The organism is Ornithinibacillus sp. 4-3 (genome assembly GCF_040958695.1).
Classification (GTDB): Bacteria; Bacillota; Bacilli; order Bacillales; family Amphibacillaceae; genus CALAMD01.
On record NZ_CP162599.1, the window covers coordinates 2,883,569 to 2,998,911 of the forward strand.

Here is a 115,343-nt window from a genome sequence, read left to right on the forward strand (position 1 = left end):
TCCGTATGGCATTGGATGACGAACAGCGACAACCTTTAAATCATGCTCCATTAATGTCTCAATAATTTTGCGAGATGTTTGACTTTTACCAGTTCCTGTTCTTACTGCTGTTACTGAAATAACTGGCTTCGTACTCTTTAACATCGTTTTATTTGGTCCAAGTAATGTAAAGTTTGCTCCGGCTGCATTTACAATCGCACCAACGCTCATTACTTCTTGGTATGTAACATCACTATATGCAAAAACACATTCATCTACATTATATTTTTTTAGTAATTCTGGTAAGTCATCTTGTGCATAAATTGGGATTCCTTCAGGATATAATTCTCCTGCTAATACTGCTGGATATTTACGTCCATCAATATCTGGAATCTGTGCAGCTGTAAAAGCTACCACATTATATTCTTCGTTATCACGATAGTATGTATTAAAATTATGAAAGTCTCTTCCTGCTGCTCCAATAATAATTACATTTTTCTTACTCATTATTAACATCTCTCCCACTAACTTTAATTCGCCAAAATTAACATAGCTATATCTTATACTAAAATAACATATCTGGAAAGGGATAATTATAAATTTTTATGAATAAATATTAGTTTTCATTTATTTAAAGAAAAAAACGTAACTAATATTCAGCGAAGCTCTCTGTTCTCACTGAATATTAGTTACATAAAATGTAAATTTCCACCAAAACAGGCGTATAATCATGCATATTTATTGAGGTCTATGTAGTAATTGGCGTTCTTTACTGCCATATAGGAAATGATAAGCAACTAAACCGATGACAACAACACCTGTTAAGATGAGATATAATCCTTTAAATCCAACATATGGAACAACAAAACCAAATACAAATGGTCCGAGACCTAATCCAATATCAAGAAAGATAAAATAGGTTGAATTTGCTAATCCTAAACGATGATTCGGTGTTAATTTAATCGCTAAAGCCTGAGCAATGGATTGGAAATTACCATATCCTAAGCCATTGATTCCTGCAGCTAGTAAAAGTAAAAAAGCTGTAGTCGATTGGCTAAGTAAAAACATACCGATTGCAAAAAGAATTAATGCAGGATATGTAACCATATTCGCACCACGTCTATCCATTAGCTTTCCAGTAAATGGTCGAGAAATGATAATGGTAATGGCATAAACTAAGAAATAGAAACTTCCTGCTTTTACAAGATCCACTTCCTCTGAAAATGATGTGATAAATGATAGAATACCAGAGTAAGCCACTGAGACAATTAAAGTAACAAAAGCAATTGGTAATGCATTAGCCTCTAAGTAATTAGAAAGACGAAATCTTTTACGTGCTTCTACTGGTACTTCTTCCGCTTCAGGAACCTCCATTTTTGGCGCTTTTAGCGGAATAGCAACAAATAAACTTACAATTCCCGCAATGATAGAAAAAATAAATAAGCTTAAGTAACTTACATTTTCCATTAAAAAGATACCAATTAATGGACCAATTGCTGTGGTTAACACCATTCCCATACTATAATAACTAATTCCCTCTCCGCTACGCGTACGTGGAATAATTTGAGCTACAATCGTCCCTGCTCCTGTTGTGGATATACCCATACCAATTCCATGTAGCACACGAACAAGCAGGAAGAAATAAATATTATTCGCTACAAAATAGAGTGATATAGAAATAATAGAGAACACGATCCCATACATCAGCATTTTCTTACTGCCTATTCTTTCAATGGCTTTTCCTGCCCATAATCTCGAAAAAACTGCACCTAAAATGAAAATACTTGATGCTAAACCAGCCATACTTGTACTAGATCCAAAGGTGTCTGTTGCATAATTCGCCATCGTTACAATTAATAAATACATCGATAAGGCCATCGTAAAATTTGTAAGTATGACTAAAATAAAATCACTTGTCCATAATTTATCTCTTTTTAACTTTTGCAATGTTTTCATCCCTTTATACATGTTGATTATTTCGTCTAAAACTTTCTCTTCCCTCTTCAATACAATTATAGGAATGATTTTTATTATAGCACTCTAGTAACATGGAAAAAAGCTTTGCATCTCGAAATAATTATTGTTTTTCTAGGAATACTAAAAACCAAGATCTTGATGTAACAGATCCTGGTTGATTATTAAGTATTCTTGATTTTGATCAGACGCGTTGGAACAACAGTTTTCTTTTCTTGGAAAAGCGAGAGAAAGACGATCATCCCAATAATTAATACAGTTCCTATAATTTGGTATGTACCATATGGAATTTGCAGCCATAATATGGTAGTTAATACTGCTGCTAGTGGTTCAACTGTTCCAAGTAATGTTGTTTCTGATGGCTGTAAATATTGCAGGCTTTCGACAAAGAAATAGAAAGCAACAAAAGTCCCAAAGAAAACAACGAAAATTAACATGATTACTGTACTGGATGTCCATGCGCTCGTATCCACATCACGGATCGGGTGAAAGAATGCAACAGATAATCCACCAATCATCATTGACCAGCCAATTACCACAAGAGAACCCCATTTTCGAATCAAAAGTGATGCATAAATTGTATAGAATGCTAAGGCTACTCCTGAAATCAATCCCCATACAACAGATGGTAGTGGTACAACCAATTCGCTAAAGGAACCATTTGTTAGTACAAAAAATGTTCCTGCGAGTGATAAAGTAACTGCAATCACATCTCGCATCGTTAGCTGAGCAACTTTTCGTAAAATATAATACAAGATTACAAAAATCGGTGCCTGATATTGCATTAATGTAGCAACTGCCGCATTTCCATGATCGATGGAAATCATAAAGGTATATTGTACAGCGACCATACCTAGATAACTAAAGATAAGGAGAGATATAGCATCTCTTCCATTTTTCCATGGAAGAAATACAAGATGCCGCTTCTTCGATAATAATACAATAATCAGCATTAATAGACCTGATGAGATTAATCGAACCGCAACAAGCCAGCCCACTGTAATGCCCTCATCAAATAAGCGTTGTGACACGGTTGCCGCAATGCCCCAGAATATTGCACCTATTAATACTAAAATGATGCCGAGCCATCTTGCATTCTTCGCCATTTCACTATTTCTCGCTTTCCCTAGCAAAATTAATTTCTATTAAACTTCCTTAACCAATAAAAAAGCAATCACCGAGAAGAGGGTTCTTCCAGTGATTACTTTTATTCTATTTTAAGAGATATATCTCTTTCGACATTTTACTCCATCCTGTTTCATTATAAGGAATGAAATAAATATTTGCAAGAATTAGCGAAATTCTAAAAGTCCTTATTTATGCTTCTCTAGAAATGCTTTCCAAGCTTTTAAACCACCGTCTAAAACAGTTACGTCATATGCCTGCTCTGATAAAATATTTGCGCATTTTGTTGCTGAATTTCCTGTAGTACATGTGATGATATAAGCTTGATCTTTTTCTAGCGGTATTTCTGCTTCCTTCTCTTCTGCTAAAGCAAAGATTTCCGTTTTTACGATGTTTTTGCTATTTACACTAGGCGCTTTTAAGTGAAAATCTTGATATTTCTCCTCTGCACGAACATCAACTATATTAATTTCCTCGTTATTTTCTAAAAGCTTATATAATTCTTCTGCACTGATTTTTTTGAGTGTCATTGTCCTTGCCCCTTTCTCTATTTCTCTTCGTATCATACACCATAGCGGTGTGAATACTCAATCTCCGCAAATGTACCATTCTTCCTTTATTAGCATAAGCTACTATGAAAAGATAATGGAAAGGAATGAACATTTTGTACCCGACACCATTTTATTATTTACCAGCTGACTTTCCGATTTACCCTATGCCTTGGAGAGATATGGAAATGCGCTATCCTATTGAAACACCTCATAAGCCATTAAAGGATTATGGCAAAGAACCACTTGTCATCAACATTCATGGAGCAGCGATGAGAAACAATACATTCCGTACGACGATCTGGACGGGTGATCATCTACAGGTCGTTGTTATGAGTATTCCTCCTGGTGAAGACATCGGTCTGGAAGCACATCCACATGTCGATCAATTTCTAAGGTTAGAGTCTGGAGAAGGGCTTGTACAGATGGGTAAATCTAAAAATCAATTTGATGTGGAGACATTTGCTTATCGTGGTGATGCAATTGTGGTTCCTGCTGGTACATGGCATAATCTTACGAATATCGGCAATACACCGATAAAGCTCTACACCATTTATGCACCACCAAATCACCCATTTGGTACTGTTGAACAGCTTAAACCCAAATCTTAATTCAATCATTACATTGAGAGAACGTTATTATTCAATCTTCAAACGTTTCTCTCTTTTTCTTTATCTTTCAAACTCTTTTGTTCATATTTTACATTAAACCCATTATAATGTTAGGTAGAAAACACATCGCAAGACTTTGAAAGGTGAGAACAGATGAGAGCGATTAAAGTATTATTAACAAATTCTTTTCTAATGAGTGTAAGCTTCTTTGCCTTTATTCCTTTTTTATCAGCTTATATTACAGGAGATTTAGCATTATCTGCCGGAATTGCTGGGCTTGTATTAATGATTCGACAGTTAAGCCAGCAAGGTACCTCCTTTATATCAGGAATGCTTGGTGATCGCTTTGACTATCGAAAATTAATTAGTCTTGGGATGCTTATTCGTGGAATTGGCTTCTTCTTATTTGCATTTTGTACAACCACTACCGAATTAATTATCGCAGCAATTATTTCTTCCATTGGTGGCTCTCTATTTGAGCCAATAAGTAAAGCTGCTATTTCATTATTTACACCTAGTGAAAAACGCGGAGAAGTATTTGCGCTTGATAAAATTGTTCGTCATTCGGGAATTATTAGTGCCGGTGTACTAGGTGGGGTCTTATTCCATCTTGATTTCGTCTATACTTGTTTAGTTTGTGGAGGAATCTTTGTGATTGCAGGAATTATTACATTTTTCTTATTACCTCAAGAACAAGTATTAGTAGAGAAGCAGTCCTTTAAAGAATCTTGGCAGCGTGTAAAATCTGATGGACAATTTATGTATTTTACTATCTGTATGATTGGATTCTGGTTTATGTTTATGCAGCTGTATTTAGCTATTCCACTTCATGCAGCAGATGTATTCAATAACACTTCATTCGTTTCAGGATTATTTATCGTTTATGGAGTGATTGTTATTGCTTTACAAATTCCACTACAAAAAGGAATGAAACACTTTGAGCGCTTAACTGTTATTAAATTTGGTTTAGCAACGATGGCAATTGGTATGCTCATTGTAGGTTTCTCATCAAGCTTTATCCCATTCTGGAGTGGATTCGTATTATTTGCAATTGGCATTATGCTAGTAGAACCAACTTCTTATGAATATACATCAGAGGTTGCCCCACCACAATTCTCAGGAAGCTATTTCGGCTTTGCCTTAATGGCGATGGCTGTTGGTGGAGGAATTAGTCAAGGTGCTGGTGGTTGGATTTATGATCATCTGCCAGAGCTAAACTGGATTCTTTGTTTAGTTATCGGACTTCTTGCTTCCTTTGGTATTCATCACTTACAAGGGAAAAATCGTAAAACAAAAGAACTTATTAGCGCTAAATCCAATCAATAAAAGATGCAGGATGGATAATTTCCGTCCTGCATTTCTTATTCTAAAGTAAGAGTGTATAAAAAATCACATAAGTTAATGCTTATTCAGAATTTGCGCTGTCTAGCTACGAGCGCCAAAAACTAAGAGATTTCGCGTCACAACCTACAATCTCTTAGTTTTTCGACGTAGAGGCCGTACTAGTGCGGGCGTTGTGCTCGTGACGTCACGTTCTTAGCCTGTAAGGGCGCGACTTTCGCTTTTCGTTCTATTATGTCCCACAATATGTTTGGTAATATTCACTTATCTCTGGACTATTTGCATAGGCTCCTTGTTCACAAGTATGGGCATAAGGATTTTCTAATGCTTTTGATAACGTGTTAAAAGCGGTGTAATCCTGATTGTTTACTGCTTCAGCTAATGCCTCTTCCACAAAATAATTGCGCGGGATCAATGCAGGATTATTTGCCTTCATTAGTTCTTGAACTTCTTCCGCAGATTTTCCTTCTTTCTCCAAACGCGTTTGCCATTTTTCTAGCCATTCCTTAAAATCTGCTTGCTGGTAAAGTGCTAAACTATCTAATCGATTAAAAGTTAATGCTAAAAAAGTATTCGTATAATCTGCTTTATAGGTTTCCATCAAATAAAGTAGTTGCTTGAATAAATCCTCATCTGCTTCATCTGCTGTGAATAAACCTAGTTTCTTACGTATTCCATCCACAAAATATTTTTCGAACTGTGTATGAAACACCTCTAGCTTAGCTTGAGCAATTTGCAAAGCTTTCTCCTCGTCCTCTGCGAAAAGAGATAATAAGGTTTCCGCAAAACGTGCTAGATTCCACTGACCAATATAAGGCTGATTCACATAAGCATAACGCCCTTCTCGATCGATGGAGCTAAATACAGTATTTCGATGATACGTATCCATAAACGCACATGGGCCATAATCAATTGTTTCGCCACTAATTGTCATATTATCTGTATTCATTACACCATGTATAAAACCAACTAACTGCCATTTGGCAATTAATTGCGCCTGTCGATCTGCCACGGCTTCATAAAAACGGATATATTTATTCTCTACATCTATTAACTCTGGATAATGGCGTTTGATCGCATAATCTGCAAGCTGTTTTACTTCCTCATTTTCACCAAATACCAAAGCATATTGAAATGTCCCTACTCGCAGGTGACTTGCTGCTGTACGAGTCAACACTGCTCCTGTTAAAGGTCTTTCTCTTTGCACAAATTCACCTGTTGTTGCTACTGCAAGAGATCGAGTTGTCGGAATTCCCAATCCATGCATCGCTTCACTAATTAAATACTCTCTAAGCATCGGCCCCAGTGCTGCACGTCCATCTCCACCACGTGAATAGGCAGTTCGTCCAGCACCTTTTAATTGAATATCAACAGATTTCCCACTAGGTGTCTGCTGCTCTCCTAACAAAATCGCACGTCCATCACCTAAACGAGTAAAGCCCCCAAATTGGTGCCCTGCATAGGCTTGAGCAATGGGATCTGCTCCTGTCGGAAGCTGACTTCCTGTAAAATATGCAGCTCCAATAGGACTTTCTAGCTTATCCTGTTCTAAGCCAAACTCATCTGCTAATTCCTTATTAAACAGAACAAGCTTAGGTTCTTTTGCTGGTGTCGGTGGCTGATTTGTATAAAAAAATGGCGGTAGCTCATTATACGTATGCATAAGCTTCCAGCCATAGATATTTTTCTTTTCCATGGAATCACTCATTTCATTTTCTCTAAATGTTATTTGCCAATGGAAACCTGGCAGTCTCTTCATATTTTGGCATTTGCTTTGGGTTTATTTTAAATAAGGAAAATGCGGCTACTGGAAAGACAATGCTTTCAAAAGCTTCCTTCTTTATTTGCAGCGGTTCCTGGTTCTTTCGTTTCTTTGCAATCGTAATATGAGGTACAAAGCGATCATCTATTGGTATCTTTAATATCGAAGAAATCCGTTGATTAATCTCTTGTTGTAGATCCAGCAATATTTTTTCCTCAGCAACCTGCAAATACACGACACGAGGACCAGATTCAGAGCCAAAGTAGTTTAATCCATTCATGGATAAAGTAAAATCAGCATGTTGTTCACCTATATGCTTTAATGTCTGAACAACATTTTCATAATGCTCCTCAGCAATCTCACCTAGATAGCGTAATGTGATATGATAATCTGCCGGCTCTGGAAGCACTTTATAATTTTCATTAAGTGCATATTTTTCTTGAAATATAACTGCTTGTTCTGCCAGGGAGTCTGGTACTTTAATGCCAATAAAATAATGCTGTTTCATTTACCTCTCTCCTACTTAATTAAGAAAAGGAAACTGTACCCTTTATACTTAGCGTCCCCGACAGTCTCCTTCTCTATTCCAATTAGATGATTTTCGTCATAGTTGCATAGACAGAAACACGTTCATCACTTTCATTAATTAAACCAATTTCTTCAGAGTCCTCACATAAAATGACATCACCTTTTTGATATTCCGCTTCGCTTCCATTAATCGAAATTTTAATCGTTCCTTCTAATACAAGCAGATAAACTTCACGCCCTGGGTGAGTATGCGGTCTAAGGTCTTGTCCAGGTAGGAAATTCAGCATAAATGCCACACTTCTTCTTGTTTTAATAATATCTACTTTTGTAAAACGTTCCTCATCAAACTGCTGGGCATCGAACATTGATTTGGTTTCCATTGGCTTTCCCCCTTAATTTTCTATACAGCTAAGATCCCTCTAAATCCACGTGATCCATAATAGGAATCTGCACCGTTATGATAAGTAAACACATGATCATAACGACGATCACAGAAAATTGCTCCACCTTGAGCACGAATCACATCTGGTGTTTTTACCCAAGTAGAAGTTTTCATATCAAAATTCTCTATTTCCTGTAATGCTCGATATTGTTCCTCTGTCAAAATCTCTACCCCAAGAATTGTCGCAACATCTACCGCACTATTCTCAGGCTTATGCTTCTTCCGCGCTTCAAGTGCCGCTCGATCATAACAAATGCTTCTACGCCCTTTTGGACTTTCTTTTGTACAGTCTATAAAGGTAAGCTCTGTCTGACCTGGTTCAAGTACTACTACATCAGGTTCTCCATAAGTTTCCTCCATCAACCAAAGACTAATCATTGCTTCTTCATTTCCTCTTATCTTTTGATGAACATCCTCCCAGTTTAACCCTTCATGACGATGCATATTTCCTTCAAACCGTTCTTTTAACGTTTCTAATAATGTCGCTTTTTCTTCCGCAGTAATTTTTCTTCTTTCTATAGTCATATCTAAAATCCTCCCTTACTATTACATACCCTATTATCACTATTTTTAAATGTTCTAAATAGAGTTTTTCCCTCTTAAACATTAATTTCTGCTTTATTAATATAAGATTATCCTATTTCTCATTATAAATCTGGATTCCATATCATTTAACTTTGATTCCTCATCGATTCAGAGCATAGGATCCTCCTATATTTGCGTCTTTGCCATATTCCATTCCTTAATAAACTGTTGGATAGATTGCTGTCTTAGATTACGCTCATTACGAACAGCCTTTATTGCTACTTCGTATAATTCCATACTCAGCTGCCAATTTTCTTTTAACCTACTAAAATTGGCAAATAAGGCAAATGCAGTTGCTCCCATTAAATAAACATTTGTTATTTCATCGATGATCGCACCTTGTTCAAACTCTTCAGGCGACATAAAACGAGAGCTCCCCCACATCCTTCCAACATTGTTCACATAGGGCATTTCTGCATAAAAATCGATATCACAAATCATTGTTTGCTCTGCATTGAAATCATAGAGAATACTACCATCATAAAAGTCTATGGCAACATAATTTTGCTTACTGACATGATGATGGAAGGTTAAGATTTTATCAAATACAGCCAATCTTTTAGAAAAAGGTAGTTGCAAGAATTTTCTCCTGGATAGCGGATATTGCCTCCCCATACATTCTCCATCTACCCAATAAAATATAGCCGCAAAGCCTCCATCAATGTCTTCTGCTTTAATAAATTTGATTAAGTTAGCATGAGCCAAATCCTTATACACAGGTATAGTGGCTTTCAATCTTTCGATAGCATCCTCAAGTGTTCCCGAATATTGCTCTGTAGGGGCTCCAGCAAACTTAATAAAGTATCTGTTCTCCCCATTTTCTACCCCAAAACAAATATTTCCAGAATCCTGATCATCAAAAACTTTGAACACTTTACCATATTGTTGGATAAACGACATATCGAAAGGTTCTTTCAATTTATATGGAATATCATCTAAATATTGAATATAAAAATCCTTCAAATACCAGGTTGGCACAGGGCTATTCATGTGATCAAACCAAGAGAGAACATCCTGTGCCTGATTTTTCATTGTTTCTAATTCCTGCTCGCCTTCTTTGATTGCCCAAGGGAAGGAAGATAGTATATTGCTGGAAATATATAATGCTAATAATTTGAAAAATTCTAGAGGAGGCTCCCCATCGAAATACCCCTTTAGTTGTCCTGTTGCAAAATATGGACTGACTGATGCGCTCCACACAATCCGATTAAACTCTTCCCATGGATCACCAAAATCAAAACGATTAAAATCAATAATGGAGAGATGTTGATCAGATGAAATAATCATATTGCCTGTATGATAATCTCCATGTTGAAAACACTGTGGTCGATTAGCTAATAAATAGCGATGATTTTCAATGTATTCGATCACCTTATCATCGCCAGCAAACCTGATTCCACACGCTTTATATTTTGTTATTTTATCATCTGCTTTTCGATTAAAGTATATATCCCAAGCTTCCTGTTCTTTTGGCGCTGGAAGAGAATGAATTAATTGAAGCATTTTTCCTGACTTTATTCCAAGCTCGTATTGCTCTGCTTCCGTTAAAAGTGGCAAAACATCCTCCGCATCCGCTCCATCACACCATGTGAACAATGAATAGACACTTTTTCCATTATTACAAGTTCCAAAGCTCAATGGCTGTGACATAGAAACTCCTAATCTCGCAACCTGACTCATTAACTCATATTCTGCCTTTTTCCCATCATAATGAGAAATATCTGTAATACGTAGGAGTAATCTTTGTCCGTCCGAGGTCTCTACATAGTATTTTTCATCGTCTGACCAGCCTATATGAATCTGTTCTATTTTAATGAATGAATTATAGCCTGGTATGTTCTGCATATAAATCCTCCTATCATTAAATTATTTTAAAAATCTTACGAATGTTTGCGCTCTGATTTCCATATCTTCTTGATAGAAATTGGTAATAGGCAGTATTATTTTACTTTCATATTTATAGGATTCTTCTCCCGCCCAGCATGTATAAAACTCAAAATAATCCCCTATTGCAAGATAGTTATTCATCCATTCACAAAGCTCATGAAGCGCTTTTTTCGCTTGATTATACATGATGTCATCTTGATATTTCGAAAGCTCAATTCCCCACGAATCATATGTAACCTCATACACATATTTTGTAGAATATTGGAATTCTTGTATTTCTAATCGACTATCCTTATTTGAAAAAAGTGTTCCAATATAGATTGTATTGTCATTTCCCGTATTCATTATTGGAACTTTTATGTTACAGCCAATATAACTCACTAAACTCATATGTATTGCTTCTATTAACCATATTTCACTGATAATAACTTTGAAATGCATATAAAAAGTTTCTTATCTATCTTTTCCTATAAATTCACTTTAGAAAACAATAGATAAGAAACTTTTCTGCTGCTCATATAATTATAGCCTTACACTAATGCCCAGATCGTATAAATATTTCTTTAAATCTATAATTTCTAACTCTTTAAAGTGAAATAAAGAAGCAGCTAAAACAGCATCTGCCTTTCCTAAGCTGAACGCATCATAAAAATGCTCTTTTTTCCCTGCTCCTCCAGAGGCAATCACTGGAATAGAAACATTTTCTGAAATCAAACGTGTCAGCTCTAAATCATAACCACTCTTCGTGCCATCAGCATCCATACTTGTCAAAAGAATTTCTCCCGCACCAAGCTCTTCTACTTGCTTAGCCCATGCTAAGGCATCTATTTCCATATCAACTCTGCCACCATTTTTATAAATATTCCAGCCAGTACCATCTGCCCTTTTTTTAGCGTCGATTGCAACAACCACGCACTGACTCCCAAATTTATCTGCAGCTTCAGAGATTAATCTAGGATTTTGAATTGCTGACGTATTAATTGCTACTTTATCTGCACCTTCTCGAAGCATTAATTTAAAATGTTCTACAGTTCTAATTCCTCCACCTACAGTAAATGGAATAAATACTGCTTCCGCCACTTTTCTAACCATATCGATTCTTGTTTCTCTATGATCAGAAGATGCTGTAATATCTAAAAAAACCAACTCATCTGCCCCTGCTTTATTATATACTGTAGCAACTTCAATGGGATCTCCAGCATCCTGCAAATTTACAAAGTTTGTTCCTTTGACTACTCTTCCATCATTAATGTCTAAGCAAGGTATAATTCTTTTAGTAAACATAAGGACCTCCTCCAATATCGTAAATTATTGTTTAACCTTATAAGTTAGAAAAGTTCTTCAATATTTGCATCCCTATGTCACCACTTTTTTCAGGATGAAATTGCGCAGCATAAACATTATTTCTTTCTACAGCTGCATCGATAAGTGTTCCATATTCTGTTGTTGCTACAACATCACTTTTATTTTTTGCTTTTAAATAATAGGAATGGACAAAATAAACATGAGTTTCCTTATTCATTCCTTGAAATAGCTTTGAATCTGGGTCAATTTGTAGCGAATTCCAGCCCATATGTGGAATTTTAAGATCTACTTCTTTAGGAATTTTTAATATATTACCTTCTAGAATTCCTAAACCTGGTACTCCCGGGCTTTCTTCACTTTCTTCAAATAGTAATTGCAGGCCTAAGCAAATCCCTAAAAGTGGTGTGTTTTTTGCTATAACCTCTTTAATTACATCTACCAAACCATAATGATGTAGCTTCTCCATTGCTTTGCCAAATGATCCAACACCAGGCAAAATTACCTTATCTGCGCTTAGAAGAATATCCTTATCTCTAGTAATACCCACTTCCTGTCCGATAAATTGTAACGCCTTCTCTACACTTCTTAAATTCCCGGCATCATAATCTATAATAGCAATCATGAGTAATCAATCCTCCTTATATTATGTTGTTCACTTCATGGCTTCCATTAAATATTTCCTAAAATATTATTATAATGTAATTATCTCTATTTATTTAGTTTGAAGGGGTGAAATTACTAATAATTATTTATAATTATGTTTTATACTTTTATAGTCCTTGCGGAAGGTGAACCCTACTATTTTCTCAATCCTTCTAGTAAATGCTTTATAACAACCATTGCTTCTTCTATTATATTTTGCTTTTGGTCATACTGATTTGCAATCCATAATACTGCTTCATTCATTGCTCCAGAAAGACAGTGTGTCATCGCCTCTAAAGAAATAGGCTTTATGATATTTTGTTCTTTCATAGAATGCAGTTGTTCCTTTAAGGAATTCATAGAATATTTTTCATCCATTTGTCTAAAAGTATTCCAGCCCAATACAGCTGGTCCCTCAATTAAGAGGATACGCTGATTATCCGACTTTATTGCTCCTTCTAAAAAAGCCTGACAACCATTAATTAGTTGACTCCAACTATCATTACTGCTCGCTGCAGCTGCCTCTACATAATCTCCTACCTCTTCTTGAATTGATTCAAATACAGCAAGGAAAAGTCCTTTTTTATTCGAAAAATGATGATATAAAGCACCTCTCGTTAAACCTGCTTCTTTTACAATGTTTTCTAGAGAAGCTTTTTCATATCCATACGTAGTAAAATGGTGACGTGCTATTTTTATTAAATTTTGTATCGTTTGCTCTGTTTCTACTTTATTTCTTCTCATCTGTTTTACACTCCTTGCTCTATCCAACACAACAATTTTAATGCGTGTTCATTCCTTGATTTCACCAATGTTCTTAATCCATTTTTAATGATTCTAGGGTTGATTTCTTCCTTATTAGATATATATTGCTCCATCCATTTTAACACTACATCAGGATCCTCTTTTGTTAAATCATTTATATGGTTTGCTACAGACTTTTGAACATAAAGCGATTCATCACACATTAATGTTTCCAGCAAATATAAATTATTTTGTATGTCATTCTTTAATGGAAGCATTTTTTTAGCCCATGGGAGACGTGGTCTAGTTCCTTCACTTACTAATCGTCTAATATGTGGATTAGGGTCTTCTACCCAATCTCGAAAATAAACCATACACCGGTTAGTGTCTGCTATTAAATATGGTCTGATAGCATACTCAGATGTATGCCGCTTCGTAATTTCATACATTGCCTTAAAGGATAAATCAAAGTATTCAAGCCCATACTTTTCAACAAAGTAAGCGACTGGCATTAAGAAATAACCATTTGTAAACATACCTTCTTCTGTTTTATTTTCAGGTCCTAGGATATTTAGCAAAATTGCTAAAGCCTCTTTATACTCTACTGGAAGATATTTTTTTAAAGCATCTGCTATCACTTCAACACGTGCCTTTAATTCTTTATCCTTCACTCCCGCCGTTACAGCATCTACAAAATTTTTTTTAGAAAAAGAAGGATAGTTTGGCTGAATTAAATCAGAAAGTTTAATAGCTAATTCTTTATCAAAATAATATTTTAATGGCACATATCCAGTCATGATAATTTCTGTTCTTCCATTATTTTATAATTCTCTTGAAACGATTCATCTGGAGGAATCACAGTAATCACATCAATCAATACACCATTTGGATCACTCGTAATAAAATGTCTTTGTCCGAATGTTTCATCACGTAAACCAAGATGTAAAGGTAGCTTGTTTTCCTCAATCAATCGCTTATAAACTTCATCTACATTTTCCACTTCAAAATTAAGAATTAATCCTTGGACAGATTTTCTAAAAGTAGCAGGCACTGTTTCATGATCAGCATGAAGGACCGCCAACTCATCCCCTGTTTCGTCTTGCTTCAAACTCACATACCAATCCGTTTCAAAAACAACGGAGAATCCAAAATATTGTAAGTAGAAAGCGCTAGTCTCACTTACATTCCTAGTCATCAGTACTGGATAAAAGCTGCTTAGTTTCATTTCCATCACTCTCCTGTTATAAATTAGTTTTATCTTAACATACGTACAGTATGTATGTAAAATTATATGAAGATAGTCTCTAAACAAAAAAGTATCTCTATGGATATTTTATCCAAAGAGATACTGAATAAGACTAAATTAACTCTTTCTATTTAATTACTAACAACATCTTCCTTAAAAGATATACTGATTCCTCTGCTCTTTAGCTCATTAATAAAAGGCTCAAATAATTCTCCTACAATTAATTCTTCAGGTGGAACTATACCCAATTTGTTAATTTTTCCTTCTGCAATCCATTCAGCCATGATTACAGCAGGAAAAGCTGTTGTTTTTGCCATTGATGTAATCCTACGCTCCTTATCATACACATCAATCATTTCCCATTCTAATTTCTTACGTTTGCCATCTTTTAACCCTTCGGCTGTTACTCTTAAAACAGTAATATCTTCTTCTGTATCTCCCTTCAGTTGTGGTTCTAATATAACCTCAGACACTTTTTTAGGGCTTACCTCTACACCACCTACATTAATTGGTTCCTCATCTAAAAATCCTAGTTCAGCTAAAACACTCATTTTTTCCCAATGACCTTTGTAACGAATTGTTTTCTCATATAATTTCTTAACTTTATCTTTTAACGTATAAGCTGTACTATGAGCATCTGTTATGACAGCTTCACATTCACCAACTGGATCTGGGAATTGAATTAATTCTTTTCCAGATAAAGCAGGTAACTGAACAAGTTCCCCGTTCTCCGCTGCTAAAGCTGGACGAGTATATAATCCCATTACACTTTCTAAACGAAATACAATTTGATACCACAAGGGAGGTAATGGATTATATGGTATTCCTCCACAAAGCATAACCACTTCATCGGCCTCATCTAATAACTCTATTCCACGTGCAGCTAAAAAATTTACAATTCCAGGTGCAACTCCACAACCTGGTACAACAAGGACATTTTGATTAACTGCTTCTTCACTCAGCTGGACTTTTTCCGAGAACTTAGAACCTACTAAATCTATTAAATGACACCCTGCTGAAATAGCTGCTTTATTTGCGAGGACACTAAGAGAATGTGGTAAACATGCAATTGCAATATCAGCTTCTTGCAATACATCAACGATTGCTTCTTTATTATCGAATGAAGCAATCTTGCCGTTTGCTTTAACATCATTCACTGTCTCTAAACATTTGTCCAAATTTGCTTGAACACCATCAACAGCTGTTACTTTATCTATTATTTTACTTTTTACTAATTCTTTAACTACAGTTGTTCCAATCATTCCTGTTCCAAGTACAACTACATGCATCATTCAAAACCTCCGACGTCAATTTTATTATAGCTTTTATTAATCATTTATTGAAATATTCCATAGAATAGGACCTGCTATATATTGAAGCCCTTCGATATTTTCTCTCATTGCCATAATATTAGTGCTGTTTCCAACTTTAATGCTTGTCACATCTTCCCAAAATATGTTATGGAATTCAGAAGACAATGCATGTGCTTCATCTTGTGATTCCGCGTATAGAATTTCCTCTTTTACTCTTTCAAGCTCTTCACTATCTGGCCAGCCTTGGTATTCTGGATTTAAGAAGATTTGCTGAATAGGTGTTGACCTAAATGCGAAACTATCACTCTTAATCTGATATGCATTCTCGTCATTTCCGAGTTCCAAAGATGACGGTGCATCACGCACATCTAAAACTACATTCATTCCAACTGCCTCTAAATGCTGTTGGACCACTACTGCAGCATTATAATGTGCATCATATTCTCGAGAAGTTAGAATGACAATTTCTTCCCCATTATAACCAGCCTCATCTAGTAATTCTTTTGCTAATTCAGGATCGTAAGTATTATATATATCACTTCCTGAATCCGTATACCAATTTGTTTGCTCTTCTTTAACCAGCGCATGATCTTTTACATAAAATCTTTCATTTACATAAGCAGCAGTTAAAATATCTTCCACATTTATTGCTGCATTAGCTGCTTGTCTCATCTTTTTGTCAGAAAAAGTTCCTACCTTATTGTTTAACAAAAGAACAAGCATCGAGCTAGGATAAGTGGATATTTTGATATTTTCATCCTCATCTAATAACTCCACATCATTTTGTAATATATCTCTTGAAATATCATATTCTCCTGTTTTCAAACCAGCAACTCGGGTAGAAGAATCACCAACAAAATGAAAATACATATCATCCACTAAAGCCTTTTTCTCTCCAGATAATCCATCTGCCGGTTCAGTACGTGACTGGAAATCTTCATATTTACTCAAATGAATATATTGATCCTGACGCCAGTCCTCCATCTTATAAGGACCAGTTCCTATGTACTCATCAATATTGTCTAAACCTGCTTCATCAATGATTTCTTTAGGCATAATCGCAGCAAATTGTGACATATCTGCGAAGACAAACATATCTAAAGTCGTAGGTTTATCTCTTGTTGCAACGACAGTATATTCATCTTCTATCTCATATTTTGTTCCTTCTAAATAAGTTTTCGCAGAAGAAGACAATTGTTGCCATCTTTCCATAGAAGCAACGACATCCTCCGCTGTCATCTCCTTGCCATTATGAAATTTAATACCTTGCCTTAGATAGAAAGTTATTTGTGTATTATCATCACTTAGTTCATAACGTTCTGCTAACATTGGTTGAGGTTCTAAACTAGTATCAAGAGCTACTAAAGGCTCAAAAATATGTTGTGCAATATCCCTAGCTGCAGTAGCTGTCGTTTGTGGTATATCAAGCGTTGGAGGTTGAGCATTAAAAGCTATATTCAACTCTCCACCACTTACCGCTTCATCCGTTGCATCATCTGCATTAACATCAGAATCACTGTCTTCATTTTCTGCTCCCTGTTGAGAGTTATCGCTATCTGTTTCATTCGAACATCCGAAAAGCGCAAACATAAATACCAAGAAAAGTAACATGTATCCTACTCTTTTTATTGGCATGCATAAATCCCTCCTGAAAATTTATAAAACAATCTTAGACAACAAAATTTATACGATGAAAACAAACCTTTCTTTACCTAATTTAATATATAAAATAGATTTCTCACTCCTCCCTTTTAAAATAAGAGTTTCTTGTAAGTACAAAGATGTAAACGTTATCATTTTAGTAATAATACGAAACGCTATTCCTCCATGAATTAGTAATAAATGAAGCTTATTTAATGTTTTTATATTGAACAACAATATTGTTGAACAATTTATATGAATTATACTTATTTTAAAATTTTCAGTCAAGCAAAATTAAAAATTATTCTAAAAATATCAACTAATCAATTTATATAAAACAAACTAAGGTTCTATCATGTATAAGTGGTAATAAAGAAAAGCATTGGTGATTTATGTTTAATTGACCAGGCCTTTTTTTTGAGATATATTAAAACATACTTAAAAAATTCAGAATATAATAGAGGTGTATGAATGTGTCCAAACAATCATTGGCTAAATATGTTTACGAAACATTAAAGAACGCTATTCTTAGTCGTCAAATCACTCCCGGACAGAAATTGTTAGAAAGTGAAATTTCAGATGTTTTGGGTATAAGTCGTACACCTGTCCGTCATGCTATTTTAGAACTTCAAAAAGAAGGTATGGTTACTATTTATCCTAATAAAGGTGCTTACGTTATTAATCCAACGATTGAGGAGATTACCGAGGCTTTCACGCATAGGAAACAACTTGAGCTGATAGCTACAGAGAATATTATGGAAAGAATTACTGATCGTGATATTGAAACATTAAAGTTACTTACTAAAAATGAAATTGAAGCCTTTGAGGAAAAAAGTCTATCAAAATATATTGAAATCAACACAAATTTTCATGAAACATTAGTGAATCTAAGTGAGAATAGATATTTAAGAGAACATGCCAAGCAAATGATTCAACAAACTCATATTTTTTTAATTTTGTATGATCATTTTTACTCGGTTGATACAAATAAAAATCGAGGACCAGGTGAACATCAGAGAATGATAGAATTCATTGAAAAAAAGGATGAAAAAGCATTTAAAGAATTACTTGAAAAACACATCGTTAGCACGATAGATGAATATAAAAATAGGATTAACATTTATAAAAAGCCAAGTGATTTATTCTCGATAGATAATACGGATATAAAACCGATTTGATTAAAATTCTTCACATTTTTCATGAAATTTTTTTAGTTTTTCCTCGGAAAGTATCTTTGAAGCATGATCACCAGACATATATTTATATTTATATTTATAGTTATTCTATCTAAAATACTGTGCTTTTTGATAAATCCTATATACCTTTCTTATATGTGAAAAACATTCCATATCTTTCTTAAACTCCATATATCAGATGATTAACTTCTCATCATACTGGGTAAAGCATAGTTAACTTCTTTTTAGAGGAAGATAATAAAGAATGGAGTGGATAACAATGCCTTGGGATATGAATGACTATCCAAGTTCACTAAAAAACTTGAATAAGATCACTCGTAAGAAGGCCATTGATATTGCAAATGAATTGGTCAGTAATGGGTACGACGAAAATAGAGCGATTCCAATTTCAACTTCACAAGCAAAAAAGTGGCATGAAAATGCTTCCGACAAAGAATTAGAGGATTACAAAAAACATGGAAAACCTACAGAAAGCGATACAGAATATACCAGTAATCCCGAATTGTTGGACGAACCTGAATTGGTGTTACCACATGAGGATGGATGGGCTGTGCAATCAAAAAAGGCTAAAAAAGCAGCAAAAGTTTTTGATAAGAAGAGTGAAGCTGTAACATATGGAAGAAAAGTGGCAAATAATAAAGGAACTAAATTAATTATTTATAAGAAAGATAATTCAGTTGAAAAAGTAGAAAAGTTAAATGATTAATACGCTTGTTGGAAAAGGGATTAAATCTCTTTTCCAATTTTTAAATAAGGGTGGAAAAATCGTTTTAAAACAGATAATCATACTTCCTCACTAATTTTGCACTAAAAACACTTTATTTACGGTAATGTATAATGACCACCATAAATTGCATTTGCTTCTCCAGCTGAAACTCTATCATATACCCCATCAGCTAGTTCCAATGTATTGTCATCAAGTAGGTGGAAAGTATTTTTTACATCTCCCTCAAAAATAAGCTCAATTTGCGTGTCACTTATTAAATTTGTTTTAATAATCTCGTCATATGTAATAAAATCTGATTCAGCAAGTGCACATGCGACATATGTATCAGCAAAATGACATGCCATTGTATCCTTTAGCCAATACCCTTTAAATGGGCCGACATCATCTTCATAGCTTTTTTCACTAGCTGAACACCCCATGATCAACAATAAAACAATTCCTAATATGATAATTACAGTAAGCTTTCTTATGAAAATCACCCCTTCTATTTATATTGTGATTGGATTAAAAACTAGGCTTGTAGATATACTAATGATTTAGGTAAAAACACCGAGACAGTTTAATAACATTTAATTTATTTGTCTTTTTTTCTGGAGTTTATTTCCCACTCCCAAAAAGAGATCATACGTTCCTTTTTTGTTCAAGTATATTGAAATTCATGGTAATATATATAGACAGCTGAAAGTTTTATGGGTGGATGGTTGTCACATATTCCCTTTCCTTTCAAAGGGGAAGGAGGTGATAATCATGGAAACATTCTTAGAGTTTTTAAAAGATGTATTGAAAGGGATTGTACGTGCTATTAGTGCATATCTATTTCACAAAACTTTTTTAAACAAAAAGAAAACCACCCAACGCCGTCAGAAGCAAAAGGGTGGTTCTCGCAAATAAACTTGTGACAACCATCGCCTGTACGGCTTAGGCTGTAAAGAGAAGAGTTAGCGCTCTTCTCTTTTACTATCTATATCCATTCTAACTCAAAATTATGCTAATTTCAATTCAAATGCAAAAAACTCGAGATTTTGTAAGCAGTGCTACATACTTCACGTATATCAAAATGTTTAACCACATATTTTCATGTGTACTATACTTTGTCATATGCCAGCATTTCCTTTATCAGTGCTGGACTGATTTTTTCATTATCATTAGCATCTGTAATAATTCTCTTTTGTATTTTTGGAGAAAAGCTCATATTTTCCAAATGAAGATTGTGCAGGACACGTTTAAATTCTTTTGATTCCAATGTTTTTTCCTTCATAATTATACGTGCGATTAGCGCGTATGTCTTTCAGAAAGCCTTTTTAAACAAAGAGAAAACCACCCACTGCCGTCGCAAGCATAAGGGTGATTCTCAAAAGTAACATTTTGGCAACCACCGCCTGTACGGCTGTGGCTGTAAAAGAGAAGCGCGCTTCTCTTTTACTATCTATAGCCATTTTACATTAAAAACATACAAAAATCAATGTTCTTATTCCTCCACCTTAGACAACATCGCAACAAGCTCCACATGAAAAGTATGCGGAAATAGATCAACTGGTTGAACTTCCTCTAGCTTATAACCAAACGGAATCAACTGCTGCACATCTACTGCAAAAGACTCTGGATTACAGCTCACATAAATAATTCGTTCTGGATTCGAGCGTGCTATTCGGCGCATTACTTTTCCGCCAGCTCCTGAACGTGGTGGATCTAGCAATAGTACATCAGGTGTACCGAATTCTTCAACAATTTGCGCCATGCCTGAGCGGGCATCTTTAGCTAAGAAATGTGTATTCGTAATACCATTATCAGCCGCATTACGCTTTGCTGATTCAATAGAAGTCTCTACAATTTCAATTCCAATTAACTGTTTTACTCGGCTGGCAAGTGGTAAAGAAAAAGTTCCCACACCACAGAATAAATCAATCATTTTCTCTGAACCATCTGGCTGCAGCATGTCTAATGCAAGCTCTACTAATTTAGCTGCTTGGGTAGGATTTGTTTGAAAAAATGTATCAAACCATAAACGATAGCGATACCCCATCAATTCATCATAAATAAAGTCTCGTCCTGCTAGTACATGCGTTTCTTCAGATGCAACACGATCACTTACACTACGATTCTCCAACCAAATTAAACTTTTCACATCAGGATGATTCTTCGTGATACGCTCTACTAAAGTATCAATTCCTTTAATTTGTGCAGGGCTTTCTGTTGCAAAAATACCAATCATCATCTCTTTTGTCGCAAAAGACTGACGTACCATCACATGACGAAGTAGGCCTTCATGTGTTTCCTTATTATATCCGGATAACTCAAATTCCTTCGCCCAGTTCGCTACCTCAAGTACTGCTTCCTTCATTGCGCCTTTCATAATAAAACAAGTTTCTAATGGAATAATATTACGGAAGTTTCCTGGTTCATGAAGTCCAAGTTCTCCATCCTTCGAAAAGGTAAACTCCATTTTATTTCGATAATACCAAGGCTCTTCCATACCAATTGTATCCTTCACAATATCTGTTGAAAAATCCTGTTCCTCTAAATAGCGTTTCACACTAGCTGTTTTTTCTTGTAATTGCTTTTCATAGGTCCAATGCTGCCATGTACAGCCTCCACAACGTTCGAAATGCGGACAAATGGCAGCAACACGATCGGCAGAAGGACTTACAATTTCCTCTGCTTTATGCTCCCAACGTCGCTTAGCATATTTTGCCACAGCCACCTTTACTTCCTCACCTGGTAAGGTATAAGGTATCGTGAGCTTTAGCTTCTTTTTATTGCCCTTTTCATTTTCACGCCAAATCGCAGCTTGTCCCTGTCCACGTTGATTTAATGCATCAATCGTGACTGTATATATATCATGTGTTTCCTTTATGCTCAATGTTAATCCCCCTACTACAATCTCAGCTTAAACACTTCTACCATTATACCGCAAAACACATTCCGATGCGCAAAAAAGTAAATCTCAGAACCTTGATTTTAGAATTGAATATCTAACTTTTCTGCAATAAAAAAGCTGGCTGGCAAAATCGCCAAACCAACTTTTCTCATTAATGAACATCACGCTTTTTAAAGCTACCACCACGAACTTCAGCAACCTCTGTGATTACAATAAATGCGCTAGGGTCAAATTCTTTAATAATCGTTAATATTTTATTCTCTTCCATACGTGAGATAATGCAACTCATTACTTCAATCGGTTCCTCACTAAACCCGCCTGTTCCTTGCGTAAATGTCACACCCCGTCCAAGACGTTTCTGAATGGCATGTCCCATGACACGAGCATGTTCACTGACCACTCGAACAGATCTTGAACTTTCTAAACCAACTTGTACTACATCAATAACTACTTTTGCAAGATAATAGGTAGCTGCTGAATATAGCGCACTCTCTAAACTGTAAACAAAACCAGCACCTATGAAGATAAACACATTAATAAATAAAATTACATCACCAACAGAGAATGGAATTTTACGCGAAACTAATACAGCTAATACTTCAGAGCCATCTAGAGCGCCCCCATTCCGCAGAACGATACCAATTCCTAGACCAAGCATCACCCCACCTGATAAAACAACGAGCAACTCATCCTTATCACTTAAAATGGGCTCCATCCCACTCATTAGCATTGTTGAAGCTGATAATGCCACGATTCCAATCGTGCTATAAATGGCAAATAGACTACCTACTTGCTTATAACCTAAATAAATAAACGGTAAATTCAGGATAAATAATAGTACACCAAGCGGTATATTAAATAAAGTATTCCCCATAATGCTCAATCCTGTAATACCACCATCAATTACAGCATTAGGAATTAAGATAGCCTCTAACGCATAACCAGCAATAGCAGCCCCCATAATAATTAAAATAATATTTCGGATCATTTCTGATACTTTTACACCTTCCATGTGTAAACCAACTCCTATTTGTTAGAATCCCTTTCTATTATTATTATCCTTTTATCATCTCTTGAAAAGAATTTTGGTCAGTTTGCAACAAAAATATTCATTATTGGCGTGAAGCTTGTGTACATGCTACAATTTAAGGGAGAGTATTTTTTTAGGAAAGTGAGTCTACTATTCTATGAAAAGATTAAAAATAAAAAGAGTAATTGGCGCCCTAATTGTTCTTAGTTTGGCCTTTTATCTCGCTGTATTTTCTTTTAATAAGGTCCTTTCCCTTTTTGAAAAACAGCCTGTAATTACCTTACCACCTGAGGATTTTACAACGGAGCATTTTATCCATGAAATTGGTGAATATGCCCGTGAATTAGCTGCTGAAAATGACTTATATGCTTCTGTGATGATTGCCCAAGCAATGCTAGAAAGCAATCAAGGTCGAAGCGGCCTAGCATCTGACCCATATTATAATTTATTTGGTATAAAAGGAAAATATAATAATCAATCCGTACAGTTTGAAACATTGGAAGATGATGGCGAAGGGAACATGGAAACGATTGTTGCTGAATTTCGTCAGTATCCATCTTTCGAAGCATCTTTAGAAGATTATGTAAAATTATTACGTGAAGGAGTTTCCTGGGATAGCGAATTCTATCATAACGCAATGAAAAGCAATACTGATTCTTATAAAGACGTTACGAATTTCTTAACAGGAACATATGCAACAGATTCAAGCTATGAGCAAAAGCTTAATGACTTGATTGAACAATATGCTTTAACGCAATATGACTATCCAATTAAAGAGGAAAAAGAAATTACTATCGCAGATCAAAATTCAATTGATGATATTGCAGAAGATTATCAAGTAAACAAAACATCTCTAATCCAATGGAATAAATTAAAATCTAGTATTCTCGAAAAAGGGCAGGTTCTACGCATTTACGAAACTGCTGGTGAATAAAAACGAATACCCTATCAATGAGCTAAATAACTCATTGATAGGGTATTTTTATTTCAACTTCTGTTTCGCTCTTGCCCGTTTATACCAGAAGTAGCTTAATGCAGATATACCAACTGTTAGAAGGAGCAAAATAAAGCTGAGCACCCAATTATCATGATAATTCTTTACAATAATTCCGATAAACGACCAAATAAGTACAAGCTGAATTACCCAGTCCTTCCATATGAAAAATTGCAAAATAGCAAAAATCACTAAAATACATATAGCGAGGTAAGTATAGGATAGCTCTGCTACCTCTTGCACTCCTACTGTTGCTACAAGGAAATATAATATATTTACCGTCACGGCAACAACTAGCCAACCTAAATATAAAGAAATTGGATAATGGTACCAATTGGATATTTCAATTCGACGCTGTAATAAGTAGAGAAAGAACACACTAGCCAAATGTAACACGAGAATAATTGCCGCTACTCCAAAGAATAAATAATGCCAAGCAATTAACCAAGCGATATTCCAAAAACAAGTTACAACAAAGGTCCAAACAATGGTTGGAGTAATTTGTTGTTTTCTCATTGTAAAAGTGAGTAGCCAAATAAGTAGTCCAAGATAGATTACTGTCCAAATACTAAAGGTATAGCTTGCCGGAGTTAAGTAAATCTCATGTAAATCAGATACCTCACCAGTCGTATACCCATTTAATTGGAATACATTCACAAAAATATTAATGCCGATCATAATAGCAAAAGCAACATATACAATGATTTGATTACGAGTTATTTCATTCATTGCTTCACCTCTTTTTGCTAATATACCCGAAAACAAAAGGGAAAAAACATTCCATACCTTATTTTTCAAATTAAAACCTTGGTGATAGTAAACATCCTCTATTCGTATAATTGCCATGAGTAACTTATTCCATTCATACTTATTCCATAAACGCTTGTGAATAATTTACAACACCTTTTACTCCTTTAAGTGCCTTCTCGTGTAATTCCAATGCCATAAATGCTTCATCAGGTACTGGGTAAGGTGCTTTGATATTCCAATTAGATGCCGGAATGAATCCAAATTTCGAATAATAGCTAGGGTGCCCAAGAACAATCACTGATGTATAGCCAAGCTCACTTGCTTTTTCTATTGCCGTCTTCATTAATCTTGCTCCAATCCCTTGCTTCTGGAATGCCGGCACTACAGAAATTGGTGCTAAAGCTAAAGACTCTACTGCCCGCTCTCCAATTGTCACCCTCGATAACAAAATTTGTCCAACAAGCTTATCATCTACTTCCGCTACGATAGATAACTCAGGTATAAATGCATCGGTTTTACGAAGACGCGCGACCAAATCATGCTCTGTTTGATCACTCATTTTCTCATGAGCGAAGGCCTGCTTAATTACTTGTTCAGTTACTGGATAGTCTGTTTCCTGTTCTTGTCTTAAATTAATTTTCATCTAGATACACCTGCCTTATTGGTATTTTTATCTTAACGTAAATAGCGACATGTTCCAAAATGGAAGCATATCGCTATATAATACCTCTAAACTTTATTTCAGATAGCGTTTAAAACTCTATCTGAATCGTACTTTTTTCAAAGCTCGAAGATACTTATTTCTCGCTTATAGTGATAGAAGATCTAGTAAAGACACAAAAGATAAAACTTAACTAACGATCCTCATCTACTTTCGTTGATTTTTCTTATCATCAAGCTTTCTAAATTGACCAGATACGATACCTTTCTAATTTATCATGTATATGGTTTAAAATTACGAATACCTAATTGGTAGACATGAAATCAAAAAATCAATATCTGATACGTGATTTATTCAATCACTTTGGTATTCCATAAGATTAATCCTTGAAACAAAGATAATCCTTCAACACTGGAAGAAGAAGCTATAAAATCGTTAAAGTCACCGAGTTTAATAATAGGTAAGTAATCCCAACTCCTTGCCTGAGTTTTATCCCATAATCCTTTCTTTTCTTCTTTAGAACTGGACTTCGCAATTTGATCAAGTAAATCTAAGATTTCTTCATCATCATTCCAACCTCTCCAAGTTGTGCTGAAATAAAGAAGATCAATTGGAGATGTTACAGGAGTAAAGTTGATATTTGCAATATCCCATTTTTCAGGCTCTTCTTGAACCGCATCCAACGAAGCCCAATCAAAAACTTGTAAATCTACAGTCATTCCTGCTTCTTCAAGCTGTTGCTGGAGAACCACCGATATATTATACATATATTCATAATCTCTAGTAGTTACAATCTTAATTGGTTCACCATTATAATCAGCTTCTTCTAAGTAATCTTGGACAAGCTTAGGATCTGTTTGGTTATAAAATTCTTTGCCTTCCTCACTAAACCAGTCAATTTGTTTTTCATAGATATAACTCGAAGTCATATCATAAAATATATCGTTAGAAAAAGCACCCATTAATATTTGTTCAATGTCTAAAGCTGCATTCACAGCTTTTCTCATATTAACATCTGTAAATATCCCTTCTTTTTTGTTGAAAACTAAAGTGGCACTCGCATAATGATCTACCAAAGGGTTTAAATTTTGATCTGATTCAACCATGTCATAATCGTCATAAGAAAGCTTTTCTGCAATATGATATTCTCCTGTTTGAATCCCAGCTAATCTAGTAGAACTGTCAGTTACAAAATGATAATAAACATTTTCAACTAACGCCTCTTTCTTTCCAGCCATACCACTAGATTCAAAATCAACGGATTCATATTCTTCGTATTTAGTAAGCTGAAGATATTGGTCTTGTTTCCATTCTAAAAACTTAAATGGTCCTGTCCCTATATATTCCTCTAAAATATCTTTCCCAGATGTTTCTGCTATATCAGCAGGCATAATAACAGGTATTTGTTTTGCTCCTGCTATACTGACTAAAAAATCTGAATATGATTGTGACAAATTAATTTCCACTGTATAGTCATCCACTTTTTCAAATTCACTATCACCTAACATTGCTTGAGCATTAGGGTACAAAGATTTCCAACGATTCATTGATGCAACAACATCTTCTGCTGTCATTTCATCTCCATTATGAAATTTAACTCCTTTTCTTAAATAAAAGGTATACTTTTCATAATCATCACTTTGATCAATAGATTCTGCAAGCATTGGTTGAACATGGTATTCTTCATCTAAAGCTACAAGTGTTTCATAAATATTCCTTGAAACTTCCCTAATTACCTGATTCGTTGTAAGTTGTGTATCGAGATGCGCTGGTTGTGCACTTAATGCAATATTCAAATCACCACCACTATCACTCCTGTTTTCATCATCGCTACTACTCGTAGACGTGTCCACATTCTTCGTATCCGATCCATTATTTATATCTTGATTTGTAGTTTCATCATTCGATTTACAACCAAATAATACTACCAATATTAAAAAGACAGTCATAATAACTACTTTATTTTTTAGGTTATTCAACGTTTTACCTCCTATTTTGATTCTTCCGTGATGCACTATGAATGATTATGGTGATTGACACGCCCTAAAACTTCTTGTTCTTTAAAGATACGAATAAATTCAATCAACCCTTCTACTGCTGCATTCAGCACCTTTTCACCTTTTTCCTTGGTTGCAACTGTCGGATCACCCAAAACTCCTGTTTCCGATATTGCACTCCAATAAGGAATCATCACAACTGGTTTTCCCTCTCCTTTCCCCATTAGATCCAGCCAGAAGTACTTTGATTTTGCCATTTTAAACTTATCTATATCTTTAACAGCTTTATCCATTTGGACATTTTTCTCATCAATTGCTAAATATAATGAGGTTTCCATTTCACATGCATGATTAATTCCACCTGGATTCTCAGATTCTCTTAATTCACTCATGAGCTTATGAGCTGGTTCAATATCCCAATGAGATATTGATGTACACAACACATCTGGATACTTTAACATTGTTTGCTTTGTTGCAACTTGAAGTAAAGAGACATTACTTCCATGACCATTCAACAATAAAATCCTCTTAAATCCTTGATATGCAAGACTGTTACAAACATCAACTACATAAGAAATAAATGTATCATAACTAATAGAAATAACTCCTGGAAAATCCATTTGATGTGGAGCATAGCCATGATTAATAGGTGGAATGATTACAACTTCATTAGGTATCTTACTTCCTGTTCTAAGCGCTACTTCATTCGCAAGTACAACATCAGTATCTACTGGTAAATGATGTCCATGTTCTTCAATCATTGCTACTGGTACAACGGCAATTCTCTCTTCATTGACTGCTTCCCTGATTTCTGGCCACGTCATTTTACCAAAAAGATATTTATTATTCTCCATTATGATTCCTCCATCTAATGTAAGGGTTTACATTAATATTTAATATTCCATATACAAATCACTCATAACATAACCATTATTCTTCCTTGCAAATACTTACTTTTCTTTCTATGTAAGTTTAGATATTACTAACCTCACACCAATCAATAACTGTAGCTGCGATAATTTTTGCCGTCTCAAATATGCTTTCTAATTCAATTGCTTCGTTTGGAAAATGTGCCAAATTAGTTATTCCTGGACCAAATACTAAAGAAGGGGTGTTTGCAACTTTCGTTAATAAACCTCCATCGGTTCCCCACGGGGAAGCGCTCACTTCTGGTTTACTTCCTTTAATAGACTTATAATTATCTACCAATGATTGCATTAGGGGATGCTCTGTATCAATTTCTCCTGGTAACCATCTCGCACCATACCATTCGACTTGAACAGGGTGATTCTTAAACCAGTCATCTTTTTCTGCTAATTTTTCTAACCATTCTTCTAATTCATTTTCTACTTCTTCAATTGCCTCGTTCGGTGCAATACCTATACGTCCTTCCAGTTTTACCTGGTCAGGAACAGATGATGGCCAATCTCCTCCTTCAATTCGTCCAATATTAATAGGAACAGGAATTGGGTTGTTTTTATATAAAGGATCAGTAATACGTGCATTACGAATCTTTTCTAGTTCCCTGATATACTCGTTAACAACTAACGCTTTATCTATTGCACTAACACCATGATATCTCGTACCACCATGTGCAGTTATCCCATTTATGATAAGCCGAAACCATTTAGAACCCTGCTGCTTAGGAAATATTTTCATATCAGTTGGTTCGGGAATGATGGCTACATCTGCTTGATATCCTTTTAAAATAGCATCTAGCGTCCCTGCACCTCCACTCTCCTCTTCAACAACACTCTGAAAAATAACATCTCCTTTTAAACGGATTGATAAACTTTGCAGCGCCTCCATCACCATAAGCAGAGCAATATTACCTCCTTTCATATCTGTTACTCCACGTCCATACATTTTTCCATCCACAATACTTCCACTATAAGGAGGTTCATTCCATTGTTCAATGTCTCCGGCTGGAACAACATCTACATGTCCATTTAAAATAATAGATTTACCACCACCAGTTCCTTTTAACACCCCTACCACATTTGGACTATTTTCAAATGTTTCTCGATTTGAATAAAAATACGGATTTTCTTTTAATCTTTCTCCATCTAAATCCCAGATATCAACTTTTACTTCTAATTCCTCTAAATAATTAACTATAAGCCGCTGAATATCTTTTTCATTACCTTGAGTGCTATCCAAATTCACCATTTTTCTTAATCGTTCAATGTTTTTATCTTTATTTTCATTAATCCATTGATAGATTCTCTCTTTGACATCCATGTCTATCACATTCCTTTATTTCAAAGTCATATTTTCATAAATCACTGCAATTCCCATTCCACCAGCCATACACATTGTAACTAAACCGTATTTAGTGTTTGTGCGAAGCATCTCATGTATTAATGTTACAGATAGTTTTGCTCCAGTAGCTCCCACTGGATGACCAAGTGCAATTGCTCCTCCATTTACATTTACTTTTTCTTCATCTAAGCCTGACTCTTTTATAACTGCAAGTGCTTGGGCTGCAAAGGCTTCATTTAATTCGATTAATCCTATATCCTCTATAGTAAGATTAGCTTTATCTAATGCTTTTTTCATTGCAGGTACAGGGCCAATTCCCATTATCCTGTGACTAACACCTGCGCTTGCATATCCCTTCACTTTTACAAGTGGATGTAAGCCTTCGCTTTCTGCTCTCTTTTTTGACATCATTAATAAGGCTGCTGCTCCATCATTCATTGGACACGCATTTCCTGCTGTTACATTGCCATTTTGTATAAAAACCGGTTTTAATTGTGCGAGCTTTTTTTTGTCGGGTGGATTGATTACGCTCTCGTCTTTGGTATAATAAGTCATTCCTTTTTTTGTTTTTACCTCTATAGGAATAATTTCATCATCAAACTTATGAGCTTTCATTGCTTTAATGGCTTTCATATGACTCATGTAAGAAAAACTATCTTGCTCTTCTCGAGAAATATTATATTTCTCAGCTAATCTTTCAGCAGTGACTCCCATATGCTCTTCACCTAAGGAACATGTCAATCCATCAGCCAGTAGTGCATCTTCCATTTCAATATTTCCAAATTTTTTCCCCCAACGATTTTTAACCAAATAGGGAACATTACTCATACTCTCTGTTCCACCAGCAATAACCACCTCATGTTGGCCAGTTTGAATAGAAGCAGTAGCATTCGTGATGGCTTTTAAACTTGAACCACACGCTTTAATAACAACATAAGCGGGAATTTTCTCAGGAAAACCAGCGAGTTGCGAAGATATTCTTGCTGAATTTAAACCACCTCCATGTACATACCCATGGCCAAAAATAATCTCTTCTACACCACTCTTTGAAAAAGAACTCTGATTCATCAAACCTTCTAAAACCTGTCTTCCTAACTCTTTTGCTTCTAGTCCTTTCAACGACTTACCAAAAGCCCCTACCGCAGTTCGAACACCTGACACTACAACCACTTCATGCATTTATTCACCCCCTTGAAGTTCTTTAGAAATGGTAAGCGGTGCATCTGTTGCTGCTATAACTTCTCCTACCGTATACTCTTCCGTAATCTCAATGAGATGTAATCCTTTTGGTAAAACCTCAATAACAGCCATATCAGTTATAATTAAATCAACACATTGCCCCGCAGTTAGCGGCAATGAACATTCAGATACAATCTTTGGATTACCTTTTTTGTCTATATGATCCATTAATACGATTACTTTTTTTGCTTTTTGAGCTAACTCTATTGCACCACCCATTCCCGAAACAATTTTTTTAGGGATAATCCAATTTGCTAAATCACCATACTGATTAACTTCAAACGCCCCTAAAATAGCTATATCAATTAAACCACGTCGAATAATTCCAAATGCATATGAACTATCAAAATAAGAAGCTCCAGGAATAATTGATGTTGGTATTCCTCCAGCATTACATAGTGTTTCATCTTCTTGTCCTTTTATTGGATTAGAGCCAGTTCCTAAAACCCCATTTTCAGCATGAAACATTACGTCCACATTCTCAGGAATATAATTAGCAACTAACGTTGGCATTCCAATTCCTAAATTCACAATCATTCCATTTTTTATTTCTTTCGCTGCTCGTTTAGCAATCATGTCTCGTCTACTTATTCCCACGCCCATTTCCAATTCACTCCTTCACTCTGCACAACAATATCAACGAATGCACCAGGTGTTATTATTTCTTCCGGGTCTAACTCACCCATAGGAACAATTTCTTTTGTCTCTGCAATCGTAATCCTACCAGCCATTGCTACTAATGGATTTGTGTTACGAGCACTTTTATCGAAAATTAAATTACCAAACGTATCCGCTTTTTTGGCATAAACAATGGCAACATCTGCTGTCAACGGAGTTTCAACTAAAAAGTTTTTCCCATTTATATTAATTTTTTGTTTACCCTCACCAACCATACCTTCAACACCTATATCGACTAAAACACCACCAAGACCAACCCCGCCAGCTCGAATGCGTTCAACTAATGTTCCTTGAGGAGAAAATTCTATCTCCAATGTACCATCATGCATCTGTTTACCAGCATTTGGATTAGAACCAATATGGGAAGCAACTAATTTCTTAACCCTTTTCGCAGTAATTAACTGTCCAATTCCAACATTTGGAAATCCCGTATCATTACCAATTAACGTTAAATTGTTCGTACCATTATCTAATATTTTTTGAATAATAGTAGGTGGATTTCCTATTCCACCAAATCCACCGTACATTAGAGTAGAGCCGCTCTTTATATGCTTTATTGCATCATCAACACTTTGAACTTTCATCATCTAATATGCTCCTTTAATAATGAATTTTCTACTTTTTCTAGACTTTTTGAGAATCTATCTACTAACTCATCAATTTCTTGTTTTGTAATTGTCAGTGGAGGAGCAATAATAATCGCATCTCCATTTATTCCATCTACTCCAGCATTTGCTGGATAGATAAGTAATAAATTAGAAAAACATTCATCTATTATTCGATTAATAACATTATATTTTTTTAAAAATGGAGATTTTGTATCCTTATTTGCAACAAATTCAATTCCAACAAATAAACCTTCACCTCGGACATCTCCAATGATCCGGCTTCTTCCTGCTAATTCATTCATTTTTCCTATTAAATATTTTCCATTTTGAGCTGATTTTTCAACAAGGTCATGCTTTTCTATATAATCAATTACCGCCAATGCTGTTGCAGCTGACTGAGGATTTGCACTATATGTATGGCCACTCATGATTAGCTTTGAACCATTTAAAATCGAATTCATTATTTGATCACTAACAACCGTAGCAGCAATAGGAGTATAGCCAGCTCCCATTCCTTTTCCAGTCGCCATTATATCTGGCACCACATCAAAATGTTCCATTGCAAACATTTTTCCAGTACGACCCATGCCAGTCATAACTTCGTCAGCGATCAACAGGATATCATACATTTCACAAACAGTTTTCAATTTTTTAAAATACTTTTTTGAAGGGATTAATACCCCGCCAGCGGCACCAACTATTGGTTCTGCAATGAACGCAGCCACATTTTCAGCACCTATTCGTAGTATTTCCTTTTCTAATTCTGCCGCATAGAAATCGTCACATTGTTCAACTGTTTTATCTTTGCACTCTCGATAATAATATGGTGCGGATATGGAGGGATATTTTTCTAATAAAGATTCAAAACGCTCTCTACGACCGATATGTCCAGACATTGATAAAGCTCCTATTGTAATTCCGTGATAACTCATCCAACGAGACATAATTTTATTTTTCTTTGGTCTACCTTCTTCTTGCCAATATTGAATTGCAATTTTCATAGCAGTTTCTGTTGCTTCCGACCCGCTATTGACAAAAAAAGACCAATTTAAATCTCCAGGTGATATCTGACTTATTTTATTAGCTAACTTCTCAGCAATATGGGTAGAAAATTGAGATCGATATACGAAAGATACTTTTTGCGCTTGTACTTGCATTGCTTCGATAATATCTTGTACACCGTGACCGATATTTGCTGTTACTGCTCCTGAAGAACCGTCTATGTATTCATTACCTTGATCATCATATAAATAAATTCCTTTTCCATGTGTAATAAAAGGATAATTTTGATCTAGAATCGGTTTAATTAAATATGTTTTTAACATACATACCACTCCAATAGATAAATGTTTTATTTACTAACGAAGATATTCATCCTTTCAGAATTACATTTTTCAAATATTCGTTTTTGTATGATTATTCTTATATAATTAAATTATATCTAGCGTAACATTCATTTTCTATTCGACGAAAAACAAAAAAAGAGAACTTATTATTATACACAGTGTATAAATCACTTAACTTGGGAGCTGGAGTTTTTGTTAAATATAAAAGAAGCAATGAAATTACCAAGTATGGAGAAAACAAAACTAGTAGCTGGAGAAAAGGGAATCCATAATAAAATAAAATGGGTAACGATAGTAGAAGTTTTAGAAGACATAGAACGGATCCAAGAAGGAGAATTTTTAATTACAACAGGATTTAATCTCTTAGAGAGCCAAAAAAACCTTGAAATATTCCATAATTTGTTACGATACAGACCACTATCAGGTGTAGCTATTTACACTAGCTTTTATTTAGATAAAATACCAAATAGTTTCATAGAAATTGCTGAAAAGAATCACCTGCCTTTAATTGAAATTCCAACAGATATTAATTTTTCTGAAATAACAAAAGAGATACTTGAAAAAATTGTAAATAGACAAACAAAGCTATTAGAACAATCTCAGAAGATACATCATGAACTAACAGCACTAATCTTAAATGATCATAACTTAACAAAAGTAACAGAACGTTTAGCACAATTAACAAAGTCAAACATTTATATTTTTGATCCATTTTACGACATTATTTATTCATATAAAGAGATTCTCCATGAAATTAAATATTCTCAAACAACCTTTACCATTAATCAAAATTCAATCAATATATCAGATTATTTACTTCAAAATTCAAATAAAGCATCTTCTGAACATAACATATTTAAGAGTCATTGTTTTACTATTTCTCCAATCATCGCTAAATCCACCTGCTTTGGTTGGATTGTGATGATAAAACCTAAAGCTACATGGCAAAAACTAGATGACATCGCAATTGAGCGAGCAACTTCTATTTATGCGATGGAGTTTTTAAAAAAACAAGCGGTGGAAGAAACACAATTACGAATTCAAAGTGATTTGCTAGATGATATTTTTAATAAAAATTATGTTAATGAACCATCCATTCTTGATAAAGGGTTGAAATTAAATTACGATTTTTCTTTACCGCAATCTGTTTTACATCTAACATTTAAACAAGAAAAAAATCACAATATTCATATTGTAAACAAACTTTGCCGTATAACCGAACAACTACTTCAACAAAGAAATAAACAATATATGATTCAAACAAAATTTGATTCCATTAACATTTTGACAAATGTTAATGGAAAAACTGTAACAGAACAACAACAATATACCATGGCATTAGCTGAAGAATTACTAACGATATGGAACAGCTATTATTCAAAAATACCTATTACCATTGGAATTGGACAAACTTATAATCAAATTCGCGATTTAGGGAAGAGTGCACAAGAAGCACAAAATGCTACTCTATTAAGCAAACTTATTAACAAAAGTCAAAATATTATACACTATAACGATTTAGGCGTATATAATTTATTGCTAACAATGAGCCAAAGTGGCATTAACCTCTCACATATCTATAATGAATATATAGGCGGGCTATTAAATAGAGAAGGTAATGAAATTGATTTAATTCAAACATTAGACATGTATTTTAAACATAATCAGAGTATAAAAAACACATCTGAAGAACTCTACATTCATCGTCATACATTAAGATATCGTTTAAATCAAATCGAGCAATTAACAGACTTAAATTTAAAAAAGAGCGATGATTTATTAAAATTACAATTAGGTGTTATGGCGTTTAACCTAATAGGTGTGATTGGTAAGACTTAAGCAATTAACCGGATTAAAAAGTTATATCAAAAGATACTAAGCATCATTTCCGAGATAATTTTTAAGCAGCTAATCGACGATTAGTTGCTTAAATTTTTTACAATTCATAGAACCCCTAATAAATTAATCTATAGCATTTCTCCTGTCTCATAATGCATGGCCATTAACAATATGATAAGCTTATGATATTGAGTAACAATCTATAGGAGATGAACCATATGAAATTACCTAAATGCTGGTCCTGTAAATATGTTTTCAAGTATAGAGAATTATTTGTTTTAAGCTTCTTTCCTTTCAAAAGGAATACCTGTCCTAATTGTGGTAAAAGACAGCATCTAGCCAAAAACATTAATTGGAAAATAAATTTTTTACCACTCCCTATCGTATTTATTCCTCTAGTTCTAAATATTTTCAATGTGCCTTGGCTATCCATTGGAATTATAATTATTATTGCACTGGCATTATATTTCGCTATCTTACCGTATCAACTTAAATTTTCTAATAAAGATCATGGATTGTTTTAGACTTGTAGAAAAGGTGGTAAGGATTTATTAAATGGAGTATCTAATCTAAAAAATCCCCAAAATAATTATTGGGAACTTTTTTTCAAAGCTTATCTATAATCATCTGTGAATAATATCCACCTTCTCATCAAATTTCCCTTGATAATTCTCTTGGTGGTATTCAGCAATTTCCTTACATGTAGCGAACCATATATCCTTATCATTCTTAAAATATTGGATTAAATTTTCTAATCCAATAATGCGGGAAGCTCGTCCTGTGACCCATGGATGCATGGTGAGTAAAAATAAACCATTATATCTCTTTAATCCTAAAAATTCTTCTTTCCAAATTTCAATGACCTCCTGTGGGTTCTTAGGAGAATTATGTACTTTCCCCCCACCTACATAACGATAAAAGACAACATCATCTAATAACCATTGAACAGGAATTTCTGGTAACCCTTCAATAGAGTACGGATGATCATACCCCATTAAAGAGCTGTCATATTGTATATCATGTTTTTGAAGCAATTCGATTGTATCAGCTGTTAATTCCCAGGATGGTGAGCGATAGCCTACCACTTGCTCACCAATTAAATCTTCTATTACTTTTTTCGGTTCAACGATTGTTCTTTCTAATTCATCTCTATTTAATTCATCTACCAATTCATGCATATCACCATGTAAACCAATTTCATGCCCATTATTATGAATCTTTTTGATGATTTGAGGATATTTCCTAGCAGTATATCCTGGAATATAAAAACTTGCTTTTATATTGTGTTCTGCTAGTAAATCAATAATTCGATGAACTCCTTGTCTTGGCCCAAACTTCCGATGTTCATATTCCCCTATGCTAGACCAATTTGTATTTCTATTTTTCCATAAAAAAGGAGATTCTCCATCAAAATCTATACTAAGGGCAACTGCAACTTTCTTATGACCTGGCCATTGATATGTTTCTGCCATTCTATGATTCTCCTTCCATTATAAAGAAACCACTTCCTCGCGATGTGAAAGTGGTTTCTATGCCTTATTTTTTAACTTTTGTATTCCATGGAATTGGACCTTTAAAGACCTTGAATCCTTCTAAGTTTTTAGATGTTGCAATAATAACGCTCGTATGTCCAAACATAACATGTGGCACATAATCATTCCACATATAATCTTGTAACTCTTCCCAATATGCAACTGCTTCATCTTGCTCTTCTGCTTGTCTTAATTTGCCAAGTAAATCATATACTTTCTCATCCTCTACCCAGCCTGGATAGTCAGGAGTTAAATATAATAACTGAGAAGGTGTGGTAACATGTGTAAAGCTAACTGTTAATATATCCCACTCTCCCGGATCATCCCTTTTTTCTACTAATGTTGGCCAATCGTAGATTTCTAGGTTGACATTCATTCCAATCTTTTCTAATTCTTCTTGGACAACAATTGCAGTGTTATAGTGGAAATCATAATCTCGTGTAGACATAATGGTTACTGTTTCTCCATCATATCCAGCTTCCTCTAATAATTTTTTCGCTTTTTCCGGATCTGCTTGATTATATGACTCTGACCCAGCATCACTGCTCCAAACTTTATGATTAACACTCATATAGCTTGGGTGTGTCACATAAAGGTCATCATAAGAATAACTTGCAAGAAGCACAGCATCCGAATCAATAGCCGTATTTACAGCCTGCCTAATTTTCTTATCCTGCATAATTCCATCTTTCTTATTGAAGAAAATATTTAATGTACTGTTGTCTGTATTCACATAACTTTCTAACTCATCATTATTCATTATTTGATCATAGTGATTGAAAGCAACTCTGTCAGCGATATCATATTCCCCTGTTTGCAACCCTGTTATTTTCGTTGTAGCATCTGGCACTATATCATAGTATAGATTTTCAATAAATACTTCCTTTTTACCAACTATTCCACTTGGCTCACTGTCCAATGAATTGTAATCCTCATTTTTAACTAAATGTACATAAGAATCTTGTCTGATTTCATTGAACTTAAATGGACCTGTTCCAATATATTCTTGTATTCCATCAGCAGTCTCTTCATCAATCACTTCTTTAGGCATAATTGCTGGGAATTGCCCTGATGCTGCAAGCAAATCCAATGCATCAGATGCACGCTCATCTAAATTCATTTCAACTGTATAAGTATCGACAGCTTTAAATTCAGCACCTTTTAATAATGACTGAGCTCTTATCGATAGACCTAACCAACGATTCATCGATGCCTCAACATCCTCAGATGTCATTTCCTTTCCATTATGGAAGTTCACCCCTTGGCGTAAATGAAAAGTATACGTCAATCCATCATCACTAATATCATATGACTCTGCCAGCATTGGCTGTGGTTCATAATTTTCATCTAAAGCAACCAATGTTTCAAAGAAGTTCCTTGCTATCTCTAAAGAATCGGCAACAGTTGTCATATGCGGATCTAAAGAATTTGGATTTGAACTAACTGCGATTCTAAGATCCGTATCATATTCATCCGGATTTCCTGCTTGATCATTATTTGAATTCTGTTGATCCTGCCCCTCATTTCCTTCCTTATCTGAGCTACAACCTATTAAAGCAAAAGCTATCAAGATCATTAAAACAAAAGATATTCTTAATTTCATATGTAGATTCTCCTCATGTTGAATTTAAATTTCTTCGAGAAATTCATTCTGAATAGTTTCTTGTATTATAATTTTCAGTTTTATTAATGTCAATAAATAGAATTGACTGGGGATTTAAGATTATAGGCGTGGGAAAGTGTTCTAACCTATAAGAAATAATAATGTTACCGCAAGTATTAGAAATTACTGATGCAGCCTGTATACTCTTCTATTAATGAGAGCGTAGGTCTTATCAGCACCTACGCCTAGGATCATTTATTTTATATTACGATTTAAAAATTCAATTATTCTTAAATCCATTGCCGTCTGATTATCCAGATTTTCAATAAAATGTCCTTCATTATCGAATGTCACATATTCTACTTCTTGTCCACGTGACTTCATTGAGGCAACTAACTGTTCTGATTCACTTATTGGAACACGTGTATCATTTTCGCCATGAAAGATTAATAATGGTACTTTTATTTTATCTGAACGATTTAGTGGGGAAAATTCCTTAAAGAAATTTGCATTATTCGCTATTGTACCATATTCACTTTCTCTTATTCTTCGACGCCAAGCTCCAGTATTGGTTAAGAAGGTTGTAAAATCAGAAATCCCCACAAAATCTACTCCACCAGCCCATATATCCGGAAAATGTGTTAATGCTGACAAAGTCATTAAGCCACCATAGCTGTGTCCCATAATAAATATATTTTTGACATCTACTTGGTGAGTTTGGACAAGATGACCAGCAAGACATGCCAAATCTCTTACAGGATCTAACCTTTTTTCTACATCATCTAGTTCTGTAAATTTCCGTCCATAACCTTTGCTTCCACGAATGTTCGGAGCTGCTACTAGATATCCCTGACTTGCTAGAGATTGAATAAGTGGAAGTGCTTCCGTTTTATATTGACTTTCTGGCCCGCCATGAACATAAATCAACGCTGGCTTATTTTTTAATGTGCCTTTTTCATAAGTAAAATAAGGTATCTCTATATTATCAAATGAAGAAAAAGTATAATGCTCTGGTTCTATCCAAGCATCTTTTCGTTCCACAGACTCCCCTAAGAAAGTCTGTCTTTCTAATTGTTTACTGGAGACGGAATATTTCCAAATATCACCTGGTAGCTTAGGTGTATTTAACGCAAAAATAAACTCCGTTTGATTAAGCCATGAAATAGAACTAATCACTCCATTTGAAACCTCTGGAATTTCTGTTAACTCTTTTGATGCAATATCATATAAATATAACTTAGAACGCGCATTCTCATTGACTGTTAAAGCTATTAGCTCTTCATGAACAGATAATGCAAATTCTTCAATATCCCACTTCTCCCAATGTACAAGCTTTACCAGCTTGTCTGGAGCATCCAATGAAAACCAATTTAAAGTTAAAGTATCTGCATCTGAATCAGTTAACACATAACCGCTTTTGCAGTCATTTGTTATTTGAATAGATGCGTAACGGCGAATATTTTCTTTTCCTATTTTGGTTAGACTTTTTGTTTTTAAATGGAGGATATATAGAGATCTATCAAAATTTGTCTCTTCTAAGCTAATTAATATATTTTCTTGATCTATCCATTGCAAAGGAATACAGTTTCCATCAAATTGAAAAATCTCTGTCATTTCTTTCGTTACAATGTCGAAAACATACACATCAAAATATCCTAAATTTCTTCGATTGCTTGAAAAAGTTATTTTCGTACCATCCTTAGACCATCCACCAATATAATGAAAATATTCAGGAGCGTCAACCAATGGTTCCATTTGCTGCTCTTCTTTGTTAATGAAGTAGATTTGTTGTTTCTCATTCCCATTATAGTCCACTCCTACTATTGTTTGTTCTCCAGTTGAAGAATGGAAATGGCTTAAAATATTTCCTTCTACTGCCGTTAATAATTCAGGCTCTTTTTCTTGATTCACTGTCCATACTTGTGGCATACCATTTAGCTTTGAAATAAAAGTAAATGTATTTTTAGTTGGAACTACTCGTGGGTTGTAAGCAGACTTTAATGGATAATATTCTATGAATTTCATTGTTTTTTCTGGCATATGTCTCCACCTTTTTTAATTGTTTAATAGCATATTATTTATTTGGTTAAGGTAACATTCCATGGATTAATTCCTCCATGAAACAACTCCATACTTTCAACATGATGTGATGTGGCAATAATGCCATTAGAATGCCCTGCTAAACTAAGTGGTAAGTACTCTTCCCATAAAAATTCTTGCAATTCATTCCATAATTCTTTAGAATTTTGTGCATCTTTTTCAAGTCCTATTTCATTCATAAGTTCTGTTATTTTAGGGTCATCTGTCCATCCAGCATAATCAGGTGATAATGGTAAAAGCTGAAGTGGCGTTGGAAAATAAGTATTACTTTGTATATGAATATCCCATAATGCAGGATCATTTCTACGGTCTAATAGGGTAGCCCAGTCATAAATTTCTAATTCCACATTCATTCCGAGTTTCTCCAACTGCTCTTTCACAACGACAGCTGTATTGTAGTGAAAAATATATTCTCTGGATGTCATCAATTTTACTGTCTCACCATCATAATCAAGTTCATCTAACATGGTTTTAGCCTTATCTAAATTTGCTTGATTATAAAATTCTTCTCCTGCTGTACTATTCCAAGTCGCATTATCTGGACTCATATACCCTGGATGTAATTCGTACAAATCTTCAACAAAACTTGCTTTCATAATTTCATCCATGTCAAATGCCGTGTTGATGGCACGTCGCATTTCTGGATCTGATGCAATCCCTTCTTTTTTATTGTAAATAATCAAGATAGAAGAGCCTGGATGAGTGTGGGTTTCTACATTCTCTGTACCTTTTAATCGCTCATATTCATCACTTGGAATTTGAATGGCGATATCATATTCACCTGTTTCAACTCCTGCTACACGTGTTGAAGAGTCTGTGGTAATAAGATAAGTTATCTCTTGAATAGAAGCTTTTTTGTTTCCTGATAAACCACTCGATTCAGAATCTAGATTTTGGTAATCATCAAATTTTACAAGCTTAATATATTGATCCTGTTTCCATTCTTCAAATGCATATGGCCCAGTTCCAATATACTCTGTAATCACATCACTCCCTGAATTTTGCACTATTTCCTCAGGCATAATAGCAGCATTCTGGATATTTGATGCCATAATATGTAATGCTTTAGCCATCCTATCTTCTAAGTTCAAAACAACAGTAAATTCATCCTTGGCTTCAAAATTAGCTTCTCCCAATAACTTCGCTGGATTAGCTACTTCTAACCACCTATTCATCGAAGCAACGACATCAGATGACGTCATTTCTTCACCATTATGAAATTTTACACCTTCTCTTAATTTAAAGGTGTACGTTTTACCATCTTCACTTTCATCTATAGATTCTGCTAGCATGGGAACAGGTTCAAATTCAGCATTTAATGCAACCAATGTTTCAAAAATATTCCTAGTAACAAATTCTGAAACAACTGTTGACGAAATTTGTGGATCTAAAGATTCTGGCTGTGCATTAAGGGAAATTTTTAACTCACTATCCGGGTCATCAGAGGAAGTTTTAGAGTTACACCCAATTAAGGTAACTATTAGAAACACCATTAATATAGCAAAAGATACTTGTTTAAAATTCATTAGTTTACCTCCGTCATTAAAATTTATTTCTGTTTATATAAATTTTTTTGTGGAACAATAAAACTAATTATTTATCAAGGTTACATTTTAACAATGAACAATTGCTTTTGATCATATACTAATAAGGTGGTACTTACTTTAAAAAACTAGATTTGTTTAATTCTATAGATTTGTCGGGGACGTCCTCTTGTTTGCGGAGATTCTTTTCCAATCACTTCAATCAGATCTTGTTCAACCAAACTATTTAATATCCTTCTAGCATTTCTCTCCGTCATTTTTAACCATAATGCTATATCATTCGCAGTGATTGAAAGATTCCCTAAATTTTTTTGAACAGAGACAATTCGATTAAACGTTGTTATGGCTACACCAGCTTTTTTCAATTTCTCACTTACTTCTTTATTCTCTGTCCTAAAACCATAGCTAATACTTTCCTTTTCTGTTAATGGACCTTCTATATTTCCCGTATCAGTCACTAGAAATATAGATTTATCACCATAATTTTGCGCATGAAGCAGAGCTAGCCTTGCATTTTCTTCAGCACTTAAAGTCGTCTCTCCATAACCAATTCCTATATGTGCGGGCCTATCTGTAAGCAATAAAATGTTCTCCATTAAAACATTCATTTGACCTAGATTACTTTGAAGTGCTCCCCTAGTAGAGAAAATAATAAATTCACCCATACCAATTGAAATAAAAGAGCCAGTTATATTTTCTGTGAAATTTAATACAGCTTTCTGTAACTGTAAATTTAATCTATTCATTTCATATGTTAAAGGGAAATTTTCAGTAACACTACAGCCAATACCTATCTTTATAAGCAAAACTGCTAGCTGAGAGTTTTTAAAATACATTGTCTCCCACTGTTGAATGGCTGTATTTAGTGCATAACGAATATTTTCGTTTGTTGATTTAAGCCAATAAGCAGGAATCCCCAACTTTGTTAAATTTTCATATACAGATCGCAAACCAGTAATACAAGCATCTACTTTTTTACTTTTATGTAATTCATAGTGGAACTGTACTAAATCATCACTATGCCTATCCCATGTTCTGCCAAATATGTGAAGTTGCTCATGATTTATACTGAGGTCTGTATATGCTTCATAAACTTCATTTTCTAAAAGCGTATCAATACTAATTTTTTCGAGATTTTTGTTCTCTTTATAAAACATCTCAAGCAAAATCTTATGCAAAGACGCCCCATCTAACTTAGGATAAAAAGATTGCCGATTTAATGGATGCTTGGTCGCAAGTTTATAGGGAATAATCCCTGTAAAAAACCAAATATCGACTAAATGCTGATTATTTTGTGTGATTTTATAGGTTTCTTTTTCATGATTATAAGCTAGTGGAACAATAGTTAATTTGTCCTGAAATTCCTCAGCAATTTTACTCATTAAATTAATTGAATCTGCAGGTCCAATAACTCCAACTCTTACTTTCATCATGTCCTCCAATCTACGCATTTTTCTAATTCCCTATCCTACATTTCTTTATTTATAGCGACATATTTTTTCCTCCCTTTATATATTTCATTTTCATTATGGACATTGTCCTTAAATGTTCCTTATATTATAGATAAAGTTAAAATTATTGTCAATATATGGAATTTACTGATATTTATTAGGTTATCAATGGGGAATATTCTTAATTACATTATCTATAAACTCTGTAAGACTTTACTAGAGAAACAAAAAAACTCCCCAATAAGTAAACATGGAACTTGTTTACTTATTGGGGAGTTTAGTATCTCAAACACCCTAACTCTCTACCCAAACCTGTCTAGCACAGCTTCTTTCATCTGTTTTAACTTCTCTATTGCTACGTCCCTCTCCGAATCCACTACACCAATATAAAACTTACATTTTGGCTCTGTTCCAGAAGGACGTACAGTGATCCAAGTGCCGTCTGCTAGAATAAATTTAATTACATTTTCTTTTGGTAAGGTTAATGCTTCCTCTGTGCCATCTGCTAAGATAGCTCTTCCTATTAAATAGTCTTCCGTGCGAATTACAGAGATGTCACCAAATTCCGTTGGCACATTAGCACGGACCCCTTCTAATAAAACTATCATTTTTTCTTGACCATCTTTACCTTCGAATGTTTCTGAAAGTAATGCTTCTTGATGGTAACCGAATTGTTCATATAATTCTTCTAAACGATCTAATAGTGTGCGCCCATCTTCAGCATAGGTTGCGGCCATTTCAGCAACTTTTAATGCTACTTGTACAGCATCCTTATCACGAGCAAAGGGGTCAATCAAATATCCATAGCTCTCTTCATATCCAAATAAGTATGTATGTGAGCTAGATTCTTCATATTGAGCAATCTTCTCAGCAATATATTTAAAGCCTGTTAATGTATTTTCCGTTTCTACATTATAGTGAGAAGCAATTTTTTCTCCAAATTCAGATGTCACAATGGTTTTTACTACAATACCATTATCAGGTAATGTTTTTTGTGCTTGCTTTGTTGCTAATAAATAATCTATTAATAATGCGCCTAGTTGATTTCCTGTTAATAATTCATAAGTGCTTCCATTCCAAACTGCTACACCTAAGCGATCAGCATCTGGATCTGTCGCAAGTAATAAATTTGCTCCAACTTTTTCCCCAAGTTCAATCGCTTTCGAAAAGGCAGCTGCTTCTTCTGGATTTGGATATGGCGCTGTTGGGAAGTCTCCGTCTGGTACTGCTTGCTCTTCCACAATAGAAACTTCTGTAAACCCAAATTGACGTAAGCCTTCTTCGACTGGTACGATTCCAGCCCCATGCAATGGTGTATAGACTAATTTCATGTCGTAGGATGCAGATGGATCGGATTTTAATGTTAATAGTTGCTTCATGTATGCTTTATCTAAATCATCAGCTAGCCATGTGAATAAGCCTTGAGCTTCTAAATCTGTCAGTTCTGCTACTTCAATAGCGAATAAATCAGATACATCCTGCATATGTGCCACAATTTCATTCGCAAATTGAGGAGTTAATTGTGCACCATCTTCCCCGTATACTTTAAAGCCATTATATTGTTTCGGATTATGGCTTGCGGTAATCATTGCTCCAGCATAAGCATTCAGTTCACGCACAGTAAAGCTTAATTGTGGGGTTGGGCGTGACTCCTTGTACACATAAGATTGAATTCCATGTGCTCCAAGAACCCTTGCAGTCTCACAGGCAAATTCGAAAGAAAAATGACGTGTATCATAGGCTAATGCAACACCACGTTTCTTCGCTTCGTTACCATTTGCGATAATATAGCGTGCAAGCCCTTCAGCAACATGACGAATGGTATAAATGTTCATTCTATTTGTTCCCGCCCCAAGAATACCCCGCATGCCACCTGTACCAAAAGATAGAGATTGATAGAAACGTTCTGTTATCTCTCCTTCAATATTTGCAATGGCTGCTAAATCATTTGCTAAGTGATTTGGTAAATCTTGTTTAATCCATTCTTCATATAATTGCTGTACACTCATTTTACTCCCTCCTTTTCTTCCTGTAACAATTCAAGCATCTTGCGTTTATATGCTTCTACACCTGGTTGATCAAATGGGTCTACCTCAAGTAAACATGCACTCATCGCACAGGCTTTCATAAAGAAGTAGATTAGATACCCAAGATGATAAGCATCCAACTTTGGCAGTTCTAATTGAATAACAGGTACTTCACCTTCTGCGTGTGCAAGTGCTGTACCTTGTTTGGAAATAGCATTAATTTCATTAAATGTACGACTCGTCAAATAATTGAGCCCGTCCTCATTACGTTCATCAAACGGAACCTGCATATCTCCTTCAATCTCATGAAAATGTAGTAATGTTTCAAATAAGATACGCCTACCATCTTGAATATACTGTCCAATTGCATGCAAATCTGTAGAAAAACTAACTGTTGAAGGAAAAAGTCCTTTGCGATCCTTTCCTTCACTTTCTCCAAATAATTGTTTCCACCATTCATGAAACTTGCTTAATCCTGGCTCAAATGATGCAAGCAATTCATTTGTATATCCTTGAGCAAATAATATATGTCGCATTACCGCATATTGATAGGCATCATTGTAAATTAACTCTGGTTCAGCTAATTCTGTAGCAGCTCGTTTTGCCCCATCCATTAATTCTATAATATCTATTCCAGCCACAGCAACTGGCAGTAATCCAACTGGAGTTAAGACAGAATAACGCCCACCTACATTATCAGGAATCGCAAATTGACGATAGCCAGCCTGATCTGCAATATTTTTTAATATTCCCTTTTCAGCATCTGTTGTAACAATAATTCGCTCTGCTGCTTTATCACCATATCTTTCTTCCATGTATAAGCGCATCACTCGAAAGGCAAGTGCCGGTTCCATCGTTCCACCAGATTTAGAAATTACATTTACATATACTTGTTTACTATCTAAATAAGCAAGAAGTTCTCTGATATAAGCCCCACTCATATTTAATCCAACATAGACTACTTCAATACCATTTTTATGTAAACCAAAATAAGGCGTCAGCGCTTCCTGAATAGCACGTGCACCTAAAAAGGAACCTCCCACACCAATTACGACTAGCACATCCGCGCAAGCCTTTATCTCATTTGCTACATAATTAATAGATTTTAATAGCTCTTTATTATCCTCAAGTGGAGAATCCACCCAACCAGTAGCATAATAGTTTGGTAAATTATCATGCACTTCTCTCACTCTCGATTGAAAAGCTAATATACTTTGTTCATCTAATGAACAATTTAGCATTGTTGTTTTCAAAATTTCCTTTGTCACTATTTAAAGCCTCGTTTCTATGTAAAACAGTTTTATTCTATCTATTATGCCATAGTAGACAATGAAAAACTAATGTAAAAATTGTAAAGAAGGTATGTCCATTATTAAAACATACCTTCTTTACAATTTTTACAGTTAAATTATAACTCTTTTCTAAGCTGCTCTGCCTTTTGCAAAATTAATTTTCTAACTGCTGCTTGTAGATCTTTACGCTCTAATGCAAAATCTAGTGTAGTTTCAATGAATCCTAATTGTTCTCCTACATCGTAACGACGACCTCCAAAAGCATAAGCAAAAACACGTTGAATACCATTTAGCGCTTCAATAGCATCTGTAAGTTGAATTTCTCCACCTTTTCCAATTTTCTTTTCCTCTAAAAAATGAAAAATCTCTGGTGTAAGTACATATCTACCAATAATAGCATAATTAGAAGGTGCATCTTCAAACGCTGGCTTTTCAACAAATTTTGTTACTTGCATCAACGAGCTATCTGTATTCACAGGATCAATTACACCGTATCGATGAACATCTTCATCAGCTACTTCTTGAACACCAATAACACTAGACCGAGTAGCATCATATTGTTCAATCAGTTGCTTTAAACACGGTTCTTCGCCTTTAACGATGTCATCACCTAGTAAGACAGCAAATGGTTCTTCTCCAATGAATTTACGCGCACACCAAATCGCATGTCCTAAACCAAGTGGTTCTTTTTGGCGAATATAATGAATATCTACATTAGAGGAAGCTTGCACTTTTTCAAGCATATCAAGTTTTCCTTTTTCTTTTAAATTATTCTCTACTTCTAAAGCATTGTCAAAATGATCCTCTATCGAACGTTTGTTTTTCCCAGTTACAATAATAATATCTTCGATTCCTGAGGCAATGGCTTCCTCTACAATATATTGAATTGTTGGTTTATCGACAATTGGCAACATTTCCTTGGGCATAGCCTTTGTGGCTGGAAGAAACCTTGTACCTAAACCTGCTGCTGGAATAATAGCCTTACGTATTTTTTTCAATTTTGACACCTCATTAAACGATAGATTTTTTAATCTCTATTAAATACATCTCTGGTATAGACCTTATCTTTTACCTCTTGCAATTCCTTAGAAAGGCGATTTGCCACAATAACATCTGTTTTTTCTTTAAATTTTTTAAAATTAGCAATAATTTTGTATCCATCAAAAATATCTTCATTAATTGTAGGTTCATAAATAACAACTTCAATTCCCTTAGATTTAATACGTTCCATTACTCCTTGAATCGCAGACTGTCTAAAATTATCAGATCCTGTCTTCATTGTTAAACGGTAGATACCAACAACTTTTGGATTACGCTTAGCAATCTGATCTGCAATATATGACTTTCTTGTACTATTAGAATCCACAATTGCAGTAATAATATTATTCGGAATCCCTTTATAGTTAGCAAGCAATTGTTTGGTATCTTTAGGTAAACAATAACCGCCATAGCCAAATGAAGGGTTATTATAGTGATCACCAATTCTCGGATCATGGCCAATACCTTCTACAATTTGCTGTGTATTTAAACCTTTCACTTCTGCATAAGTATCTAACTCATTAAAGAAAGATACACGCATTGCTAAGTATGTATTTGCAAATAGTTTAATCGCTTCTGCTTCTGTAGAATCTGTAAATAACATTGGAATATCTTCTTTTATAGCACCTTGAGCTAGTAAATTTGCAAACTCTCTTGCTCTCTCAGATTGCTCTCCAACGATGATACGTGAAGGATATAGATTATCATATAAAGCTTGCCCCTCTCGTAAAAATTCTGGAGAAAAGATAACATTATTTGTATCATACTTTCGTGCAATTGCTTTTGTATATCCTACAGGAATTGTTGATTTGATAACCATTGTAGCATTTGGATTAATAGATAGAACTGTTTCGATAACATTCTCTACAGAACTTGTATCAAAATAATCCTGTTCTGGGTCATAGTTCGTAGGTGTAGAAATGATAACATACTCAGCATTATTAAAAGCTTCCTTTGGATCCGTCGTTGCCTTTAAATTCAAGTCTTTTATAGTTAAAAAACGCTCAATTTCTGTATCTACAATTGGCGATTTTTTATTGTTAATCATTTCTACTTTTTCTTGAATAATATCTAAAGCCACAACATTATTGTGTTGTGCTAATAGTATTGCGTTGGATAAACCAACGTAACCAGTACCCGCAACTGCTATTTTCATATAAAATATTCCTTTCTCATTATACTAATTTATATCTTTATTACATTCCTTTTGCTACTAATATTGATCGTAATAATTATTAGTATTATATTAAATACTGCTCCTGACACTCCAAATAGTGCTATTGCAATAAGATCATTTGCATAAACAGAAAAACCGAAATAAATTAGAAATAATCTAGTAATCGTCATAATAAATGTAAAAATTAAGTGAAATCTTTGTGCATTTAAAACAGCTAGTGATCGAACACTTGGTCTAACTATAAAGCTTGAAAAAGTCCATAAAGCGACCCATTTTGCATATTCTCCCGCCATCGCCCAATCACTACCAAATACAAAGCCAAAAATAGCTGGCCCCCAAACAATAATTAATCCAAACGGAATAATCCCAATTATAAGTAACCCTAGTGTAGCCTGTAATATTACTTTTGTAAGCTTTTTTCCGTCATTATTCATTTTTGCTATCTTTGGATAAAATACATCTTCTATTGCTTTTCCAATTAAAAGAGAGGGCATAAACAATACTGTCCTACCAATTGTATAAAACCCTGCAGAAGCTGCGCCAAAAAATGCTGTCAGTAAGATAACAGGTAAACTTTGTGATACGGTACTTAAAAAGGTTTCTGGTGCCCTATACAAAGGGAAATCATAATATTTTTTAGCCAAGTCTTTTAATGAAGAAAAATTAAATTTAGGTTTTAAAATGTTTAATAGTTCTCTTTTATTTACTTGCAAAAATATTAAGAAAATCTTTATCCCACTAGTTATAGATGAAAACAGGATTAGAACTCCTGCAAAGGGATATAATAAACCTACACCTACTTTTCCTGAATTAAGTATTAGCGCCTGATAAAATGTTGTCTTAGCATTTAACTTATATTGCTGATTTCTTATTAGCCAATTTTCTAAGATTTGAACTATACCGGATAGTAAAATAACAAGAGGTATTAAATAAACGTATTGAGCTATTTCCTCTAATTTAAAAATATGTATTATTTTATTGTTAAATAAGTAAATAGCTATAATTGATAAACAAGTTGTTATAGTTACAATAAATAAAGATAATCTAATTAGCCCTATAGCTTCTATATTATTTTTTGGTAAAACAATTGCCACAGGATAAGTTAAAGCAACTAATGGAATTAGAATATTTACAAATGAATTAAATGCTCCCATTAATCCGAATGCTTCTGGACCGAACAACCGAGTTATTATTGGTGACATTGCCATTGTGATAACTTGTGCACCAATAGTGCCCGTTGCCATAATAACAACACTTTTTATAAACTGACTTTTTTTTAGTTTACTTATCATTTAGAACCTCTTAAGACTTTTTGTGAATTTATCGTTTTTTAACATTTTTAACTATGCTTAAAAAAAGTAAAACATTTAATAACTTTTATTTTCAACATACATGACTCTATTTATATTAGGTATTCTTTCTGCCACTATAAATTTTTTACAATTATAGACTAAAAATAACACTAAAAGTTGTAATAATATTGAGTAAACCTCTGTAATCATCATTCCCCATAATGTAATCACTGAAATAATCAATATACTTGCGATTTTATTATTTTGAGATAAAGCAGTTTTATTTAGACTGTATATCATTAACATCAAAAATAACATTAATAATATAAATCCACCTTGCAACATTACTTGTAAAAAGATATTATGTGCATTAAATTCCGCTGTCCCAATAGTTATATATCTTGCATCCTGAATTTCCCCATAACCAAATATAAATGTTTTTTTTATTTCTTGAATTGCTAATTCCCATATCCTAGTTCGCCCTGATAAAGTTATGTCTTTTTCAAAAAAGTCTACTATTAAAAAAGAAAATATCTTTTGAATTTCTAATACTACAATTAATATATGAGCTAGCAGCATAAAGCTAAAATATTTCTTCCATTTTAAAACTTTATTTTTTCTACTCATAAGAAAATAAAATCCATAAAAAAAGGTTAGCCAAATTATTGAGGTTACAGACCATACATTAAGTAAAGTCATATATACAACTATATTTAAAAATACAGCGTTTAAAGTTACCTTTTTTTTCAAGATACAATAAAGTATAGAAATTAATGCAGCAATAAGCAAATAGGAGCCCAGTTGATTATTAACACTTAAAAAGTTATACCCTACATCTTGAGTTCTATATTTAGTAGCTTGCAAGATACCTTCTGGATAAATAATCATTAATAAATAATTAATATATACTATGATTGAAAAATACATATACAATGCTTTTATTGTTAAAAAGTAATTACGTTCAATAGCATATTGCAATAATAATACCATTCCCACTACTGGGATCATGGTAGTAACCACTTTAACTATGGCACCATCATTTAGTAATGTTACAATGATTTGATAGAAGAAGAAGATGAGAGTTAATATTAGAAATTTAAAATCACATTTTTTTACAAAAAACAAGAAAATACAAATAAATATTACAATCACTTGCCCTATTCTAAAAAGCGTATGTAATTCAGTAAACACAAATACTACTGGCTCTATTAAAAGAAATAAAGAAATAAGTAAAAACAAAATAAAAATAATATTTTTTTTATTTATAAAAATTGAATCAAATCTCATTTACTCATCCCTCTGTTAATTTCTTTAAAACACTAAAAACCTTTTCATTTTGGTATTCTCTAGAATATTTATTAATATTTTTTTTATTTGTTAAATAATCAATTTTATTATTAGCTATTTCCGTTATCGCTTTATAAACTTCTTCTTCGGTTTGACAAGAAAAACCACTTTCAAAACTTGTAACCAATTTTGCTAATTGGGTATTCTTTTTCCCAATATATATAATGGGTTTATTTATATATATATAATCATATATTTTGGTTCCAATTGCGTGGTTACGGATATCAATTATCACACAAACATTCGCATTTTGCAGAATTCGTATACCTTGATGATATTGGCAAAATCCTGTATTAACATATTTTTCTTTATGCATTCCTACTTCTTTCATAATATTAATTGTTCGTTCTTCTTCAGTACCAATTTGAATTAACCTTACATGACTATATTCATTACAAATTCGTTTAAGTGCTTTTAAAAAAATAGTTGAATAGTACTCCGAGTAATAAGTTAATTTACCAAAAGTCATAATTTTAAAGCCTTCTATATTAAATCTCCCATCATCTCTAGGTTCTTTTGGTTTAGTACTAATATCTTCTAAATCATATCCATTAAAAATAATTTCCACTTTATCTTTATATTTAAAATATACCTTTTTTAGAATTCGACCCCAACCCTCAGTTACAGTTAAAACCACATCCGCATATTTAATAGCATTTCTTTCAATTGGATAAAAGATAACTTTTTTCATGATATTCATCGGTTTATAAAACTCTTTTTTTGATCGCATATCAAAAATCCATAAATCCCTAAAATCGACAATACATTTTGTATTATATCTTTTTTTAGCAATTTTACATAATGAAAAAGTATAGAAGGGGCCACCTGTAATAAATATACAGTCGAAGTTATTGTTATCCATTACTTCAATAAATTTATCTTCATATATTTTCTTTCGCACAAAAAACTTTTCTCTCGTGTTCTCAACTTCAATTTTTTTAATGTTCTCTAATACAAAATCATTTGTTTCCTCTTTTTCCTCATAATACTTATTAGTTAATACAGTCACTTGACAACCTTGTTTTATTAGATAGCGTGTTAAACTAGCTATTCTAACTACAGCAACAGTTTTCTGCGGCGGGAAGTAAGGTGCAACGATTAGAATATTCATAATTACACTCCAAAACCACTAATATTTTTCACCATTTAATTTCGAATAAATAGATTTTAATTGTTTAATAATATTTTCTTCACCAAAAATCTCTTTAGCATTTTGCGCTATTAAACATGAATTATATTTATCTTTTTGTTCATAAATTTTCTTTAAAGCTGATTCTAGTTGCTTAATATTTCCATTTTCAAACAGCAAGCCATTTGCTTCATTAATATAGGAGGCTATACTACTATCAGAAATACCAATTACCGGCTTACCACATGCCAATGCTTCAATAAATGGAACACCAAAAGTTTCAATCTCACTTGCTGAAACAAAAACATCACAATTTTGTAAAAGAAAAGCTGTTTTTTCTCTTGTTAAATATCCATGCATAAAAACATTTTTCAAGTTGTCTTTTTTTATTTTTTTGGACAATTTTTTAAACAGTTTCCCATTACCTACGATATGTAATTCAATTTCTGTTGTATTAAAAACATTCCTAAACGCAGTTATAAGCAAATCTACTTTTTTACTAGGTATTAAACTTCCAATAAAAATAAACTTGAATTTATTTTTATTTTCCGCTTCTATATATTCAAATGCTTCATTTAAGATATTAGGTATAACTAGAACTTCTTTATTAGTTTTAGTAATTTCAATAACACTTGCCTTTAGTTTTTTTCCAACAGTAATAATTGTATCAGATTCTTTTACAATTTTTTTCAAGAATGTTTTTCTATAAGGTTCAATAGTTTGATTTTGAACTTTAGACCAATGTTCGGTCACGATAATAGGTACATTATAAGTTTTTATTTTTTCCCATATTCCGTCTGTTAAATTTATTAACGGATAGTGTATATGAATATTTTGTGGTAAGCCATGTTGAGCAATTATTTTATTCAAAAGTTTTAAAGTCTTTTTTGTTTTTAAATTATTGAACAACGAATTAGGTAAGCCTCCGATTGGATAGTAGTATCCATATATTTCTAAACCTTCTTTGTTTAAATAAAATTCCTTTTTTTTTCTTAGTCGTTTTACTGATCTTGTATCTACAAAACAATATATTGTTTCATTACCATATTTTTTTAAGGCAATTGCATGTTCAAATTCAAAAATACCCATCATTCCTGTATCCTTTTCTGGATAGGATCTACCAATTACTAGAGTATACAATGAATATTCCTCCTATCCAGAGATACTTTTATGTTTGCATAATTCTTTTATCATCTTCTCAACAGTAAAATTTGGTCGCCAATTAAACGTTGAGTAAAACAAATTACTATCAATTAAATTATTAAAACTATTTTTTTCTTCAAGTAGTTCCACATTTATTTCTTTTTTATTGTATTTCCTAGATTCTCTTTGAACAATAGATATCAATTCTAAGAGTGTCACTGCTTCATTATTCCCCAAATTATAAGCGTTTTCCCATTCACTTGCTTCTGATAAAATCATTCTTATTAGAGCTTCTGCTGTGTCTCTAACTTCCAAATAAGAAATTTTTTGTTTTCCACCATAAATAGTAATCTTTTCTCCATTCAAGGCTGCATCAACAAAACGATTAGTCATTCTTACATCAAAGTTTAAACCTGTTAAACTTGCTAGTCTAATATTTGAATAATTCATTTTGTATTCTTTACACAACAATTCTACTATTCGTTCACAAGAATATTTTGCCATACCATAAAGTGTTTCGGGACTAATCAAAGCTTTTTCATTTGTTATTATTTTATCTTTTTGAGTATATACACTTTGTGACGAGATGTTTATCAGAGATTTAATTTTCAATTTATGAGCATACCTTACTAGTTTTTCTGTAAATAGTATACCTTTAGCAAGTTCATCTGGTTGAGATGTTCTAGGAAAAGCGCAATTTACTATTACATCTACTTCTTCTTTTAAAGTTTCTTGCCAATTACTAGTGTACAATGCTAATAAATCAAAAGATAGATACTTTAATTTGATATCATCAGGTTTTGATGTTACAGCAACTACCCGAATATTATCTTCTTGTAATAATTGATTAACTAATTCGTTCCCTAAAAAGCCGCTAGCTCCTGTAACCATTACTGTTAATTTGTTATTGTTACTAGTCAAAGCAGTACACCTCTTAATTCTGTAAGATCAAAACCGTCTAATAGCATATTTTCCTCTTTATCAGAGATTACTTCTAACTTATTATAAATATCATCTAATAATTGGGCTAACTCATTCTGATCTTGTGCAGTAGCAAAAACTCTTAAGACGATTTGTTTCAATGTACCTTTAGCGGTTTCTGGCAAAATGTCTCCTTCAACATGAGCAAGAGTTGCATCAATTACTTGTGGCATTGTTTTAATTGCTTTCAATCCATTAATTTTTTTAATAGTTCCAGGCTTAATTAGAAAAGATACATTTAAAGCATATTTTTTCCATATTGCTTCTAATTTATTATTAATGTTTTCTGTAAACATCTTCCCTGTTAAAGCAAAGCGAATTAACATTTCTAATGGATTATAGTCATAAATCTCTTCCATTAATTTGTATTCTAACGTCCCAGTAAGTCGATATCCGATATCATATACTAAACAGTTACCGTTTTCTACTATACACTGCATGAATACCATACCATTTTTCATATCAAGTGATTTAAACATTTCTTTTACTCTTGGTTCAACTTCATTTTGATATTTTTTTAAATGTATTGAAGGGAATGTATATGCTACTGGCAATGGGATAACACCTTCTTGATTATGTTTTACATGCCTATTCCCCATTCCATTTAAATACACTTCCCCATCTTTTAATAGATAGAATACAGTTACTTCCTTTCCTTGAACATATCTTTCTATTAAAACTTCCTTACTTTGTGAATATTTTAAGGATTGTTTATAATACTCAATCAATTCATCCTTATTATTACAAACTAGTACTCCTCTTGCTCCACTTCCATCTGCTGGTTTTACAAGTACAGGGTAATGTATCTCATTAATTTTTTCTGTTTCAAGATCTGTTTCAGTTATATAATATTCATCTACTACGGGGACTCCAAATTCTCGACACAGCTTTTTATATTTATTTTTATTTGTTAGAATCTCAAATTGTTCACGGGTACCATAACTTGGAAGACCAGTCTGCTTACACATCTCAGCATAATAAGGTAATACAGAATCTGTATACCCGGTAATCACACCATCAACTTTATGTTCCTTGATTAAATTCACCATTGCTGGAATATCTGCTGTACTCGTCATAAAGTACTCATCTGCCAGTTGTTTTGCCGGTGATTGTTCTAAAGGATACCAATCTGTTACCATTGTATAAATCCCTAGTTCCTTTGCTTTACGTACAATTTCACAGGAGATTCTTGAACCTCCCAATATCAAAAGTCTTTTTCCACCTAAAGTATCCATATTCTAAACCCCGTCCTATATCATTCGATTATTTTAATTAGATCGGTATGCTGGAAAAAATTCAATATCTTGATCGATATTATTAATTTCACATAATTGGTCATAAACATCTTGGTTCCATATCTGTTTTCCTACATAAAATTCAAATTCAGTATTTTTTCCAAATTGTTTTTTAAATTTATATAGTGTATCAGAAGGATCGCTCGTTCTTCCTCCACCATGATGAATATACTTATATCCATTTTCCTTACCCCACAATGTAATTGCATACCTTAAAACATACGCAGGTGATAAGTACAAAAACTCACTTAACGTGCCTGATAAGTGTATATGAATAAATTTATCAAAAACGAAATAAAAACCCATAGCAATTACTTGCTCATTATAAATTGCTTCTACAAGAATAATATTTTCTTGAAATGCATCTAAACATTTTGAAAAGTATTCTTCGTCAAAGTAATAATAATCCGCTGCATTATTTCGATCCATAGTTGAATAATAGATATCAATAAAACTTCGAATATCTTCTGGCTTATGAGTAACTTTGAACTCCACCCCTTCTTTTAGGGCTTTTCTAATATTTTTCCTACACGATTTAGAAAACTCCTCTTGAAAAGGGTCTTCATATCTCCCTAGATTCGTACCTACTGTGTTTCTAATATGTAATGTATCGTAACAAATATTAAAATCCTGGGCGTTATTTAACATTGGATGAAACCTAATAAATTCACTTACTATATTTTGTTCTATACAATATTTCTTAAACTTTTTCTTAAAATCATAAAGCAAAAATTCTTTTGTTTCGTTACTACCTTTAATGATAATTGGGCCACCATATCCATAAGGAGTCACGATATCATAATACCTCTCTCCGGAAATCAAATGAGGAATTGATCTTTTAATATACATATGTTTAATTTTGCCATATTCATTTTCTATTTCAAAAACTTCACATATTCCATTTTCCATCTTTTCATATAATTGACCGTATCGATTGTCAAAATAAATATCTTTAATACTCAATTGTATTCTCCTACTTAATTTCGTTATTTTAAAATTCTTTATCCCATTTTTTTAATAAACTAATAATATATTCCATTTCATTAATTGAATATCGTTGATCACAAATCAAAGATAATTCAATATCTACTATACAGGAATTTGGGATGTTTTTAGGCTTTGGCCAGTGTACTGGACAATAAACATTATTTTCTATTAGAAATGTTCTTAATTCATCCCTTTTCCCATTCTTTACTAGAATAGGGAAAAATAAGGGAACTTGCTTATCTAAGTCTGGATTAGGGAACATTGATTTTATATTTTTCAACTCATTAATCCCATAAAAGAGGTGTTTGGCATTTCTACGTCTAATCCCTCGAACTTCCTCTAAATTAACATTATTTAAATAATTAAATGAATAATTGTCAATTTTATAAAGATAATCTCTAAATTCTAATTGTTTATCACTCTCAATGAACTTTTTTAGAAAACTTTCTTTATTAATTTTTTCTCCATTTATGTATCTCAATTTATCTTTCATGGCTTCTATTTTTAATGAAACATATTTATTGCTACCTAATACAGGTTTTACTAATAATTTCCCTATTCTTTTATACACCATTCCACCTGAAGCTATCGGTAGCCATTTTCTTAAACTTGCAACACAGTAGTCAGCTACATTTAAATTTGAGTTAGTACTATACAAACTATGTGTAACATCTTCAATTACAATAATATTCTTATCTTGAAACGAACGAATAATATTTTCTTGATCATACTGCTCTAGACCAAAGTAACTTATTGCGAAGAAAACATCACAATCTTTGTTATAATCAATATTATATTTTATTCCATTTCTACTATCTAAAGAGACGGAATAAAATTCAACATCTATACTATTTGAAATGAATGGATCAATCATTGACTGACAACAGTAATTGGGCATATATACTTTTTTTATTCTACGATTAATTAGAATATCTTTAATAGCCACTTCTATTGCTGATCTCCCTGAAAATGTATATGCATATTGTTCGTAACCAATGGAAATACATTCATTACTACTTTCTTTAATCACTGTATCATCATGTTCAAAATGGCTACCGATTTCAGAAATCATTATACTCACCTATTCATTATTTAATAGAGCGAATTAACATAAAACTCTCTGCATTACGTACGCATATAGTTGAACCTCTGAATTTAGATAACGCCTCTATAGCTTCTAAGGAACGCGGATGTGGAAAATCATATAATTGTGATTTGAAACATTTCATAGCTTTCAACTTACTATCAATGGTCTTAGTAATATCACTCCATACTGTAGGAACAAATAAATTGTCAGGTGAGGGAATGTTCCATTCTGTTTCAGAAAGAGTCTCATAAACATATATTTCCTTTAATTGTGGGCTACTAACAGGTCTTAATGCAACCATTGCAGCCTCTGCCACCATAGTATGATCAACATGCATATCTCCTTTATGAGGAATATATGCAACGTCCGGCTTAATTTTTTGTACAATTTCATGAAAAGCTTTATTTAATTCTATTGTTGGAATGTCGGCAAGTGCGACAACTGGTAAGTCTAAAAAAAACGTCTTCTTTACGCCAAGAATCTTATGTGCTTCTAAAGCCTCATTACGAATATTAATAAGTCTTTCTTCATTCTTACCTCTAGTTACTTCACAAATATACACATCGTGTCCCTCTTTTGTATATTTTGCAATAGTCCCTCCAACACCTAAAACCTCATCATCATTATGTGGGGCAAATACAAGTACTTTCAAAAATTACACTTCCTTTTTTATTAATGGTTTAGCTGGATTACCTACAACTGTAATTCCAGAGGCTACATTTTTTATAACTACCGAACCTAAACCTAAAACCGAGTTATCTCCAACTATGCATTGATTTTTTATTACATTTGCTGCTATATGGCAATTTTCTCCTATTTTGACACTTCCTCCGACGAAAGTCGGTGTTGTAAAAATAGTGTTTTTTCCAATAATTACATTATGAGCAATAACAGCATGCTTGTTTAACTTAACACCCTTTTTAATTATGGTATCATCTATTGTTCCCCTACTAATTCCACAATGTTCTCCTACTTGTACGTTGTCCTCTATAGTAACACCACCATAGTGTTTTACCATTGTTCTATTATTTCCTTCTTCTTTCAGGGGATTAAACCCATCTTCACCAATCACTGCGCCAGATAATATCTTACAATTTTCACCTACAGTAACCTTATTCCTTAAAACAACATTGTGATGAATTACTGTATTTTCTCCAATTAATATATCTCCATCAAGAACACAGCCAATACCAATCTTCACATTTTTACCTAATGTTACATTGGGGGAGATATATGATTGTTTTTTAATCTGGCTTATATTTGATGTAATTGGACTACAATCAAATGATTGAGGCGCTTCAAAAAAATGCTCAATTATCCGAAAAAAAACACTTTTTGGGTTTTCAATTTGAATTGTATTATTAAAACAGCTATAAATTTTTTCTTCTTGAGAAGTTATAACTAACTGTATTTTTTTCGTTTCAAATAAAGGTAATACATCTTGAAACTTATTTAATGAAGACACAAATGTTAAAGTATTAGCTTTATAATTAAATAATGTAGAAAACCCATCAATTGAGTCATCTTTGCTACCTTTAAACTTAAATTGATAATTTCGTGATTCTAGAAAGTCTACTATTTTTGAAATTTTGATTCCCATAAATTAGACACCATTCTTTTTTTTATCGTTAATTTTCCCCACATTGTTTCCCATAAATTTCCCACGATCACTACTAATGTTTTCTCTTTTTAAAACTGTCAAAATTGTTTTAAAAATAATTTTACAATCTAACCAAAATGATACATTTTTAACATACCATACATCTTTTTCCAATCGTTCCTCCCAAGAAAGCGTCGCTCTACCGTTCACCGCAGTATAACTTGTTAACCCTGGTCGCACATTATGACGTTTCATTTGCCTTTCGTTATATCTTGGCAAATACTCTTCTAATAGTGGACGTGGACCAATGATGCTCATGTCACCTTTCAAAATATTAAATAATTCAGGGAGTTCATCTAAACTTGTTGAACGCAAAACTTTTCCAAATTTTGTTAATCTCATTTTATTAGGTAATAATTCACCCTGTTCATCTGTTTCATTTGTCATACTTCTAAATTTGTATAATGTAAATACTTCTCCGTACAGTCCTGCTCGTCTCTGAGTGAAGATAGCTGGTGATCCAAGATTAACTTTTACAAGAATATATACAATTAGCATAATTGGTGAAAGCAAGATAATTGCTGTTAATGATAAGATAATATCAATTAATCGTTTAACATATTTTCGATACACTAAAATGTTCCTCCAATAATCTATTAATTATTCCTTTTTCTAAGCACATTTTTAATAACCTTGACGACTCTTTCTAAATCTTCTTCCTTCATCTTTGTGTCACTTGGTAGACAAATTCCTGATTCAAACAACTTTTCTGCTACATTTCCACCTATGTAATCAAAGTTCTCAAAGAATGGTTGTAAATGCATCGGTTTCCAAATATGTCTCGCTTCAATATTTTCTTCTTCTAATGCCTCAATTATATCTAATGGCTTAACTTCACCTTTTAGTGTAATACAGCTAAGCCAATAATTCGGTTTATCGAAGTCATTTTCAGGCATAAAACCAATATCTTCAATTTGGCTTAAATCTTCTTTATAAAATTGATAGATTTCATTCTTCTTTTTAACTCTTTGATCAAGCACTTTAAGTTGACCACGGCCGATCCCGGCTAGAACATTACTTAACCGATAATTATAACCAATTTCACTATGCTGATAATATCTAGCATTATCTCTTGATTGTGTAGCCCAAAATCGAGATTTATTAATTTTTTCCTCATCATTAGATACTAACATCCCACCACCAGAAGTAGTGATAATTTTATTTCCATTAAAAGAAAACACGCCATAATCTCCAAATGTTCCTGTTTGTTGCCCTTTATATAAGCTTCCTAAACTTTCCGCTGCATCTTCGATTAAAGTAACATCGTATTCTTCACACAATGCTTTTATTTCTGCAATATTTGCAGATAATCCATATAAATGAACGACAATTACCGCTTTAACATTTGGGTACTTTTCAAATGCCTCTTTTAAAGCTTTTGGACACATATTCCAAGTCTCTTCATCACTATCGATAAATACAGGTGTAGCGTTTTGATAAATAATTGGATTTGCAGTAGCTGAAAAAGTTAGTGATTGACAAAAAACAACATCATTTTCACCTACACCTGCAGCCATTAATGCCAAATGTATTGCTGCTGTACCAGATGATAAAGCAGCAGCAGATTTTATACCAACTCGTTTTGCAAGTTCATTTTCAAATTCATCAACATTCTCTCCCAATGGAGCAATCCAATTCTTATCGAAAGCATCCTTGACATAAAATTGTTCATAACCTTCTTCACTCATATGTGGAGTAGATAGAAAAATTCTAGACTTTGACATATACTCTTATCTCCTTTTACGACAAATATGTGTCTAACCAAATTATATTAAACAGTTAGTGCAAGATTTGCTTCTTTTTTGTTTGCTATTGCTATAAGTGTATTCTTAATTTCCACAATATCAGCATTTGGTTCCTGCATTTTAGCTAATATTATATTCATTTGTTCTTTAGTTAACGGAGTAGCATTACCAATAAATATCTTTTCAAAAACTTGTTCCTCTTGCACTTCACTAGAGTCTAGTAATTCTTCATATAACTTTTCTCCTGGACGCAAGCCTGTTACTTTAATTGGCATCTCTTCTAGTGTGTACCCGGAAAGTTGGATTAAATTTTTGGCTAAGTCAACTATTCTCACAGGCTCTCCCATATCAAGCACAAATACTTCTCCTCCTCTTGCTAAGGAACCTGCTTGAATAACTAATCGTGATGCTTCTGGAATAGTCATGAAATACCTTGTCATTCTCTCATCTGTTACTGTCACTGGTCCACCTTTAGCGATTTGTTTTTTGAATAATGGAATGACTGACCCTCGAGATCCTAATACATTACCAAAACGAACAGCAACAAAATTAGTTTCGCTTTCTTTTGCTAGATTTTGAATGATTATTTCTGCAAAACGCTTCGTTGCACCCATAATATTTGTTGGATTAACGGCTTTATCTGTTGATACTAATACAAAATTTGACACTTTATTTTCATGAGCAGCCTCTGCAACATTTTTCGTTCCAAAAATGTTATTTTTAATTGCTTCAGTTGGATTAGCTTCCATTAAAGGCACATGTTTATGCGCAGCTGCATGATATACCATATCTGGACAGTATGTTTCCATTATATGAAACATCCGTTTACGATCTCTAATATCAGCTATAACTTGTACAATATCAACATCGCCATTTCTGACCGTCTCTAATTGATTTAATTCCATATAAATTTGATAAATAGAATTTTCTCCATGTCCTACGAGAATTAATTGCTGTGGTGTAAATCGGATTATTTGTCTGCATAATTCGGAGCCAATCGAGCCACCCGCACCTGTAACTAAAACTGTCTTATTCGTAATTTTATTGGAAATACTACTCATATCTAAAGAAATTTCTTCTCTACCAAGTAAATCTTCAATTTTCACATCACGAATTTCTGAAATAGACACATCTCCTTCCCATAAATCTTCTAAAGAAGGTGTTGTTTGCGTTTTTATTCCTGTAGCTACACAGCGATTTGTTAAGGCTGCTAATTGTGATTTTTGCATAGATGGGATAGCAATGATGATATGTTCTATCTGAAGTTTTTTAACTATATTCTCTAAACATGACATATTACCTACGACACTTACATCGTAAATTTGGAGACCAATCTTTTGTTCATCATTGTCAAGAAATGCTACTGGTTTAAGTGTTGGTGATTCACTATGTTGTATTTGGTGAACAATAGATGTCCCTGCAGAACCAGCACCAATAATTAAAGTACGCTTCGTGTTTTCTAGTGGTGGCTTCTGAAATCGAGTGTCTCTGAACAATCTCCATATAAATCTTGAGCCACCAATAAACAGTAAATGCATCATCCATGTAATGATAATTGCACGAATTAGTACTTTATCATAAATAAAGAATTGCGCAACAGCCACAATTATCATAGATAAAGAAACTGCCTTAAAAATTGCTGTCAGTTCTGGCATCGACGCATAAGACCAAACACGACGATAAAGACCGTAGTATACCGCTGCAAGATGATGCGAAACAAGCAATACTATGGAACTCATAATTAAAATCGCTTGAGATAAGCTTTCTCCAGGGTATAAAAGTGCATAGCCAATGAAAATAGAAAATATTACAATAGATGAATCCAATAACATTAATGCACTTAATCTTAATTTTGAGTTCATGTAAAACTCTCCTTCTTCTAAAACTCTACAAACCCTTTAACTTTCATAAGTAAAACCAAACTATAGACCCAAAACAGAAACAAAACAATGCAAATTCTACTTTTTCTTACAAAGTACCCTTTTATTCGTTTCAAGTAACATTTATTTTATCAAAACATAAAAATCCAATGTCTCAAGTAATATTTTTTTAACAAAATAGTAACCTTGCCACTAAATGGTAATATCTCCTTAATAAAATAGTAAAGTCACAATTTTATTAAGGAGAAAATTCTTTTTTACAAAAAGTATAGTTCACTCTTTGATTATCATATTTAAAATGCAAATTGCCACCATGCTTTCTTCCTCACCGTTTCAGGTTCTAACAATTCAATATCCATGTTATCCACAATACATTCATTATTTTCTAATAATATATCCGCGTCATCACCACGGCGTTTCTTCTCTAAGAAATCTAAGCTTTTTTCAAATAAAAATGGCCGTGTATCCAGACTATGCACGTCAGAACCTAGCATATGGACTAAATTTGCATCAATCAATTGTAAGGCTAATTTTTGTACTTCTTTACCAAAATGTCCTGTAATTGATCCCGCTGTGACCTGTGCAAGTGCTCCTTGACGAACAAGACGCTCTAAACGCTCTGGTTTCTCCATAATGCCACGATTTCTTTCAGGATGTGCAATTACCGGCACCATTCGCATGGATAAAATATCTGCAATTACTTTTTGTGTATAGAGCGGAACTTGTCCCGATGGCAACTCAATTAACACATATTTGGAATCCGCCAATGGAAGTAGTTCATTATATTCAAGACCCTTTTTCAAGTCTTCATGAATTCGTATTTCATGGCCATGATAAATATCAATCGGAATTCCTTCTTGTTTCACTGTTTTCTGTAATTCTTTTACTAGTTCTAACACAAGAAAAGCAGCCACATCAAACTGTGGTTGCTTTGCATGGGAGGTCGAGATGATCTTCGTGATGCCTTCATCAGCTGCTTGAACTAGCAAAGCAATTGCTTCTTCCTTTGTTTTCGGTCCATCATCGACACCAAATAAAATATGACTATGCATATCAATCATGTCTTATCTTCTTCCTCTCCATATGCATTTGCGTAATAATTATTGTAATAATAACTATCATTCTTAGATGTACTAATATTATTCATTACTGCACCTAATAGCTGCGCCTCGGCAGTCCGCAATAATTCCATTGCTTTCTCTGGTGCCTTTCGTTCTGTATATTGTGTATCAATGACGAGTATCGTACCATCTACTCTATTCGCAATAATTTGTGCATCGGTTACTGATAATGTTGGAGGAGCATCAAATACAATAATATCATAATGTTCTTTTGCTTCTACTAATAATCGTTCAAAGGCAATAGATCCCAATAATTCGGACGGATTAGGTGGAACTGGTCCACTTGTTATTACATGTAGATTCTCTATCCCTACTTTATCATTAATTACCTCTATTAGCTCAGCTTGTTTTGACAATACATTGGATAAACCTGTTGTATTAAATAAGCGAAAAGTATATTGCACAGTCGGTTTACGCATATCTGCATCAATAAATAACACTTTCTTACCTTCAGATGCAAATAAACATGCTAAATTTGCAGAAACGGTTGACTTTCCTTCGCTCGGCAAAGCAGAAGTAATTAATAGAGTGCGTAATTCATCCTCTGCTTTCGAAAATTTAATATTACTACGCAGAGTACGGAATTGTTCGGCAATACTGGATTTAGGTTCGATTTCTACAACTAAATTACGCGCTGCTTTCGCAATTACTTTCTTCTTTTTCTTAAACATCCTTTATCGCCCCCTCTTCCTAGTATTTCTAGTATTTCTGATGTTTTTTCTTTCCTTTTTCATATCCATTTCACTAATCATTCCAATAACAGGTAAGCCTAACAGTTCTTCTACCTCTTTTTCCGAACGGAATGTTTTGTCTAGAAAATCTAATAAGAAGGCCAAGGCAATTCCTAACATTGCTCCAAGCACTAAACCAATTGCTAAATTTATTTTGACATTAGGACTAACTGGCGAAAGACTGTCTGCTATATCAGCAGTCATTAATACGTTAACATTATCAATACTCATTAAACCTTCAATTTTATCAACAAAAGTTTCTGTAATACTATTAGCGATATCTACAGCCTGCTTTGGATCGGTATCTGTTACAGTCAATACCATTACTTTCGAGTTTTGTTCATTACCTATTGATAATTTACTACTTAATCCACTTGCCTTTATATCCAACCCTAAGTCTTCAATTACATCATTTAAAATAACTGGACTTCTTAAAATAACACTATATGTATTAATTAATTGTAAATCAAACTGATTCGATTGTTGAAGCTGACTTGTATTTGATTCTTCTTGTTCGTTATTTACTAATATTTGTGTTGTCGCTTCATATTTTGGTGTTATTACTACAAAAGTTATTAAAGCAGTTAATGCAAGAACTAGGATTGAGACAGTAATAATTAATCCTAGTCTTCGACGTATCGTGCGGAAAATATCCTCTAAACTGATCGTTTCTTCTGTCATGAAAACATACCTCTCACTTTTCTTTTATTGTTCACTATTGCAAAAAAGACATATAACATTTAATATTTTAACATAGGTAGAGAGATTTTGTTAACGAAAATTATCAAATATAACATTTACTTGTAAAATAATCATGACAATTATCGGGGGATTCATAATGAAAAACTTTACTTTGTACACAGCTGCTATTGTGCTGAGTTTGATTGTTATTGTCTTTTCTTATTTTATTTATCAAGAAAAGTTACGGCAAACAGAAAAGAATGCTACAAAAATTGAGGCCACAGATTCAGGAGAAAATGGTAACGAAACAGATGAGCAAGACGACAAAATTAATGAAGATAGTGAAGACAAAGAAGATAATATTGATCTAAACCAATTTATCGCCAATCTACCAGTTAATGTACAAGAGCTTATTTTAAAGCGAGCAGAAGCAGGTGAGAAAGTTAATCTTTTAATTACTGGTTCGAATTCAACTGTTTCCTATGCTAATGCTTTAAATGAAGCTATTAACAATACATATGGAGATCTTTTTGAAGTTACAATTCAACCATTTGGTTCAAATTCCAGCTTATTTATCAACTTACTAGATAGTGAGATTACCTGGAATGAACAGTATGATATTATTTTATTTGAAGCCTTTACTTTGAATGATGTTGGTAATGTTGAATTCGAAACAAGTATATCAATGATCGATCGTTTTGTAGATAGAGCCACTCAAGAAGTTCCAGATAGTATTGTATTGATTCAGCCTGACTTCCCAAATCAAAATAAAGAAAACTATCATGAGCGCATTGAACAATTGAAAGAAGTCTTACAAGAGAAAAATATACCTTATGTAGATCATTGGCAAAATTGGGATATAGAAACAAATTATTTAAATACTGACGGCTCCTTAAATGATGAGGGACAAAGCCTTTGGCAAAACTATCTATCTGAATATTTCACTGCGAATTAGAAAGGAGAAAACAATTCATGGCAGCACAAAAACGTGTACGTAAAAAAAGGAAAAAGTGGCCTTGGGTACTCGGCATTTTTCTCGCTATTATTCTAGCAATTGGCGCATATATTTATCATCTTTATAGCAGTATCGAAAAAAGTATGGAGCAAGCTAATATCTCTTATAAAACTGAAAAAAGAGAGAAGCCTGCTAGTATCACAGAAACCGATTCTGTATCGTTCTTATTACTAGGAGTAGATCAAAGAACGAAAGATCCTGATTCAGGAGTAACAGGTCGTTCTGATACAATTATTGTTATGACTGCAAATCCAAAAACAAATGAAATGAAAATGGTAAGTATTCCTCGTGATACATACACAGAAATTGAAGGTCGAGGCTTGGATAAAATTAATCATGCTTATGCATTTGGTAAAATACCTTTGGCTACAGCAGCAGTGGAGAATTTAATGGGTATTCCAATTGATTATGTTGTATCAATTAATATGGAAGGTCTAATCAGACTTGTCGATGTGGTTGGTGGAATAACAGTAAACAACGATCTAGAGTTTAGTTCCGGTGGTTATAACTTTAATAAAGGTACCATCACATTAGATGGAAAAGCTGCACTTGCATATTCTCGTATGCGTAAAGAGGATCCTCAAGGGGACTTTGGTCGACAAAATCGTCAACGTCAAGTAATTACAGCAATTACAGAAGAATTAATTTCTCCAAAGACATTACTTAACTTTAATGAACTGCTTGATGTATTAGGTAACAATGTCCAAACAAATGTAACATTTGATGATGTGAAGAAACTACAGTCTAGCTATTTAAAAGCATTCCGAAATATGGAACAGCTCTCCTTTACACAAGGTCAAGGACAAATCATTAATAAAATTTGGTACTATATTATGAATGAGTCTGAATTAAGTGAGATTCAAAACGTCTTAAAAACTAATTTAGAATTATAAACAAAAACCGTGCTATCCTGTAAATTTGATAGCACGGCTTCTTTTTATTTTTTAAATGTCAATCCAACTTGCTCTAAAGCTTCTTGAACAACTGGTAATGATTTAGGACCAATCCCATGAAAAGAGAGGAATTCTTTCTCTGTTAAAGTAGCTATCTGTTCGAAAGAAAGTATTTCTGCATGAAGAAGTGCATTACGCGCAGGCTTTGATAGCTTTGCTAAAAATGTTTCATACTCCACTTCTTTTCCTCCCCGCTTCATATGCCTTAATATACTCATCTACTGTTATTTTCTGACATAGTTCTGCGATTAATTCATATGGAATACGTTTTGGATTTTTAAAACGAATACAGCTTTTCCCCATATCTAATTTAGTAGGAACTTGCTTTGCGTATTCTTCACGGAACCATTCTTCTAATCCTTTTTGTGCATAGATCCCCATATGATATAATGCGATATGATTTTTCTGTGAGGCAAGCGCCATAAATGGTAAGGCTTGCCCTTCATTCACATGATAACCAGCAGGATAAGTTTCTAATGGTACAACATAATTTAACATCCCATAAGTAATTTCTTCTTGAAACCCTTCTGGTAAGTTATCTAAAATAATTTGACGTAGCTTTTCTATTACGGGTTTGCGCTCCTCTGGTAGTTCTGCAAGATATTCTTCAGCAGAATTCACATTGTACTGCATTAATCTTCCTGACTCTCTTCCCAAACGCGTATACGTTCTTCATGACTTACTACTTTATGTACTTCATGTAGCATCCAAACATATCCAAACGGATCTCTAAACATTGCGTTCGATAAGCCATAATCCTCAAGTTTTGTTACTTCTTGTACAATGGTGCATCCAGCATTCATGGCTTTTTCATAAGTTTCTTCAATATCTGGAACGGTCACATTAAACCATACGCTTGTAGCTTGATCATCTCTTGGTGCTACTAAATTATATTCTGGGTTTGCATCTAACATATGAAATTGCGTATTAAAGATTTTAAATACAACTTCATTCGTACCTAATTCTAGGTCAGTCACTTCGATACGCTCTATTTCAAAAATATTCTCATATAATGCTAATGCAGCTAAAGAATCTCTTACCACAAAATCTATTTCTACTGCCTTCATTTTTCCACTCCTCTTATATATCTCATTACTGTATTTAGCATACCTTTTTCCAAGCTAAAATTCCATTATTTCAAAAGCCAGCATCTAGGAAGTTTGTTTTTTGTCACAAATTAAGAAAGTTGATGAAATTGTCTGTATCTTATTTTGACGCTTCTCCTTAATACTTATACAATAAGCATATGAACAAAATCTTTCGAAAGATTGTGAAATATGGTGAAAGCGTTTATGGTTAGAGTGGAATATTTTTAATTGACGTAAAACAAGTAATTACAAAAAAATAAAGCTCGATAATATCGTTGCAGATGGCCTAAGGCAAAGGCATTAATCGATCCTTCTTAAGGAATATAGAAACACACTTGAGCCTCTCAGCCCAAGTGTGTTTCTTTCTATATATTCTCCTGTTTCAATGCATCAATAATATTCTCTTTTTTCACTTTTGCACTAGCATAGGTCATGGAGATTAGCACGATCAGGAATACTGCAATTACAGCAAAGAGCATCTCAAACCATGGTAAGGTAAAGCTATAGATAAAGCTTGAGCTTAATGCATGATGAACGAGATACATTGCTCCTATACTTAATGGAATTCCATAAAGTAATGCCTTTATTCCATAAAAAATACTTTCATAATTAATCATTTTATTAAAGCCTTTTGGAGTCATACCGATTGATTTTAACATCCCAAATTCTCTTTTTCTTAAAGCGATACTTGTTGAGATTGTATTTAAAATATTAGCAATGGAAATCAATGTAATTAAAGCAATGAACCCATAAGTGAAAATAGATAGAATTGTTGTAAGCTGCTCATCACTCTGACGGATTTGGTACAAATTAAAAATATTGTGTTCATTCACATCAATTTCTTCTATTTCTTGCTGTGTAGCTACAGGATCTGAACTAGTTAAAAAGAGTCTTTTTAATGGACTATTTAACTTGTCTTTCTGCTCAAATTGCTCAAAGGACTTTTCAGAAACAATGAGATTTAAGTTACCATATCCTTCACTACTCACACCCATTGGTAATTCATCCGTTACTTTAGCAATGTTTACGTCTGCAAAATAGGCATATTCAAATTCATTTTCATGATATATCTCATAATCTAAAGTAATTTTATCTCCTTCTTTTGCATCAATCACTTGTTCTTCTACATATTTTCCTGCATTGACATCTTCGTATTTTGCATTTCCAATTAAAATAGCTTGGTTTTCTTGATTTAATGTATCATACGAAACATCAATTCTTTTTGCATAGTCTTGTAAATAAGTATCATCTAACACATGAAGTACCACAGAATACATATATTTACCATTTTCCTCTGGTGAGCTACTTTCTAGAAGCGATTCAGAGACTTGATCCTTGTCAACTAAAGCCTGCATATAGTGCATACTTATGTGAGTGGATTCCTTTACGTCTTTCAATTCTCTTATTTGCTGAACAAAATTCTCATCTTCATCATTTAGTAAATCAATGTATATATCAAAATTAACATCCTGTTGTGTTAAGGAAAGTGATTTTTTCATATCATTCGTAAAATAGGTTACTGATAAAAATAAAACAAGGCTAATAACTAATGAAAATACTGTTGCTTGGTAACGACGTTTATTTCGTTTTAAGTTTTTCAAGCCTATTTCCGCTTCAATACCAAAAATCTTCCTCACTAATTTTGAAGTTTTTACACTTTTCCCTGATAGCTTAACATCTGTCATTTGTTTAATCGCATCAATTGGTGAAACTTTTGATGCTCTGCGGGCAGGAATAAATGTAGAAATAAAAATCGTGATAATAGACACGATAATTGCAACAATAATAGATCCTGGTGTTACAACGACATTAAGCCCTTCTGCCACACCTAAGGCGGATGCTAAACCACCTTTATAATTATTAATAATTGTAAAGGTTATATACATACCAAGCAGTCCAAATAAGATACCTAATGGGATACTAAAAATTCCTATGACTGCCCCTTCAAAAAATACTGAGTTTCTTTTTTGCTGCTTCGTTGCCCCTACACTTCCTAACATACCTAGATAGCGTGAACGTTCCGCAACGGAAATAGCAAACGCATTATAAATTAGTGATACAGAACCAAGCATGATAATCAGCATAATAACAGCAGATACACCATAAAGAGCTGACTTCATTCCACCATCTCTCATCACACCAGAAAATCGTAGTAAATCAGTATTAAAGCCTACTTCTTCTATTTGATGTTTTTTTGCAAATGCTTCCCCTTCTTCAAAAATAGATGGGGAGAATAGAGAAGAAATTTTATTTAATATGACTGCAGCATTCACTGGATTTTCTGCAGAGATTGTAGTTTCATCTACATAGGTTATTGCAGTATATCCTGGCGACCATGATAGCTCCCATATTGGTGTCTTCATCGTTCCAACAATTGTGTATTCTTGAGGTACTTTATTTTCTAATACTTCGGCAACTTCACCATCAACATCTTTGTTTAAAGAATAGCGCTGATCATATGTCGTTGGTTCTTCATCACCTTCTTCATTAGTAAAATAGCGCTCTCCTATTTCTAAATCAAGTTGATCACCAATCTTCAGCCCAAATGGTAAAACTGTTTCAGGAACGACAATTTCATTTTCCGCCTTTGGCCAGTGACCATCCGCTAATTCTAAAGGATATTTAGCAATTGCTGCATCATTATAACCTTTGATAAACAGATAAGGTTTATTAGGATTTTGACTACTAGCTAATTCTGCATACCCTAAATCTCTTGATAAAAGAACTTCTTTGGTATTTTCTTCTTTTTCTATTGCTTCTATTTGGTCCTGATCTACATCTTTATAAATCGTATGCCATTCTCCTTGCTCCGCTATCGTCTGTCTCTGCAGGAGGTCAAGAAAGGAAACTCCAATGGTTGCTACCGCAGTTAACATGGCTACAGAAATAATGATGCCAATAATCGTCACAAATGTGCGGCGCTTATTTTCCTTTAACTGTCTTAGCGTTATCTTATTGACAATATTCATGAACGAACCACCTCATCTTTTGCGATACGTCCATCTTCTATAGTGATAATACGATCTGCTTGTAGGGCAATTTGTTCGTCATGTGTGATTACAATCAAAGTCTGATTATATGTTTTGTTGAACATTTTTAGAAGCTCAATAATTTCTGCACTGTTTTGGCTATCTAAGTTACCTGTTGGTTCATCTGCAAGCATTAATGCAGGGTTACAAATCAATGCTCTTCCGATTGATACACGTTGCTGCTGTCCACCTGAAAGCTGGTTAGGTAAATGTTTTAGACGTTGTTCTAGGCCTAAATTTCCAACAATATTTTTAAATTGAGTATTATCCACAGAGTGACCATCTAATAATAATGGTAACGTAATATTTTCCTCTACAGTAAGAACAGGAATTAAATTATAAAACTGATAAATCAAACCGATTTGACGACGGCGAAAAATCGCTAGCTGTGTTTCGTCTAAGTTATAAATATCAGTGTTATCAATATAGACCTTCCCACTTGTTGGTCTGTCCACTCCACCGAGCATATGAAGCAAGGTTGATTTCCCCGAACCAGATGGGCCAATAATCGCAACAAATTCTCCTTTTTTCACGGAAAAAGAAACATCATTTAGTGCCTTAACTGCTGTTTCACCTTTACCATATACTTTTGATAAATTTTCTATTTTTAATATATCCATGTTATTACCTCCAATTTGAGCTGTTAAACACAGTATAAAATGGTAAAATGACTCTCCCGTGACTTTAAAGTGACAAAATCGTCACTTTGGAATAAAAAACGTAGAATGCCGAGTGAAATCTCATACTTATTGGGTACACACCATCTCTGTCTAAAAATTATCCTAATCAAAAAAACACCTATCTGCCATTATGTCACAAATAAGTGTTTGAATGATTATTCTTTATGAACAACCTCTTTATGTACATGATAGAGTTTCACATGAAAAGTTGTACCAATTCCCGCTTGGCTAGTAACATCTATTGCGCCATTTTGCTTTGTAATAATCTGATGGGCGATTGCTAATCCAATACCGACACTATTTTCGTTTGCATTTTTCCCTCGATAAAATCGTTTAAAAATATAAGGCAAGTCTTCTTTGGAAATCCCTTGTCCATTATCACGAATAACTATTTCTGTATACAATGGGTTTTCCTCAAAGGATATGGAGATTTTTCCTCCCTCAGCTAAATGCTCGATATTATTTTTCATTATATTTAGCAATGCTTCCTTCGTCCATTTTTCATCTCCTTGGAAGCTAGCCGTTTCTGAGCCATTTATATTTATATCAAGCTCTTTAATTTCTATCGGTATTGCTAGGCTATCTAGGAGAGAATCGATTATATCTTTCACATAAATAGGGTCTTCCTTAAACTGAATGGCACCTGCATCTATTTTTGATAAAGTTAATAACGAACTAACAAGCCATTCAATTCTTTCAAGCTGTGTCTGAATATGATGGACAAATTCAATCCGCTTTTCTTGTGGTAAATTATCTTGTTTCAATAGATCTGTCATAACTGTCATAGAAGTCAACGGTGTCTTAAGCTGATGAGAAATATCAGAAATGGCGTCCATTAACTGTATTTTATCCTCCTGTAGCAAGGATTGATGATCAGACAGCATCTTTGTCACTTTGTATATATCACTCTTTAAAATACTAAGCTCACCTTCATGATTATCACGAACATCTAGTCTATAGTCTCCTGCACTAATTTTCCGTAAATAAGAGGAGAGTTGTTTTATTCTTCGGTAACGCCAATTTGTAAAAATCAGCATTGCTGAAATAAGTAGGATACTTGTAATAGCTACAATGACAACCGCAAATTCTGTATAAAGGCTTGTGAAAATTACTGCCAATAAACTAATAAAGATTATAATAATCAAAAAAACTCGATACTCTTGGTTACGTAACATATTACTCACCCATCTTATAGCCAAGTCCACGAACCGTTTTAATAATCTTTGGCTGTTGTGGTATGTCTTCTAATTTTTCACGTAGTCGCTTGATGTAAACCGTTAATGTGTTATCATTTACAAAATCTCCGGCAATATCCCAAATTTGCTCAAGCAGCTGATCTCGTGACAGTACTTGACCTATATGATTTGCAAAAATAAGTAAGAGACGGTATTCCAATGCGGTTAATATAACCTCTTCCCCTTCCTTATACACTTTTCCTTCAAGTAACAGAATCTTTATATTTTCAATTTCCACAGCAGATGTTGAACTTATATGCTTTTGATAGCGTCGTAAGACTGTTTTAATCCGGGATAGTAACTCACGAATTCGAAATGGCTTCGTAATATAATCATCTGCCCCCATATCGAGTCCCATAACAACATTTACTTCATCATCTACTGCAGATAAGAAAATAACTGGAATATCGCTACGTTCTTTAATTAAACGACATATATCATAGCCACTACCATCAGGCAATGTTAAATCAAGTAAACAAAGGGAAATTTCTGTAAGACTATCCTGAATAAGCACTTTAGCAGAGGCAAGATCCTCACAAATCCAAGTAGTAAAACCCTCTTGTTCAAGTGAATACTGGATACCTGTTGCAATTGTCTTATCATCTTCTACTAATAAGATAACCATATTATTTCCCCCTTATGACGAATGGATTGAATATTATATCATAATATCATTTTATCGAATATATGGAGGATGGTCACTTGATAAGTGCAGGAAAAATTAGACGCAGTAATTTCCCATAATGGTAATCACTACGCCTTCCTTATTTAAGCTTTCGAAGCTTGACAATTCTTATCTCGTTTATTTTTTCCTCGGAAAGAAAAATATGTCCACATTCTCGCAAGATGCTCTAATGGCCCTGTGTTAAACACCTTGAAATACAAGTAGCTTAAAATCATTTGTCCAATAAAAATACCAATTCCTATCAAGAAAGCAGTTGTTACCCCTAGCTTCCCAAACCATCCAAAGCCATATCCGTAGAATATTATCGTACAAATAACAGATTGCAAGATATAATTTGTGAGTGACATCTTTCCAACGGCTTCAAAGTATTTCATATTCTTTCGCAGGGCTACTTGATGATAGATATAAGCAATCAAGCAAATATAACCAAATGATAGGCTATATGTTCCAATAAAAAATACTAAATCGCTTAACCATAATGTCTGCGCTAAAATATGAAGAGATTTCCCAGCAATTCCTATAAAGATAAGCGTACCTGCCAGTAAACCTAAACGCTGGCTACATCCATCTATATTCATAAACCATTTCTTCTTCCCAGCATACATCCCCATTAGAAACATTGGTAACATCATAAATGGTAAGAAAAGCATCGCTATTAGTATTTCTACACCATTAAGGATATCTACTTCCTCATTATTTCGGAAATCCATAATTTCCTGATATGTTCCAGTTCCATAAATTATTTTAGTTTTTTCTACATATGCATAGAGGGATTCTGAATCCTCAAATTCTGTGATATTCTCTTCAAGTGATCCACCAATCCCAATTAATACTACAAAAATTGTCCAAAGCACAATCGCCCAAATAAAAATTGCCTTCGCAGAACGACGTGCAAAAGGGATTAATAATAGCATTAAAACCCCGTAAGATAATAAAATATCCCCTTCCCAAATATATATGCCATGTAAAATTCCCAGTACAATTAAAAATATGGAGCGTCGGAATAAATGACGTTTCACACCTAGTCCACGATTTTCAAAATTATTGGTCATAATAATCATCGAGTAGCCAATTGAACTACCCCCACTTATCGACCTCACGATCTGATGGAAGTGGGAGATTCTTGGGAACAGAGCGTACTTGTGGACGTATTTCTTTGTCAACAGCGGTTTCTCTTATGAACCAAGCTATCCCCGTAGTCCCTACGGTTCTATATTTCATTTAAGCAGAGTTTAAGCTACTTAAACCCTCCGCTAAGATATTTTTACTCGCATTGATATCTCTATCGTGATGCTCATGACAAACAGGACAAGTCCATTTTCTCATGTCAAGCGTTTTCTTGCCAGCTAGCTGTCCACAAGCGAAACATATTTGACTAGACGGAAACCACCTGCTTATTTTTATGATGGTTTTACCGTACCATTTCGCTTTGTATTCTAATTTCGATACAAAAGCAGACCATGATACATCAGAGATTGATTTTGCTAACTTGTGATTACGTAACATTCCTTTGGTATTCAAGTCTTCGATACAGACAATATCGTGGTTTTTGATGATTGCTGTACTTAACTTGTTAAGGAAATCGTCACGTTGGTTCATTACTTTTTCGTGTAATTTAGCAACTTTACGTTTTTGCTTCTGATAGTTTTTGGCATCAAGCAGGTTCATGCCATTTTTCTTCGCCTGTAATGCACGTCTGGAAAGCTTTCGCTGTTCACGTTTTAGTTTCTTTTCCATTTTTGAGGTGAACTTATGATTGTCCATCTTACGACCATCAGAAAGGATAGCAAAGTCAGTGATGCCTAAGTCGATACCGATAGATGATTCCGTTTTCTCCAATGGTTGTACTTCTGTTTCGGCTAAAATGGATACAAAATATTTGCCACTAGGATTACGTCTAATTGTCGCATTTAGGATTCGACCTTCTACATCACGGCTTTTGGCAAAGCGAACAAGACCAAGTTTCGGTAACTTGATTCGATTATCTATAAGAGTAATATTATTATTTGTTTCTTTCGTCGTGTAGGATTGTACGTCATTCTTTTTAGACTTGAAGCGCGGTGCTTTATTTTGTTTCTTGAAGAATCGTGTATATGCATCAGCAAGATTTTTAAGGGAAGATTGAAGGGCAATACTATCCACTTCTTTTAGCCATATTAATTCTTTTTTCAATTTGGTTAATTCGGCAGAACAAGCATGATACGTTAATCCTTTGCCTGTTTCTTTGTATGTTTCGTTCCATTGCCTTAAAAAGTGATTGAATACGAAACGACTGCATCCGATTGTTTTAGCAAGTAGTATTTCCTGTTCTTTGGTAGGATAGATACGGAATTTGTATGCCTTGTGAACGAACATGACCTCACCTCACAGATTAGAATGTATGTTCCCATTTTATCACAAAAGTACGTGTTTTACCAACATTCATCTCCCACTTATTCACTGGGCTATTGTCCTTCTCGTTCTTTGAAGTGGGAGCCTTCTGTCGGAAACACGATAAAGCTATGCATCCACGTATCATAGCTACTTAGCTCAAATAAACTTATTTCCATTGTGCCCCAAAGCCCATATTGAAAAATAAGTAAGTTTGCACTTAAAATGCCAAATAAACTAAAACCGCGAATTCCGTCAATCGTATGTATTCTCCCCTTCATATTTTCCATCTATCTCTCTCCCTTGCCATTCATCTACTAGTAGCTTACAGTGCTAGCTTTACAGATAAGAAAACAAAAACCTTAACAGTACCTTAATTTGCTTGGAATTTGTTAAGCTAAACGTAAAGCTACTATGTTATGATGTGGGAAATCTCAAGAATGATAGAGGTGCAAAAATGAAGGATATTCATATTTTACTTGTTGATGATGAACAATCCATTATACAAATGCTTGAAATGGTATTAAAAAAAGAAGGTTTTTCTCAAATTCATCAAGCTTCAACTGGTGCAAAAGCACTTGATTATATTCGTAAGTATCCTGTTGATTTTATTATTCTAGATGTGATGCTACCTGATACAAATGGATTTGAGCTTTGCGAGAAAATTCGTACATATACAGATGCTTATATTCTATTTTTAACAGCAAAAGTAAATGATTTTGATGTACTCTCTGGCTTTGAAAAAGGCGGCGATGATTATGTGACAAAGCCATTTAATCCCCTTGAAATCATTGCTCGGATTAAGGCATATATGAGAAGACAGCAGCACACACCGGTTGCTGAAACATCCATTCATAAAAAAATTCATGATTTCGGGCATTTTATTGTTGATGAAGATCTCGGGGAATTAATTGTTGACGGTAAGGTTGTTCCTTGTCCTGCACAAGTATTTCTCTTGTTGCTATATTTCTGTAAAAATCCAAACCGCATTCTTACGAAGGAGCAAATTTTCCAAGCAGTTTGGGGAATGGATCATTATATTGATGATAATACCGTGATGGTACATGTTCGCCGTATTCGTGAACGGATTGAAGTGAATCCGAGTCAACCAGAATATTTATTAACGGTTCGTGGACTCGGCTATAAATTAATGAAAGGAAATGCACAATGAAGCTTCAAAGAAGGATAGCGTTTCATTTCACTTTTCAATTTTTTGTTTTATTCGCAGCATTGTTTTTCTTTGTCATCGTGCTTCTCCTTATGATGATTAATTTATTTACTAATGAAGAAATACGAATCAATGCAAAGCAGGGATTAATTTCTAATATCCCCCTAATGGCCACTATTGATGGAGACGAGGTATCTCTTGAGGATAATTGGATTGAGCTTTTAGAAGAGCATGATATGTGGCTACAAATTATTAATGAAGAAGGCGAAGTACTTTCTGAATTCAATACACCCGATGACTTGGCCGAGCATTATACAATCAACGATATTTTACAAATAGAGGAAGAAAAGCAACTTGGAGAATATAATGTTAGCACCTCCTTTTCAACCTGGCTTACGGATTCATATTATTTTTTATTTGGTTTTTATCATCCTGGGGATAAACTGCTTGATAAATGGATCAAACAATATGGAGATCAGAAAACCATTGATGAAGCAGATATTCAAACACTAGAGCAACAATTAACTCCTCAGGATGCAGTGCTCTATATTTATGAAAACAATGAAATTATCCAGTCCGTTGGTGATACTTCACAAGCACCTGAAAATATTCTCGAGCTATTGATGATGATTCATGAACCTGGAGAAAACACTGGAAATATAGCATTTCGCAACTTATCTGAACAAGACACTGCTTGGGTAATACATTTTCCTGCTGACAATAAGCCACAGGAGACAAGATTTTTCAAGCGAGAAACGCAGGTAATCTTATATGCAGGGTTAATCAGTTTAGCAATCGCTGTTTTATTCTCGATTTGGAATGGTTATCGTTATGGGCGACCACTGTATATGATGATGAAATGGATTGGGCGTATTGATGACAGGAAGTTTCAGCTTTTTACCGAAAAGGAAAAACAAAAAGTATTTAAGAAAAATGGAAAAACACGAAGAAAATACCGCTTGTATGAAGAGGTTATTCAGGAACTACAAACAATGTCCGAGAAGCTTACAACTGCTGAGGCAGAACGAACACAGCTTGAACGTACGCGTGAAGAATGGATGGCTGGAATTTCTCATGATATTCGTACACCTCTCTCTTCGATTCATGGTTACGGACATTTGCTTGAAAGTAATCAATATACTTTTTCTCAAGATGAAATTGTTGAGATCGGTAAAACTATTCGTGAAAAAGGCGATCATATCGTACAGCTTGTTAACGACTTTTCCCTTGTCTTTGAACTAAAAAACAATGTCATTAAGCCTGATAAACAAATGATGGACATCAGCCACTTTGTCGAAGAAACTATTCATGCATATCAAAAGGATTTGACGTTACAGAATACTAAGTTTTCTTTCTCAAGTGAAGGTACAGAGCTTTTTGCAGAAATCGATCGAAATCTATTTATTCGTGCGCTTGATAATGTCATTGGTAATGCAATTAAGCATAATCCAGCTGAAACACATATTTCTATCCATGTTGATGTTGCTACAAATCATGATGCTCATACCATTACAATTGTTGATAATGGGATTGGGATGGATGAGGAGGAACTTGCAACGTTATTTGATCGTTATCATCGTGGGACAAATACGAAGGAGCAGAAGGAGGGCTCTGGTCTAGGAATGAATATTACTAAAGGGATTATTGAGCTTCATGGTGGAACAATTGATGTTGAATCAAAGCCAGGTGAAGGTACAAGAATAATCATTCAAATCCCTAAAACTTAAAAATGGATGTCTAGGGAAATCCTAGACATCCATTTTTCATTAATAGGTACGAATTTTTGGTGGTTCATAATTAACGATATAGTCTTCTATTTCTAGTAGAGAATCTGTAACTAGCATCGCTCTTCTACCCTCTACATCTAGAAATCCGTTTTCCACCATATTATTGAAAAAAGCTTCTAAATGATCGTAATAACCATTTACATTATATAAAATGCTTGGATTGAGGTTTTGCCCAATACGCCCCCAGGAAATAACTTCAGCAATTTCTTCAAGCGTACCTGGTCCTCCAGGTAAAGCGATATAGCAATCTCCTAGTTCAATCATGCGATTTTTACGTTCAGACATGGAATCTACAACATCTAATTGTGTTAAATCAGGATGGCTAATTTCGCGATCTACAAGGAAGCTTGGTATAATACCAATTACTTCTCCACCATGGGCAAGTACCTCATCAGCAACAGCCCCCATTAGTCCGACCTTTCCTCCACCGTATACAAGTCTATAATTATTCTTGGCAATCCACTTCCCAAGATTTTTTGCTTCTTTCATATAAGTTGAATCCACACCTGCACTCGCTCCGCAGTATACAACGATATTCAAAATTCTTCTCTCCTTCCACCTTATCATTCTATCATAAATCGGTTACTTGTAAGAGAAATCTGCAAAGCTACAAAGTTTAATTTCCTGTGTCTTTTAATGCTATATATATTTCTACATCTCCATTTGGATAATACTTCTCAAAATCAAAAGTATATGCTCTCTCTAAACTTTGTTCATCTTCTAGCTTCCAAATTTCTGCCCAAGTATTAACAATTCCCATCTCGTCAGCCTTATCTACTTGAAAAACTTTAAAATTGAGCCGCTCAGGTATTTCCAAATCTCCATCCTCTGCTTCTATCCCAACAGCTAAACTATAATCCCCTTTATAATCAGCTTGATAATCAAAATATACTCCATATTTAATTACATCTTGATCATTAATTTTTTCAGATGCCTCTCTCCAAAGCTTGGTGATTTTATCAAGCATTTGTTTATCATTAAAGTTATTTGTGCGAATTTGATGTGCTATTTTCAATTTCATATTATCTCTCCTCGTTCATTATCTATAACTACATCCTCTATCTATATCTTAAGTTGAAACGAGGTATTTTACTAGAAATTCAATTTTAAATCATTCCCACAAGGAACCAAAAATGACTTGCACCCCATAAAATCTGAGCACAAGCCATTGTCTTGTTTAAGCTATTAATATATTATTCTTGCACCCCAATAATGAGTGGGCGATCTAAATGTCTTTTTACATTGGAATGTCTTCTGAAGATTAGTTTATTTCCTTCAAAATGACATGTTACTGTGTCAGAGAAAGGCATATTATGATATGTCCAAGTCATCACAAATGTTTTCTCATTTTCCCAAACACCTCTTGCTGTAGCAGTTAAATCATCTGGTTGCTGCATATGGTGAATGATTGCCCCTGGCATTGAAGTTGGTTCTTGAATCCATTCGCCAATTCCACAACGGATTGTATGTGCTCCTGCATCATCTTCCATCGTAAATAAACATTCATCATTTGAAAAATCAAACTGGATCGTATGGATGCCATCTCCATTTGCTTTCATTTGATACTTTTTGCCAGATACTTTCTCAGCAGTTACAGATGAAGAATGAGGTACTGCTGGGAATAGAGATAAATTCTCTAAGTTCTCTTGTAATTGTTCATATGCAGCTGTGTCTTCTTCTAATGGACTAGATTGGAAAGCCGGATATAAATGCTCCCAAATCAATCCAATAACATCTTCACCTTGATCCATACCAGCAGTAATTGCAATTACTGTATTTTGGTGTGGTAACATAATAGCTGTTTGTCCAAAGGCACCATTTGCACGATATACTCCATGATGAGAAACCCAGAACTGGAAGCCATATCCTTGTTGTCTTGGCTCTTTATCTAAGTGAGCTGTAGATACTTGATAAGTTGTTGCTTGATCAATCCATTCTACTGGAAGGATTTGCTCTCCTTCCCATTTTCCTTTTTGTAAATAGAATTGGCCGAATTTCGCTATATCTTCCGTAGAAAAACGAATTCCCCAACCACCTGTGTTATTACCTTCTGGATCCTTGTCCCATGTGTAATTTTCAATTTTGATTTTATCAAATAATCGTGGCTTTAAATAATCACTAATTGGTAAACCTGTAACCTTTGTAACGATTGCAGATAACATATGACTAGAGCCACTGTTATATACAAAATGTGTCCCAGGTGCATAAGTTAACGGAAGCTGTAAGAATTCCTTCACCCAGCTCGTTTTCTTATGACTCCAAATAAGGCTTCCAGAAATATTTTCAATATAACCAGATGTCATTGTAAGTAGATGTCTAACCGTCATAGAAGCCATCTTTTCATCCATATCTAAATCGCTATGTTCTGGGAAGAAGGAAACCACCTTATCATCTAGAGATAATAATCCTTCTGATACCGCAAAACCTACTGCAGTAGAAGTCACACTCTTAGATAATGAAAACATGAAATGCTTTGTTTCAAGCTCATATGGTGACCATGCACCTTCTGTAATCACTTTTCCGTTACGAAGGATCATTAAACTGTGTAGCTCTAGCTTCTCTTTCTTCACACCGTCAAGAAAAGCTTGAATCGCATTAGAGGAAATTCCCTCTGCTTCTGGAGTACTTCTATGAAAGCAATTATTTTCGTCTAGTTCATGTGCTGGTACAGTAAAATTACTCATTATTTAGCCTCCTATTATTTTAAAAACACAAAGTTGTGAACCCTTATTCTGTAAATCCTGTATTCCAGAACATTAGTCCGTCCATCCACTCGATACCTTGTATATTTGAACGATATGCGTAAAGTGCATTTCCGTCACCAATCTTGATAATTGGTAAATATTCTGTATACCACTCTTGTAAATCATCATATAAATCAATAGCACTCTCAAGGTTTGGTTGTCCCCAGAAATCCTGTAATAGCTCTTCTAGCTCTGGGCTATCTGTCCAACCAGAATAGCTACTCTTCATAAATAAAAGTGATGTTGGCTCTGATCTTGGTGTATCTGACTTCATATATAAATCATAAGCATTTTCATCATCTCGTAATTCAGTAACTGTTGCTGAATCATATACTGCTAACTTCGTATTGATTCCCATTTGTTCTAACTGCTCTTGAAGCACTACAGATGCATTGTAAATATAATCATGATCTCGCCCTACCATGAGTGTGATTTCCTCACCATCATAGCCTGCTTCCTCTAATAATTGCTTCGCTTCTTCTACATCATTTTGATTAAATAAATCTTTTCCAATATCGCTATACCACTGTTCCTCTTGATGATACATCATTAAATGATGCGTAAAGCCATAATATTCAGGATTAGCGAATGAAGCTAATAAAATATCATCATTATTAATACCTACCGCTATTGCTTTACGTGCTACTGGGTCTGCGAATAACCCCTTTTTCTTGTTAAAATATAAGCTCATTCTCATATCTGGTGCTGAATCAATGACAATATTTTCATCATTTTTAATCTGATCAATTCCATCAAATGAAACGCTTGAAGCAACATCATATTCCCCTGTCATTAATCCAGATAATGTTGTATGTGAATCTGATACATAATGGAAATATAAATCATCTACTAATGCTTCTTTTTTCCCCGCTAATTTATCAGATGGTTCATCAAGTGCTACGTAATCATCAAACTTCGATAGATGAATGTATTGGTCTTGTTTCCATTCTTCAAATTGAAATGGACCTGTTCCGATATATTCACTTACATTTTCATCACCAGCAGCTTCAGCAATTTCTGCCGGCATAATAGATGCTAGATTTGCTCCATTAAATGCTAGAATTGCTAATGTAATAGATACTGGGGATTGTAGCTCTAATTGAACTGTTTGATCGTCAATCTTCGTAAATACAGCGTCAGTGAATGTTTCTTTTCCTGCTCCTGAATTCTCTAACCAACGATTCATGGAAGCAACGACATCATCTGCTGTCATTTCTTCACCATTATGGAATTTTACTCCCTCACGTAGATGGAATGTGTATGTTAATCCATCTTCACTTTCATCCCAAGATTCTGCAAGCATTGGAACCACATTATAATCAGAATCATACGTTACTAATGTTTCAAAGATATGTCTTGTCACTTCAACTGTTGAACGCATTGTAGTTAAGTGATTATCTAAAGTAGGTGGCTGAGAAGGAAATGCTAAATTTAATTCTCCACCACTTTTAATTTCGTCTTGTGAATCTCCGTTCTCATCTGCATTATCAGAATCTGAACATGCGATTAACACAAGTAAAAGCATAAATGCCCCCAAAAATTTAAATAAATTAGATCGTTTCAATCTGCTTCCGCCTTTCTAGTTTTTCTTTGTTGTTCGTTACTGTATAGATAATAAAAAGTTATGATTAATTACGCTTAAAATCCCCTCTTTTTGAACGGCCTATTTAAGCGAATAGTCTGTCAATTACTCTTTATAAATTATCCACAATTTCAAAACTAACATGACCTATTTAGAAATGTCAAATAGGTCAATTATCACAGTTAATTTTGAATAATCGGTAAAATTGTAGAGTTTTTTACTTCCCTTACTGATAGATTCGTAAGTATACGTGAAATCCCTAATTTATTAAGCTTACGAATAAATTGATCAAGGTTATTACGATCGTGAATGACTACTTTCAACAAATAATCATACTCCCCAGTAATACAATGACATTCCAGTATTTCTGGTAATTTTTGGAGCTCAGTCTCCAGTTCATCTAGCTGACTCATTTGATGAATATGCGTATTAATAAATACATAACAAAGCAGATCAAATCCTAATTTTTCCTGATTTAAAATAGCTATTTGCCATTTAATAAAACCTTCTTTTTCTAACCTTTTTACACGTGCATGTGTTGCTGGCGAAGATAGATTCACTCTTCTTGCTAGCTCTGCATTGCTAATCTGTGATTCTGTTTGAAGTAAATCAAGAATTTGAAGATCAATATGATCTAATATTTTATGGACTGCTGATTCCATGAAAATTCCCCCTTAATAAGCTTCCGAAATTAATCTTTCTTCCATTCCTTTTATTAATATTATTTCTTGAATCATACCATAAACTTAAATTCATTTCGTTTTTATCTATTTATCTATAATAATATTCCGTCTATACCTTTTACAGCTTATAATAGATAACATATGACAGCGTAGGAGGAAGACATCAATATGATCAATAAATATGTAATCATCGTACTTTTTACAAGTTTGCTATGGGGAGGTAACTTTGTTGTAAGTAAGATACTTGTCTCATATACTGACCCAGTAACTTTAACTACTTTACGTTGGATTGTCGCAATGGTTGTTCTCCTACCAATTGTATTATGGAAGGAAAAGAAATTTCTTCCACATAAAAAATCAATTATCCCCCTTATCATTATGGGGATAACCGGAGTTATATTTGTGAATATATTCCAGTTTATTGCACTAGAACATACTTCAACAACAAATGTAGGATTGATATCCACATTAAATACTATTTCTATTGCTTTCTTTGCTTTTATATTTTTACGCGAAAAAATAAACCATTACCAAATGGGAGCAATCATGATTTCATTAATTGGAGTTATTTTTGTTATTTCTCAAGGGGATTTAAAGTTTTTATTAACATTAAACTTCAATATTGGAGATTTATGGATGATGGGAGCAGTACTGTCTTGGGGGATGTACTCAGCATGTAGTAAATGGGCAATGCGCCACACTTCATCCTTATTATGTACATTTTACTCAGGAGTAATTGGACTTGCACTATTATTACCGTTTAGTGCTTCTTCACTCTCTGTATCAACAATTGATACATCCTTTGTCTTTGCACTATTATATACCGGAATTATTTCAACAATTGTTTGTATGCTCCTTTGGAATATTGGAATTCAAAATCTAGGTGCATCTAGAGCTGGAGTTTTTCTCAACTTCAACCCTGTTTTCACATCCATTTTAGCGTTTATTTTCTTAGACGAGAAATTAACATGGATGCAATTTGTCGGTGGTCTTATCGTTATTTGTGGCTGTTATTTATTCTCCTATTTTCAAAAGCACAAGTTCCCAATATTATTCCGCCGTGTCCGAGTAAGGAAAGTATAGAAAGTTTGTAAATGAGAGATTGGAAGCTTTCCACTCTCTCATTTTGATTTCTTCAATGTACTTTTTTTGCTGGTCTTTTTAGTTGTATTCTTTAATGCTTGTCTAATCCCACGTTTTGCACTCATTTTGAAGATTCTTTTCCAATTCAATGATTTCATTGTTCATCATCCTTAATTACTTCTCGTTTTCTATGTATACCCTTCTTTTTCTTAAGAAAAACAAAGCAGACACTCTCATCAAATGTCTGCTTTACTCATCAAATAATTAAAATTGCACTTTAACTGGGTGGTCTTCTGTGTAATCAAAGTTTTCAAAGCTGAAAATGTGTAAAGTCATTTCGAAGTTTTCCTTCATTTCTGGAAAGTCATAGCTCTCCATGTTCAGAATTTGAAGCACTGCTTTTGCCTTTTTTCCAGGAGCAATATCTTGACTCATCGCAAGGATGGTTTCGTCAATCATTTCTCCGTCTGCTGATACAGAACGTGCTTGCACTTCAATATTATGGTCAAGCTTATTCTCTACTTCAAAGACCACATTGTAAACTTCGTCAAAAAAGATATCCTCTTTTCTCTCGATTTCTACTAATGTTGCATGCACATTATCATTATCTACTATTACTTCATTCACTTCTTTTACTTCGTCTTGAATTTCTTCATCTTCATTAGAATCAGGTTTCTCATCTGGTTCTGTTTCATTTTCATTGTTATTTGTATGCTGATCGTCATTATTTTCACCACACGCAGCTAAGATAAGTAAGCCTAAAATGAACATTATTAAAACTAATTTTCTTTTCATAAATAAATCCTCCAAAAACATAATGCCATTCATTAGCGTATCATATTGATTCTTTTATTCAAGAATTCTAAACCTAATCTAAATGATATACAAGTATTTTTTAGAAAATTTTGTGACGAATTATTCACAGTTATATTATGAAAAACACGACTACACTTCAAAATATTGATTGGAGTCTGTTGGTGCTTCTTGACGATCTTTTTCTGTATAAGATCGAATTGTTTTTGTAACTGTAATACGATAACTTTCAAAAATAGCGTCACGTCCTGAAGCTTGACTATAGCGATGAACTTCTAGATTACGCCATTTCTGTACTGCTTCTTCATTTTCCCAAACTGACATGCTAAGCAGTTTTCTTTCCTCAACAATGCTCGAAAATCTTTCTGCCCGAATAAATCCAGGAGATTTCTCTAAATGCTCCTTTAATTCAGAAGCAATTTGTAAATAATCTTCTTTTCTTCCTTCATTTAAAATAACTTCAAATAATACAATAACCATTATGTTTATTCCTTTCTCCATTAAAGCCCTATAGCCTTTTCTCTATGTTTTAAACCTCTATATTAATTACACAGACCAATCATAAAATCCTCTTTTAAGAAATTAACTTCTATTTATGCGTAGTTTTTCCTCTAATAATTTTTATAATCGTGCCTTGTTTATTTGAGATAATTTCCCAGTTTAGTTGCATACCTTTTACCATCATATCAACAATGGACAAACCAATTCCTGCTCCTTTTTGTTCTGTAGCTCCCTGTATACCTTGACCTTTGTCTATAATCAAAAAAGCATCGTATGTTTTTGTCGATTTCGTACGTACTCCCACATATTTTGCATCTCGAGCATGTCGTAATACATTCTGCAAGAGATTGTCTAAAATACGACTAAACCATAAGGGATCAATTTCCCATGTATTTTGCTCAAAAGGTTCTATTTCAATATCAACCTCAAACCCTTCTTTTTCAAAAACAGGGTACCAGGTTGCTAAGTGTTCTCGCACATATCTGGTAATATTTACTTTTTCTATTTCCTTTTTGTATTTACTTGCCATCAGCAATGTATAGGACATCAGATTTTCAATTAATTTATCTACTGCTTCAATGGATTTAGATGCTGATTGTAATGCATGTTTTGCTTCCTCTGGTAAATCCATTCTCTGTAGAGTAAATGTTTGTGCGTTTATTTTGGTTAATGGTGTACGCAAATCATGTGATAAATTAGCAATTAACTCTTTGCGAAGCTGCTCTTCTTCTTGTTCCCGTGCTTTACTTTCCCGTAATTCCTGTACCATGCGATTAAAAGTTTTTTCCAAATCTCCTATTTCATCCTGTTTCTTTTCTTGAATTAGAATTGGCAAGCCGTCAACATCACGAATTTCCATTGCTTCTTGTAGAAAAACTAGTCGCTTTTGGATTCCTTTGAAAAACCATAGTGAAATAAGAATAAATGAACCGACTACAGCAATTGTCAATGAAATAATGATCCAGCCGTATTTTTCATTTAATGCCTGGCCTTGTGACTTTATCTCATCTCGAGGTAGTTGAAAAACAATGAAGCCATCTTGCTCAGCTTCTCCTACAAAAGCAACGACAGTAAATGGGTCATTATCATAATGACTTTTCAAAAATTGTGCTGTATAGCTCACGTCCCATTCCTCGGCCAATTCTTCCTGCACATTATGCTGAGTCTTTAAGACTCCTTCTCCATTCACCCAAAACATGCCTGCTTTTGAATAATTCTCCTGCCAATCCTCAAATATTTGGGTAATATCCTCTTCCGATAAGTTCTTATTTGCCTCTTCATGCCATTGTTCTTCGATTTCTTCAAAGCTTCTGTTTCTTTGCGCTTGTTCTGAGTCATCTTCATATATATTAAAGAATATAATAATAATAGTAAGGTATGCAGATTGCAGTAGAAAAAGCGCAATAAAAATAATTAATATATATTTCGCTAATAGAGATTTTAGAAATCGTTTCATTGCTTCACCCGATAGCCAATCCCACGAATGGTCTCAATAATAACTGGTTTTGCTGGATTTTCTTCAATTTTTTCACGTAAATACCGAATATGCACCATTAATGTTTTATCCCCTTCAATAAATTGCTCGTCCCAAACCCCTTCATATAGCTGTTCTTTCGTTAAGATTTGATTTAAATGACGGAGGAAATATTGGAAAAGTTGAAATTGTTTACCTGTCAGTAAAATTTCTTCCTGTGTATTTTTATTTGTAATTGCTAAGGTCTTCATATCTATTTGCAAGTGCCCAACCTCTATCATATCTTCATGCTTCTGAAAACGACGTAATAATACCTCAATACGTGCAATTAATTCATCTGGATGAAATGGCTTTGTCACATAATCATCTGCAAAGCTCAAGCCTTCTAGCTTATCTTCTACAGCAGAACGAGCAGATAGCATGATGATAGGAATGTCTTGATTTATCTTTTTGATTCTTTTACCAATGGAAAATCCGTCTAATCCAGGTAACATAATATCCAGTATAGCAAGGTCAACATCTGCTATTTGTTCCTCTAACTGTTCACCTGAGGTCAGCCAACTTACTTCATATCCTTTGTCAGTAAGCTCAGCTGTTACCCAGCTGCCAATTTCCTGCTCATCTTCTATATATAATATCTTTGCCATTTCTTTCCCTCCTTACTTTTCTATTATAACTTTAACATCCTGTAGAGATACAGAAGCACTTTTTCCTATTAATAGGAAAAAAGGAATAACAGTATATCCCTGTTACTCCTCTCTCGTATTAGACCGCTTTTCGCTGTAAATAAAGGTAGCCAGCTATAAAGAACAGAAGGAAACTTCCCCCAACAGCAGTTAATACTTGTTCCCATGGCACAAAAAAGAAATCTTCTGCACTTCCTCCAATATTCATCATTAGAAAAGGCTGTGACCAAGGATAAAATGGACTAAACTTTTCTGAATTAAGTACTAAAATATTTGGGATGGTAAAAATTACATTGATAGCAAATGGCATGGCAAAGCTGTTAAAGATTAAAGAAAACCATAGCTGTAATGCAATGAGCGGAAAGGTTGCTACCCAACCTCCGAGAATAGATTTCCAGACAATATCCATTGGAAAAGGGTCCGTAATAGCCCCAATAGTTCCGACCAAATAAATAGATCCTAGATATAATAGCTGCATCACTAACATCATAAGAATCAATACTAGAAATTTAGCCAGATAAACATTTCCTCTTGTCACAGGTAGTGCTAAAAGCTGTTTCCAGCCACCTTCTTGATGCTCATAGCGACATATCACTGCTGCGAAAACACCAGTAATCAATGGGAGCAATAAAACGCCATACGAAAAGTTCATCATAACTATCTTTCCATACCACTCATTTATACCTTCCATTCCAGGTATCGAACCAGCTAAACCACCTAACAGGCCAATGAGTGGAGCTACTAGTAAAAGAGATAACACCTTGGATTTTCGTAATTTAAACCACTCAGAACTCATAAGTCCTAGCATTACTTCACATCCCTTCTTTTAAAATCAGTCATTCCAAGTACATACAATAAGAACCCAAAACCAATTCCTAACAAGACATTTATATAAGAATGTCCCCAATCATTTGATAATGTTGGCCATGTCCAAATCAACCAATCAGGTAATCCAGGCGCTGAATATGCTAGTATTACACCGACTACCCCTAGTGTTATTGGAATAGCCTGATTCTTAGAGATAATTGCTATCCAAAGCTGTAATCCAAGTACTGGCAATGCCGCAAAGAAAGGAAAGAAGCTATATTCCAACAATCGTAAATATGGAATATCCTCTCCTAATCCTAATGTCATTCCATAGCCAAGTGTAAATAGAAATAGGAGTATAGAAGAAACAAATAATATACAGCTAATCACTGTGAATTTTGATAAATAAACTGCTCGCTTTGATACTGGCATCGCAACTAACTGCTTCCAAGCATTAGTTTCGTCTTCAATACTAGCAATAAACGAAGTTAAAATGACAATACCTAAGACGATTGCAAGTGTAGTAAACGAATTAATATTCAAAATATAGTAAAGCCAGCGATCATCCATTTGCTGGAACAAATAATCTTTTCTTACTCCATAATTGACCATCTGCAAAGCAACTACTCCAAATGGTCCAATCAGGGATAAGAGCCACATTCCTTTTCTCCTGATTTTCAGAAAATCTGCTTTAATCAATGGAAAAATCATTATGCATGCTCCTCCCTCGTCATCTCTAAGAAGATATTTTCTAGAGAGCGTTTCTCCTCCTGCACACGATAAATCGAGAAGCCTTGTTGAACAAGGTAACGAACAACAATAGCTAATTGCTCATCATCTTCTACTTGTAAAGCAATATTCTCATCTTGTAAATCAGCCTTTTGCCCATTAGCTAGTAAGGCACGCCATGCTCCTTCATTATCATTAACTCTTAATTGAATAGAAGCTTGAGCAAATTTGCGCATCTCTTCAATCGAATCCTGGAAAATTAGTTTCCCTTTTGAAACCACTCCAACTCTAGTAGCCATCTGGTCAATTTCTGACAGTAAATGACTAGATATAACCACTGTCATTCCATATTCTTTTGGCAAACGTTGGATTAATTGTCTCATTTCAATAATTCCAGATGGATCCAGCCCATTTGTAGGCTCATCCAATATTAGTAATTTCGGCTGATGAAGCATAGCAGCAGCAATACCTAATCGTTGCTTCATCCCTAAAGAGAAGCCTTTTACTTTCTTATTGCCAGCTTCTTGTAGGCGAACTAGCTTTAATACTTCATTAATTCTTTCCTTTGGTACACGCAAAATTTTACGGCTAGCTTCTAAATTTTCTCTAGCTGTTAAATGTGGATAATAGGATGGGTTTTCTACTAATGATCCCACATTTTTCAGAATACCTATTCGATTGCTTTTCATATCTTCTCCAAATAAATGTACAGAACCAGACGTCGGTTTCATTAATCCAAGTAACATACGAATTGTCGTAGTTTTACCTGCTCCGTTTGGCCCTAAAAAACCATAGATTTCACCTCTTGGTATTTTCATTTCTAAATTTTTCACTGCTTGTTCTTTTCCAAAGCTTTTCGTTAAACGTTTTGTTTCAACGATATATTCCATCTTTATCACCTCTATATTCTAAGATAGAGGTCTAAGGTTAAAAGGAAGGGTATACTTTGTTTAAAGTTTGTTTAAATCCATTAATGAACTCTAGAAAACAAGCAAAAAAATCGACTGATTCAAGGCAAAGCTCAAACCAGTCGATTTACTTTATTATTTTGTTAATACTTTTACCGGCCACATGGAGAGGTTTTCTGCCATGTCCCAGAACATATATTCAAAGTAGCTTGTTTTTACAAAGATTCCTTCTAGCTTTTTAAGCTCATGTTCTGGCTTATCTTTCGCATGTTCGTTGATTAGATCAATACAATCCTCCGCAAGACTTGTAAATTCATCAGAAGCATATGTTTTCACCCAATCTCCATATAATTCATGCGTGGTAGCTCCTGGCCATGTTGCTAAATTTTTCCCAATCCAGTTATAGCTCCATGCACATGCCAAAACTGCCGCTATCGTATTCTCCACTCCACCAAGCTGTGCTTGACTAAGCATATAGCTTGTGTAAGAAGTCATGGTCGCAGAAGGTTCTGTTGCTTCTAGCTCTTCCTTGGTAATACCAAATTTTTCTGCATATTGACGATGTAAATCCATTTCAAAATTCATTGTTCCGTGAAGTAGATTTGCGAAAATCGTCATTGTTTTTAGGTCATTAGCCTTTGTACTACCAATCGCAAATACACGGGAATACTCAATAAGGTACACATAATCCTGCTTCATATAATGAACAAACTTTTCCTTATCAAGTGTTCCTTCGCCAATTCCCTTTACAAATGGATGCTCTAAATAACTATTCCAGACTGGTTCTACAGCATTAAACAGACGCTCGCTAAATAACATGATATCTCTTCCCCCTTATAGCTTACTTACAGTTTTATAAATATCTGCTGATTTTGTAATAACGGAGATAATAGCAACACCATCAGCTCCTGCTTCGATTACTTGATGGGCATTCTCTGTATTAATTCCACCAATTCCTACAATAGGTAAATCAGGATGCTTATTCCGTAAATAAGCTATCCATTCTGTTCCAACAGCCGCTTTGGCATCTTCTTTTGAGGTTGTTGCAAATACTGGCCCAGCACCAACATAATCAGCTAAATGAACAGGACTGCTCTTTAATTCCGCTTCATTGGAAATAGATAAGCCGATTAATAGATTAGGGAATTGAGCACGTAAGCTAGCAAGATTTTCATCATCCTGTCCCACATGAATCCCATCCACATCAAGTACAGTAGCAAGTTCTATATCATCATTGATAAAAAATGGAATGTTAGCATGATGACAAAGTGCTCGTAGCTTTTTCCCCAGCGTTATTTTCTCTTCTCCACTTAAAGAGCCTTTTCCTTTCTCTCGAAATTGAAATGCGGTAATACCAGCTTCAATTGCTTCCTGTAAAATAATCACTGGATCACAATCACAATTCTGACTCCCCATAATAAAATATTTTCGTAAATAATGATGCTGCATAAATTACTTCACTCCTTATTTTCCAAGCTCATCGATAAAGGCAGGAAGGAATGTACCTGTGCCTTTTACATCGCTTCTTTGAGCAGCTTTTTCAGCAGCTAAGCCATAAAACTGAACTGCTTTATATGCTGCATCTAGTTTTTCTGCTTGAGCTGTTAAACAAGCAGTGATAATAGAACCAAGCAAACAGCCTGCACCTGTGATTCTTGTGAGATACTCATGACCAGTGCTATTTTCTTTTAATTTTCCGTTATGATAAATCATATCAATTTCTCCAGTTACAACAGCTAAAGTATTGTATTTTTCTGCAACCAATTGAGCAATCTCTGCTAATTTGGAGCTATTATTACCAATAGCATCTACACCTTTTGTCTCCCATTCAATAGCTACTAAATGTGCCATTTCCCCAGCATTACCTTTAATGGCAGTAAAAGAAATCTCCTCTAATAGGATCTGAATGATTTGCTTTCGAAAATGTGAAGCACCAACACCTACAGGGTCAAGTACAACTGGAATTCCTCTTTCATTTGCAGTTTGTCCAGCAATAATCATCGCCTTCAAATCCTTCTCTGCCATCGCGCCAATATTAATCAGTACTCCCTTTGCAATCCCAACGATATTGCGTATTTCCGATGGTTCTTTTGCCATGATAGGAGATCCCCCAAAGGAAAGTAATCCATTTGCTGTAAAATTCATTACCACTTGATTTGTTAAATGATGAATCAACGGCCGCTCTTTTCTAACTTGTTCAATCAGATTCATGAGTAAATACTTTCCTTTCTAGTAGCAAAATGATTGGTAGGTCCATTTCCTGCACCTAGATTAAATGAATGCCTAATGGCCTCTGTCACATAATGCTTACTTTTTTCAACCGCTTCTAATAAAGAAAATCCATGACTTAAATAAGCGGTAATGGCTGCAGAATATGTACATCCTGTTCCATGTGTATTTACTGTATCAATCCGTTTTTCGGTAAAGGTATGCATTTCTTTTCCATCATAGAGAAAGTCAACTGCGTCTCCCGAAAGATGTCCACCTTTCACAAGTGCTGCTCCTGCTCCATATTCATAAACAATTTTCATTGCTGCTGTTTGCATTTCTTCAATATTTTCGATCTTTTCCCCAGTTAAAAATTCTGCTTCTGGAATATTTGGCGTAATGATTGTACAAAGTGGCACAAGCTTATCCCGTAAATAAATTCGCGCATCTTCATTGATTAGCGTATCTCCACTTGTAGCAACCATCACAGGATCAATCACGAAGGGAAGATTCCTATCCTTAATTTTCGTATAAATAATATCCATCATATCGATATTGGCAATCATTCCTGTTTTAAACGCATTTACTGGCATATCAGAAAAAACAGAGTCTAACTGATCAGCAATCATCTCAAGTGGAAGATGATGAATGTTTTGAACACCTGTTGTATTCTGCGCAACAACAGATGTAATAATAGACATCCCATAGCTTTGTAATTCTTGAAATGTTTTTAAATCTGCTTGAATTCCTGCTCCACCTGAAGGATCTGTACCTGCAATCGTTAAAGAACAAGCTACTTTTTTCATTCTAAGCAACCCCTTTTTACTAATTTTTTATTTGGATAAACTTCTCATGTTTAATACGAACAACGATAAATAAGGCAATCCCTGCTCCGGCAATGCTACTTACAAGGAAAGGTGGGATAAAGAATAGTGCACCAAATGAAGTGCCCATCACAATTTTTGCAAAAGGTACAGAGAATAGCGCACCAATAACCCCGCTTCCAATCACTTCTCCGATAGCAGCAAAATATTTCTTACCTAGCTTTTGATATAAGTAGCCTGCTAAAAATGCGCCAATCATTCCTCCTGGAAATGCGAGTAATGAGCCTAGTCCTAGCATGTTTCTTAATAAACCAATAATAAATGCAATCACAACAGCTGGACCAGGGCCAAGTACTACAGCAGCAATAACATTTACTGCATGCTGAACTGGATAAGCTTTAGCGATACCTGCAGGAAACCAAATAAGGTGTGATCCTAACACACCAATAGCGATTAGCAATGCCATTGTCGTAAGTAATCTTGTTCGATTCATTATTACTTCCTCCTTTAAATATCTTGGAAGAAAGTCGTCTTATAAATATTAAAAACCAGGTTCAGAGCATAGCTGAACCTGGCCGTCGTAGTTAAATGGACAATTAAATTATTCGACTACTTCCCTCCGCTAGTATGAACTAGATCAGGTTCACAAGAGTTAGAAATGTTTACATTTCCTCTCAGCTCAATAAATAGAGCACCCCTAGTAGTGTGACTATTAAATTCTTCATTCAGTATATCAGAAAATTTAAATTTTGTCTTGATTCTGATTATTGTAATTCTACTTTCGTTCCTTTATTTAAAATACTTTCATGATCAATGTATTCATAAATATCATCTTTAATTAAATCAGTAAATTCTTGTAATTCCTCTAAAGTTAATTCTTCTATCCCTTTATCCTGGTCCTCACAATAAATAACAATCCGACCAACTACCCCATGAGCATCTCTAAATGGCATACCTGCTTTCACTAAGTAATCTGCAAGCTCTGTTGCATTTAAAAATCCTTTTTTCACTGCTTGACGCATATTTTCCTTATTTACCTTTAATGTACGAATCATTTCTGACATAATCGTTAAGGACGCAATCGTTGTATCTACCGCATAGAAGAAGGACTCTTTCTCTTCCTGCATGTCTTTATTGTAAGTAAGTGGAATTCCCTTATAAACAGAGAAGATAGAGAATAAAGCACCATATACTTTCCCTGTTTTCCCACGAATTAGTTCTGCAGCATCTGCATTTTTCTTCTGTGGCATAATACTACTTCCAGTTGCATAAGCATCATCAATTTCCACAAATTTAAACTCTTGGCTACACCAAATAATTAATTCTTCACTTAATCGGCTTAGATGCATCATAATAATGGAAAATGCTGAGGTTAATTCTAAAATATAATCACGCTCAGCAACGCCATCCATGAAATTATCTACAGGTTTATCAAAACCAAGTTCCTTTGTCGTAATCGTACGATCAATTAGATGAGTCGTTCCAGCTAAAGCACCTGATCCTAATGGATTTTCATTTAATAATTCCAATGCATTTTGCACACGCTTTTGATCGCGGTCAAACATTTGATAATAAGCAAGTAAATGATATTTAAAAGTAACGATTTGTGCACGCTGTAGATGTGTATAGCCTGGCATGATATATGGATTTGCTTCTGCTTTTTCTTTTAATACAGCCTTGAAATGATCTAAAATATCAATAATTTCTCGGGCTTGCTTTCTTGCATACATTCTCGTATCTACAGCTGTTTGGTCGTTTCGGCTACGTGCTGTATGTAATTTCTTACCCACATCTCCAATACGCTCAATCAGATTCATTTCCACAAAGCTATGGATGTCCTCGTAATTTCCTTCTATTGGTAATTTACCATTTTCTATATCTGCTAAGATTGATTGTAGACCAGCCCGAATTTGCTCGCCTTCTTCTTTCGTAATAATGCCACATTCTGCAAGCATTTTTGCATGTGCTAAACTCCCCGTAATATCCTCCACATAGATGCGTTGATCTAATTCTAGAGAACTATTAAACTCCTCCATTAAACGACTGCCTTCATTTCTAAAACGAGCACCCCATAAATTCATTGATTTCCCTCCAGTTTATCTGATTTGAATCATCTTCTATTTCTAATTGGAAAAACGAACAAAGTCAGTCATTGATTTGTTCGTTTTTCTATTCTAGCATATTTATTTTTATATTTTAGAAATTTTAATTAAATAATCCTTTGATTTTTTCAATTGCCCAATCAAGGTCTTCTTTCTCAATTACTAGAGGAGGAGCAAAACGAATTACCGTATCATGTGTTTCTTTACATAATAATCCTGCTTCTTTTAGCTTCTCACAGTATGGGCGAGCATCTTCATCTAATTCAACACCAATGAATAGTCCGCGTCCACGTACATCTTTAATGGATGGATGATCAATTTTCTTCAGCTCTGCTAGGAAATACTCTCCTAGCTCTAAAGAACGCTCACATAAATTTTCTTCCTCTAATACTTCTAGAGCAGCAATAGATACTGCACATGCTAATGGGTTTCCACCAAATGTAGATCCGTGGGAACCAGGGTTAAATACACCTAGAATATCATCATTAGCTGCTACACAAGAGATTGGGAATACACCACCACCAAGTGCTTTACCTAAAATATACATATCTGGCTCGAAGCCTTCCCATTCTGTTGCAAACATTTTACCAGTACGCCCTAATCCTGCTTGGATCTCGTCTGAGATGTATAACACATTATGCTCTTTACATAATTCATAAGCTTTTTTAAGATAGCCAGCTGGTGGAATATTAATTCCTGCTTCTCCTTGAATTGGTTCAGCAATAAATGCAACTGTATTTGGTGTGATTGCCTTTTCTAATGCTTCAATCTCACCATATGGAACTGTCTTAATCCCTGGAAGCATTGGACCAAATCCACGCTTGTACTCTGCTTCTGAAGAAAGGGATACTGCAGCCATTGTGCGACCATGGAAGTTACCATCACAACCGATAATTTCTGCTTTATTTTCTTCTACACCTTTTACTTCATAACCCCAACGACGAGCTGTTTTAATAGCTGTTTCAACTGCTTCAGCTCCTGTATTCATTGGTAAGGACATGTTTTTATTTGTTAGTTTACTAACTTTTTCATACCATGGTCCAAGCTGGTCATTATGGAACGCACGCGAAGTTAATGTTACACGATCTGCTTGATCAATTAATGCTTGAACAATCTTTGGATGACGATGTCCCTGATTCACTGCAGAGTATGCAGCAAGCATATCTAAATAACGATTGCCTTCTGGATCTACTACCCAAGCACCTTCTGCTTCTGAAATAACGATTGGTAGTGGGTTATAATTACGTGCCCCATATTTATCTGTTTGTGCAATAACTTCTGTTGATTTAGTCATTTTATTTCCTCCTCATCATTTACAGTGATACATTTATTCTTTCATAAAGATCTCGCTGATTAACTTCATGTGCAATCAGCGAGCTTTTTTATTGCATAGGAAAGTATAAAATTTTCCTAAGGTTGGTTCTTGCTCGGAGCTAGCGTTGTCTAGCTCCGAGCGCCAAAAACTTAAGAGCTAACGCGAGCCATCCTACAATAAGTCAACATCGGTTTTGCTTTATAAGGAAGCCCGACTAAAACCAGGCTAAGGCCTAACGTCGGATACCGCTAAAGGGGCATGTTTCCTTTATCTCGGTTGTGACACTCCAATCTCTACGTTTTTCGACGTACAGGACGTACTAGTGCAGGACGCCCGAGCTCGTGACGTCACGTTTTTAGCCTGTAAGGGCGCGACTTGCGCTTTTCGTTCTCAGCAAATTAAAGCATTTCTGATGTTGTTTTTCCTTGCATGTGAAGCTGTAAGTAGTCTGGTCCACCAGCTTTAGAATCTGTACCTGACATATTGAATCCACCAAATGGCTGATATCCAACAATTGCTCCAGTACATCCACGGTTGAAGTATAGGTTACCTACATGAAAATCTTCACGAGCTTGTTCTAAATGTAGGCGATTATTTGTAATGACAGCACCTGTTAACCCATATTCCGTATTATTAGCAATTTCAATTGCATCATCAAAAGTTGGAGCTTTGCATAATGCAACAACAGGCCCAAAGATTTCTTCCTGCATCATACGTGCTTCTGGATCAAGATCAGCAAATACTGTTGGAGCAACGAAGAATCCTTTAGAATCATCTCCAACACCACCAGCAACGAGACGTCCTTCTTCTTTACCAATTTCAATATAACTCATCACTTTGTCATAAGAAGATTGGTCAATTACAGGACCTGTAAAATTATTTTGATCAGCTGGATCACCGTATGTTAATCCTTCTGTCTTCTCTTTCACCATTTCCACTACTTGATCATATACATCTTCATGAATTACTGCACGAGAGCATGCTGAACATTTTTGGCCACTGAATCCGAATGCAGATTTAACAATGGAATCAGCTGCTAACTCTAAATCTGCTTCTTTATCTACAACAATTGTATCTTTTCCACCCATTTCAGCAATAACACGCTTCAACCAAATTTGTCCCTCATTTACAACAGCAGCACGTTCATAAATACGCTTCCCTACATCACGAGAACCAGTGAAGGAAATAAAACGTGTGCGAGGATGATCTACTAAGAAATCACCGATATCACGACTGGAACCTGGTACAAAGTTTAGAACTCCAGCTGGCAGTCCAGCTTCTTCTAAAACTTCAACAAATTTATAAGCTACAATTGGTGTAGTTGAGGCTGGCTTTAATAACACCGTATTACCAGTTACTAATGCCGCTGCTGTGGTTCCCGCCATGATTGCGAATGCAAAGTTCCATGGTGAAATAACAACGCCTATTCCTAAAGGTATGTAGTCAAAACGGTTGAACTCTCCTGGACGGCTTTCTACAGGCATACCATCCTTAAGGCGCAACATTTGACGTCCATAATACTCTAAGAAATCAATTGCTTCTGCTGTATCTGCGTCTGCTTCATTCCATGGCTTCCCAGCTTCTTTTGTTAATAAAGCTGAAAACTCCATCTTACGACGACGAACAATTGCTGCAGCCTTAAATAACACATCTGCACGTACTTCCGGCTTCACTCTTTTCCACATATTAAAAGTTTGATCAGCAATCTCCATTGCTTCCTCCGCTATTTCCTGAGATGCCATCGACATATTCCCAAGTACTTCCGAATGATTCGCTGGATTTACTACGGTAGTTTTTTCTTCTGTAATGACATGGTGGCCATTAATAACTAGTGGAAAATCTCCGCCTAAATATCCTTCTACTGTTTTTAAACCTTCTAAAAATGCATCTCTGTTCTCTTTGATGGAAAAATCTGTAAATGGTTCGTGCTTGTATGAAATCATCTAAATCTTCCTCCTTATTTTAGAAACGCAAAAAATATTTGCAGTTATTCACATTTATATATATAATAATGCAAGAAATTGTTGCGTTTTTCAAGTATTATTATCTGAAATTTTTAGATAATGATGAAATTTATCATTTTAAGCTTTATTTTAAAATTTATTTACCCAGTTTTCTTTATGCTATAACGGATTTTTTGCATAGGGGAAGCTAGATTAACTCTATGCCTTTCGTGGCTTAATTTACCAAGTTTTCTTTACATGGGAGAGACGACTTTTGAATACATTGAATGAATTACAAGCAATCCATAAATTTATTATTGACTATGCGAATATTGGTATACATGCAATTAATAAGCATGGTATTACTGTGATCTACAATCAAAAAATGGGAGAAATTGAAGGTTTACAGCCTGGAAATGTTATCCAAAGAAGGCTTGATGAGCTAGTTAATTTTGATAATACAGAGAGCACATTGCTACGCGTATTACACACAAAGAATCCTCTCTATGATGTAGAACAGACTTACTGGAATCTTAATGGTGATGAAATTACAACAGTGAACACAACCATGCCGATTTTTGAGGATGGAGAAATTATTGGTGCTGTTGAATATGCATCAGATATTTCCCATTATAGGAAATATGTTTTACAACCAGTGAAAAAGCATTCCTATTCAGAAACCTATAATAAAATTATTGCAGAAAGTAAGGCTATGCAGGAAGTGTTAGTATTAGCAGAAAAAGCCGCTTCAACAAGACTTCCCCTATTAATTATTGGTGAAACGGGCACTGGGAAAGACTTAATTGCTGAACGGATTCATATGGCTTTAGAGCCGAAAAACAATTCTTTCTACACTTTATTATGTCAGGCAGTAGATGAAAGATGGTTGGATCAATTAGCTAGTGAGCTAGAAAACGAAAAACAAATGACTTTATTTTGTGAACGTATTGATTTACTACCATTACATTTACAGCCAAAGCTTTTACATTTACTGGAACAATATAAAAATAAAGATCATCTTCTAATAGCTAGTGTTGATGATGATCCAGTAGAGTTAATTTCTAAAGGGGCCTTACAAAAAAATCTCTTTTATTTATTTTCTAACTTTACGATTAATATTTCTCCATTAAGAGAGCGTGTAGAAGATATTGAACCATTTATTCAAGCCTTTTTTGTAGAACATGCAGAAAAATTTGGCACTGGGATACCAGCTGTTCACCCTGATGTCTTAAAATTACTTTTGAAATATGATTGGCCAGGTAATATTCGTGAACTACAGCATTTATTAGAAGAAATAATTACCCATGATCCTAAGCTTGAAACAATAACAAATGATGTATTGCCAATGCATTTTCTGATTAAACAGGATAAACATAGTATTTTAGAAGAAGAGCAAATTCCAACTTATGAAGTGCCTGAACTAACATTGGAAAGCTATTTATTACAAGCAGAAAAGTATTATATTGGACGTATGATGAAAAAGCATGGGAATAATATTACAAAAACAGCGGAAGCACTTGGGATGAGTCGACAAAATCTCCAATACCGTTTGAAAAAAATTCGTAATCAAAAGTAAATTAATATTCAACTGAGGTTTCATTAACACCATAGCACCACAAAAAAATGCCGCATCATTTGATCTATTTACATAGTCAATCATGCGGCTAATCTATAACAATATCCAAATTACATCTCCAGAGCAGTGGAGGGTTTTATGAACCATAAAAATCACTTGTAGATAAAAAACCTATTTATAACTTTGCTTTCCCACCAACAATACTTAGTTCAGGATAGGATTCCATACCCACAATCATAGGCTTGGCTTTCTTAATTAATTCTTGAGAAGCAGGAATTGTTAATGAAGCCTGATGTGCAGCTTTACTCTCCCATACTTCATAAACATATACAGCATTCTTTTCTTCTTCATTAATTCCTACAATGTAACAATTACATGTTTCCAAGTCTTCCATTCCACCTGCGGCTTCTAACAAATAGTTTAATAACTCGTCCCGCTTTTCATCTTGTGTAATGAATTTCACACTGATTGCATATTTTTGCAATATTTCACACCTCCTTTTGTTATTTTAGATTGAGTTAGTCACATTTGAATGAATTCTATTCTTCTATGCTGTATTATTTAGACGTAGAAATGAATAGGAAGTTTTAATTTATTCAGAAAAGATTAATAGGATCTATAAAATTAGTTTTTCCATCTCCCTGCACTAAATAAGCTATAATAATTAAGAGAAGTCACTTCCCATTGATATTTTTGCTACTATTATAGTGGCAGTAGAAATACAATATACAGCTAGAAATAATTTAAAAAGTGAGGATATATAATGATTGCAAAAACCAAAGAGGATTTTATCGGATTAAAAGAAATTGGTGAGATTTGTGGGTCAATTCGAGATGAATTAGTCCGTTATACAAAGCCTGGAATTACTACGAAGGAACTCGATGAAATTGCGGGAGAAATGTTTAAAAAGGCAGGAGCTGAATCTGCGCCAAAAGGAGAATATAACTTCCCTGGATATACATGTATTAGCGTAAATGAAGAAGTAGCACACGGAATTCCGGGGGAACGAATCATTCTAGAAGGAGACCTTGTTAATATTGATGTTTCTGGTTCGAAAAATGGTTATTTCGCTGATACTGGAATTTCCTTTGTAGTTGGAGAAGGAGAGGAAATCTTACAGAAAGTCTGTGACATTGCTAAGGAAGCATTCGATGCTGGATTGAAGAAGGCAAAAGTCGGTGCGAAAAAAAGTGCGCTCGGAAAGGCTGTACAAAATGTAGCAAAACAGCATGGCTTAACAGTCATTAAAAATCTTACAGGGCACGGTGTTGGGCGTTCCATTCATGAAGCACCAGATCATATTTTCAATTATTACTCTCGCTGGGATGACGAAATTTTGAAAGATGGTATGGTAATCGCCTTTGAACCTTTTATCTCCACATTTGAAGAGGAAGTTTCCCAAGCTGATGATGGATGGACCTTCCTAACTGAAGATAGCTTTGTAGCTCAATACGAACATACGATTATTCTTACAAAGGAAGGGCCAATTATTACTACTTTATAAGAATACTAATAAAAGAGCGGTACCTATTTCACTTGTATAATAGGTATCGCTCTTTATTTTATTCTTCTGTAACTTTAAAGAATGTTCGAATTGCTGGAAGGCCTGTTCCCGGATGATCATCACGATACGTTAATTGTGGTTTTCTATAAATATCTGGGAACTGAACTTTTCCTTGATAAATAGATGGATAAATATCAATCAAATGATAACCCGGTTCTCCTGAAGCTATTAAAGGTAAGGTGATTGTACCTTGACTATTAAATGCACATACATAGCCTACATAAGCATTATCATAAGTCACACCGAGTGCATTATCAAATTCTGTCCAACCTGACCCTTTAATCGTAACTGTGATTGGAGTTCCTGGTGGTCCTTCTGCTGGCTCCACAGAAATAAGTGACGGTAGAATACGGAAATATGTCTGGCCATATACTTCTTCTTCCACTTTCGCTTCAATTAAGTGCGGAAGTCCACCTAAATCATCTGGCACTGCAAACTCATAAGAAAATGAACCATCAGCATCTGTAGTAACTGTCCCTAGAGGGAATATTTCAGGTCCATACCCTTCTGCAGTAACACGTGTACCAACCATAGTATGCCAATCCAAAGTAATTTCTTCATTCGCTGGAAGTCCTTCTCCAGTTAATGTTACCTCTTCATCTACAATTCCTTCTGTTTTATTTAAACTAAGGTTTACCCCATTTTTGTTTTCCGGATCTGGCATTTGAATACCACCATGTGCTGCTTCTGGTACATCTTCAACATAAGCTAAATATTCTTCAACAACAGGTTCTTCATCTGTTATTGTAAAATTGAAGTGGTGTGTATGAATATAATTAATTGCAGATGAATCTCTACTTAAATATGGAGATCCACTTGCTCCACTTTCTACCGTAATTGTATGAAGGCCAGAAGATCCAGAGGCACGAATTACCCCTTCTGCCTTACCATCCGTAGAAACGGCTGTAATCATACCTGTATAAGCATTGTCATAATTTATATGCCATAAGCTTCCATAAATTTTCCAGCTTAACCCTTCCCCACTAACCGTGATTTCTGTGCCCGGAGGTCCAGATTCTGGAGACATCGTGAATACCGTTTCAACAAAATAGTTTGCCTTAGCAATGGTATTATCTCTCTGCTTAATTAAAATGTCATGATCATCACCAAAGCCATCAGGTATTGTAATGGAACCGCTCCACTCTCCATTTTCATCAGCAGTACCTTCGCCAACTTTTCTTTCGACTTGATCATATACCATACCTAGAAAAGAATAATTATTCTCAATTTCATAGCTACCTTCCATATCTACATAAATGACTTTCAAATCCTCATTTGGTTTTAAATCTGTAGCTGTCAATTGAACTTCATCACCAATTCTTCCAGATGTCTCATCAAGTGAAAGTTTACCAGTTAAATTGTTTTCCTCAGTCGATGACTCTTCCTTAGAATCTGCCTTTTCATCTGAACCAAAGCAAGCAGTTAAACCAAATAATGTACAAAATAATATCGCTATTAAAACAAGTTTTGTTTTACTCATAAAATTCATCCTTACTGAGGTTCAACAATTGTCAACTTAGAAGGTTCCACATCAAATGGCTCATACTTATATTCTTTTCCATCTACAGTTGCAATAATTTCATAGTCTAATGTACCTGTTGTAAAATCCTCTGGAATATCCCAAGGAGCAGTATAAAGCATTGTACTTTCAGGTCCATGTGGTCCTAATTCCATTTCAAATTCTTCACCATTCTCTAAAACTGCTTTTACTTTTGCATCTTCAATAGTTTCTCCTGTAGTTTCATCAATAACAGCAGCACGGAATAACATTCTCCAGCCCTGTTCAAATCTACTGTTCACAACACAAACAGCATCTTCAACAGTGTGTGAGTTAATTGTATCTCCTTTTACAACAATATGTGCTTCGTCTTTAGAGTCTCCACAAGCTGCTAGAAATATAGTCATTAAAAGAAGCGTAAGTAATAATAACCCTTTTCTTTCTCTAATCTTTTGAAAAACCATAAAAAATCTCCCCTTTTAGTAAGATAGTATTAGTATATCTAATCTAACTTTATCACATAGACAAGAATAACTACAAGGTAATACTTTTTATTATTAACGTTTTTAATATCTCTGTAAACGGTTACTAATATGGGATTTGATTGTTTTTATTCTAAGTAAATTCAGATCTTTTTTCTTATTTTAGAAGTTAATTTCGTACTTAAAACAAATAGTGCTCCCCCACTTCAAAAGTGGAAAGCACTATTTTAATTAAAAGCATATTATGTTCTCTTTAGATCAGATAGAAGCTCCTTCAACCCATCCTCAGAAACCAACTTCTCTAGATTATTAAATATCTTTTCTTCATCCCAATCCCACCACTTTAGCTTTCGCAAGGATTCAATTTGAGCATCACTAAAGCGTTTCTTAATCAATTGAGCAGGGTTTCCTCCATAGATGGAATAAGCCTCAACATCTTTTACTACTGTTGAGTTAGCTGCAATAATTGCACCATCCCCAATTTTTACTCCAGGCATAATCGTCACTTGTTGACCTATCCATACATCATTTCCAATTACTGTGTCTCCTTTAAATGGTAGCTGTTCTACTGTAGGAGTCACCTTCTCCCATCCTCCACCAAAAATATTAAAGGGGTATGTTGTGATGCCATCCATTCTATGATTGGCACCATTCATGATAAACTTAACACCTTCTGCGAGCGCACAAAATTTACCGATAATTAGTTTATCACCTAAAAATTCATAATGATGTTCAATATTTTCATAAAACTTGTCTGGAGATTTATTATTATCACTGTAATAAGTATATTCTCCAATCTCAACATTCACTCTTTTAGGCAGATTACTGATATAGCAAACTGTCTTGATGTTTTCATTTGGGTACAATTTATGCTTGTTTGGTCCAATCATGAATGATATGCTCCTTTCTTTTCACTAAAAATTTCCTTCTTATTTCAAATTCCTAAGAGTGCTTGAAGTCCATATAGCAGTGCTATTACTATAAAAGCCCCTATCAAGATAATGATGTATGGTTTTTTCCATAATACCAAATAGGCAATCCATTCGCGGATAAAAGCGTTAATTGAAAAATAAAGCTTTGTTCGTGAACCTCTTCCATCACAGGCAATCCCCAAATTTTTCGCTAATAATAATGCACGAAGCACATGGTACCTTGTTGTAACAACTAATAGATTAGGTTCGTTTATTGTCATGTGCCTTCTAATCAATTGCTGTGAAAACAATAAATTTTCTCGGGTATTTACGGACTTGTCTTCTACTAAAATATCGGATGCTGGAACACCTTGCTGCAAAGCATATTGCTTCATTGCCTCCCCTTCAGCAATTTTTTCATCAGCTCCTCGCCCTCCTGAAAGCACTAGAATACTCCCTGGATTTTCTCGATAAGCTTGAATTCCTTTATCCACTCGGTTAGCTAGTAATGGCGTTACTTCCTTTCCATTTCGCAAACCGCTTCCTAAAACAATGATGTATTGATATTTTTTGCGAAAATGCTTTAATAAGTTCAGCATATTCGTAACCGTATACAAAACGAAAATAAATAAGGTGAAGAAAAAAACAAAGGAAAGATAAGTATATAAAAAATCAAAAAAGGTTGACTTAAAAGTTCCTTCTAGCAATGGCCATATTATTAAATACAAGATATAGGCGATACCAAAGCCAAAGGAAAGCATATGCGACAGAGTAATCCCTTCTCGTCGCATCAAACGAATACCAGAAATGAGCATAGATAAAATGAGTACCAGTGGAAACAAGAGTATTACTATACCAACTAAGAGCGCTCCCCCAATTAACATCACACGAATAAAACCTATATCTGAAATTCTAATAAGCGGGAAACTAATATTAGCAAGTACTGTGATTAATGCAAATAGAAAGGAAATGCCAAGCCATAAGCTTCTTTTTTCTTTTCGATATTGTAAAATAAACCATGTGATTCCTAAAATGGCAGATAGTAAAAATATAGATAATAATATTAGAAAATAATCCATAAAAACTCCTTATTATTTCTATTTACTTGATTTGAGAATGCTTGTTCTTTCTTCTTAAATTATCATAGGAGTAAGAAAAAACCAAACATACAATGGTAAAATATTAAGTAGATGATTCTAAGTAAAGGAAGTGTGTAAATATGAAGCATGAATGGAGAAAAAAGGAAAAAGCTTTATATATTCCAAAACAAACTCCTGAATTAATTACTGTCCCTAAACAAAAGTTTTTTATGATCAAAGGAACAGGAAATCCCAATGGAGAAGAATTCGCAGAGAAAATAGGTGTGCTTTATTCGATGGCTTATGCTGTTCGTATGATGCCTAAACAAGGATACACACCAGAAGGTTATTTTGAATATACCGTCTACCCACTAGAGGGAGTTTGGGATTTAACAGAAGAAGGTAGAAAATTAAATACTTTAAATAAAGATGAATTGGTTTATAGCATAATGATTAGACAACCAAATTTTGTAACAGATGAAGTAGTGGAAAGAGCCTTGGAGAGAGTACGTAAAAAGAAACCTCACCCCTTTTTAACAGATGTGACATTTGACACAATGGAAGATGGTTTATCTGTTCAAATGTTACATGTAGGCCCATATGATGACGAGCCACAAACTTTTACACAAATGGAAAGGTTTTTAGAAAATAATCATCTAAAAAGAACTTCTTTAATACATAGAGAAATTTACCTTTCAGACTTTAGAAGAGTAGAACAAGCAAAATTAAAAACAGTTCTAAGATATAAAGTAGAGCATAGACAGTAAAGATACGCATCGTTGATGGAATTAATTAAACAAGTAGCGATTTCATCATTAACGCGCTTCTTAAAGGATTATCTCCATAAATCGCGTATATATATTTTTTTGCTTCATCTTTATGTTCCAATACGAAAACATGGTAAAATAATTTCAGTTAGGGCTCTGTCCTATTGCTAAAGAAACTGATATTCGAGTGGGTGGTACATATAAAACTAAAGCGCATAATTGAGCATCCTCTTTTTTCAAAGACCATTCTAGTACTCATTATGTTAAATGCAGTCATCATTTGTTTAGAAACATATCCAAATATTTATAAGTCCTATTCTCATTTATTAATTGGGGTAGACCGAATTCTTTTACTGATTTTCACTGTTGAGATTTTGTTAAAGCTCTTCGTCTATCGCTCAAGCTTCTTTCGAAATGGCTGGAATATATTAGATTTTATTGTTATTTCTCTAAGTCTAATATTCATTCATTCTAATTTCATTACAATCTTACGTATCGTACGTGTACTTAGAGTTTTAAGAACATTATCTATGTTTCCATCCTTAAGAAGACTAATTAATGCCTTATTCCTATCCATCCCTGCAATGGGAAGCACTATCCTTTTAACAACCATTTTATTTTATATTTATGGAATATTTGGGACAACCATGTTTGCTAATGCTGCACCTGAGTATTTTGGAAATTTCCATTCTACGATTCTAACACTCTTTCAAATTTTCACGTTGGATTCTTGGGCTACTGGAATTTTCCGCCCACTTTTAAGTGATATTCCATGGGCATGGTTGTATTTTGTCACTTTCGTCTTAAGTAGTGCCTTCATTCTTGCTAATCTCTTCTTCGGAGAATTAGTCAATAACGCACATAGGCTCGCTGAGGCAGAGAAGGATCCTGAAGAAGATGGGGTTTATAAAGAGCTAAAAGAACTAAAAGCACAAAATCAAGAATTACATCGCAAGGTAGATCAGTTGATGGAAATAATGAAGAAATAAGGCCTTATCAAAAAAGTGTAAGTTAGGATACCCTACTTACACTTTTTTAGCATATGAATTATCGATTGTCCTTTGTTATATATGCTATGATTCTTTCATTTCTCCTTGATATTATTGCAAGAGAAGCCTCAACAAATGCTTTGTATGCCGCTTTATTTTGTGATCTACTTGAATGGTATACATCAGTATTTGATAACGTTTTATATTGTTCTTCCTCATCAAAGGAATCCAAATTTTTAACCGCGTAATGCTCCTTTTCCACTACAAAATCCTGCAACAGAAAATAGTCTATAAACCCTTTAAAGTCTTTAAATAATAATAACCATTCTCTGGAATTTTCATAGGCCTCTTGTAATTTACACGGCAGTCCTAAGTACCATTGTTTTAAATCAAATAATGTAAAATCTATTCTGTCGTAAAATCCTTTTTTTCCTCCACGTGCCGTATTCACCGTAATGGTATATGGAATGATAGATGTTATTTTATCTTTTCTATTCATTTTGTTCCACTCGTTTAGAGAAAAAGAGTCTCTTTCTTTTTTATTAAAACAGTGAACTTCATTAGGTTTAATTTTATTCTCTTTCAACTTTGTTGCTTTATTTTTATACCAGAATTCATATTTATGCCATACCTTCTTGTTGTCATCATCACTTCTTTTCCACCATAATAAATGACCACCAATAGTACGTGACACTTCCAAAAAATCACCTATTTCTTTATCGTTCATTCCTACTTCAACCGCCCAATGAACAGGTGGGCCAATGTAATCTGAACCCAATATAAAAACGGTCTTATCCTTTGTATTTTCTTTAGTAACTTCCACTTCTAATTCATAACCACCATATTTATTAGGACCAATAACTTTACAGTTTGTAATTTCATCCCCATTTGGTAATTTACTTTGATTAGAAAGGCTACTCAAATCTTCATATAGTTTTCTACTCAATAAATCGGGATCTTTTCTATTCTTGCTAATAAAGGATTCCTTTGAAAATCTTCCATTTCCTACATCACTTAAATAATTATAATTATTTTTAACGCTCCACTCTATCCTAGTCATGCAAGTAATATGTTCTGTGCGAATTTCATTTATAAGCTCCCATTTCTGATCTTTAACTGTATATTGATACTGAAATCCACACTTTTCCTGAACCCTCTTTGAGTTTTCGTTTCCATCAAAGTAGCCACACCATAGCTTCTTCATTCCTAAATTCTCAAACGCATATCGTATTATTTCTTCCGTAGCTTCAGGGATAAATCCTTGCCCCCAAAATGGCACGCCAATCCAATAACCGATCTCTGCCTCATTCTGAGCAATACCTTTATTACTCTGTTCTCCGATCAGCAAGCCAATACTACCAATAGCTTTATTATCCTCTTTTAGACATACTGCATATGTTTCACTTGCTGATAGTACATGTTTGATGATTTCTCGACTGTTTTCCACACTCGTGTGCACAGGCCATCCAGCAGAAGGTCCTACTAAGGGATCCTTTGCATATTCATATAAAGTCTCCGCATCATCTTCTTTCCATGGACGTAATATCAGTCTTTTTGTTTCAAGTACCATTTTATCTAACACCTCATCCCTATTTTTATTCTGTAAAAGTAAATGTAAAATAATGAAATATCTTCTTCGTATGTAGCCTTCTAGTTAAATTGTTATTTTTCCTCGTATCATTTTAACACTGATTATTAGTATCCATAGCATAAATAACAAATCAATAGCTTCATTAAAATCATGCATATTTTGCTTTGCTTGCATTAGAAAGAACCAAGAAATTCTTATGGAAAGCAATTGTGTTTCTTCTTAGTAATTTAAGTAGACATAACCTTTGCCTTAATCAGTAGAAAATCTGGTTTGTGATAGTATCTTTTATATAAGGGATACTGTTCCATCGTCTTTTTATCTGGTAAAGGTTCCAATACCTTATCTATTTCAAATCCAGCTGAGATTAATGAATTAAAGATCGAAGCAAATGTACGATGATACTTAGTCACACCATCAACAAACCATGTTACTTTTCTTTCACCCAATAAACTGTAATCTGATAAATTATAATGAATAATGTTTCCTTCATTATCTTTTGACCAATAGTTTTCATGCATTAATGCCGTAGTCATTGGATGCTCTTGAGAATAAATAAATATTCCATCTGCTGCCAGCAAATTAGCTATATTATTCATTAATCTATCAAAATCCTTTATGTAATGTATAGAAAGTGAGCTAACCACAACATCATATTTTTCATTAATAGCTGCTAAATCATTCATACTAAGTCGCAAGAAATCAACATTATTACATTTATTCTCTTGTTCTGCCACTTGCAGCATTTTTTCAGAGATATCAATTCCCAAAACCTTCTTAGCCCCTAATCGTGAAAACTCTCTACAATTTTCCCCATAACCACAGCCTAAATCAATTACCGATTTTCCTGCTAAATTTGGAAGAAGGGAAAATAATGCTGGTTTTTCTACCATATTATTTGCTGAGGTCGGATTTTCACGTAGCTTTTTGTAACCATCAAAAAAGGTTTGATTATCGTAAATATTTTGTTCACTCATGTTAATACCTCCATGTAATATGAATTTTTCACGCTAGCAGCATATTTATTAAGGGAAATTTGATGATGAGGAATTACAACAAATCATATGGTAATCATTGCCGTCAACTTGGGTATAGATAATTTTCTTTAGTAAGGTTTCTATTAGTATAGCTTTTACAGCTATAATACTAAAGAGAGTTTATACAACTGCAGAACATTTAACCTATTCCAGTGGCGGAATAAAGGTGGCAGTAAGCCCAACATCATGTAAATGGATAATAGATAGCAACGGTAGCTGACACGGAAAAGTACAGCTCTTCGTCTTTCAAATCAACAAATGAGAAATTCTGCATTAATTGTGATTCATCTTGAATAACATGCTCATGGAAAATTACACGATAACCTGTTTGTTTAAGTCTATCGTAACGAGTGGTTGTTTGACATTTTTGGCCCTCCCATAAATTAAATTATTATTCCAAAACAAAAGTTCCTTTTAACGATAATTTAAAATTTGATTTAACATACAATATTTCCCCCTCAAAAGTGACATCTGGATAAATTTGTTAATAATCCTCGCAAGAATATATCTCAAATAAATGAAACAGCTATTCTGCTTAAATAGCAAAAAAGCTATTTAAGCAGAATAATATTAAAGCAAATCTCCATTCTTCCCTTTTAATCTCTATTTTTTCTAATTTCTTTTTGTATTTTTCGAAGGGCTTTTTTTGAACCACGTTCTATATCATGTTGCATTTTACGCGTATGATGGTCAATAAATAATGTGTCTAAATCATAGCCTTGCGGATATAATTCACTCGCTGCTATATCTAGTGCTAGTCTTTTTACATTTACTTCTATAAATTCTCCATTATAAAATACAACTATATTACGAGCATAATCCATTTCTTTATATACGATGCCAAGCTCATCATGCTCTAATAATTTTACGCGATCTCCTTTTTTATATTCGTACTCTTCTTCCATTGTCTTGTTAGAGTGTTTAGACTTTGACTTCCTTATTTTATCTTCATTTACAAGTTCTAAATCATACTTTTTCTTATCTATATATGCTTGTGCTCTTGTTAACACATTGTCTGGTACATTCATTTTTTTAGAAATCCAAAGGGCATTACTTTCTCCTGATTCTCCTATCATTAATTTGTACAAAGGTTCTAATGTTTCACTATTAAATTGCATTGCGGCATTCATGAAATCAGCATGCAACTCGGAAAAACGTTTAATTTCCCCATAATGTGTTGTTGCTACTGTTATACACCCCATATGATAAAACTCTTCTAAAATAGAAATAGCCAGCGCTGCACCCTCATTAGGTTCCGTTCCACTTCCTATTTCATCAAACAGTAGAAGTGTGTTATTGTTCGACATTCTCATGATTTCTGAAATGTTTTTCATATGGGATGAGAATGTGCTTAGTGCATTTTCTATACTTTGATCATCGCCAATATCAACATAGATATTTTCAAATATTGCTACTTCCGTTTCTTTTTCAGCATGAATATGAAAACCAGACATGACTGCCAATGTTAATAAACCTACTGTTTTAAGTACTATTGTTTTTCCTCCAGCGTTTGGTCCGGTAATAATCAAACTCCGGTTCTCTTTCCCAATTTCAAAATCTAATGGCACTATTTCTCCTGCTAATAGTGGATGTTTTGCACTAGCTAACTTAATATAGCCATGATCGTTTAATTTTGGTTCTATACCATCAATTTGCTTACTAAATTTTGCTTTTGCAAACCCCATATCATATTGACTGATAAGCTCCATATTTATCTTAATTTCAGGAAGGTTTTCTAAGATCATTCCTGATAAAGTCGCTAATATTTGATATTCCTCTACTGCTTCCTCAGCTTTTAGACTTGCCAGCTCCACATTTAGCTTTGTAACTGTATTCGGTTCAATAAAAACGGTGGAGCCCCTGGAAGAAACTTCTACAATTGATCCAGAAACTTGATTTTTATAGGAAGCTTTAATTGGAATAGTGTATCTTTCGCCTTTCTTAACTACTAAGAACTCCTGAATATATTTTTTATTCGTACCATTTTTTAAAAATTTATCTAAACGTTCTTTAATTTTTTCTTCTGTTAAATGAATGCTTTGTCTTATCTTCTTTAATTGTTTGCTTGCATTGGCGTCAATACTATTTCCTTTAATAGATAAATTAATTTCATCTTCCAATCCTTTAAATTCGGACATTGAATTAGCATAAGATGCAAGAACAGGTGCAAAAAACGTTTTATCAAGCATAAACCTTTTTACTTTTCTACATCCTCTTAAAAAATCCGCTATACTTAGTAAACCATTTGGATCTAGAATAACGCCTTTTTCAAGGTTTTGTATGATATTTTCAATGTTAGAAACCCCTAAAAAAGGAGCTTGACTTCCTGTATCTAATATCGCTCTTGCTTCAGTAGTTTCATTCAAACGATTTCGAACCACAGTTATATTCGAACTTGGCTTCAATTTTTCTATCATATTTTTCCCTAATCCACTTATACAATAAGATTTCACAATTTCTTTTAACTCGTTATACTGAAGTTTCTCAAAAGTTTTCTTGTTCATTTTTTTATTCTCCTCACGAATGATTAATCTAACGTCATACATGAAGATACCTAAACAGTAATTTCCAATGAGTATCAACGCATTTGACTTTAAATAAAACAAAAAAAGCTACGTGGATACCGTAGCTTTTTACATTTATAGGGACTATGCAATATACACAGAAATAAGCTATTTATCATGCTTATAGCTTTCCTGCAGTAATTACATAATTTATA

At 34.2% G+C, this 115,343-nt stretch carries 110 protein-coding genes and 1 riboswitch (1 of these 111 cut by a window edge); of the genes, 17 read left to right on the plus strand and 93 right to left on the minus strand.

Translation table 11 applies throughout. From position 1 onward, the window contains the following. The 4 genes from AB4Y30_RS14070 to AB4Y30_RS14085 form a co-directional block, all read right to left on the minus strand. A protein-coding gene (locus AB4Y30_RS14070; protein ID WP_368652849.1) for a cyclic 2,3-diphosphoglycerate synthase crosses the window boundary here: on the minus strand, positions 1 to 486 show its 5' portion. 855 nt of this gene lie to the left of the window's left edge; 486 of the gene's 1,341 nt are visible here — the first part of the coding sequence; its start codon is at positions 484 to 486; its stop codon lies off the left edge, out of view. A 231-nt stretch (positions 487 to 717) separates the two neighbouring features. Next, positions 718 to 1,926, minus strand: coding sequence for an MFS transporter (locus AB4Y30_RS14075; RefSeq protein ID WP_368652850.1), 1,209 nt, complete (start codon positions 1,924 to 1,926; stop codon positions 718 to 720). 191 nt (positions 1,927 to 2,117) lie between these two features. Next, positions 2,118 to 3,059: a DMT family transporter gene (locus tag AB4Y30_RS14080; RefSeq protein ID WP_368652851.1), complete on the minus strand. Its 942-nt coding sequence runs from the start codon at positions 3,057 to 3,059 to the stop codon at positions 2,118 to 2,120. Between the two features lie 207 nt (positions 3,060 to 3,266). Then, complete coding sequence (locus AB4Y30_RS14085; RefSeq protein ID WP_368652852.1) at positions 3,267 to 3,608, minus strand: rhodanese-like domain-containing protein; 342 nt, start codon at positions 3,606 to 3,608, stop codon at positions 3,267 to 3,269. 185 nt (positions 3,609 to 3,793) lie between these two features. Here AB4Y30_RS14085 and AB4Y30_RS14090 point away from each other — a divergent pair, with 185 nt between their 5' ends. Together AB4Y30_RS14090 and AB4Y30_RS14095 are read left to right on the plus strand one after the other, a co-directional pair. After that, positions 3,794 to 4,237: a cupin domain-containing protein gene (locus AB4Y30_RS14090; RefSeq protein ID WP_368655233.1), complete on the plus strand. Its 444-nt coding sequence runs from the start codon at positions 3,794 to 3,796 to the stop codon at positions 4,235 to 4,237. A gap of 153 nt (positions 4,238 to 4,390) precedes the next feature. Next, a complete protein-coding gene (locus AB4Y30_RS14095; RefSeq protein WP_368652853.1) occupies positions 4,391 to 5,563 on the plus strand; it encodes an MDR family MFS transporter in 1,173 nt (390 codons plus the stop codon). 247 nt (positions 5,564 to 5,810) lie between these two features. Here the strand turns inward: AB4Y30_RS14095 and AB4Y30_RS14100 are convergent, their stop codons facing one another. From AB4Y30_RS14100 to AB4Y30_RS14160, 13 genes are all read right to left on the minus strand, one after another. After that, complete coding sequence (locus AB4Y30_RS14100; protein ID WP_368655234.1) at positions 5,811 to 7,274, minus strand: YdiU family protein; 1,464 nt, start codon at positions 7,272 to 7,274, stop codon at positions 5,811 to 5,813. Between the two features lie 22 nt (positions 7,275 to 7,296). Continuing rightward, on the minus strand, positions 7,297 to 7,848 hold the full coding sequence (gene thpR / locus AB4Y30_RS14105; RefSeq protein ID WP_368652854.1) for an RNA 2',3'-cyclic phosphodiesterase: 552 nt from the start codon (positions 7,846 to 7,848) through the stop codon (positions 7,297 to 7,299). An 82-nt stretch (positions 7,849 to 7,930) separates the two neighbouring features. Beyond that, entirely contained in the window at positions 7,931 to 8,248 is a 318-nt protein-coding gene (locus tag AB4Y30_RS14110; RefSeq protein ID WP_368652855.1) for a cupin domain-containing protein, read from the minus strand. A 20-nt stretch (positions 8,249 to 8,268) separates the two neighbouring features. Next, positions 8,269 to 8,835 carry a DUF4256 domain-containing protein gene (locus AB4Y30_RS14115; protein ID WP_368652856.1) on the minus strand — a complete coding sequence of 189 codons (567 nt, stop codon included), beginning with the start codon at positions 8,833 to 8,835 and terminating at the stop codon, positions 8,269 to 8,271. A 186-nt stretch (positions 8,836 to 9,021) separates the two neighbouring features. Beyond that, positions 9,022 to 10,740 (minus strand): aminoglycoside phosphotransferase family protein, encoded by a 1,719-nt coding sequence (locus tag AB4Y30_RS14120; RefSeq protein WP_368652857.1) that lies wholly within the window; start codon positions 10,738 to 10,740, stop codon positions 9,022 to 9,024. Positions 10,741 to 10,761: 21 nt separating this feature from the next. After that, the gene (locus AB4Y30_RS14125; protein WP_368652858.1) at positions 10,762 to 11,172 is read right to left on the minus strand and encodes a hypothetical protein; all 411 of its coding nucleotides are present in this window, start codon (positions 11,170 to 11,172) and stop codon (positions 10,762 to 10,764) included. A 132-nt stretch (positions 11,173 to 11,304) separates the two neighbouring features. Further along, on the minus strand, positions 11,305 to 12,066 hold the full coding sequence (hisF, locus tag AB4Y30_RS14130) for an imidazole glycerol phosphate synthase subunit HisF (protein ID WP_368652859.1): 762 nt from the start codon (positions 12,064 to 12,066) through the stop codon (positions 11,305 to 11,307). Positions 12,067 to 12,103: 37 nt separating this feature from the next. Beyond that, on the minus strand, positions 12,104 to 12,709 hold the full coding sequence (gene hisH, locus AB4Y30_RS14135; protein ID WP_368652860.1) for an imidazole glycerol phosphate synthase subunit HisH: 606 nt from the start codon (positions 12,707 to 12,709) through the stop codon (positions 12,104 to 12,106). 176 nt (positions 12,710 to 12,885) lie between these two features. After that, positions 12,886 to 13,473 (minus strand): TetR/AcrR family transcriptional regulator, encoded by a 588-nt coding sequence (locus AB4Y30_RS14140; protein WP_368652861.1) that lies wholly within the window; start codon positions 13,471 to 13,473, stop codon positions 12,886 to 12,888. A 5-nt stretch (positions 13,474 to 13,478) separates the two neighbouring features. Beyond that, positions 13,479 to 14,270 carry a DNA alkylation repair protein gene (locus AB4Y30_RS14145; RefSeq protein ID WP_368652862.1) on the minus strand — a complete coding sequence of 264 codons (792 nt, stop codon included), beginning with the start codon at positions 14,268 to 14,270 and terminating at the stop codon, positions 13,479 to 13,481. Beyond that, positions 14,267 to 14,698: a VOC family protein gene (locus AB4Y30_RS14150; protein ID WP_368652863.1), complete on the minus strand. Its 432-nt coding sequence runs from the start codon at positions 14,696 to 14,698 to the stop codon at positions 14,267 to 14,269. Before AB4Y30_RS14150 ends, AB4Y30_RS14145 begins: the two co-directional genes overlap by 4 nt. 152 nt (positions 14,699 to 14,850) lie before the next feature. Beyond that, a complete protein-coding gene (locus tag AB4Y30_RS14155; protein WP_368652864.1) occupies positions 14,851 to 16,011 on the minus strand; it encodes a saccharopine dehydrogenase family protein in 1,161 nt (386 codons plus the stop codon). 36 nt (positions 16,012 to 16,047) lie between these two features. Then, positions 16,048 to 17,667 (minus strand): ABC transporter substrate-binding protein, encoded by a 1,620-nt coding sequence (locus AB4Y30_RS14160; RefSeq protein ID WP_368652865.1) that lies wholly within the window; start codon positions 17,665 to 17,667, stop codon positions 16,048 to 16,050. 479 nt (positions 17,668 to 18,146) lie between these two features. Between AB4Y30_RS14160 and AB4Y30_RS14165 the strand changes: the two genes are divergently transcribed. Both AB4Y30_RS14165 and AB4Y30_RS14170 read left to right on the plus strand, forming a co-directional pair. Further along, positions 18,147 to 18,851 (plus strand): GntR family transcriptional regulator, encoded by a 705-nt coding sequence (locus tag AB4Y30_RS14165; protein ID WP_368652866.1) that lies wholly within the window; start codon positions 18,147 to 18,149, stop codon positions 18,849 to 18,851. A gap of 262 nt (positions 18,852 to 19,113) precedes the next feature. Further along, the gene (locus AB4Y30_RS14170; protein WP_368652867.1) at positions 19,114 to 19,575 is read left to right on the plus strand and encodes a DUF2188 domain-containing protein; all 462 of its coding nucleotides are present in this window, start codon (positions 19,114 to 19,116) and stop codon (positions 19,573 to 19,575) included. Positions 19,576 to 19,691: 116 nt separating this feature from the next. Here AB4Y30_RS14170 and AB4Y30_RS14175 read toward each other — a convergent pair whose 3' ends face one another. Further along, positions 19,692 to 20,075 carry a hypothetical protein gene (locus tag AB4Y30_RS14175; protein WP_368652868.1) on the minus strand — a complete coding sequence of 128 codons (384 nt, stop codon included), beginning with the start codon at positions 20,073 to 20,075 and terminating at the stop codon, positions 19,692 to 19,694. A gap of 268 nt (positions 20,076 to 20,343) precedes the next feature. Between AB4Y30_RS14175 and AB4Y30_RS14180 the strand changes: the two genes are divergently transcribed. Next, complete coding sequence (locus AB4Y30_RS14180; protein WP_368652869.1) at positions 20,344 to 20,487, plus strand: hypothetical protein; 144 nt, start codon at positions 20,344 to 20,346, stop codon at positions 20,485 to 20,487. Between the two features lie 193 nt (positions 20,488 to 20,680). Here AB4Y30_RS14180 and AB4Y30_RS14185 read toward each other — a convergent pair whose 3' ends face one another. The 3 genes from AB4Y30_RS14185 to AB4Y30_RS14195 form a co-directional block, all read right to left on the minus strand. After that, a complete protein-coding gene (locus AB4Y30_RS14185) occupies positions 20,681 to 20,839 on the minus strand; it encodes a Zn-dependent hydrolase (protein ID WP_368652870.1) in 159 nt (52 codons plus the stop codon). Positions 20,840 to 21,064: 225 nt separating this feature from the next. Continuing rightward, positions 21,065 to 22,450, minus strand: coding sequence for a 23S rRNA (uracil(1939)-C(5))-methyltransferase RlmD (rlmD, locus tag AB4Y30_RS14190; protein WP_368655235.1), 1,386 nt, complete (start codon positions 22,448 to 22,450; stop codon positions 21,065 to 21,067). A 175-nt stretch (positions 22,451 to 22,625) separates the two neighbouring features. Continuing rightward, entirely contained in the window at positions 22,626 to 23,486 is an 861-nt protein-coding gene (locus tag AB4Y30_RS14195) for a YitT family protein (RefSeq protein WP_368652871.1), read from the minus strand. 175 nt (positions 23,487 to 23,661) lie between these two features. Between AB4Y30_RS14195 and AB4Y30_RS14200 the strand changes: the two genes are divergently transcribed. Beyond that, entirely contained in the window at positions 23,662 to 24,438 is a 777-nt protein-coding gene (locus AB4Y30_RS14200) for a glucosaminidase domain-containing protein (RefSeq protein WP_368652872.1), read from the plus strand. A gap of 48 nt (positions 24,439 to 24,486) precedes the next feature. Here the strand turns inward: AB4Y30_RS14200 and AB4Y30_RS14205 are convergent, their stop codons facing one another. The 9 genes from AB4Y30_RS14205 to AB4Y30_RS14245 all read right to left on the minus strand — a co-directional run bounded on the left by AB4Y30_RS14205 (position 24,487) and on the right by AB4Y30_RS14245 (position 34,018). Beyond that, positions 24,487 to 25,227: a tryptophan-rich sensory protein gene (locus tag AB4Y30_RS14205; RefSeq protein ID WP_368652873.1), complete on the minus strand. Its 741-nt coding sequence runs from the start codon at positions 25,225 to 25,227 to the stop codon at positions 24,487 to 24,489. A 139-nt stretch (positions 25,228 to 25,366) separates the two neighbouring features. Continuing rightward, positions 25,367 to 25,891 (minus strand): GNAT family N-acetyltransferase, encoded by a 525-nt coding sequence (locus AB4Y30_RS14210; protein WP_368652874.1) that lies wholly within the window; start codon positions 25,889 to 25,891, stop codon positions 25,367 to 25,369. A gap of 368 nt (positions 25,892 to 26,259) precedes the next feature. Beyond that, positions 26,260 to 27,888 carry an ABC transporter substrate-binding protein gene (locus tag AB4Y30_RS14215; RefSeq protein ID WP_368652875.1) on the minus strand — a complete coding sequence of 543 codons (1,629 nt, stop codon included), beginning with the start codon at positions 27,886 to 27,888 and terminating at the stop codon, positions 26,260 to 26,262. Between the two features lie 35 nt (positions 27,889 to 27,923). Continuing rightward, positions 27,924 to 28,760 carry a creatininase family protein gene (locus AB4Y30_RS14220; RefSeq protein WP_368652876.1) on the minus strand — a complete coding sequence of 279 codons (837 nt, stop codon included), beginning with the start codon at positions 28,758 to 28,760 and terminating at the stop codon, positions 27,924 to 27,926. A gap of 118 nt (positions 28,761 to 28,878) precedes the next feature. After that, complete coding sequence (locus AB4Y30_RS14225; RefSeq protein WP_368652877.1) at positions 28,879 to 30,147, minus strand: peptidase; 1,269 nt, start codon at positions 30,145 to 30,147, stop codon at positions 28,879 to 28,881. 15 nt (positions 30,148 to 30,162) lie between these two features. Then, a complete protein-coding gene (locus AB4Y30_RS14230; RefSeq protein WP_368652878.1) occupies positions 30,163 to 31,347 on the minus strand; it encodes an acetyl-CoA C-acyltransferase in 1,185 nt (394 codons plus the stop codon). Continuing rightward, on the minus strand, positions 31,348 to 32,010 hold the full coding sequence (locus tag AB4Y30_RS14235; protein WP_368652879.1) for a 3-oxoacid CoA-transferase subunit B: 663 nt from the start codon (positions 32,008 to 32,010) through the stop codon (positions 31,348 to 31,350). It abuts the gene before it with no gap. Beyond that, positions 31,995 to 32,672: a CoA transferase subunit A gene (locus tag AB4Y30_RS14240; protein WP_368652880.1), complete on the minus strand. Its 678-nt coding sequence runs from the start codon at positions 32,670 to 32,672 to the stop codon at positions 31,995 to 31,997. The genes AB4Y30_RS14235 and AB4Y30_RS14240 overlap by 16 nt, the downstream gene beginning before the upstream one ends. After that, entirely contained in the window at positions 32,669 to 34,018 is a 1,350-nt protein-coding gene (locus AB4Y30_RS14245; RefSeq protein WP_368652881.1) for an aspartate aminotransferase family protein, read from the minus strand. The genes AB4Y30_RS14240 and AB4Y30_RS14245 overlap by 4 nt, the downstream gene beginning before the upstream one ends. A gap of 213 nt (positions 34,019 to 34,231) precedes the next feature. Here AB4Y30_RS14245 and AB4Y30_RS14250 point away from each other — a divergent pair, with 213 nt between their 5' ends. Beyond that, positions 34,232 to 35,878: a PucR family transcriptional regulator gene (locus tag AB4Y30_RS14250; protein WP_368652882.1), complete on the plus strand. Its 1,647-nt coding sequence runs from the start codon at positions 34,232 to 34,234 to the stop codon at positions 35,876 to 35,878. Positions 35,879 to 36,096: 218 nt separating this feature from the next. Beyond that, complete coding sequence (locus tag AB4Y30_RS14255; RefSeq protein WP_368652883.1) at positions 36,097 to 36,402, plus strand: TIGR04104 family putative zinc finger protein; 306 nt, start codon at positions 36,097 to 36,099, stop codon at positions 36,400 to 36,402. Positions 36,403 to 36,501: 99 nt separating this feature from the next. Here the strand turns inward: AB4Y30_RS14255 and AB4Y30_RS14260 are convergent, their stop codons facing one another. From AB4Y30_RS14260 to AB4Y30_RS14380, 25 genes are all read right to left on the minus strand, one after another. Next, positions 36,502 to 37,350: a polysaccharide deacetylase gene (locus tag AB4Y30_RS14260; protein WP_368652884.1), complete on the minus strand. Its 849-nt coding sequence runs from the start codon at positions 37,348 to 37,350 to the stop codon at positions 36,502 to 36,504. Positions 37,351 to 37,414: 64 nt separating this feature from the next. Beyond that, positions 37,415 to 39,013 carry an ABC transporter substrate-binding protein gene (locus AB4Y30_RS14265; RefSeq protein WP_368652885.1) on the minus strand — a complete coding sequence of 533 codons (1,599 nt, stop codon included), beginning with the start codon at positions 39,011 to 39,013 and terminating at the stop codon, positions 37,415 to 37,417. A gap of 255 nt (positions 39,014 to 39,268) precedes the next feature. Further along, on the minus strand, positions 39,269 to 41,053 hold the full coding sequence (locus tag AB4Y30_RS14270) for an alpha/beta fold hydrolase (protein WP_368652886.1): 1,785 nt from the start codon (positions 41,051 to 41,053) through the stop codon (positions 39,269 to 39,271). A 38-nt stretch (positions 41,054 to 41,091) separates the two neighbouring features. Beyond that, the gene (locus tag AB4Y30_RS14275) at positions 41,092 to 42,639 is read right to left on the minus strand and encodes an ABC transporter substrate-binding protein (protein WP_368652887.1); all 1,548 of its coding nucleotides are present in this window, start codon (positions 42,637 to 42,639) and stop codon (positions 41,092 to 41,094) included. A gap of 146 nt (positions 42,640 to 42,785) precedes the next feature. Continuing rightward, a complete protein-coding gene (locus AB4Y30_RS14280) occupies positions 42,786 to 44,087 on the minus strand; it encodes a hypothetical protein (RefSeq protein ID WP_368652888.1) in 1,302 nt (433 codons plus the stop codon). Between the two features lie 323 nt (positions 44,088 to 44,410). Next, the gene (locus AB4Y30_RS14285; RefSeq protein WP_368652889.1) at positions 44,411 to 46,117 is read right to left on the minus strand and encodes a phospho-sugar mutase; all 1,707 of its coding nucleotides are present in this window, start codon (positions 46,115 to 46,117) and stop codon (positions 44,411 to 44,413) included. Then, a complete protein-coding gene (locus AB4Y30_RS14290) occupies positions 46,114 to 47,403 on the minus strand; it encodes a glucose-6-phosphate isomerase (RefSeq protein WP_368652890.1) in 1,290 nt (429 codons plus the stop codon). Before AB4Y30_RS14290 ends, AB4Y30_RS14285 begins: the two co-directional genes overlap by 4 nt. A gap of 140 nt (positions 47,404 to 47,543) precedes the next feature. Further along, positions 47,544 to 48,425, minus strand: coding sequence for a UTP--glucose-1-phosphate uridylyltransferase GalU (gene galU / locus AB4Y30_RS14295; RefSeq protein WP_368652891.1), 882 nt, complete (start codon positions 48,423 to 48,425; stop codon positions 47,544 to 47,546). A 29-nt stretch (positions 48,426 to 48,454) separates the two neighbouring features. Next, the gene (locus AB4Y30_RS14300) at positions 48,455 to 49,621 is read right to left on the minus strand and encodes a nucleotide sugar dehydrogenase (RefSeq protein WP_368652892.1); all 1,167 of its coding nucleotides are present in this window, start codon (positions 49,619 to 49,621) and stop codon (positions 48,455 to 48,457) included. A 29-nt stretch (positions 49,622 to 49,650) separates the two neighbouring features. Continuing rightward, entirely contained in the window at positions 49,651 to 50,934 is a 1,284-nt protein-coding gene (locus AB4Y30_RS14305) for a lipopolysaccharide biosynthesis protein (protein ID WP_368652893.1), read from the minus strand. A gap of 75 nt (positions 50,935 to 51,009) precedes the next feature. Beyond that, complete coding sequence (locus tag AB4Y30_RS14310; protein WP_368652894.1) at positions 51,010 to 52,221, minus strand: O-antigen ligase family protein; 1,212 nt, start codon at positions 52,219 to 52,221, stop codon at positions 51,010 to 51,012. Between the two features lie 4 nt (positions 52,222 to 52,225). Then, a complete protein-coding gene (locus AB4Y30_RS14315) occupies positions 52,226 to 53,392 on the minus strand; it encodes a glycosyltransferase (protein ID WP_368652895.1) in 1,167 nt (388 codons plus the stop codon). Between the two features lie 18 nt (positions 53,393 to 53,410). After that, on the minus strand, positions 53,411 to 54,550 hold the full coding sequence (locus AB4Y30_RS14320; RefSeq protein WP_368652896.1) for a glycosyltransferase: 1,140 nt from the start codon (positions 54,548 to 54,550) through the stop codon (positions 53,411 to 53,413). Between the two features lie 12 nt (positions 54,551 to 54,562). After that, complete coding sequence (locus AB4Y30_RS14325; RefSeq protein ID WP_368652897.1) at positions 54,563 to 55,474, minus strand: NAD-dependent epimerase/dehydratase family protein; 912 nt, start codon at positions 55,472 to 55,474, stop codon at positions 54,563 to 54,565. Continuing rightward, the gene (locus AB4Y30_RS14330) at positions 55,471 to 56,769 is read right to left on the minus strand and encodes an ATP-grasp domain-containing protein (RefSeq protein WP_368652898.1); all 1,299 of its coding nucleotides are present in this window, start codon (positions 56,767 to 56,769) and stop codon (positions 55,471 to 55,473) included. Before AB4Y30_RS14330 ends, AB4Y30_RS14325 begins: the two co-directional genes overlap by 4 nt. A gap of 33 nt (positions 56,770 to 56,802) precedes the next feature. Further along, positions 56,803 to 57,792, minus strand: coding sequence for a peptidoglycan bridge formation glycyltransferase FemA/FemB family protein (locus AB4Y30_RS14335; protein ID WP_368652899.1), 990 nt, complete (start codon positions 57,790 to 57,792; stop codon positions 56,803 to 56,805). A 28-nt stretch (positions 57,793 to 57,820) separates the two neighbouring features. After that, positions 57,821 to 58,888, minus strand: a complete 1,068-nt coding sequence (locus tag AB4Y30_RS14340; RefSeq protein ID WP_368652900.1) for a hypothetical protein — start codon at positions 58,886 to 58,888, stop codon at positions 57,821 to 57,823. Positions 58,889 to 58,904: 16 nt separating this feature from the next. Continuing rightward, the gene (locus tag AB4Y30_RS14345) at positions 58,905 to 59,555 is read right to left on the minus strand and encodes a PIG-L deacetylase family protein (RefSeq protein ID WP_368652901.1); all 651 of its coding nucleotides are present in this window, start codon (positions 59,553 to 59,555) and stop codon (positions 58,905 to 58,907) included. Positions 59,556 to 59,558: 3 nt separating this feature from the next. Then, positions 59,559 to 60,503 carry a DapH/DapD/GlmU-related protein gene (locus AB4Y30_RS14350; RefSeq protein WP_368652902.1) on the minus strand — a complete coding sequence of 315 codons (945 nt, stop codon included), beginning with the start codon at positions 60,501 to 60,503 and terminating at the stop codon, positions 59,559 to 59,561. 3 nt (positions 60,504 to 60,506) lie between these two features. Further along, positions 60,507 to 61,136 carry a sugar transferase gene (locus tag AB4Y30_RS14355; RefSeq protein ID WP_368652903.1) on the minus strand — a complete coding sequence of 210 codons (630 nt, stop codon included), beginning with the start codon at positions 61,134 to 61,136 and terminating at the stop codon, positions 60,507 to 60,509. Positions 61,137 to 61,159: 23 nt separating this feature from the next. After that, positions 61,160 to 62,287 carry a DegT/DnrJ/EryC1/StrS family aminotransferase gene (locus AB4Y30_RS14360; protein ID WP_368652904.1) on the minus strand — a complete coding sequence of 376 codons (1,128 nt, stop codon included), beginning with the start codon at positions 62,285 to 62,287 and terminating at the stop codon, positions 61,160 to 61,162. A gap of 47 nt (positions 62,288 to 62,334) precedes the next feature. After that, positions 62,335 to 64,170: a polysaccharide biosynthesis protein gene (locus tag AB4Y30_RS14365; RefSeq protein WP_368652905.1), complete on the minus strand. Its 1,836-nt coding sequence runs from the start codon at positions 64,168 to 64,170 to the stop codon at positions 62,335 to 62,337. Positions 64,171 to 64,481: 311 nt separating this feature from the next. Beyond that, positions 64,482 to 65,249, minus strand: a complete 768-nt coding sequence (locus AB4Y30_RS14370) for a tyrosine-protein phosphatase (RefSeq protein WP_368652906.1) — start codon at positions 65,247 to 65,249, stop codon at positions 64,482 to 64,484. Continuing rightward, on the minus strand, positions 65,246 to 65,980 hold the full coding sequence (locus AB4Y30_RS14375; protein WP_368652907.1) for a CpsD/CapB family tyrosine-protein kinase: 735 nt from the start codon (positions 65,978 to 65,980) through the stop codon (positions 65,246 to 65,248). The genes AB4Y30_RS14370 and AB4Y30_RS14375 overlap by 4 nt, the downstream gene beginning before the upstream one ends. A gap of 3 nt (positions 65,981 to 65,983) precedes the next feature. Then, positions 65,984 to 66,721, minus strand: a complete 738-nt coding sequence (locus AB4Y30_RS14380) for a YveK family protein (protein WP_368652908.1) — start codon at positions 66,719 to 66,721, stop codon at positions 65,984 to 65,986. 157 nt (positions 66,722 to 66,878) lie between these two features. On the opposite strand from AB4Y30_RS14380, the gene AB4Y30_RS14385 reads away from it, so the two are divergent. Next, positions 66,879 to 67,676: an SGNH/GDSL hydrolase family protein gene (locus tag AB4Y30_RS14385; RefSeq protein ID WP_368652909.1), complete on the plus strand. Its 798-nt coding sequence runs from the start codon at positions 66,879 to 66,881 to the stop codon at positions 67,674 to 67,676. A gap of 17 nt (positions 67,677 to 67,693) precedes the next feature. Further along, a complete protein-coding gene (locus AB4Y30_RS14390; protein WP_368652910.1) occupies positions 67,694 to 68,629 on the plus strand; it encodes an LCP family protein in 936 nt (311 codons plus the stop codon). Positions 68,630 to 68,673: 44 nt separating this feature from the next. On the opposite strand, the gene AB4Y30_RS14395 is transcribed toward AB4Y30_RS14390, so the two are convergent. The 10 genes from AB4Y30_RS14395 to AB4Y30_RS14440 all read right to left on the minus strand — a co-directional run bounded on the left by AB4Y30_RS14395 (position 68,674) and on the right by AB4Y30_RS14440 (position 78,066). After that, positions 68,674 to 68,868: a DNA-directed RNA polymerase subunit alpha C-terminal domain-containing protein gene (locus AB4Y30_RS14395; RefSeq protein ID WP_368652911.1), complete on the minus strand. Its 195-nt coding sequence runs from the start codon at positions 68,866 to 68,868 to the stop codon at positions 68,674 to 68,676. Beyond that, complete coding sequence (locus AB4Y30_RS14400; RefSeq protein WP_368652912.1) at positions 68,858 to 69,322, minus strand: DUF1801 domain-containing protein; 465 nt, start codon at positions 69,320 to 69,322, stop codon at positions 68,858 to 68,860. Before AB4Y30_RS14400 ends, AB4Y30_RS14395 begins: the two co-directional genes overlap by 11 nt. Continuing rightward, positions 69,322 to 69,756 carry a VOC family protein gene (locus tag AB4Y30_RS14405; protein ID WP_368652913.1) on the minus strand — a complete coding sequence of 145 codons (435 nt, stop codon included), beginning with the start codon at positions 69,754 to 69,756 and terminating at the stop codon, positions 69,322 to 69,324. Before AB4Y30_RS14405 ends, AB4Y30_RS14400 begins: the two co-directional genes overlap by 1 nt. A gap of 386 nt (positions 69,757 to 70,142) precedes the next feature. Then, a complete protein-coding gene (locus tag AB4Y30_RS14410) occupies positions 70,143 to 72,746 on the minus strand; it encodes an ABC transporter permease (protein WP_368652914.1) in 2,604 nt (867 codons plus the stop codon). Then, entirely contained in the window at positions 72,743 to 73,426 is a 684-nt protein-coding gene (locus AB4Y30_RS14415) for an ABC transporter ATP-binding protein (RefSeq protein ID WP_368652915.1), read from the minus strand. The genes AB4Y30_RS14410 and AB4Y30_RS14415 overlap by 4 nt, the downstream gene beginning before the upstream one ends. 215 nt (positions 73,427 to 73,641) lie before the next feature. Then, a complete protein-coding gene (locus AB4Y30_RS14420; protein WP_368652916.1) occupies positions 73,642 to 74,661 on the minus strand; it encodes a sensor histidine kinase in 1,020 nt (339 codons plus the stop codon). Between the two features lies 1 nt (position 74,662). After that, positions 74,663 to 75,346, minus strand: a complete 684-nt coding sequence (locus AB4Y30_RS14425; RefSeq protein ID WP_368652917.1) for a response regulator transcription factor — start codon at positions 75,344 to 75,346, stop codon at positions 74,663 to 74,665. 143 nt (positions 75,347 to 75,489) lie between these two features. Further along, positions 75,490 to 76,569, minus strand: a complete 1,080-nt coding sequence (locus tag AB4Y30_RS14430; protein WP_368652918.1) for a DUF418 domain-containing protein — start codon at positions 76,567 to 76,569, stop codon at positions 75,490 to 75,492. A 58-nt stretch (positions 76,570 to 76,627) separates the two neighbouring features. Further along, positions 76,628 to 77,761, minus strand: coding sequence for an IS200/IS605 family element RNA-guided endonuclease TnpB (gene tnpB, locus AB4Y30_RS14435; RefSeq protein WP_368652919.1), 1,134 nt, complete (start codon positions 77,759 to 77,761; stop codon positions 76,628 to 76,630). An 89-nt stretch (positions 77,762 to 77,850) separates the two neighbouring features. Then, on the minus strand, positions 77,851 to 78,066 hold the full coding sequence (locus AB4Y30_RS14440; protein WP_368652920.1) for a hypothetical protein: 216 nt from the start codon (positions 78,064 to 78,066) through the stop codon (positions 77,851 to 77,853). Positions 78,067 to 78,233: 167 nt separating this feature from the next. Between AB4Y30_RS14440 and AB4Y30_RS14445 the strand changes: the two genes are divergently transcribed. Next, positions 78,234 to 78,947: a response regulator transcription factor gene (locus tag AB4Y30_RS14445; protein ID WP_368652921.1), complete on the plus strand. Its 714-nt coding sequence runs from the start codon at positions 78,234 to 78,236 to the stop codon at positions 78,945 to 78,947. Next, positions 78,944 to 80,671: a sensor histidine kinase gene (locus AB4Y30_RS14450; protein WP_368652922.1), complete on the plus strand. Its 1,728-nt coding sequence runs from the start codon at positions 78,944 to 78,946 to the stop codon at positions 80,669 to 80,671. The genes AB4Y30_RS14445 and AB4Y30_RS14450 overlap by 4 nt, the downstream gene beginning before the upstream one ends. A 39-nt stretch (positions 80,672 to 80,710) precedes the next feature. Here AB4Y30_RS14450 and AB4Y30_RS14455 read toward each other — a convergent pair whose 3' ends face one another. From AB4Y30_RS14455 to AB4Y30_RS14475, 5 genes are all read right to left on the minus strand, one after another. Then, positions 80,711 to 81,271 (minus strand): TIGR00730 family Rossman fold protein, encoded by a 561-nt coding sequence (locus AB4Y30_RS14455; protein ID WP_368652923.1) that lies wholly within the window; start codon positions 81,269 to 81,271, stop codon positions 80,711 to 80,713. 76 nt (positions 81,272 to 81,347) lie between these two features. Continuing rightward, positions 81,348 to 81,752, minus strand: coding sequence for a GyrI-like domain-containing protein (locus AB4Y30_RS14460; RefSeq protein ID WP_368652924.1), 405 nt, complete (start codon positions 81,750 to 81,752; stop codon positions 81,348 to 81,350). Positions 81,753 to 81,924: 172 nt separating this feature from the next. After that, positions 81,925 to 83,415 (minus strand): serine hydrolase domain-containing protein, encoded by a 1,491-nt coding sequence (locus AB4Y30_RS14465; RefSeq protein WP_368652925.1) that lies wholly within the window; start codon positions 83,413 to 83,415, stop codon positions 81,925 to 81,927. 43 nt (positions 83,416 to 83,458) lie between these two features. Next, complete coding sequence (locus AB4Y30_RS14470) at positions 83,459 to 85,039, minus strand: ABC transporter substrate-binding protein (protein ID WP_368652926.1); 1,581 nt, start codon at positions 85,037 to 85,039, stop codon at positions 83,459 to 83,461. Between the two features lie 200 nt (positions 85,040 to 85,239). Beyond that, positions 85,240 to 85,719, minus strand: coding sequence for an Lrp/AsnC family transcriptional regulator (locus tag AB4Y30_RS14475; RefSeq protein ID WP_368652927.1), 480 nt, complete (start codon positions 85,717 to 85,719; stop codon positions 85,240 to 85,242). Between the two features lie 189 nt (positions 85,720 to 85,908). Between AB4Y30_RS14475 and AB4Y30_RS14480 the strand changes: the two genes are divergently transcribed. Next, a complete protein-coding gene (locus AB4Y30_RS14480) occupies positions 85,909 to 86,823 on the plus strand; it encodes a DMT family transporter (RefSeq protein WP_368652928.1) in 915 nt (304 codons plus the stop codon). Positions 86,824 to 87,087: 264 nt separating this feature from the next. On the opposite strand, the gene AB4Y30_RS14485 is transcribed toward AB4Y30_RS14480, so the two are convergent. The 15 genes from AB4Y30_RS14485 to pruA form a co-directional block, all read right to left on the minus strand. Then, the gene (locus AB4Y30_RS14485) at positions 87,088 to 87,618 is read right to left on the minus strand and encodes a hypothetical protein (RefSeq protein WP_368652929.1); all 531 of its coding nucleotides are present in this window, start codon (positions 87,616 to 87,618) and stop codon (positions 87,088 to 87,090) included. A 150-nt stretch (positions 87,619 to 87,768) separates the two neighbouring features. Then, a complete protein-coding gene (locus tag AB4Y30_RS14490) occupies positions 87,769 to 88,116 on the minus strand; it encodes an antibiotic biosynthesis monooxygenase (RefSeq protein WP_368652930.1) in 348 nt (115 codons plus the stop codon). 109 nt (positions 88,117 to 88,225) lie between these two features. Beyond that, positions 88,226 to 89,593, minus strand: a complete 1,368-nt coding sequence (locus tag AB4Y30_RS14495) for a histidine kinase dimerization/phospho-acceptor domain-containing protein (RefSeq protein ID WP_368652931.1) — start codon at positions 89,591 to 89,593, stop codon at positions 88,226 to 88,228. Further along, positions 89,590 to 90,258 (minus strand): response regulator transcription factor, encoded by a 669-nt coding sequence (locus AB4Y30_RS14500; protein WP_368652932.1) that lies wholly within the window; start codon positions 90,256 to 90,258, stop codon positions 89,590 to 89,592. The genes AB4Y30_RS14495 and AB4Y30_RS14500 overlap by 4 nt, the downstream gene beginning before the upstream one ends. 118 nt (positions 90,259 to 90,376) lie before the next feature. Further along, positions 90,377 to 91,105, minus strand: coding sequence for an ABC transporter permease (locus tag AB4Y30_RS14505; protein WP_368652933.1), 729 nt, complete (start codon positions 91,103 to 91,105; stop codon positions 90,377 to 90,379). Next, complete coding sequence (locus tag AB4Y30_RS14510) at positions 91,105 to 91,815, minus strand: ABC transporter permease (RefSeq protein WP_368652934.1); 711 nt, start codon at positions 91,813 to 91,815, stop codon at positions 91,105 to 91,107. Before AB4Y30_RS14510 ends, AB4Y30_RS14505 begins: the two co-directional genes overlap by 1 nt. After that, positions 91,815 to 92,723: an ABC transporter ATP-binding protein gene (locus AB4Y30_RS14515; protein WP_368652935.1), complete on the minus strand. Its 909-nt coding sequence runs from the start codon at positions 92,721 to 92,723 to the stop codon at positions 91,815 to 91,817. Before AB4Y30_RS14515 ends, AB4Y30_RS14510 begins: the two co-directional genes overlap by 1 nt. A 153-nt stretch (positions 92,724 to 92,876) precedes the next feature. Then, complete coding sequence (gene tenA / locus AB4Y30_RS14520; RefSeq protein WP_368652936.1) at positions 92,877 to 93,560, minus strand: thiaminase II; 684 nt, start codon at positions 93,558 to 93,560, stop codon at positions 92,877 to 92,879. Positions 93,561 to 93,575: 15 nt separating this feature from the next. Next, positions 93,576 to 94,190 (minus strand): thiamine phosphate synthase, encoded by a 615-nt coding sequence (gene thiE, locus AB4Y30_RS14525; protein WP_368652937.1) that lies wholly within the window; start codon positions 94,188 to 94,190, stop codon positions 93,576 to 93,578. Positions 94,191 to 94,205: 15 nt separating this feature from the next. Beyond that, positions 94,206 to 94,952, minus strand: a complete 747-nt coding sequence (gene thiM / locus AB4Y30_RS14530; RefSeq protein ID WP_368652938.1) for a hydroxyethylthiazole kinase — start codon at positions 94,950 to 94,952, stop codon at positions 94,206 to 94,208. Then, positions 94,949 to 95,755, minus strand: a complete 807-nt coding sequence (gene thiD / locus AB4Y30_RS14535) for a bifunctional hydroxymethylpyrimidine kinase/phosphomethylpyrimidine kinase (RefSeq protein ID WP_368652939.1) — start codon at positions 95,753 to 95,755, stop codon at positions 94,949 to 94,951. Before thiD ends, thiM begins: the two co-directional genes overlap by 4 nt. A 19-nt stretch (positions 95,756 to 95,774) precedes the next feature. Continuing rightward, entirely contained in the window at positions 95,775 to 96,266 is a 492-nt protein-coding gene (gene thiW / locus AB4Y30_RS14540) for an energy coupling factor transporter S component ThiW (RefSeq protein WP_368652940.1), read from the minus strand. 104 nt (positions 96,267 to 96,370) lie between these two features. Next, positions 96,371 to 96,482, minus strand: a riboswitch (TPP riboswitch). A 55-nt stretch (positions 96,483 to 96,537) separates the two neighbouring features. After that, positions 96,538 to 97,854: an argininosuccinate lyase gene (gene argH, locus AB4Y30_RS14545; protein ID WP_368652941.1), complete on the minus strand. Its 1,317-nt coding sequence runs from the start codon at positions 97,852 to 97,854 to the stop codon at positions 96,538 to 96,540. Positions 97,855 to 97,978: 124 nt separating this feature from the next. Further along, positions 97,979 to 99,169, minus strand: a complete 1,191-nt coding sequence (locus AB4Y30_RS14550) for an ornithine--oxo-acid transaminase (RefSeq protein WP_368652942.1) — start codon at positions 99,167 to 99,169, stop codon at positions 97,979 to 97,981. 419 nt (positions 99,170 to 99,588) lie between these two features. Continuing rightward, entirely contained in the window at positions 99,589 to 101,133 is a 1,545-nt protein-coding gene (gene pruA, locus AB4Y30_RS14555) for an L-glutamate gamma-semialdehyde dehydrogenase (RefSeq protein ID WP_368652943.1), read from the minus strand. A gap of 274 nt (positions 101,134 to 101,407) precedes the next feature. Between pruA and AB4Y30_RS14560 the strand changes: the two genes are divergently transcribed. Next, a complete protein-coding gene (locus tag AB4Y30_RS14560) occupies positions 101,408 to 102,709 on the plus strand; it encodes a sigma 54-interacting transcriptional regulator (protein ID WP_368652944.1) in 1,302 nt (433 codons plus the stop codon). A 175-nt stretch (positions 102,710 to 102,884) separates the two neighbouring features. On the opposite strand, the gene AB4Y30_RS14565 is transcribed toward AB4Y30_RS14560, so the two are convergent. After that, the gene (locus tag AB4Y30_RS14565; protein WP_368652945.1) at positions 102,885 to 103,193 is read right to left on the minus strand and encodes a putative quinol monooxygenase; all 309 of its coding nucleotides are present in this window, start codon (positions 103,191 to 103,193) and stop codon (positions 102,885 to 102,887) included. Positions 103,194 to 103,472: 279 nt separating this feature from the next. Between AB4Y30_RS14565 and map the strand changes: the two genes are divergently transcribed. Continuing rightward, entirely contained in the window at positions 103,473 to 104,213 is a 741-nt protein-coding gene (gene map, locus AB4Y30_RS14570; RefSeq protein ID WP_368652946.1) for a type I methionyl aminopeptidase, read from the plus strand. A gap of 58 nt (positions 104,214 to 104,271) precedes the next feature. Here the strand turns inward: map and AB4Y30_RS14575 are convergent, their stop codons facing one another. The 4 genes from AB4Y30_RS14575 to AB4Y30_RS14590 form a co-directional block, all read right to left on the minus strand. Beyond that, positions 104,272 to 105,753, minus strand: coding sequence for a hypothetical protein (locus AB4Y30_RS14575; protein WP_368652947.1), 1,482 nt, complete (start codon positions 105,751 to 105,753; stop codon positions 104,272 to 104,274). 11 nt (positions 105,754 to 105,764) lie between these two features. Continuing rightward, complete coding sequence (locus AB4Y30_RS14580; protein ID WP_368652948.1) at positions 105,765 to 106,235, minus strand: hypothetical protein; 471 nt, start codon at positions 106,233 to 106,235, stop codon at positions 105,765 to 105,767. A 260-nt stretch (positions 106,236 to 106,495) separates the two neighbouring features. Then, a complete protein-coding gene (locus AB4Y30_RS14585) occupies positions 106,496 to 107,143 on the minus strand; it encodes a Vat family streptogramin A O-acetyltransferase (RefSeq protein WP_368652949.1) in 648 nt (215 codons plus the stop codon). 44 nt (positions 107,144 to 107,187) lie between these two features. Then, complete coding sequence (locus AB4Y30_RS14590; RefSeq protein ID WP_368652950.1) at positions 107,188 to 108,243, minus strand: YdcF family protein; 1,056 nt, start codon at positions 108,241 to 108,243, stop codon at positions 107,188 to 107,190. A gap of 140 nt (positions 108,244 to 108,383) precedes the next feature. Between AB4Y30_RS14590 and AB4Y30_RS14595 the strand changes: the two genes are divergently transcribed. After that, positions 108,384 to 109,010 carry a GyrI-like domain-containing protein gene (locus AB4Y30_RS14595; RefSeq protein WP_368652951.1) on the plus strand — a complete coding sequence of 209 codons (627 nt, stop codon included), beginning with the start codon at positions 108,384 to 108,386 and terminating at the stop codon, positions 109,008 to 109,010. 164 nt (positions 109,011 to 109,174) lie between these two features. Further along, a complete protein-coding gene (locus tag AB4Y30_RS14600; RefSeq protein WP_368652952.1) occupies positions 109,175 to 109,999 on the plus strand; it encodes an ion transporter in 825 nt (274 codons plus the stop codon). Between the two features lie 58 nt (positions 110,000 to 110,057). Here AB4Y30_RS14600 and AB4Y30_RS14605 read toward each other — a convergent pair whose 3' ends face one another. From AB4Y30_RS14605 to AB4Y30_RS14615, 3 genes are all read right to left on the minus strand, one after another. Then, positions 110,058 to 111,569 carry a GNAT family N-acetyltransferase gene (locus AB4Y30_RS14605; RefSeq protein ID WP_368652953.1) on the minus strand — a complete coding sequence of 504 codons (1,512 nt, stop codon included), beginning with the start codon at positions 111,567 to 111,569 and terminating at the stop codon, positions 110,058 to 110,060. Between the two features lie 248 nt (positions 111,570 to 111,817). Beyond that, positions 111,818 to 112,564, minus strand: a complete 747-nt coding sequence (locus tag AB4Y30_RS14610) for a class I SAM-dependent methyltransferase (protein ID WP_368652954.1) — start codon at positions 112,562 to 112,564, stop codon at positions 111,818 to 111,820. A gap of 656 nt (positions 112,565 to 113,220) precedes the next feature. Then, the gene (locus tag AB4Y30_RS14615; protein WP_368652955.1) at positions 113,221 to 115,128 is read right to left on the minus strand and encodes an endonuclease MutS2; all 1,908 of its coding nucleotides are present in this window, start codon (positions 115,126 to 115,128) and stop codon (positions 113,221 to 113,223) included. Between the last annotated feature and the right edge of the window lie 215 nt (positions 115,129 to 115,343).

Excerpts from the sequence above, each read along its gene's own strand:
- AB4Y30_RS14110 (WP_368652855.1), bottom strand. The coding sequence starts at position 8,248 with ATGGAAACCAAATCAATGTTCGATGCCCAGCAGTTTGATGAGGAACGT.
- thiD (WP_368652939.1), bottom strand. The coding sequence starts at position 95,755 with ATGAAAAAAGTAGCTTGTTCTTTAACGATTGCAGGTACAGATCCTTCA.
- AB4Y30_RS14500 (WP_368652932.1), bottom strand. The coding sequence starts at position 90,258 with ATGGCAAAGATATTATATATAGAAGATGAGCAGGAAATTGGCAGCTGG.
- thpR (WP_368652854.1), bottom strand. The coding sequence starts at position 7,848 with ATGAAACAGCATTATTTTATTGGCATTAAAGTACCAGACTCCCTGGCA.
- AB4Y30_RS14610 (WP_368652954.1), bottom strand. The coding sequence starts at position 112,564 with ATGAGTGAACAAAATATTTACGATAATCAAACCTTTTTTGATGGTTAC.
- AB4Y30_RS14195 (WP_368652871.1), bottom strand. The coding sequence starts at position 23,486 with ATGGAAGGTGTAAAAGTATCAGAAATGATCCGAAATATTATTTTAATT.
- AB4Y30_RS14255 (WP_368652883.1), top strand. The coding sequence starts at position 36,097 with ATGAAATTACCTAAATGCTGGTCCTGTAAATATGTTTTCAAGTATAGA.
- AB4Y30_RS14590 (WP_368652950.1), bottom strand. The coding sequence starts at position 108,243 with ATGGATTATTTTCTAATATTATTATCTATATTTTTACTATCTGCCATT.
- AB4Y30_RS14330 (WP_368652898.1), bottom strand. The coding sequence starts at position 56,769 with ATGGATACTTTAGGTGGAAAAAGACTTTTGATATTGGGAGGTTCAAGA.
- AB4Y30_RS14115 (WP_368652856.1), bottom strand. The coding sequence starts at position 8,835 with ATGACTATAGAAAGAAGAAAAATTACTGCGGAAGAAAAAGCGACATTA.
- AB4Y30_RS14515 (WP_368652935.1), bottom strand. The coding sequence starts at position 92,723 with ATGGAATATATCGTTGAAACAAAACGTTTAACGAAAAGCTTTGGAAAA.
- AB4Y30_RS14080 (WP_368652851.1), bottom strand. The coding sequence starts at position 3,059 with ATGGCGAAGAATGCAAGATGGCTCGGCATCATTTTAGTATTAATAGGT.
- AB4Y30_RS14120 (WP_368652857.1), bottom strand. The coding sequence starts at position 10,740 with ATGCAGAACATACCAGGCTATAATTCATTCATTAAAATAGAACAGATT.
- thiE (WP_368652937.1), bottom strand. The coding sequence starts at position 94,190 with ATGCAGCATCATTATTTACGAAAATATTTTATTATGGGGAGTCAGAAT.
- AB4Y30_RS14100 (WP_368655234.1), bottom strand. The coding sequence starts at position 7,274 with ATGGAAAAGAAAAATATCTATGGCTGGAAGCTTATGCATACGTATAAT.
- AB4Y30_RS14615 (WP_368652955.1), bottom strand. The coding sequence starts at position 115,128 with ATGAACAAGAAAACTTTTGAGAAACTTCAGTATAACGAGTTAAAAGAA.
- AB4Y30_RS14490 (WP_368652930.1), bottom strand. The coding sequence starts at position 88,116 with ATGGTTATTGTATTATTTGAAGTTATTTTAAATGAAGGAAGAAAAGAA.
- AB4Y30_RS14475 (WP_368652927.1), bottom strand. The coding sequence starts at position 85,719 with ATGGAATCAGCAGTCCATAAAATATTAGATCATATTGATCTTCAAATT.
- AB4Y30_RS14200 (WP_368652872.1), top strand. The coding sequence starts at position 23,662 with ATGAAAAGATTAAAAATAAAAAGAGTAATTGGCGCCCTAATTGTTCTT.
- AB4Y30_RS14315 (WP_368652895.1), bottom strand. The coding sequence starts at position 53,392 with ATGAATATTCTAATCGTTGCACCTTACTTCCCGCCGCAGAAAACTGTT.
- AB4Y30_RS14380 (WP_368652908.1), bottom strand. The coding sequence starts at position 66,721 with ATGACAGAAGAAACGATCAGTTTAGAGGATATTTTCCGCACGATACGT.
- AB4Y30_RS14275 (WP_368652887.1), bottom strand. The coding sequence starts at position 42,639 with ATGAATTTTAAACAAGTATCTTTTGCTATATTAATGGTGTTTCTAATA.
- hisF (WP_368652859.1), bottom strand. The coding sequence starts at position 12,066 with ATGTTTACTAAAAGAATTATACCTTGCTTAGACATTAATGATGGAAGA.
- AB4Y30_RS14550 (WP_368652942.1), bottom strand. The coding sequence starts at position 99,169 with ATGACTAAATCAACAGAAGTTATTGCACAAACAGATAAATATGGGGCA.
- AB4Y30_RS14485 (WP_368652929.1), bottom strand. The coding sequence starts at position 87,618 with ATGAAAAGAAAATTAGTTTTAATAATGTTCATTTTAGGCTTACTTATC.
- AB4Y30_RS14085 (WP_368652852.1), bottom strand. The coding sequence starts at position 3,608 with ATGACACTCAAAAAAATCAGTGCAGAAGAATTATATAAGCTTTTAGAA.
- AB4Y30_RS14360 (WP_368652904.1), bottom strand. The coding sequence starts at position 62,287 with ATGTCAAAGTCTAGAATTTTTCTATCTACTCCACATATGAGTGAAGAA.
- AB4Y30_RS14305 (WP_368652893.1), bottom strand. The coding sequence starts at position 50,934 with ATGATAAGTAAACTAAAAAAAAGTCAGTTTATAAAAAGTGTTGTTATT.
- AB4Y30_RS14585 (WP_368652949.1), bottom strand. The coding sequence starts at position 107,143 with ATGATTGGACCAAACAAGCATAAATTGTACCCAAATGAAAACATCAAG.
- tnpB (WP_368652919.1), bottom strand. The coding sequence starts at position 77,761 with ATGTTCGTTCACAAGGCATACAAATTCCGTATCTATCCTACCAAAGAA.
- AB4Y30_RS14370 (WP_368652906.1), bottom strand. The coding sequence starts at position 65,249 with ATGATTGATATGCATAGTCATATTTTATTTGGTGTCGATGATGGACCG.
- AB4Y30_RS14280 (WP_368652888.1), bottom strand. The coding sequence starts at position 44,087 with ATGAAAGTAAGAGTTGGAGTTATTGGACCTGCAGATTCAATTAATTTA.
- AB4Y30_RS14480 (WP_368652928.1), top strand. The coding sequence starts at position 85,909 with ATGATCAATAAATATGTAATCATCGTACTTTTTACAAGTTTGCTATGG.
- AB4Y30_RS14310 (WP_368652894.1), bottom strand. The coding sequence starts at position 52,221 with ATGAGATTTGATTCAATTTTTATAAATAAAAAAAATATTATTTTTATT.
- AB4Y30_RS14240 (WP_368652880.1), bottom strand. The coding sequence starts at position 32,672 with ATGATGAAAGTTCAAAGTGTTGATGATGCAATAAAGCATATAAAGAGC.
- AB4Y30_RS14125 (WP_368652858.1), bottom strand. The coding sequence starts at position 11,172 with ATGAGTTTAGTGAGTTATATTGGCTGTAACATAAAAGTTCCAATAATG.
- AB4Y30_RS14495 (WP_368652931.1), bottom strand. The coding sequence starts at position 89,593 with ATGAAACGATTTCTAAAATCTCTATTAGCGAAATATATATTAATTATT.
- AB4Y30_RS14220 (WP_368652876.1), bottom strand. The coding sequence starts at position 28,760 with ATGGAGAATAATAAATATCTTTTTGGTAAAATGACGTGGCCAGAAATC.
- AB4Y30_RS14285 (WP_368652889.1), bottom strand. The coding sequence starts at position 46,117 with ATGAGTGTACAGCAATTATATGAAGAATGGATTAAACAAGATTTACCA.
- AB4Y30_RS14270 (WP_368652886.1), bottom strand. The coding sequence starts at position 41,053 with ATGCCAGAAAAAACAATGAAATTCATAGAATATTATCCATTAAAGTCT.
- AB4Y30_RS14140 (WP_368652861.1), bottom strand. The coding sequence starts at position 13,473 with ATGAGAAGAAATAAAGTAGAAACAGAGCAAACGATACAAAATTTAATA.
- AB4Y30_RS14400 (WP_368652912.1), bottom strand. The coding sequence starts at position 69,322 with ATGCAGTACAATGTGAATTCTGCTGAAGAATATCTTGCAGAACTACCA.
- AB4Y30_RS14425 (WP_368652917.1), bottom strand. The coding sequence starts at position 75,346 with ATGGTTATCTTATTAGTAGAAGATGATAAGACAATTGCAACAGGTATC.
- AB4Y30_RS14160 (WP_368652865.1), bottom strand. The coding sequence starts at position 17,667 with ATGCCAATAAAAAGAGTAGGATACATGTTACTTTTCTTGGTATTTATG.
- AB4Y30_RS14150 (WP_368652863.1), bottom strand. The coding sequence starts at position 14,698 with ATGAAACTAAGCAGCTTTTATCCAGTACTGATGACTAGGAATGTAAGT.
- AB4Y30_RS14090 (WP_368655233.1), top strand. The coding sequence starts at position 3,794 with ATGCCTTGGAGAGATATGGAAATGCGCTATCCTATTGAAACACCTCAT.
- AB4Y30_RS14095 (WP_368652853.1), top strand. The coding sequence starts at position 4,391 with ATGAGAGCGATTAAAGTATTATTAACAAATTCTTTTCTAATGAGTGTA.
- thiM (WP_368652938.1), bottom strand. The coding sequence starts at position 94,952 with ATGAATCTGATTGAACAAGTTAGAAAAGAGCGGCCGTTGATTCATCAT.
- AB4Y30_RS14170 (WP_368652867.1), top strand. The coding sequence starts at position 19,114 with ATGGAGTGGATAACAATGCCTTGGGATATGAATGACTATCCAAGTTCA.
- argH (WP_368652941.1), bottom strand. The coding sequence starts at position 97,854 with ATGAATTTATGGGGTGCTCGTTTTAGAAATGAAGGCAGTCGTTTAATG.
- AB4Y30_RS14390 (WP_368652910.1), top strand. The coding sequence starts at position 67,694 with ATGGCAGCACAAAAACGTGTACGTAAAAAAAGGAAAAAGTGGCCTTGG.
- AB4Y30_RS14260 (WP_368652884.1), bottom strand. The coding sequence starts at position 37,350 with ATGGCAGAAACATATCAATGGCCAGGTCATAAGAAAGTTGCAGTTGCC.
- AB4Y30_RS14595 (WP_368652951.1), top strand. The coding sequence starts at position 108,384 with ATGAAGCATGAATGGAGAAAAAAGGAAAAAGCTTTATATATTCCAAAA.
- AB4Y30_RS14445 (WP_368652921.1), top strand. The coding sequence starts at position 78,234 with ATGAAGGATATTCATATTTTACTTGTTGATGATGAACAATCCATTATA.
- AB4Y30_RS14145 (WP_368652862.1), bottom strand. The coding sequence starts at position 14,270 with ATGACTGGATATGTGCCATTAAAATATTATTTTGATAAAGAATTAGCT.
- AB4Y30_RS14385 (WP_368652909.1), top strand. The coding sequence starts at position 66,879 with ATGAAAAACTTTACTTTGTACACAGCTGCTATTGTGCTGAGTTTGATT.
- AB4Y30_RS14605 (WP_368652953.1), bottom strand. The coding sequence starts at position 111,569 with ATGGTACTTGAAACAAAAAGACTGATATTACGTCCATGGAAAGAAGAT.
- AB4Y30_RS14465 (WP_368652925.1), bottom strand. The coding sequence starts at position 83,415 with ATGAGTAATTTTACTGTACCAGCACATGAACTAGACGAAAATAATTGC.
- AB4Y30_RS14580 (WP_368652948.1), bottom strand. The coding sequence starts at position 106,235 with ATGGTTTTTCAAAAGATTAGAGAAAGAAAAGGGTTATTATTACTTACG.
- AB4Y30_RS14405 (WP_368652913.1), bottom strand. The coding sequence starts at position 69,756 with ATGAAGGCAGTAGAAATAGATTTTGTGGTAAGAGATTCTTTAGCTGCA.
- AB4Y30_RS14340 (WP_368652900.1), bottom strand. The coding sequence starts at position 58,888 with ATGATTTCTGAAATCGGTAGCCATTTTGAACATGATGATACAGTGATT.
- AB4Y30_RS14510 (WP_368652934.1), bottom strand. The coding sequence starts at position 91,815 with ATGATTTTTCCATTGATTAAAGCAGATTTTCTGAAAATCAGGAGAAAA.
- AB4Y30_RS14375 (WP_368652907.1), bottom strand. The coding sequence starts at position 65,980 with ATGTTTAAGAAAAAGAAGAAAGTAATTGCGAAAGCAGCGCGTAATTTA.
- AB4Y30_RS14155 (WP_368652864.1), bottom strand. The coding sequence starts at position 16,011 with ATGATGCATGTAGTTGTACTTGGAACAGGAATGATTGGAACAACTGTA.
- AB4Y30_RS14420 (WP_368652916.1), bottom strand. The coding sequence starts at position 74,661 with ATGTTACGTAACCAAGAGTATCGAGTTTTTTTGATTATTATAATCTTT.
- thiW (WP_368652940.1), bottom strand. The coding sequence starts at position 96,266 with ATGAATCGAACAAGATTACTTACGACAATGGCATTGCTAATCGCTATT.
- AB4Y30_RS14505 (WP_368652933.1), bottom strand. The coding sequence starts at position 91,105 with ATGCTAGGACTTATGAGTTCTGAGTGGTTTAAATTACGAAAATCCAAG.
- AB4Y30_RS14300 (WP_368652892.1), bottom strand. The coding sequence starts at position 49,621 with ATGAAAATAGCAGTTGCGGGTACTGGTTACGTTGGTTTATCCAACGCA.
- AB4Y30_RS14365 (WP_368652905.1), bottom strand. The coding sequence starts at position 64,170 with ATGAACTCAAAATTAAGATTAAGTGCATTAATGTTATTGGATTCATCT.
- AB4Y30_RS14460 (WP_368652924.1), bottom strand. The coding sequence starts at position 81,752 with ATGAAATTGAAAATAGCACATCAAATTCGCACAAATAACTTTAATGAT.
- AB4Y30_RS14265 (WP_368652885.1), bottom strand. The coding sequence starts at position 39,013 with ATGAAATTAAGAATATCTTTTGTTTTAATGATCTTGATAGCTTTTGCT.
- tenA (WP_368652936.1), bottom strand. The coding sequence starts at position 93,560 with ATGTTATTTAGCGAGCGTCTGTTTAATGCTGTAGAACCAGTCTGGAAT.
- AB4Y30_RS14350 (WP_368652902.1), bottom strand. The coding sequence starts at position 60,503 with ATGGGAATCAAAATTTCAAAAATAGTAGACTTTCTAGAATCACGAAAT.
- AB4Y30_RS14245 (WP_368652881.1), bottom strand. The coding sequence starts at position 34,018 with ATGTTAAAAACATATTTAATTAAACCGATTCTAGATCAAAATTATCCT.
- AB4Y30_RS14180 (WP_368652869.1), top strand. The coding sequence starts at position 20,344 with ATGGAAACATTCTTAGAGTTTTTAAAAGATGTATTGAAAGGGATTGTA.
- AB4Y30_RS14230 (WP_368652878.1), bottom strand. The coding sequence starts at position 31,347 with ATGCATGAAGTGGTTGTAGTGTCAGGTGTTCGAACTGCGGTAGGGGCT.
- AB4Y30_RS14575 (WP_368652947.1), bottom strand. The coding sequence starts at position 105,753 with ATGAGTAAAACAAAACTTGTTTTAATAGCGATATTATTTTGTACATTA.
- AB4Y30_RS14410 (WP_368652914.1), bottom strand. The coding sequence starts at position 72,746 with ATGAATATTGTCAATAAGATAACGCTAAGACAGTTAAAGGAAAATAAG.
- AB4Y30_RS14440 (WP_368652920.1), bottom strand. The coding sequence starts at position 78,066 with ATGGAAAATATGAAGGGGAGAATACATACGATTGACGGAATTCGCGGT.
- AB4Y30_RS14210 (WP_368652874.1), bottom strand. The coding sequence starts at position 25,891 with ATGAAAATTAATTTAAGACAAGAACAGGAAACAGACTATCCAGTAACT.
- AB4Y30_RS14205 (WP_368652873.1), bottom strand. The coding sequence starts at position 25,227 with ATGAATGAAATAACTCGTAATCAAATCATTGTATATGTTGCTTTTGCT.
- AB4Y30_RS14450 (WP_368652922.1), top strand. The coding sequence starts at position 78,944 with ATGAAGCTTCAAAGAAGGATAGCGTTTCATTTCACTTTTCAATTTTTT.
- AB4Y30_RS14415 (WP_368652915.1), bottom strand. The coding sequence starts at position 73,426 with ATGGATATATTAAAAATAGAAAATTTATCAAAAGTATATGGTAAAGGT.
- AB4Y30_RS14225 (WP_368652877.1), bottom strand. The coding sequence starts at position 30,147 with ATGGATGTCAAAGAGAGAATCTATCAATGGATTAATGAAAATAAAGAT.
- hisH (WP_368652860.1), bottom strand. The coding sequence starts at position 12,709 with ATGATTGCTATTATAGATTATGATGCCGGGAATTTAAGAAGTGTAGAG.
- map (WP_368652946.1), top strand. The coding sequence starts at position 103,473 with ATGATTGCAAAAACCAAAGAGGATTTTATCGGATTAAAAGAAATTGGT.
- pruA (WP_368652943.1), bottom strand. The coding sequence starts at position 101,133 with ATGATTTCATACAAGCACGAACCATTTACAGATTTTTCCATCAAAGAG.
- AB4Y30_RS14235 (WP_368652879.1), bottom strand. The coding sequence starts at position 32,010 with ATGGGCGTGGGAATAAGTAGACGAGACATGATTGCTAAACGAGCAGCG.